Source organism: Pseudomonas frederiksbergensis, from assembly GCF_017114915.1.
GTDB lineage: Bacteria > Pseudomonadota > Gammaproteobacteria > Pseudomonadales > Pseudomonadaceae > Aquipseudomonas > Aquipseudomonas frederiksbergensis_I.
Map to the genome: position 1 here is coordinate 1 of NZ_JAAUOE010000021.1, position 100,950 is coordinate 100,950.

The 100,950-nt window shown below is 59.5% G+C and carries 99 protein-coding genes and 1 pseudogene; 27 read left to right on the forward strand and 73 right to left on the reverse strand.

Annotated elements, in window-relative coordinates; all coding sequences use genetic code 11:
* A pseudogene (locus HCU66_RS15985) lies at positions 1-2,119 on the forward strand (deaminase domain-containing protein); the annotation flags it as partial.
* A gap of 13 nt (positions 2,120-2,132) precedes the next feature.
* Here the strand turns inward: HCU66_RS15985 and HCU66_RS15990 are convergent.
* The 5 genes from HCU66_RS15990 to HCU66_RS16010 form a co-directional block, all read right to left on the reverse strand.
* Positions 2,133-3,950, reverse strand: a complete 1,818-nt coding sequence (locus tag HCU66_RS15990; RefSeq protein ID WP_205889394.1) for an ATP-binding cassette domain-containing protein — start codon at positions 3,948-3,950, stop codon at positions 2,133-2,135.
* Positions 3,943-4,545: a DsbA family protein gene (locus HCU66_RS15995; RefSeq protein WP_205889472.1), complete on the reverse strand. Its 603-nt coding sequence runs from the start codon at positions 4,543-4,545 to the stop codon at positions 3,943-3,945. Before HCU66_RS15995 ends, HCU66_RS15990 begins: the two co-directional genes overlap by 8 nt.
* A 36-nt stretch (positions 4,546-4,581) precedes the next feature.
* A complete protein-coding gene (gene trhO, locus HCU66_RS16000; protein WP_007939901.1) occupies positions 4,582-5,523 on the reverse strand; it encodes an oxygen-dependent tRNA uridine(34) hydroxylase TrhO in 942 nt (313 codons plus the stop codon).
* A gap of 182 nt (positions 5,524-5,705) precedes the next feature.
* Positions 5,706-6,005, reverse strand: coding sequence for a BolA family protein (locus tag HCU66_RS16005; RefSeq protein WP_007939900.1), 300 nt, complete (start codon positions 6,003-6,005; stop codon positions 5,706-5,708).
* Between the two features lie 12 nt (positions 6,006-6,017).
* Positions 6,018-6,542: a DUF2059 domain-containing protein gene (locus HCU66_RS16010; RefSeq protein ID WP_205889395.1), complete on the reverse strand. Its 525-nt coding sequence runs from the start codon at positions 6,540-6,542 to the stop codon at positions 6,018-6,020.
* Between the two features lie 192 nt (positions 6,543-6,734).
* Here HCU66_RS16010 and HCU66_RS16015 point away from each other — a divergent pair, with 192 nt between their 5' ends.
* Complete coding sequence (locus tag HCU66_RS16015) at positions 6,735-8,129, forward strand: class II fumarate hydratase (RefSeq protein WP_205889396.1); 1,395 nt, start codon at positions 6,735-6,737, stop codon at positions 8,127-8,129.
* Between the two features lie 60 nt (positions 8,130-8,189).
* Here the strand turns inward: HCU66_RS16015 and HCU66_RS16020 are convergent, their stop codons facing one another.
* Complete coding sequence (locus HCU66_RS16020) at positions 8,190-9,149, reverse strand: DMT family transporter (protein WP_205889397.1); 960 nt, start codon at positions 9,147-9,149, stop codon at positions 8,190-8,192.
* A gap of 200 nt (positions 9,150-9,349) precedes the next feature.
* Here HCU66_RS16020 and HCU66_RS16025 point away from each other — a divergent pair, with 200 nt between their 5' ends.
* Positions 9,350-9,544, forward strand: a complete 195-nt coding sequence (locus tag HCU66_RS16025; RefSeq protein WP_205889398.1) for a DUF6316 family protein — start codon at positions 9,350-9,352, stop codon at positions 9,542-9,544.
* Between the two features lie 92 nt (positions 9,545-9,636).
* On the opposite strand, the gene HCU66_RS16030 is transcribed toward HCU66_RS16025, so the two are convergent.
* The gene (locus HCU66_RS16030) at positions 9,637-10,821 is read right to left on the reverse strand and encodes a thiolase family protein (RefSeq protein ID WP_205889473.1); all 1,185 of its coding nucleotides are present in this window, start codon (positions 10,819-10,821) and stop codon (positions 9,637-9,639) included.
* Between the two features lie 105 nt (positions 10,822-10,926).
* A complete protein-coding gene (gene pap / locus HCU66_RS16035) occupies positions 10,927-12,450 on the reverse strand; it encodes a polyphosphate:AMP phosphotransferase (protein ID WP_205889399.1) in 1,524 nt (507 codons plus the stop codon).
* Positions 12,451-12,624: 174 nt separating this feature from the next.
* Here pap and mnmC point away from each other — a divergent pair, with 174 nt between their 5' ends.
* The 5 genes from mnmC (at position 12,625) to HCU66_RS16060 (ending at position 19,884) form a co-directional block, all read left to right on the forward strand.
* Positions 12,625-14,607, forward strand: coding sequence for a bifunctional tRNA (5-methylaminomethyl-2-thiouridine)(34)-methyltransferase MnmC2/FAD-dependent 5-carboxymethylaminomethyl-2-thiouridine(34) oxidoreductase MnmC1 (gene mnmC, locus HCU66_RS16040; protein WP_205889400.1), 1,983 nt, complete (start codon positions 12,625-12,627; stop codon positions 14,605-14,607).
* A 122-nt stretch (positions 14,608-14,729) separates the two neighbouring features.
* Positions 14,730-16,502, forward strand: a complete 1,773-nt coding sequence (locus tag HCU66_RS16045; RefSeq protein WP_205889401.1) for an N-acetylglutaminylglutamine amidotransferase — start codon at positions 14,730-14,732, stop codon at positions 16,500-16,502.
* Between the two features lie 3 nt (positions 16,503-16,505).
* Entirely contained in the window at positions 16,506-18,251 is a 1,746-nt protein-coding gene (gene ngg / locus HCU66_RS16050) for an N-acetylglutaminylglutamine synthetase (RefSeq protein ID WP_205889402.1), read from the forward strand.
* A gap of 149 nt (positions 18,252-18,400) precedes the next feature.
* Complete coding sequence (locus HCU66_RS16055) at positions 18,401-19,591, forward strand: osmoprotectant NAGGN system M42 family peptidase (RefSeq protein ID WP_205889403.1); 1,191 nt, start codon at positions 18,401-18,403, stop codon at positions 19,589-19,591.
* A gap of 65 nt (positions 19,592-19,656) precedes the next feature.
* On the forward strand, positions 19,657-19,884 hold the full coding sequence (locus HCU66_RS16060; RefSeq protein ID WP_008060849.1) for a YheU family protein: 228 nt from the start codon (positions 19,657-19,659) through the stop codon (positions 19,882-19,884).
* Between the two features lies 1 nt (position 19,885).
* On the opposite strand, the gene csrA is transcribed toward HCU66_RS16060, so the two are convergent.
* The 3 genes from csrA to HCU66_RS16075 all read right to left on the reverse strand — a co-directional run bounded on the left by csrA (position 19,886) and on the right by HCU66_RS16075 (position 21,439).
* Positions 19,886-20,071 carry a carbon storage regulator CsrA gene (gene csrA, locus HCU66_RS16065; protein WP_064616631.1) on the reverse strand — a complete coding sequence of 62 codons (186 nt, stop codon included), beginning with the start codon at positions 20,069-20,071 and terminating at the stop codon, positions 19,886-19,888.
* 154 nt (positions 20,072-20,225) lie between these two features.
* On the reverse strand, positions 20,226-20,558 hold the full coding sequence (locus tag HCU66_RS16070; RefSeq protein ID WP_205889404.1) for a YnfA family protein: 333 nt from the start codon (positions 20,556-20,558) through the stop codon (positions 20,226-20,228).
* Positions 20,559-20,623: 65 nt separating this feature from the next.
* Positions 20,624-21,439 carry an SDR family oxidoreductase gene (locus HCU66_RS16075; protein ID WP_205889405.1) on the reverse strand — a complete coding sequence of 272 codons (816 nt, stop codon included), beginning with the start codon at positions 21,437-21,439 and terminating at the stop codon, positions 20,624-20,626.
* A 288-nt stretch (positions 21,440-21,727) separates the two neighbouring features.
* Here HCU66_RS16075 and HCU66_RS16080 point away from each other — a divergent pair, with 288 nt between their 5' ends.
* Entirely contained in the window at positions 21,728-21,886 is a 159-nt protein-coding gene (locus tag HCU66_RS16080) for a DUF3309 family protein (protein WP_205889474.1), read from the forward strand.
* A 60-nt stretch (positions 21,887-21,946) separates the two neighbouring features.
* On the opposite strand, the gene HCU66_RS16085 is transcribed toward HCU66_RS16080, so the two are convergent.
* The 10 genes from HCU66_RS16085 to HCU66_RS16130 form a co-directional block, all read right to left on the reverse strand.
* A complete protein-coding gene (locus tag HCU66_RS16085) occupies positions 21,947-24,040 on the reverse strand; it encodes an LTA synthase family protein (protein ID WP_205889406.1) in 2,094 nt (697 codons plus the stop codon).
* A gap of 360 nt (positions 24,041-24,400) precedes the next feature.
* Positions 24,401-25,003, reverse strand: coding sequence for an START domain-containing protein (locus HCU66_RS16090; RefSeq protein ID WP_205889407.1), 603 nt, complete (start codon positions 25,001-25,003; stop codon positions 24,401-24,403).
* Between the two features lie 40 nt (positions 25,004-25,043).
* Positions 25,044-25,298, reverse strand: a complete 255-nt coding sequence (locus tag HCU66_RS16095) for a YkgJ family cysteine cluster protein (protein WP_205889408.1) — start codon at positions 25,296-25,298, stop codon at positions 25,044-25,046.
* Positions 25,299-25,464: 166 nt separating this feature from the next.
* A complete protein-coding gene (locus HCU66_RS16100; RefSeq protein WP_205889409.1) occupies positions 25,465-25,932 on the reverse strand; it encodes a translation initiation factor 2 in 468 nt (155 codons plus the stop codon).
* Positions 25,933-26,019: 87 nt separating this feature from the next.
* Entirely contained in the window at positions 26,020-27,459 is a 1,440-nt protein-coding gene (locus tag HCU66_RS16105; RefSeq protein ID WP_205889410.1) for an aminotransferase-like domain-containing protein, read from the reverse strand.
* 297 nt (positions 27,460-27,756) lie between these two features.
* Entirely contained in the window at positions 27,757-28,569 is an 813-nt protein-coding gene (locus HCU66_RS16110) for an OmpA family protein (RefSeq protein ID WP_205889411.1), read from the reverse strand.
* Entirely contained in the window at positions 28,566-28,922 is a 357-nt protein-coding gene (locus HCU66_RS16115; RefSeq protein ID WP_205889412.1) for a DUF4398 domain-containing protein, read from the reverse strand. Before HCU66_RS16115 ends, HCU66_RS16110 begins: the two co-directional genes overlap by 4 nt.
* Before the next feature lie 9 nt (positions 28,923-28,931).
* A complete protein-coding gene (locus HCU66_RS16120) occupies positions 28,932-29,768 on the reverse strand; it encodes a substrate-binding periplasmic protein (protein ID WP_205889413.1) in 837 nt (278 codons plus the stop codon).
* A 108-nt stretch (positions 29,769-29,876) separates the two neighbouring features.
* Positions 29,877-30,806: an electron transfer flavoprotein subunit alpha/FixB family protein gene (locus HCU66_RS16125; RefSeq protein WP_205889414.1), complete on the reverse strand. Its 930-nt coding sequence runs from the start codon at positions 30,804-30,806 to the stop codon at positions 29,877-29,879.
* Positions 30,807-30,808: 2 nt separating this feature from the next.
* Entirely contained in the window at positions 30,809-31,558 is a 750-nt protein-coding gene (locus tag HCU66_RS16130) for an electron transfer flavoprotein subunit beta/FixA family protein (RefSeq protein WP_003226982.1), read from the reverse strand.
* Between the two features lie 546 nt (positions 31,559-32,104).
* Here HCU66_RS16130 and HCU66_RS16135 point away from each other — a divergent pair.
* Complete coding sequence (locus tag HCU66_RS16135; RefSeq protein WP_205889415.1) at positions 32,105-33,769, forward strand: 4Fe-4S dicluster domain-containing protein; 1,665 nt, start codon at positions 32,105-32,107, stop codon at positions 33,767-33,769.
* A gap of 64 nt (positions 33,770-33,833) precedes the next feature.
* Here HCU66_RS16135 and HCU66_RS16140 read toward each other — a convergent pair whose 3' ends face one another.
* Entirely contained in the window at positions 33,834-34,637 is an 804-nt protein-coding gene (locus HCU66_RS16140) for an IclR family transcriptional regulator (RefSeq protein WP_205889416.1), read from the reverse strand.
* A 1,058-nt stretch (positions 34,638-35,695) separates the two neighbouring features.
* Between HCU66_RS16140 and alaE the strand changes: the two genes are divergently transcribed.
* From alaE to HCU66_RS16155, 3 genes are read left to right on the forward strand one after another with little or no spacing between them, the layout of a single operon-like run.
* Positions 35,696-36,157 carry an L-alanine exporter AlaE gene (gene alaE, locus HCU66_RS16145; protein WP_205889417.1) on the forward strand — a complete coding sequence of 154 codons (462 nt, stop codon included), beginning with the start codon at positions 35,696-35,698 and terminating at the stop codon, positions 36,155-36,157.
* 8 nt (positions 36,158-36,165) lie between these two features.
* Positions 36,166-37,167 (forward strand): hypothetical protein, encoded by a 1,002-nt coding sequence (locus HCU66_RS16150; RefSeq protein WP_205889418.1) that lies wholly within the window; start codon positions 36,166-36,168, stop codon positions 37,165-37,167.
* Between the two features lie 8 nt (positions 37,168-37,175).
* Positions 37,176-38,336, forward strand: a complete 1,161-nt coding sequence (locus tag HCU66_RS16155; RefSeq protein ID WP_205889419.1) for a cysteine desulfurase family protein — start codon at positions 37,176-37,178, stop codon at positions 38,334-38,336.
* An 83-nt stretch (positions 38,337-38,419) separates the two neighbouring features.
* Here HCU66_RS16155 and dgoD read toward each other — a convergent pair whose 3' ends face one another.
* From dgoD to HCU66_RS16175, 4 genes are all read right to left on the reverse strand, one after another.
* Positions 38,420-39,568: a galactonate dehydratase gene (gene dgoD, locus HCU66_RS16160; RefSeq protein ID WP_205889420.1), complete on the reverse strand. Its 1,149-nt coding sequence runs from the start codon at positions 39,566-39,568 to the stop codon at positions 38,420-38,422.
* Positions 39,569-39,613: 45 nt separating this feature from the next.
* The gene (locus HCU66_RS16165; RefSeq protein ID WP_205889421.1) at positions 39,614-40,234 is read right to left on the reverse strand and encodes a 2-dehydro-3-deoxy-6-phosphogalactonate aldolase; all 621 of its coding nucleotides are present in this window, start codon (positions 40,232-40,234) and stop codon (positions 39,614-39,616) included.
* Between the two features lie 19 nt (positions 40,235-40,253).
* Positions 40,254-41,246, reverse strand: a complete 993-nt coding sequence (locus tag HCU66_RS16170) for a 2-dehydro-3-deoxygalactonokinase (RefSeq protein ID WP_205889422.1) — start codon at positions 41,244-41,246, stop codon at positions 40,254-40,256.
* Between the two features lie 217 nt (positions 41,247-41,463).
* Complete coding sequence (locus tag HCU66_RS16175; protein WP_052964833.1) at positions 41,464-41,946, reverse strand: GNAT family N-acetyltransferase; 483 nt, start codon at positions 41,944-41,946, stop codon at positions 41,464-41,466.
* Positions 41,947-42,109: 163 nt separating this feature from the next.
* Between HCU66_RS16175 and HCU66_RS16180 the strand changes: the two genes are divergently transcribed.
* Entirely contained in the window at positions 42,110-42,763 is a 654-nt protein-coding gene (locus HCU66_RS16180; RefSeq protein ID WP_205889423.1) for an HD domain-containing protein, read from the forward strand.
* A 127-nt stretch (positions 42,764-42,890) separates the two neighbouring features.
* Positions 42,891-43,280, forward strand: coding sequence for a Rho termination factor N-terminal domain-containing protein (locus HCU66_RS27095; protein WP_241015521.1), 390 nt, complete (start codon positions 42,891-42,893; stop codon positions 43,278-43,280).
* 112 nt (positions 43,281-43,392) lie between these two features.
* Here HCU66_RS27095 and HCU66_RS16195 read toward each other — a convergent pair whose 3' ends face one another.
* From HCU66_RS16195 to HCU66_RS16240, 10 genes are all read right to left on the reverse strand, one after another.
* Positions 43,393-44,319, reverse strand: coding sequence for a PfkB family carbohydrate kinase (locus HCU66_RS16195; protein ID WP_205889424.1), 927 nt, complete (start codon positions 44,317-44,319; stop codon positions 43,393-43,395).
* A complete protein-coding gene (locus HCU66_RS16200) occupies positions 44,312-45,778 on the reverse strand; it encodes a purine-cytosine permease family protein (protein ID WP_205889425.1) in 1,467 nt (488 codons plus the stop codon). Before HCU66_RS16200 ends, HCU66_RS16195 begins: the two co-directional genes overlap by 8 nt.
* 156 nt (positions 45,779-45,934) lie before the next feature.
* Positions 45,935-46,933, reverse strand: a complete 999-nt coding sequence (locus tag HCU66_RS16205; protein ID WP_205889426.1) for an ADP-ribosylglycohydrolase family protein — start codon at positions 46,931-46,933, stop codon at positions 45,935-45,937.
* Positions 46,930-47,643: a GntR family transcriptional regulator gene (locus HCU66_RS16210; RefSeq protein WP_205889427.1), complete on the reverse strand. Its 714-nt coding sequence runs from the start codon at positions 47,641-47,643 to the stop codon at positions 46,930-46,932. Before HCU66_RS16210 ends, HCU66_RS16205 begins: the two co-directional genes overlap by 4 nt.
* A gap of 199 nt (positions 47,644-47,842) precedes the next feature.
* Entirely contained in the window at positions 47,843-48,811 is a 969-nt protein-coding gene (araH, locus tag HCU66_RS16215) for an L-arabinose ABC transporter permease AraH (RefSeq protein WP_018926203.1), read from the reverse strand.
* A 9-nt stretch (positions 48,812-48,820) separates the two neighbouring features.
* Positions 48,821-50,365, reverse strand: a complete 1,545-nt coding sequence (gene araG, locus HCU66_RS16220; protein ID WP_205889428.1) for an L-arabinose ABC transporter ATP-binding protein AraG — start codon at positions 50,363-50,365, stop codon at positions 48,821-48,823.
* A gap of 66 nt (positions 50,366-50,431) precedes the next feature.
* On the reverse strand, positions 50,432-51,436 hold the full coding sequence (locus HCU66_RS16225; protein ID WP_205889429.1) for a substrate-binding domain-containing protein: 1,005 nt from the start codon (positions 51,434-51,436) through the stop codon (positions 50,432-50,434).
* Positions 51,437-51,565: 129 nt separating this feature from the next.
* Positions 51,566-52,384 (reverse strand): SDR family oxidoreductase, encoded by an 819-nt coding sequence (locus tag HCU66_RS16230; protein ID WP_205889430.1) that lies wholly within the window; start codon positions 52,382-52,384, stop codon positions 51,566-51,568.
* A gap of 273 nt (positions 52,385-52,657) precedes the next feature.
* Positions 52,658-53,533 (reverse strand): SMP-30/gluconolactonase/LRE family protein, encoded by an 876-nt coding sequence (locus HCU66_RS16235; protein ID WP_205889431.1) that lies wholly within the window; start codon positions 53,531-53,533, stop codon positions 52,658-52,660.
* A 134-nt stretch (positions 53,534-53,667) separates the two neighbouring features.
* Entirely contained in the window at positions 53,668-54,384 is a 717-nt protein-coding gene (locus HCU66_RS16240) for a FadR/GntR family transcriptional regulator (protein WP_018926208.1), read from the reverse strand.
* 240 nt (positions 54,385-54,624) lie between these two features.
* On the opposite strand from HCU66_RS16240, the gene HCU66_RS16245 reads away from it, so the two are divergent.
* Positions 54,625-55,497 carry a lipase family alpha/beta hydrolase gene (locus HCU66_RS16245; protein ID WP_205889432.1) on the forward strand — a complete coding sequence of 291 codons (873 nt, stop codon included), beginning with the start codon at positions 54,625-54,627 and terminating at the stop codon, positions 55,495-55,497.
* A gap of 57 nt (positions 55,498-55,554) precedes the next feature.
* Here HCU66_RS16245 and HCU66_RS16250 read toward each other — a convergent pair whose 3' ends face one another.
* From HCU66_RS16250 to HCU66_RS16330, 17 genes are all read right to left on the reverse strand, one after another.
* Positions 55,555-56,115 (reverse strand): DUF1285 domain-containing protein, encoded by a 561-nt coding sequence (locus HCU66_RS16250; protein ID WP_205889433.1) that lies wholly within the window; start codon positions 56,113-56,115, stop codon positions 55,555-55,557.
* Between the two features lie 16 nt (positions 56,116-56,131).
* Positions 56,132-56,737 (reverse strand): DUF4823 domain-containing protein, encoded by a 606-nt coding sequence (locus HCU66_RS16255; protein ID WP_205889434.1) that lies wholly within the window; start codon positions 56,735-56,737, stop codon positions 56,132-56,134.
* A gap of 169 nt (positions 56,738-56,906) precedes the next feature.
* Positions 56,907-57,875, reverse strand: coding sequence for a GTP 3',8-cyclase MoaA (locus tag HCU66_RS16260; protein WP_205889435.1), 969 nt, complete (start codon positions 57,873-57,875; stop codon positions 56,907-56,909).
* Positions 57,876-58,014: 139 nt separating this feature from the next.
* Complete coding sequence (locus HCU66_RS16265; RefSeq protein ID WP_007942012.1) at positions 58,015-58,653, reverse strand: TetR/AcrR family transcriptional regulator; 639 nt, start codon at positions 58,651-58,653, stop codon at positions 58,015-58,017.
* A 372-nt stretch (positions 58,654-59,025) separates the two neighbouring features.
* Complete coding sequence (locus HCU66_RS16270; RefSeq protein ID WP_205889436.1) at positions 59,026-59,817, reverse strand: TatD family hydrolase; 792 nt, start codon at positions 59,815-59,817, stop codon at positions 59,026-59,028.
* Positions 59,818-59,831: 14 nt separating this feature from the next.
* Positions 59,832-60,188: a PilZ domain-containing protein gene (locus tag HCU66_RS16275; RefSeq protein ID WP_019582736.1), complete on the reverse strand. Its 357-nt coding sequence runs from the start codon at positions 60,186-60,188 to the stop codon at positions 59,832-59,834.
* Between the two features lie 42 nt (positions 60,189-60,230).
* Positions 60,231-61,217: a DNA polymerase III subunit delta' gene (locus tag HCU66_RS16280; RefSeq protein WP_205889437.1), complete on the reverse strand. Its 987-nt coding sequence runs from the start codon at positions 61,215-61,217 to the stop codon at positions 60,231-60,233.
* A complete protein-coding gene (gene tmk, locus HCU66_RS16285) occupies positions 61,210-61,842 on the reverse strand; it encodes a dTMP kinase (protein WP_205889438.1) in 633 nt (210 codons plus the stop codon). The genes HCU66_RS16280 and tmk overlap by 8 nt, the downstream gene beginning before the upstream one ends.
* A gap of 19 nt (positions 61,843-61,861) precedes the next feature.
* Positions 61,862-63,076 carry an endolytic transglycosylase MltG gene (mltG, locus tag HCU66_RS16290; RefSeq protein ID WP_205889439.1) on the reverse strand — a complete coding sequence of 405 codons (1,215 nt, stop codon included), beginning with the start codon at positions 63,074-63,076 and terminating at the stop codon, positions 61,862-61,864.
* Between the two features lie 3 nt (positions 63,077-63,079).
* Entirely contained in the window at positions 63,080-63,895 is an 816-nt protein-coding gene (pabC, locus tag HCU66_RS16295) for an aminodeoxychorismate lyase (RefSeq protein WP_205889440.1), read from the reverse strand.
* Positions 63,895-65,139: a beta-ketoacyl-ACP synthase II gene (gene fabF / locus HCU66_RS16300; protein ID WP_205889441.1), complete on the reverse strand. Its 1,245-nt coding sequence runs from the start codon at positions 65,137-65,139 to the stop codon at positions 63,895-63,897. The genes pabC and fabF overlap by 1 nt, the downstream gene beginning before the upstream one ends.
* A 109-nt stretch (positions 65,140-65,248) precedes the next feature.
* Positions 65,249-65,485 (reverse strand): acyl carrier protein, encoded by a 237-nt coding sequence (gene acpP / locus HCU66_RS16305; RefSeq protein ID WP_025261008.1) that lies wholly within the window; start codon positions 65,483-65,485, stop codon positions 65,249-65,251.
* 192 nt (positions 65,486-65,677) lie between these two features.
* Positions 65,678-66,421, reverse strand: a complete 744-nt coding sequence (fabG, locus tag HCU66_RS16310; RefSeq protein WP_007942004.1) for a 3-oxoacyl-ACP reductase FabG — start codon at positions 66,419-66,421, stop codon at positions 65,678-65,680.
* Positions 66,422-66,437: 16 nt separating this feature from the next.
* Positions 66,438-67,376 (reverse strand): ACP S-malonyltransferase, encoded by a 939-nt coding sequence (gene fabD / locus HCU66_RS16315; protein WP_205889442.1) that lies wholly within the window; start codon positions 67,374-67,376, stop codon positions 66,438-66,440.
* Between the two features lie 125 nt (positions 67,377-67,501).
* Entirely contained in the window at positions 67,502-68,512 is a 1,011-nt protein-coding gene (plsX, locus tag HCU66_RS16320) for a phosphate acyltransferase PlsX (protein ID WP_205889443.1), read from the reverse strand.
* Positions 68,513-68,515: 3 nt separating this feature from the next.
* The gene (gene rpmF, locus HCU66_RS16325) at positions 68,516-68,698 is read right to left on the reverse strand and encodes a 50S ribosomal protein L32 (RefSeq protein WP_003179396.1); all 183 of its coding nucleotides are present in this window, start codon (positions 68,696-68,698) and stop codon (positions 68,516-68,518) included.
* Between the two features lie 13 nt (positions 68,699-68,711).
* On the reverse strand, positions 68,712-69,239 hold the full coding sequence (locus tag HCU66_RS16330; protein WP_007942001.1) for a YceD family protein: 528 nt from the start codon (positions 69,237-69,239) through the stop codon (positions 68,712-68,714).
* Positions 69,240-69,344: 105 nt separating this feature from the next.
* On the opposite strand from HCU66_RS16330, the gene HCU66_RS16335 reads away from it, so the two are divergent.
* Entirely contained in the window at positions 69,345-69,923 is a 579-nt protein-coding gene (locus HCU66_RS16335; RefSeq protein ID WP_205889444.1) for a Maf family protein, read from the forward strand.
* A gap of 49 nt (positions 69,924-69,972) precedes the next feature.
* Here HCU66_RS16335 and HCU66_RS16340 read toward each other — a convergent pair whose 3' ends face one another.
* From HCU66_RS16340 to rluC, 3 genes are read right to left on the reverse strand one after another with little or no spacing between them, the layout of a single operon-like run.
* Entirely contained in the window at positions 69,973-70,962 is a 990-nt protein-coding gene (locus HCU66_RS16340) for a S49 family peptidase (protein ID WP_205889445.1), read from the reverse strand.
* Between the two features lie 33 nt (positions 70,963-70,995).
* A complete protein-coding gene (locus HCU66_RS16345) occupies positions 70,996-71,649 on the reverse strand; it encodes an HAD-IA family hydrolase (protein WP_205889446.1) in 654 nt (217 codons plus the stop codon).
* Positions 71,636-72,595: a 23S rRNA pseudouridine(955/2504/2580) synthase RluC gene (gene rluC, locus HCU66_RS16350; RefSeq protein WP_205889447.1), complete on the reverse strand. Its 960-nt coding sequence runs from the start codon at positions 72,593-72,595 to the stop codon at positions 71,636-71,638. Before rluC ends, HCU66_RS16345 begins: the two co-directional genes overlap by 14 nt.
* A gap of 700 nt (positions 72,596-73,295) precedes the next feature.
* Between rluC and rne the strand changes: the two genes are divergently transcribed.
* Positions 73,296-76,415: a ribonuclease E gene (gene rne / locus HCU66_RS16355; protein ID WP_205889448.1), complete on the forward strand. Its 3,120-nt coding sequence runs from the start codon at positions 73,296-73,298 to the stop codon at positions 76,413-76,415.
* 176 nt (positions 76,416-76,591) lie between these two features.
* Here rne and HCU66_RS16360 read toward each other — a convergent pair whose 3' ends face one another.
* The 12 genes from HCU66_RS16360 to HCU66_RS16415 all read right to left on the reverse strand — a co-directional run bounded on the left by HCU66_RS16360 (position 76,592) and on the right by HCU66_RS16415 (position 88,054).
* A complete protein-coding gene (locus HCU66_RS16360) occupies positions 76,592-77,185 on the reverse strand; it encodes a nucleotidyltransferase family protein (protein ID WP_205889449.1) in 594 nt (197 codons plus the stop codon).
* Positions 77,182-78,165 (reverse strand): XdhC family protein, encoded by a 984-nt coding sequence (locus HCU66_RS16365; RefSeq protein WP_205889450.1) that lies wholly within the window; start codon positions 78,163-78,165, stop codon positions 77,182-77,184. Before HCU66_RS16365 ends, HCU66_RS16360 begins: the two co-directional genes overlap by 4 nt.
* Entirely contained in the window at positions 78,165-80,486 is a 2,322-nt protein-coding gene (locus tag HCU66_RS16370; protein WP_205889451.1) for a xanthine dehydrogenase family protein molybdopterin-binding subunit, read from the reverse strand. Before HCU66_RS16370 ends, HCU66_RS16365 begins: the two co-directional genes overlap by 1 nt.
* Complete coding sequence (locus HCU66_RS16375; RefSeq protein ID WP_205889452.1) at positions 80,483-80,956, reverse strand: (2Fe-2S)-binding protein; 474 nt, start codon at positions 80,954-80,956, stop codon at positions 80,483-80,485. The genes HCU66_RS16370 and HCU66_RS16375 overlap by 4 nt, the downstream gene beginning before the upstream one ends.
* A gap of 243 nt (positions 80,957-81,199) precedes the next feature.
* The gene (murB, locus tag HCU66_RS16380) at positions 81,200-82,219 is read right to left on the reverse strand and encodes a UDP-N-acetylmuramate dehydrogenase (protein ID WP_205889453.1); all 1,020 of its coding nucleotides are present in this window, start codon (positions 82,217-82,219) and stop codon (positions 81,200-81,202) included.
* Entirely contained in the window at positions 82,216-82,680 is a 465-nt protein-coding gene (locus HCU66_RS16385) for a low molecular weight protein-tyrosine-phosphatase (RefSeq protein WP_205889454.1), read from the reverse strand. The genes murB and HCU66_RS16385 overlap by 4 nt, the downstream gene beginning before the upstream one ends.
* Positions 82,680-83,444 (reverse strand): 3-deoxy-manno-octulosonate cytidylyltransferase, encoded by a 765-nt coding sequence (gene kdsB / locus HCU66_RS16390; protein WP_205889455.1) that lies wholly within the window; start codon positions 83,442-83,444, stop codon positions 82,680-82,682. The genes HCU66_RS16385 and kdsB overlap by 1 nt, the downstream gene beginning before the upstream one ends.
* Entirely contained in the window at positions 83,441-83,626 is a 186-nt protein-coding gene (locus tag HCU66_RS16395; protein WP_003179363.1) for a Trm112 family protein, read from the reverse strand. The genes kdsB and HCU66_RS16395 overlap by 4 nt, the downstream gene beginning before the upstream one ends.
* 25 nt (positions 83,627-83,651) lie before the next feature.
* Complete coding sequence (gene lpxK / locus HCU66_RS16400; RefSeq protein ID WP_205889456.1) at positions 83,652-84,662, reverse strand: tetraacyldisaccharide 4'-kinase; 1,011 nt, start codon at positions 84,660-84,662, stop codon at positions 83,652-83,654.
* A complete protein-coding gene (locus HCU66_RS16405) occupies positions 84,662-85,090 on the reverse strand; it encodes a biopolymer transporter ExbD (RefSeq protein ID WP_205889457.1) in 429 nt (142 codons plus the stop codon). Before HCU66_RS16405 ends, lpxK begins: the two co-directional genes overlap by 1 nt.
* On the reverse strand, positions 85,087-85,722 hold the full coding sequence (locus HCU66_RS16410; protein ID WP_007941964.1) for a MotA/TolQ/ExbB proton channel family protein: 636 nt from the start codon (positions 85,720-85,722) through the stop codon (positions 85,087-85,089). The genes HCU66_RS16405 and HCU66_RS16410 overlap by 4 nt, the downstream gene beginning before the upstream one ends.
* A 97-nt stretch (positions 85,723-85,819) precedes the next feature.
* The gene (locus HCU66_RS16415) at positions 85,820-88,054 is read right to left on the reverse strand and encodes a DNA internalization-related competence protein ComEC/Rec2 (protein ID WP_205889458.1); all 2,235 of its coding nucleotides are present in this window, start codon (positions 88,052-88,054) and stop codon (positions 85,820-85,822) included.
* 136 nt (positions 88,055-88,190) lie between these two features.
* On the opposite strand from HCU66_RS16415, the gene HCU66_RS16420 reads away from it, so the two are divergent.
* The gene (locus tag HCU66_RS16420) at positions 88,191-88,712 is read left to right on the forward strand and encodes a DUF2062 domain-containing protein (RefSeq protein WP_205889459.1); all 522 of its coding nucleotides are present in this window, start codon (positions 88,191-88,193) and stop codon (positions 88,710-88,712) included.
* A gap of 65 nt (positions 88,713-88,777) precedes the next feature.
* On the opposite strand, the gene HCU66_RS16425 is transcribed toward HCU66_RS16420, so the two are convergent.
* The 4 genes from HCU66_RS16425 to HCU66_RS16440 form a co-directional block, all read right to left on the reverse strand.
* The gene (locus tag HCU66_RS16425) at positions 88,778-89,557 is read right to left on the reverse strand and encodes an ABC transporter permease (protein WP_205889460.1); all 780 of its coding nucleotides are present in this window, start codon (positions 89,555-89,557) and stop codon (positions 88,778-88,780) included.
* A complete protein-coding gene (locus HCU66_RS16430) occupies positions 89,554-90,486 on the reverse strand; it encodes an ABC transporter ATP-binding protein (RefSeq protein WP_205889461.1) in 933 nt (310 codons plus the stop codon). The genes HCU66_RS16425 and HCU66_RS16430 overlap by 4 nt, the downstream gene beginning before the upstream one ends.
* 133 nt (positions 90,487-90,619) lie before the next feature.
* Complete coding sequence (locus HCU66_RS16435; RefSeq protein WP_205889462.1) at positions 90,620-91,243, reverse strand: glutathione S-transferase family protein; 624 nt, start codon at positions 91,241-91,243, stop codon at positions 90,620-90,622.
* Positions 91,244-91,287: 44 nt separating this feature from the next.
* Positions 91,288-91,947, reverse strand: a complete 660-nt coding sequence (locus HCU66_RS16440; protein ID WP_205889463.1) for a transglutaminase-like domain-containing protein — start codon at positions 91,945-91,947, stop codon at positions 91,288-91,290.
* Between the two features lie 238 nt (positions 91,948-92,185).
* Between HCU66_RS16440 and HCU66_RS16445 the strand changes: the two genes are divergently transcribed.
* Positions 92,186-94,633, forward strand: a complete 2,448-nt coding sequence (locus HCU66_RS16445) for an acyl-CoA dehydrogenase (protein ID WP_205889464.1) — start codon at positions 92,186-92,188, stop codon at positions 94,631-94,633.
* Between the two features lie 68 nt (positions 94,634-94,701).
* Complete coding sequence (locus tag HCU66_RS16450) at positions 94,702-95,109, forward strand: PA2817 family protein (RefSeq protein ID WP_205889465.1); 408 nt, start codon at positions 94,702-94,704, stop codon at positions 95,107-95,109.
* Positions 95,110-95,295: 186 nt separating this feature from the next.
* Here the strand turns inward: HCU66_RS16450 and HCU66_RS16455 are convergent, their stop codons facing one another.
* The gene (locus HCU66_RS16455; protein ID WP_205889466.1) at positions 95,296-96,294 is read right to left on the reverse strand and encodes a LysR substrate-binding domain-containing protein; all 999 of its coding nucleotides are present in this window, start codon (positions 96,292-96,294) and stop codon (positions 95,296-95,298) included.
* A 90-nt stretch (positions 96,295-96,384) separates the two neighbouring features.
* On the opposite strand from HCU66_RS16455, the gene HCU66_RS16460 reads away from it, so the two are divergent.
* From HCU66_RS16460 to HCU66_RS27375, 6 genes are all read left to right on the forward strand, one after another.
* Positions 96,385-97,011, forward strand: a complete 627-nt coding sequence (locus HCU66_RS16460; protein ID WP_205889467.1) for an alanyl-tRNA editing protein — start codon at positions 96,385-96,387, stop codon at positions 97,009-97,011.
* 194 nt (positions 97,012-97,205) lie between these two features.
* Positions 97,206-97,415: a hypothetical protein gene (locus HCU66_RS16465; protein ID WP_241015522.1), complete on the forward strand. Its 210-nt coding sequence runs from the start codon at positions 97,206-97,208 to the stop codon at positions 97,413-97,415.
* Positions 97,416-98,004: 589 nt separating this feature from the next.
* Positions 98,005-99,228, forward strand: a complete 1,224-nt coding sequence (locus HCU66_RS16470) for a type II and III secretion system protein family protein (RefSeq protein WP_205889468.1) — start codon at positions 98,005-98,007, stop codon at positions 99,226-99,228.
* A gap of 119 nt (positions 99,229-99,347) precedes the next feature.
* Entirely contained in the window at positions 99,348-100,058 is a 711-nt protein-coding gene (locus HCU66_RS16475) for a tetratricopeptide repeat protein (RefSeq protein ID WP_205889469.1), read from the forward strand.
* Positions 100,059-100,076: 18 nt separating this feature from the next.
* Positions 100,077-100,346 (forward strand): DUF3613 domain-containing protein, encoded by a 270-nt coding sequence (locus tag HCU66_RS16480; RefSeq protein ID WP_205889470.1) that lies wholly within the window; start codon positions 100,077-100,079, stop codon positions 100,344-100,346.
* Positions 100,347-100,567: 221 nt separating this feature from the next.
* On the forward strand, positions 100,568-100,918 hold the full coding sequence (locus HCU66_RS27375) for an IS110 family transposase (RefSeq protein WP_205889471.1): 351 nt from the start codon (positions 100,568-100,570) through the stop codon (positions 100,916-100,918).
* Positions 100,919-100,950 lie beyond the last annotated feature (32 nt).

Below are 100,950 nucleotides of genomic sequence, written 5' to 3' on the forward strand. Positions count from 1 at the left end.
TGAGAAAATCGTCAAATTTTTACCGTTCTTTGGCAATCTCGACGATCTGGACTCAGATAGTCCAAATAAAAAAATAGCGGCCATATTCGGCTTATTCACCGACTCAGTCTCTTTTTTATTGCCCATTGGAAAGTTTGTTTCAGGCACGGTAAAACTGGCCTCTACCTCTGTTCGGATGGGTTTTAAAAATACGCTTCCGAAATTTTCTTCACTGTCCAGAGAGTTGCTGGTTGCATCCCTGCAAAATTTTAATCCTCTGGATGGTTTGCCGACGCTGGCCAAAGCAGCTGTACGGGGTTTGTACGCCGCCAATACATTCGTTCTTAAAGCCGCTATCAGGAATATCGAGAGGCTGGTTATGAGGACAGGTAAATACGATTTTGTAAAAGGACTGCCACAGGTCACTGATCCCGGTCGCTATAAACTTCTGTCTGCCACGGATGATCTGGCGTCGGTAAAAGGGCTCGATGACGTACCGGTACGTAAAATCGCAAGCACCCAACCGCCCCACTATCGACTGATTGACCCGATTTCCGGCAAACCCTATGGCCCCTCTCTTGCCACCCACAGTGATGAACTGGCGCTGGGACGATCCGCTTATCGACCTTTGGAAAAGACCGACCAGCACACCATCGTCGAGGTGGCAGAAAATGCCAAAGTCCGTGAAGTGCTCGAAGTCGATGGCCGGACGACAATGTTTATCGATGACGTGGCTTATCAGCTCGACACAGACATGCTGCGCCGCGCGGACAAAATAGATATCGGTGACAGGCTTAAAGCGCTTCCATGTCGAGTACGGCGTGAGTCAAACGCCGTATGCGCAACAATTTTTGTAACGGCGATTCCCGCTGCCCCTCCCTTCCCCGCTAATCGATTCGACGAGACAAAAGGCTGGGCGCTCTGGTTCGGGGACGCGATTTACACGCCGGCCAATGGCCGTGCACCTATGGAAGTGGCCTCCTTCGCGAATCGTAACAACCTCAACGCCACCATGGAGTTTCGCAAAGGTATTTATGGACGCGTCAAAATCAACGTACCCGAGCAGGGGCTTGACGATACTTTTCAGGTCGGCGCCATCATTTGCGGATCCATGGACCGGTCGAAACAATATGTTTTCACACGCCTGAACGCGGGGGACTTTTACGTTGCCGAGTTGGCAAAAGGTCAAAGCCTGAGAGAGGCGCTGACTTTCAAGCAGGCCTCAACGTTGGCGCCGGGGCTCAAGGACGAATTAGTGACGGTGTACACCGGTTCGCTGAACGCCAATAACATGGCGAGGATTCACGGCATCGACAAGGTCGAGCACGCGATCAAAGCCATGGACGAAATTGCCATCCCGATTGGCAGCCATCTCAACCCACCCGATACGCTCAAATTGATCAAGGTGGACACCACCCCGGCCGAGGCGGCTCTGTTCGACCATTCCACAAGAATGATCATCAGGAGTTCAACCGATGGTGCGGCGACTTGGTCATTGTCCAGGAATGCACCGGACAGTGTTCGTGAAACGACTGCGGAGGTCTTCAATGCTCTGTTCAAGAGAACCGTCATAACCGTCGACTCGACTCAGACCGGGGCCAAGGCATTGAAAATCGATGACACGATGAGGCAACTGCAAAAAATCATAAGCAAAAAACTGCGTAGACCTTTGAATAATCGCAGAAACATCGCGTTTGCCGAGATCAAAACCAAATCAGGGGTGCGTGAAATCTATGTCAGCGTTTCCGGCAGCAAAGGCGACACCGGTTTCCTGCCAATGTTTGAAAAACCAGCTAACAGAAAGGAGGTAACCGTCGCCAGCACCCGCTACTTCAATATAGACAGTAGAACCTGGTTCCCGGAAACCGCACTAAACGTAACCCCAGAAAACAAGCTACTGGCGATCCCGCACACCATCGAGGATATTGAGACGTACACGCCTGCACTCACTTTACGTCCCACCTCGCTGGACACCGAGAGCAAGCTCATTAGCGTCATACGCACGAAATACCCCGATCCAAAAGTTCTGGACTCCATCACGATCGCCACCACCATGGCGCCCTGCGACTCCTGTTCGATCGTCATGAAGCAGTTCGGCTATGACGGCAGCCCCAACGCGCTGGATGTGATCTGGAAATAAGCGCTCGTCAGAACTACAACCGCTGCAAATGCCCATAAAGCTTGGCATACAACCCACCATCAGCAATCAATTGCTGATGGTCGCCATCTTCGGCCACCTGCCCACCATCGAACACCAGCACCCGGTCGGCCTGTTTCACGGCCGACAACCGGTGCGCAATGATCAGCGTGGTGCGGTGGCTCAAGAACCGCGCCAGCGCCTGGTGCAGGTTGTATTCGGTGGCGGCGTCCAGAGCGGACGTGGCCTCGTCGAGGATCACCACCTTGGGTTCGGCCAATACCATCCGCGCAATCGCCAGACGTTGACGCTGCCCGCCGGACAAGCGTACGCCGGATCGCCCGACGATGCTGTCCAGGCCATTGGGCAACTCACGCACCGTGTGGTGCAACTGAGCAATTTCCAGTGCCTGCCAGCAAGCTTCGTCGCTGCGTTCGCGGCCCATGGTCAGGTTGGCCCGCACGGTGTCGTTGAACAGGGCGGGATGTTGCAAAACCACCGCGACATTTTCCCGCACGGTTTCCAGGCCGATCTCTTGCTGAGTCGAACCACCGAAACGAATGGTGCCGGCCAGCGGCGTGTACAAGCCCAGCAGCAACTGCACCAGGGTGCTTTTACCACCGCCACTGGCGCCAACGATTGCGACTTTTTCACCCGGGGCGATCGACAGGTTCATTTGGTTCAGCACCAATTCGTCGCCGTAGCCGAAACTCAGCCCCTGAACTTCGATGCCCACCGTGTCGCGGCCCTGGAACGGGTCGACACTGCCGGTGTATTGCGGCTCGTCGGCACGGGCCAGCAGTTCGTTGATCCGCGACAGCGCGCCGCCGGCTGCGTAAAAGGCGTACTGCAGATTGAGCAGTTGTTCCACCGGACCGATCATGAACCACAGGTAGCTGAACACCGCCAGCATCTGGCCGATGGACAGGTCGGAAAACAGCACGGTGAGCATGGCCGCCGCGCGAAAAATATCGATGCCGAACTGGAACAGCAAACCGCTGGCCCGGTTCGATGCATCGGTTTTCCACTGTGAGCTCACGGCGTAATCGCGCACTTCACGGGCGCGCTGGCCCAGCCGCCCGAGGAAAAAGCCCTGCCGGTTACCGGCGCGCACTTCCTGGATGGCATCCAGGGTTTCGGTCAAGGCCTGGGTGAAGCGCGAGGTGCTGTCGTTCTCGAGTTTCTTCAGATGCTTGACCCGTTTGCCCAACTGCACGGTGGCGTAGATCACCAACGGGTTGAACAACAGAATCAATAGCGCGAGCTTCCAATGCATCCACATTAGAATGGACGCTGTGCCCACCAGCGTCAGCATGGCCACGAGGAAACGACTGAGGGTTTCACCGACGAATTTGTCCAGCGTGTCCAGGTCGGTGACCAGGTGCGTGGTCACCGTGCCGCTGCCCAGGCTTTCGTATTCCCCCAGCGAGATGCATTTGAGCCGTTCGATCAGCCGCATCCGGATCCGATACACGATGTCCTTGGCCAGCGCCGCAAACAATTTCGCCTGCACCACGTTGAAGAACAACGCGGTGCAACGCAGTACCAGGGTTACCAGCAGCATCAGACCAATGTAACCCGCAGCTTTCTGCCAGACGTCGGGCAGCGCGTGGTTCATCAGTTTCAGCGCGGCGTCACCATGACCCAGCAGCACTTCGTCCACCAGCAACGGCAACAGCAACGGGATCGGCACGCTGCACAGCGTGGCCAATACCGCTACGCCGTTGGCGATCCACAGGGATTTTTTATGGTGCAGGGCCAGGCGACGGATTTCCGCCCAGCTCAGACGATCGACACGCGCAGGGGCTGGAGCGTCATCAGGCAGATCATGCACAGGCAGCGCGCTCCAGCCAGCGGCCGAGCAACGGTGACAACACACTCAGAGGCTGATACCCATTGGTCAGCAGCGCCAATTGACCATCACGCTCTGCCAGCAAGGTCGGGAAACCGGCAATGCCCAGGTCCTGGACCCAGGTGAAATCGGCAGCGGTCGCGGCGTGCTGATCGGCACGGTCGAACGCAGCGGCAAATTCGATGCGCGGCAAACCGGCCTGCTCCGCCAGCTCCACCAGCACACTGGCGTGGGTGACATCGCGCCCTTCGGCGTAGAACGCATGCTGGATCAGCCCGAGCAGTTTCCAGGCGCAATCCGGCGCCAGGCTGCGCGCGGTCACCAGGGCCCGACAGGCAGGCTCGGTGTCGTAGACAAACCCGTCGGGCAACGCACCTTCAAACTTGAACGGCTGGCCGGTGGCCTCGGCGACCGCCTGCCAGTGCTCAAGGATGTAGCGCCGGGTGGTCGGCTCCAGCGCCGCGCCACTGCCGGTACGCAAACCGCCCACCACCAGGTGCAACTCCACACCCGCCGCCTGCGCCTGCTCAACCAGCGCTTTGGCCACCGGAGCAAAACCCCAGCACCAGGAACACATCGGATCCATCACATAGAGCAGGCGCGCAGACATGGTTCAGGCCTCGGAAGCGGATTGCTTGTAGTTGTAACCGATCGGGTGCGGCATGTTGCGCGCCTTGGCCAGTTCGATCTGCTTCTGCCGGTCGATGGCACTGCGACGGGTTTTCTCGCTCAGCTTATCCCAGCAATGCGGGCAACTGATGCCGGCCACGTAGTGCTCGGATGCACGGTCTTCCACGCTGACGGGCGTACGACAGGCATGACATTGATCGTAGTCGCCTTCGCTGAGGTCGTGACGCACGGTCACGCGGTTATCGAACACGAAGCAGTCGCCCTGCCATTTGGTTTCTTCCTGCGGCACCTCTTCGAGGTACTTCAGGATGCCGCCCTTGAGGTGATAGACCTCGTCGAAACCCTGGCTGAGCATGTAGCTGGAAGCTTTCTCGCAACGAATGCCGCCGGTGCAGAACATCGCGACTTTCTTGTGCACGGCCGGGTCGAAATTGGCTTTGATGTAGTCGGGGAATTCGCGAAAACTGGTGGTCTTCGGATCGATGGCGCCTTCGAAGGTACCGATCGAGACTTCATAGTCGTTGCGGGTGTCGATCAACAGCACTTGCGGATCGCTGATCAGTGCGTTCCAGTTTTGCGGATCCACATAGGTGCCGACCTTTTTGTTCGGGTCTACGCCTTCGACGCCCAGGGTGACGATTTCTTTCTTGAGTTTGACCTTGGTGCGGTAGAACGGCTGCTCGTCGCAGTACGACTCTTTGTGGTCGATGTCGTCCATGCGCGGGTCGTTCTTGAGCCAGGCCATCAGCCCGTCGATACCTTCGCGGCTGCCGGACACGGTGCCGTTGATGCCCTCTTCGGCGATCAGCAGGGTGCCTTTGATGCCGTTGTCGACCATCGCTTGCAGCAGTGGCTCGCGCAGGTCGACGTAATTTTCCAGGGTGACGAACTTATACAGTGCCGCCACGACAATCTGTTGTGTCATGGGTGATTCTCCAGGTGGCTACCCTCGTAAGGGGTGAACCGGATGCGAAAAAAAACGCGCCGGGTGAGCGGCGCGTTGCGGATTCTAGCAAAAATAAACCCTTCTGTAGGAGCTTGGCTTGCCAGCGATGGCGTTCTTGAATACGTCTTCGCCGGCAAGCCGTGCTCCTACAGATGGTGATCTCAGTGCTTGCTGCCGCCAGCACAGGTCGGCGAGGCCGGAGCTGCGTCGATCTGTGCCCATTCCTCCGGCGTGTAGGTATGCAGCGCCAACGCATGGAATTCGCCCATCAGTTCGCCCAAAGTGCCGTACACCTTCTGGTGACGCTTGACGCGATTGAGCCCTTCGAACTGCCGGCTGACCACCACCGCCTTGAAATGGGTCTGCAACCCACGGCTGTGCATGTGGCTTTCATCCAGCACTTGCAGGTGCTCGGGCTGTAACAGCCCCAGCGTCGATTCGATGCGTTGTTGCATGGTCATCCCGAACTCCGCTTAAGGCTTTTTCTTGGCTGGAGCGGCCGCATCTTTCGGCGTCAGCTCGGTGGTCATGTCGTCCAGCAGTTTGTTGACCACAGGCACCGCGCTTTCCAGCTTGGCTTGAGTCATCTGGGCCGATTGCTGAGTCAGCTGCGGCATTTTTTCCAGGACTTTCTTGCCCAGTGGCGACTGATAGAACGCCACCAGGTCCTTGAGTTCGGATTCGCTGAAGTTGGTGGTGTAGAGCTTGACCATGTCCGGCTTCAGCTTGTTCCAGCCAATGGCTGCGTCCAGCGCGGCGTTGGCCTTGGCCTGGTAAGTTTCCAGAACGGCTTTTTTCGCTTCAGGGGCTTTGGTCTGTGCAAAGCGTTGAGCGAACATTTGCTGCACTTGCATGTACACCGGAGTGCCCAGTTTGTCAGCGTGCGCCAGGGTCAGGAACGCTTCGGCACTGGCGTTGTGGCTGGCGGTATCGGCAAAAACCTGGCCGCTGGCGCAAACCAGTGCAACCGCGGTACAGATGGCACGAAGACGAGTCATCGAGTTTCCTTTTCTAGCAGGCGAGGTATAACCCCAAGGGCGACCATTCTGCGCCTAAAAAAGTGTGTCGCTCAACCCCAAGCCTTGTCGCGCCTGATTTAGAGGGGTTGAACGGTGGAATTATCGACCGATGGAACCACGGCCGGCGATCACGGCCTAAACTGCGCTATCAGACCTACAGGAGTGTGCATGATGAGCCGTATCGAAACCGACAGCCTGGGCCAGGTGGAAGTCCCGGATGACGCTTACTGGGGCGCTCAGACGCAACGCTCGCTGATCAACTTCGCCATCGGCAACGAACGCATGCCGCTGGCCGTGCTGCACGCCCTGGCCCTGATCAAGAAAGCCGCGGCGCGCGTCAACGATCGCAATGGCGACCTGCCCGCCGATATTGCCCGCCTGATCGAACAAGCGGCCGACGAAGTGCTCGACGGTGACCACGACGACCAGTTTCCGCTGGTGGTCTGGCAGACCGGCAGCGGCACCCAGAGCAACATGAACGTTAACGAAGTGATCGCCGGTCGCGCCAACGAACTGGCCGGCAACCCACGTGGCGGCAAGACCCCGGTGCACCCCAACGATCACGTCAATCGCTCCCAGAGTTCCAACGACTGCTTCCCCACCGCCATGCACATCGCGACGGTTCAGGCGGTGCAGCAGCATTTGCTGCCGGCGATCGGTGAGTTGTCTGGCGGGCTGGCGGAGTTGTCCGCGCGGCACATGAAACTGGTCAAGACCGGTCGTACCCACATGATGGACGCCACGCCGATTACCTTCGGCCAGGAACTCTCGGCGTTCATCGCGCAACTGGATTACGCCGAGCAGGCAATCCGCAGCGCATTGCCGGCGGTCTGTGAACTGGCTCAGGGCGGCACCGCGGTCGGCACCGGGTTGAACTCGCCCCATGGGTTTGGCGAAGCGATTGCCGCCGAACTGGCCGCCCTCTCCGGCCTGCCCTTCGTCACCGCGCCGAACAAATTCGCCGCACTGGCCGGTCATGAGCCACTGACTACCCTATCCGGGGCCCTGAAAACCCTAGCCGTGACCCTGATGAAAATCGCCAACGACCTGCGCGTGCTGGGCTCCGGACCGCGAGCCGGGTTCGCCGAAGTGAAACTGCCGGCCAACGAGCCGGGCAGCTCGATCATGCCCGGCAAGGTCAACCCGACTCAGTGCGAAGCCCTGTCGATGCTGGCCTGTCAGGTGCTGGGCAACGACGTCGCCATCGGTTTTGCCGCCAGTCAGGGGCACCTGCAATTGAACGTGTTCAAACCGGTGATCATCCACAACCTGCTGCAATCGATCCGCTTGCTGGGCGACGGTTGCAGCAACTTCCAGCAGCATTGCATCGCCGGCCTGGAACCGGATGCCGAGAAAATGGCCGAGCATCTGGAACGAGGCTTGATGCTGGTGACGGCGCTGAACCCGCACATCGGCTACGACAAATCAGCCGAGATTGCCAAGAAGGCTTATAGCGAGGGGCTGACGCTGCGTGAGGCGGCGTTGCAGTTGGGGTATCTGACCAATGAAGAGTTCGATGCGTGGGTGAGGCCGGAGAATATGCTGGAGGCGGGAGCCAAGGGCTGAGATTTGCAGCGGCTGACAGTCCGCCATCGCGAGCCTGCTCGCGATGAACGATAACGCGGTCTAACTGGCCGCCATCCGCACCCGCCGGGCCCTGAGCCCGGCGATCAACGATGGCCCCAACGCCACCAGCGCCGACCCGAGCACCACCAGCACCGCCCCGCCATAACCCAAGCCGTTGATCGTCTCGGCCTGCACAAAATCAGGCCATAACCACGCCGCCACGGCCACCGCGGCAAACGTCACCAGCGGCGTGATCGCCAGCGTCGCGCTGACCCGCGAAGCTTCCCAATGGGCCAGGGCTTCGGCGAAGGCGCCATAAGCGATCAGGGTATTCAAACAGCACGCCAGCAGTAGCCAGCCTTGCAGCGGGCTCAACTGCAGCGCTTGCAGCGGATGCACCCAAGGCGTCAGCAGCAGCGCGCAGAACAGGTAAATCACCATCATCACCTGCAACGAATTCCACACCGTGAGCAATTGCTTCTGGCCCAAGGCATAGAAGGTCCAGACCGTGGACGCCAACAGCACCATCAGCACGCCCGCGGTGTAGTCGGTCAGGGAGGTGAGCAACTCACTCAAGCGCTGATTGAAGAACAGCGCAAAGCCGATCAACAGCACCAACAGGCCAATCCCCTGCCCCACGCTGAACCGCTCCTTGAACACGAACAGACTGGCGATCAACAACATGATCGGGCCCATTTGCACCACCAGTTGCGCGGTACCGGGGCTGAGCAGGTTCAGGCCCATCAGGTACAGCACGTAGTTGCCGACCAGTCCAAGTACCGCCATCAACACCAGCCAGCCACCGCGCGGACCGAGAACTTTGCGACTCGGCAGGCGTTTGGTCGCCGCCAGATAAACGAGCAGGCAACCGCCGGATACAAGCAGGCGAAACCAGGTCACTGTCACCGGGTCCATCACCAGCAGTACCTGCTTGAGCTTGATCGGCAGGATTCCCCACAACAACGCGGTCAGCAAGGCCAGGAACAGACCATAAACCCAGCGACCCGATGAAATATGCATGCTGACCCCGAAGCCGATTGGCGCAAACGGTCATTCTAGGCCCAGACCGGGGCACGACACAGGGACAGTTGCCGACGGGCCGCGAATGAAACTGTGCAGGTCGCACCGTGAAGTTGAGGACATGCCGTCGATCAGCTGACCGGGCGTTGCAGGTGGTTCACGCATAAGCTCATTGAAACCGTCATCCGCAGGAGATCGCCATGTACGGCATGCGCGCCCAAGACAACGCCCCCGCCACGCACTTTCGCTGTGACCGTCTCTGTCGTGTGAATGGAGAGCTGTATTTCACCACCCGGGAGCGCACGCTGGAGGGGCCGTTCGAAAACCGGGAGGCCGCGGTGCGTGAGATTCAGGCGTATACCGAGCGGATGCAGTTCTTGTGTACTAACCGGTAAACCGCGTCGCCTGCATCGCGGGCAAGCCCGCTCCCACAGGGTTCTCACAGTACCGTAGGAGCGGGCTTGCCCGCGAAGGCGATCCGACAGATTTAACGCACCGCCTCAAACAACCCCGTAGCCCCCATCCCGCCCCCCACGCACATGGTGACGATGCCGTAACGCAGGTTACGCCGCTGCAACTCACGCACGATGTGCCCGACCTGACGCGAACCGGTCATGCCGAACGGGTGGCCGATGGAAATCGAACCGCCGTTGACGTTGTATTTGTCGTTGTCGATCTCCAGCCGATCGCGGCTGTACAGGCATTGTGAGGCGAACGCTTCGTTGAGTTCCCACAAATCAATGTCGGCAACCTGCAACCCCTTGGCCTTGAGCAACTTCGGCACCGAGAACACCGGGCCGATGCCCATCTCGTCCGGCTGGCACCCCGCCACGGTGAAACCGCGAAAGAAGGCCTTGGGCTTGAGCCCCAACGCCAGGGCTTTTTCCAGGCTCATCACCAAGGTCATCGAAGCACCGTCGGACAACTGCGAAGAGTTGCCGGCCGTCACTGAGCCGTCTTCGGCAAACACCGGTTTCAACCCGGCCAGGCTTTGCAGGGTGGTGTCAGGGCGGTTGCAGTCGTCGTGATCGACGATGCCGTCGAGGATCTGCACCTGGCCGGTGGCCTTGTCTTCAACGCGATACTTCACCGCCATCGGCACGATTTCATCGTTGAACAACCCGGCGGCCTGCGCCATCGCCGTACGTTGCTGGCTTTGCAGGGCGTATAGATCCTGCTCTTCGCGGCTGACGCTGTAACGACGCGCGACAATCTCGGCGGTCTGGCCCATGGGGAGATAGATGCCCGGCGCCTGCTCTTTGAGCAGCGGGTTGATCAGGTGGTCGGTGTTGACACTTTTCAGGGTCAGGCTGATCGACTCGACACCGCCGGCGACGATGATGTCGCTGCAACCGGAAGCGATCTGATTGGCCGCAATGGCGATGGCCTGCAAGCCCGACGAACAGAAGCGGTTAAGGGTCATGCCCCCCGTGCCGATGCCCAGGTGCGACAGCACCGCGACGTTGCGACCGATGTTGTAGCCCTGGGCGCCTTCGTTGGAACCGGCGCCAACGATGCAATCCTCGACGCTGGCCGGGTCGACGTCATTGCGCGTGAGCAGCGCGTTGACACAATGGGCCGCCATGTCGTCGGGACGGGTCATGTTGAACTTGCCGCGAAAGGATTTGGCCAGGCCGGTCCGCACGCTGTCGACGATCACCACTTCACGCATGGCATACACCTCATTGTTGTTGTCAGTCAGGAGTTGCACCGAGCATAAGTCCGCTCTATGACTGACCGCGACAATCATTCACCCCGCGTATGCATAGCCATCGGTTCAGCGCTTGCGCTTCTTCAGTTTTTTCTCGCGCTTGTCGGACTTTTCGAAGGCCTCTTCCAGCGCCTGGTTAATGGTGCGCAGGACCTTGACCCGCGCCCAGCGCTTGTCGTTGGCTTCCACCAAGGTCCAGGGCGATACCTCGGTGCTGGTGCGATCGACCATGTCGCCGACGGCGACGCGATAGTCCTCCCATCTGTCGCGATTGCGCCAGTCGTCTTCAGTGATCTTGAAGCGCTTGAAGGGGATCGCTTCGCGCTCCTGGAAGCGCTCCATCTGAGTCTGTTTGTCGATGGCCAGCCAGAACTTGACCACGATCACTCCAGCATCGGCGAGCTGCTCTTCGAAGTCGTTGATCTCGCTGTAGGCGCGCATCCAGTCCGCCTTGCTGCAAAAGCCTTCGATGCGCTCCACCAACACCCGGCCATACCAGGAACGGTCGAACACAGTGAATTTTCCTCGCGCCGGAATATGCCGCCAGAACCGCCAGAGATACGGCTGCGCCCGTTCTTCCTCGGTAGGCGCGGCGATCGGCACGATGTCGTACTGGCGTGGGTCGAGCGCCGCGGCCACCCGCCGGATTGCCCCGCCCTTGCCTGCCGCGTCGTTGCCTTCGAACACCGCAATCAACGCGTGGCGACGCATGCGCTTGTCGCGCATCAGCCCGGAAAACCGCGCCTGCTCGGTAATCAGTTGCTCTTCATAATCGTCCTTTTCCAGGTGCAGGGTCAGGTCCAGGCTGTCGAGCAGATTCACTTGATCGACGCTGGGAAACAAAGGCGCCGCGCTGACTTTGTGCGGGTGAATCCTGGGTCTCTTCAGCGCGCTCTGCAGGCCCTCGAGCAAGATCTTGCCGACCGTAAGGCTGCGATAGCGCGCGTCCACGCCGGCGATCACATGCCACGGCGCATAGTCGCGACTGGTGCGGCGCAGCACCCGTTCGCCGTATTTCACGAACTTGTCGTAGGTCCGCGATTGTTGCCAGTCCAGCGGGCTGATGCGCCAACTGTGCAACGGGTCATCGGCCAGCGCCTTGAGCCGCGCTTTCATTTGTTTTTTGGAGAGGTGAAACCAGAACTTGAAGATCAGCGCGCCTTCGTCGCACAACATCTTCTCCAGCCGTTCGACCCCGTTGATGCTTTGATCGAGTCGCGGATCCTTGAACAAGCCATGAACCCGTCCTTGCAGCATCTGGCTGTACCAGTTACCGAAGAAAATCCCCATGCGCCCCTTGGCCGGGAACATCCGCCAGTAGCGCCAGGCCGGCGGTCGTGCCAGTTCTTCGTCGGTCTGCTGGTCGAACGTGCGGACCTCGATCGAGCGCGGGTCCATCCATTCGTTGAGCAACTTGACCGTCTCGCCCTTACCGGCCCCTTCGATGCCGTTGATCAAAATGATGACCGGAAAGCGGTGTTGCTGCCGAAGTTCGAACTGCGCTTCGAGCAAGGCCTCACGCAGGGGCGGTACTTCGGCGTCATAGGTTTCTTTGTCGATGGTATGACCGATTTCGGCGGATTCGAACATAAAGCGGCTCCTTCCAGGATTGAGCAAGACTAGCAGGTGTGCGGCGACGCAAATATGGTCAAGAGATCGCAGCGGCTACAGAATTTCAGCGACGGGTCGAACGCGCCTTGCCATGGATCAAGCACCGCCACGGCGATCGGCTAGAATGGCGGCCTTGCCGTTGCCGAGCCTGCCATGAAACCTGTATTGCCCCACGCCCAGCTCGACTGGGACGACCAAGGTCGCCCGCGTTCGCGGGTGTTCGATGATGTGTACTTTTCCGACCAGTCGGGTCTTGAAGAAACCCGCTACGTGTTTCTGGAGCAAAACGATTTGCGCGACCGCTTCGCCGCATTGCCGGCAGGCGGGCGACTGGTGATTGGCGAAACCGGGTTCGGCACCGGGCTGAATTTTCTCTGTGCCTGGCAGTTGTTCGAACAGCATGCAGTGGCCGGTGCACGGCTGCATTTTGTCAGTGTCGAAAAGTACCCGCTGAGCGCCCCCGACCTGCAACGAGCCCTGGCGTTATGGCCAGAGCTCAAGCCGTTTGCCGATCAATTACTGGCGCAATACGTGGCGATCCATCAAGGATTCCAGCGCCTGGTGCTGGGCAACGGTCGCGTCACCCTGACCTTGTTGATCGGCGATGTGCTGGAGCAGTTGCCGCAACTGGACGCACAGATCGACGCCTGGTTTCTCGACGGTTTCGCCCCGGCGAAAAACCCCGACATGTGGACTGCCGAGCTGTTTGCCGAACTGGCGCGTCTGGCGGCGCCCGGTTCGACCATCAGCACCTTCACCAGCACCGGTTGGGTACGCCGCCTGTTGAACGCCGCAGGCTTCAAGATGAAACGCACGCCAGGCATCGGTCACAAGTGGGAGATCCTGCGGGGCACGTTCCTGGGTTGGCCTGAAGAGGTCGTAAAACCTGCCGCGACTAAACCGTGGTTCGCTCGCCCAACCCCGCTGACCAGCGAACGCCGCGCCCTGGTGATCGGTGCCGGGCTGGCCGGTTGCGCCAGCGCCGCCAGCCTCGCCGCGCGGGGTTGGCAAGTGAGTCTGCTGGAGCGTCACGAAGGGCTGGCGCAGGAAGCCTCGGGCAATCCCCAGGGCGTGCTGTACCTCAAGCTTTCGGCCCACGGCACGGCGTTGTCGCAATTGATCGTCAGCGGTTTTGGCTACACCCGGCGTCTGCTGGAACAGCTGCAGCGTGGCGTCGACTGGGATGATTGCGGGGTCTTGCAACTGGCCTTCAATGCCAAGGAAGCCGAACGCCAGGCGCAACTGGCCGCGGCTTTTTCGCCCGACCTGGTGCACCTGCTCGATCGACCTCAAGCCCGGGCCCGGGCCGGCATCGAATTGGACCACGGCGGCTTGTTCTTCCCCGAAGGCGGCTGGGTTCATCCGCCCGCGTTGTGTCAGTGGCAGGCGTCCTCGACCAACATCCAGTGGCTGCCCCATCGCGAGGTGCTGGAGCTGCGCAAGGTCGATGATCAATGGCAGGCCTGGGACGGCGAAGCACTTTTAGCCAGTGCCCCCGTGGTCATTCTGGCCGGCGCCGCCGAGATCAAGCGCTTCCCCCAGAGCGCCGAACTGCCGCTCAAGCGTATTCGCGGCCAGATCACTCGACTGGCGCAAACCCCTGAAAGCCGGAGCCTGGCGACGGTCGTCTGCGCCGAAGGCTATGTGGCGCCTGCTCGTCTGGGCGAACACACCCTCGGCGCCAGCTTCGATTTCAAGAGTGACGATCTGGCCCCGACCGTTGCCGAGCACCTAGGTAACCTGGCGTTGCTCGAAGAAATTTCCACCGACCTGATCACCCGTCTGCATGTTCAAGACCTGGACCCGCTGAAGCTTGAAGGGCGCGCAGCGTTCCGTTGCACCAGCCCGGATTACTTGCCGATCGTCGGACCACTGGCCGACCAGGCCAGCTTCGCCACTGCCTATGCCGCACTGAGCAAAGATGCCCGCCAAGTGCCCGATGTGCCCTGCCCGTGGCTTGATGGGTTTTACGTCAACAGCGGCCATGGTTCTCGCGGTTTGATCACCGCGCCATTGTCCGGCGAGCTGCTGGCGGCATGGCTTGAGAGCGAGCCTTTACCCTTGCCCAAAGCCGTGGCCGAGGCTTGCCATCCCAACCGTTTTGCCTTGCGCCAGTTGATCCGCGGAAAAGCCTGACGCACAGCCATATAACTTATCGGTCTAAAACTCCAGGGATTCATCTGGGTCAGTTTCCGGGTACCCACCGTTTTTGGCGGGTATCGCTTGACCCTCCCCAACGGAAAAACCGGTAAGGACTTATGTGCGGATTAGCTGGAGAACTACGTTTCGACCATCAACCTGCGGACCTCGCAGCCATTGAACGAATCACCCATCATCTGGCCCCTCGCGGCCCTGATGCATGGGGCTTCCACAGCCAGGGACCGATTGCCCTGGGCCATCGGCGCCTGAAAATCATGGACCTGTCGGACGGCTCGGCGCAGCCGATGATCGACAACCAACTGGGTCTGTCCCTGGCCTTCAACGGCGCGATCTACAACTTCCCGGAACTGCGCACCGAGCTGGAAAGCCTCGGTTACGCCTTCTATTCCGGCGGCGACACCGAAGTGTTGCTCAAGGGCTATCACGCCTGGGGCGAAGCGCTGTTGCCCAAGCTCAACGGCATGTTCGCTTTCGCCATTTGGGAGCGCGACGCCCAGCGTCTGTTCATCGCCCGCGACCGTCTCGGTGTGAAGCCGCTGTATCTGTCGCGCACCGGCCAGCGCCTGCGCTTTGCCTCGGCGTTACCGGCATTGCTCAAGGGCGGTGACATCAACCCGATTCTCGATCCGGTGGCGCTCAATCATTACTTGAATTTCCACGCGGTGGTCCCGGCCCCGCGCACCTTGTTGGCAGGCATCGAAAAACTGCCCCCGGCGAGCTGGATGCGCATCGAAGCGGACGGCACCACCGAGCAGAAAACCTGGTGGACCCTGCCCTACGGCCCACACGCCGACGAGTTGAATTTGACCCTCGAAGACTGGCGCGACCGCGTACTCGACAGCACCCGTGAAGCGGTGGCGATCCGTCAACGGGCGGCGGTGGATGTCGGTGTGCTGCTTTCCGGTGGCGTCGATTCGAGCCTGCTGGTGGGGCTGTTGCGCGAAGTCGGGGTCGAAGACTTGTCGACCTTTTCCATCGGCTTCCAGGATGCCGGTGGCGAGCGCGGCGACGAGTTCCAGTATTCGGACCTGATCGCCAAACACTACGGCACGCAACACCACCAACTGCGCATCGACGAAAAAGAGATCATCGAACAATTGCCTGCGGCGTTCCGCGCCATGAGTGAACCGATGGTCAGCCATGACTGCATCGCCTTCTACCTGCTGTCGCGCGAAGTGGCCAGACACTGCAAGGTGGTGCAAAGCGGCCAGGGCGCGGATGAGTTGTTCGCCGGGTATCACTGGTATCCGCAAGTAGACCGGGCGAGCGATCCGTACGCGGCCTATCGCGATGCGTTTTTCGACTGCAGCTACACCGACTACGCCGCCACGGTGCAGCCGAAATGGCTGACAGCCAACGACGCGGCGGGTGACTTCGTGAAGGAGCATTTCGCCCGGCCGGGCGCCGATGCAGCCGTGGACAAAGCCCTGCGCCTGGACAGCACCGTGATGCTGGTGGACGACCCGGTCAAACGGGTCGACAACATGACCATGGCCTGGGGTCTGGAAGCGCGTACGCCGTTTCTCGACTATCGCCTGGTGGAGTTGTCGGCGCGGGTGCCGGGTAAATTCAAGCTGCCCGATGGCGGCAAGCAAGTACTGAAAGAAGCCGCGCGGCGGGTGATTCCGAGTGAAGTGATCGACCGCAAAAAAGGCTACTTCCCGGTCCCCGGCCTCAAGCATTTGCAGGGCGACACGCTCAACTGGGTGCGTGAACTGCTGCTCGACCCGAGTCAGGATCGCGGCCTGTTCAACCCGGCCATGCTCGACCGCCTGCTGACCGATCCGCAAGGTCAGTTGACCCCGTTGCGCGGCTCCAGGCTGTGGCAATTGGCAGCCTTGAACCTGTGGCTCAGTGAACAAGGAATCTGATCGATGAAAACCCACGCCACGGCTTACAGCCAACGCTTGCTGCGCGGTCAGGCGCCCTCCTACGAACGTTTGCAGGCACGCCTGGCCGAAGACGGCAGTGCATTGGGCGCAGCGCCGATTGCCGTGCATTGCGGTTGGGGCCGGTTGCTGATCGGCCATACCTTTCCCGATGCGGCGAGCCTCGCCCAAGAGCTGCTCAATGAGCAGCCCGGTGAGCGGGACATTGCCTTGTACGTCGCCGCGCCCCAGCAAGTGCTGGGGCTGGAGCCGGCCCAGTTGTTTCTCGACCCGTCCGACACCTTGCGCCTGTGGTTCAGCGATTACCGTCAGGCCACCCGGGTGTTTCGCGGTTTCCGCATCCGCCGGGCGCAAAGCGAGGCGGATTGGCAGGCCGTCAATCAGCTGTATCAGGCCCGTGGCATGCTGCCGATTGATGCAAGTTTGCTGACGCCTCATCATCAGGGCGGCCCGGTTTACTGGCTGGCCGAAGATGAAGACAGCGGCGCGATCATCGGCAGCGTCATGGGCCTCAATCATCACAAGGCATACAACGACCCGGAACACGGCAGCAGCCTGTGGTGCCTGGCGGTGGATCCGCAATGTTCGCGCCCTGGCGTAGGTGAAGTGCTGGTGCGGCACTTGATCGAACACTTCATGAGTCGTGGGCTGAGTTACCTGGACCTGTCGGTATTACATAACAACCGTCAGGCGAAGAATCTCTACGCCAAGCTCGGTTTTCGCAACTTGTCGACCTTCGCCATCAAGCGCAAGAACGGCATCAACCAGCCGTTGTTTCTCGGCCCAGGCCCCGAAGCCGGGTTCAATCCGTATGCGCGAATCATCGTCGAGGAAGCTCATCGACGCGGCATTGAGGTACAGGTCGATGACGCCCAGGCTGGCCTGTTTACCTTGATTCACGGCAGTCGTCGGGTGCGTTGCCGCGAATCCCTGAGCGATCTGACCAGCGCCATCAGCATGACCTTGTGCCAAGACAAAAGCCTGACCCACAAGGTGCTGAAAAACGCCGGCCTTAAACTACCCGCCCAACAACTGGCGGGGAGCGCGGACGACAATCTGGCGTTTCTCGACGAGCACGAACGGGTGGTGGTCAAACCGCTGGACGGTGAACAGGGCCAAGGGGTGGCGGTGGACTTGCGCACCCTCGAAGAGGTCCGGCAAGCCGTCGAAAACGCCCGCGCATTCGACAGCCGAGTGCTGCTGGAGAGTTTTCACGAAGGCCTCGACCTGCGGATACTGGTGATCGGTTTCGAGGTGGTCGCGGCCGCCATTCGCCGACCGGCGGAGGTGGTGGGCGATGGTCAGCACTCCATCGGTGCGCTGATCGAGGCCCAGAGCCGTCGTCGTCAGGCAGCGACCAGCGGTGAAAGCAAAATCCCGCTGGACCATGAGACCCAGCGCACGTTGCAGGCGGCGGGTTATGACTACGACAGCATTCTGCCGGCCGGCGAGCATCTGTTCGTACGGCGCACGGCGAATCTTCATACCGGCGGCATTCTTGAGGACGTCACGGCAATTCTGCATCCGACCCTGGCGGATGCGGCGGTGCGCGCAGCACGGGCGCTGGATATTCCAATGGTCGGGCTCGACCTGATGGTGCCGGCCGCCGACCAGCCGGAGTATGTGTTTATCGAAGCCAATGAACGCGCCGGGCTGGCCAACCATGAACCGCAGCCGACGGCCGAGCGTTTTGTGGATTTGTTGTTTGCCCATAGTCAGCCGGTCCCCTAGTGATGTAGCGCCCGGCCCCCATGATCGTTCCCACGCTCTGCGTGGGAATGACTCGTCGGACGCGCAGCAATCGCTTGGGACGCAGAGCGTCCCTGGCTGCATTCCCACGCAGAGCGTGGGAACGATCAGCCCTCACCCCAGGAGTTTCCATGACCAGCAACATTCCCGAACCAGATCTCAATTACCTGCAAAAAGTCCTGCTGGAAATGCTCGCCATTCCCAGCCCGACCGGGTTCACCGACACCATCGTGCGTTACGTCGCCGAGCGCCTCGAAGAGCTGGGCATTCCCTTTGAAATGACCCGCCGCGGCACCCTCCGCGCCACCCTCAAGGGCAAGCAGAACAGCCCGGATCGAGCGGTCTGCGCCCACCTGGACACCATTGGCGCGGCGGTTCGCGCCATCAAGGACAACGGTCGCCTGACACTGGCGCCGGTCGGCTGCTGGTCCAGCCGTTTTGCCGAGGGCAGCCGCGTCAGCCTGTTCACCGACAACGGCGTGATTCGCGGCAGCGTGTTGCCGCTGATGGCTTCCGGGCACGCGTTCAACACCGCCGTGGATGAAATGCCGATCAGTTGGGATCACGTCGAATTACGCCTGGACGCCTATTGCGCCACCCGCGCCGATTGCGACTCGCTGGGGATCAGCGTCGGCGATTTCGTCGCCTTCGACCCGTTGCCGGAGTTCACCGAAAGCGGCCACATCAGCGCCCGTCACCTCGATGACAAGGCCGGCGTTGCCGCGCTGCTGGCGGCGCTGAAAGCGATTGTCGACAGCGGTGCAGAACTGATGATCGACTGCCATCCACTGTTCACCATCACCGAGGAAACCGGCAGTGGCGCGGCGGCGGCCCTGCCCTGGGACGTCAGCGAATTCGTCGGCATCGACATCGCACCGGTCGCGCCCGGCCAGCATTCCAGTGAACACGCGGTAAGCGTGGCGATGCAGGATTCCGGCGGGCCTTATGACTATCACCTGTCGCGGCACCTGCTGCGCCTGGCCAGCGATAACGAACTGCCGGCGCGCCGGGACCTGTTCCGCTATTACTTCAGCGATGCTCACTCGGCCGTCACCGCCGGCCACGACATTCGCACCGCCCTGCTCGCCTTCGGATGCGACGCCACCCACGGCTATGAACGCACCCACATCGACAGCCTCGCCGCCCTCAGCCGCCTGCTCGGCGCCTACATCCTCAGCCCGCCGGTGTTCGCCAGCGATGCTCAACCGGCCGCGGGATCGCTGGACCGGTTCAGTCACCAGATCGAGCACGAGACGCAGATGGAAAGCGATACCCGGGTGCCGTCGGTGGACAGCCTCGTCGGACAGCGCACAGAAAGCTAAGGCGAACACTGGTGATGTGTCCATAACCGCCGTAGCATCGCGTCAATGTTTAGCCGAGGTGCCTTATGCTGATTCCCCACGACCAACTTGAAGTCGACACCCTGACCCGCCTGATCGAGGATTTCGTGACCCGTGACGGCACGGACAACGGCGATGACACGCCGCTGGAAACCCGTGTGTTGCGTGTTCGTCAGGCATTGATCAAGGGCCAGGCACTGATCGTCTTCGATCCGGAAAGCGAGCAATGCCAGTTGATGCTCAAGCACGACGTGCCCAAGCACCTGTTCGACTGAGTCAACGAGCCTTGGCTTTTGCCTGTTTGATCTGGATGCGCTCGTAGACCTCGGCGCGATGTACGTTGACCTGCTGCGGCGCTTCAACGCCGAAGCGCACGCTGCTTCCGTTGACGGCGAGAACCCGCACGGAAATGTTGTCACCAATGGATATCAACTCGCCCACAACGCGACTGAGTACAAGCATGGTATTCATCCTTCAGGGGTTACCGGCCCTTGAAGATGCCCCGCGTTTAGCGGGTCTACAATGCACCAGCCGCAAATCAGTCCCGTCCTACGGCGCAGGATGCATCGCCCTGACGGACACGTCCGACAAACCGGTTAAATGAAGGACCGATCCTTCAGGAACCGGAGAGACGCGGACCAAACAGGATGACACTCGCCCCGATCACACACAGCGCCACGCCGATCCAGTCCGAGCTCAATGGGCGAATCCGCTCGACCACCGCCAGCCAACCAATCGAGGCAATGATGTAGATGCCACCGTAAGCGGCATAGGCACGGCCGGCGTAACTCGCTTCGACCCGGGTCAGCAACAGCGCAAACAAGGTCAGGCTGAGCAGCGCCGGAATAATCCACCACGCACTTTTACCCTGGCGCAGCCACATCCAGAAGGCGAAGCAACCGGCGATTTCGAACAGCGCGGCGAAGAGAAACCACAGGTAATTGAGCATGCAGATGCCTCGTGAGGATGACCGATGGGCGGCCACCCTAACGATGGTATTGCGCACGGGCAAGTTCAGCCGGCGTTTTGTTTGGCCTTGGCGCGCATTTTGTCGGCCATCACAGTCATTTCATCGTAGAGCAATTGCGGGTTTTTCTGCTTCAGCGCCCAGGCCATGCGGCCCTGCTCGTGGGGCAGAATCAAGAACTCGCCAGCGGCGACTTGCTGATAGATGTAGTCGGCAATATCGGCCGCGGTGATCGGAGAACTTTCCAGCAACTTACCGACCTGGGCTTTCATGGCCGGGGTCGGGCCACGGAAGGAGTCGAGCAAGTTGGTCTGGAAGAATGACGGACAGACCACATGCACGCTGACTTGCTCGTGGGCCAGTTCGATCAACAGACTTTCGGACAAGGCCACCACGCCCGCCTTGGCCACGTTGTAATTACTCATGGCCGGACCTTGCATCAGCGCTGCCATCGAGGCGATGTTGATGATCTTGCCCTTGCTTTTCTCCAGCAGCGGCAGGAAGGCCTTGCAGCCCTTGACCACGCCCATCAGGTTGATCGCGATCTGCCAATCCCAGTCCTCCAGCGACAGTTCACTGAAGAACCCGCCCGAGGCCACACCCGCGTTGTTGACGATGACATCGATACCACCGAGTTTCTCTTCGCAAGCCTGGGCGAAGGCGGTCAGCTGGCTGTAGTCGCGCACATCGCATCGCTGGATGAAACCGTCGCCACCAGCCTCGCGAACCCGCTTCAGGGTTTCTTGCAGGCCGGGCTCACTGACATCCGACAAGGCCAGCTGCCAGCCTTCACGCGCCCAGCGCAGCGCGATTTCGCGACCCAGGCCTGAGCCCGCGCCAGTGATCATCATGCGATTTTGCATAGCAAACAGCCTTGTTGTTCCGGGGAAGATGCACCGAGTGTAGCGAAGGATATTGCGCGACCCACGCTCCATCAGAGTGCTGAATGGCCAGCGATGAACCACGGCGCGGTCTGACTGTTTCAACGTTGAGACGCAGTAAACGAAATAAGCGTGCTTTCCAAAAACATTAAAAAAAACTGGAATTTTTCTTCATACCCGTAAGTCGGATTTTGTAAGCAACCAGGATTAATCCAGTCCTGCTTATGGCTAAAAACGCCAGGTCAAATCCATAACGCTTCCAGCAAGGAAATAGACATGAGCACAATTCTTATCGTTATTCTTATCCTGTTGCTGATAGGTGGTTTGCCGGTCTTCCCGCACTCCAGAAGTTGGGGTTACGGCCCGTCCGGTATCATCGGCGTGGTGTTGGTGGTGCTGTTGATCCTGTTGTTGCTTGGCCAGATATAAAGTTTTTATCGGCCAAAAAAAGAGGCCCTGCGAAGGGCCTCTTTTCTGTGTTCGGGAAACTTAGTCCGGCTTGCCGTCAACCACACCGGCGGTGTTATCGATCAAGCTTTTGGTGGCCGTCTGGATGAACGACTCGAGCTTCTGCTTGAGCGCCGCTTCGTCCGCCGATGCCGGGATCACTTCACCTTTCGGGTTGGCGCCCAGTTCGTATTGATACAGCTTCGGCGGCATCTCTTTCGGCAGTACCAGCACGCGGTCCGCGGTGAGCAACGCGACTGTCTGATCGCTGCCCGACGGCTTGATCACGCCGAAGCCCTTGTCGCCTTCCGGCAGGTTCAGCAAGTCGCGCCCCCAGCATTGATGCACCACGTCGCCACCAACGCGGCCCATGATGGTCGGCACGATGTCGATCTGGGTGCCGACGGTGTGGTCGACCTGGCCGAATTTTTCCTGCACGCCCGGCCCGATCATCAGCATTGGCACGTTGAAGCGGCCCAGGTCCATTTCGGTGATCTGCTGTTCGTTGCCAAAACCGTGGTCGCCGACGACCACGAACAGGGTTTCCTTGAAGTACGGCTCTTTGCGGGCCTTTTCGAAGAACTGACCCAGCGCCCAGTCGGAGTAGCGCATGGCGGTCAAGTGTTCGTTAAGACTGCCGCGATCGGTCACGCGCTCTACTGGCAAAGGCGTCGGCATCGCGTACGGTGTGTGGTTGGACAGGGTCTGCAACAACGCATAGAACGGCTTCTTGTCCTTGCCATCGCGGGCCTTCAGTTCTTCCAGGCCACGGTTGAACATGTCCTGGTCGGACACGCCCCAGGTCGGGTCGGAAAACACCGGGTTGACGAAATCATTGCGCCCGATGAAGTTGGTCATGCCCTGGTTGCTGAAGAAACCCGACTGGTTGTCCCAGGCGAAGTCGCCGTTATAGACGTACACGTCGTCGTAGTCACGAGCGCTGAGCAACTGCGGCAGGCCGGACAGTTTGTGGCTGCCTTCCGGGGTCTGCATCAGGTATTCGAAACCCGGCAGGTTCGGGAAGCAGGCCATGGTAGCGAACATGCCTTGGTGGGTATGGGTACCGTTGGAGAAGAAACGGTCAAACAACAGGCCTTCTTTGGACAGCTTGTCAAAGTACGGCGTGATCTCACCCGGGCGACCCAGAGCGCCCACCGAGTGACCGGCGAAGCTTTCCATCAGGATCACCACGACGTTCTTGATCGGCAGCGTCTTGTTGGTATCGGGGGTGTAGTTGCGACGCACCGCGGCAGTCTCAGGCTCCACCAGTTTGTCACTCGGGGTCAGCAACATATCGCGCACGCTCTGCTGGGCCAGAGGCTGAGGCAGCGTGGCTTTCCAGATATTGTCGCGATCTTCGGACAGGCGGCTCTTGGCCGCCGCGATCAGCGACAGCGTGCCGTTGAGGCCCAACTGGTTGGCGAAGTTCGAGTCGGTGGTGTAGACGTCCCCCCAACGCAGCGGCGGACCCTGACGCAAGGTGCCGCGAGCGGCGACCACACAGACCAGCAGGCAGACCACGAACACCACGCCGCGCGCATACCACGGAGCGACCTGGCGCGTGCCGATGCTGCCACCGCTGAACGGACCGCGAGGACGCGTGGCGCGGTCGGCGCCCTTGAACGCGAGGGTCAGGATCAACGTGCCCACGGCCCAGGCCAACAGGTAGCGAACCACCGGAAAACCATACCAGAGCATGCTCATCACGGTTTTCGGGTCTTCTTTCACGTACTGGAAGACCAGGCCATTGAGGCGCTGGTGGAACTCGCGGTAGAAGTCCATCTCCATCAGGCCGAGGAACAGCGCGATGCTCGAGGCAACGGTCAGCCAGAGCCGGAAGAATCCGCGGGCCGCCATGGCACGAGCGCTGAACAGGGCCAGCAGCAACGGAACGCTGAGGTAAACCACCAGACGCAAGTCGAAACGCAGGCCGTTGGCGAACGCTTCCAGAAAAGTCGAAGCCGGTGTGTCGAGGATCATCGAGCGGTTATAGACCAGCAGCGCCACGCGCAGCAGGCTGAACATGACCATCATGACCAGGGCGCACAACAGCGTGTAGGCCAGATGCGATTTGACGGTCGGTTGCAGCAGGCGACTAGAAGCTCGCTGCTGACTCAGGGCGTCCGGGTTTGCCATGTCGTTTTAGGACCCATTGGAAGTTGAAGTTTCAAAAATACAGCGGCGCCTTGCCCTCTGTTGGCCATCCTCGGCCCCGGGGCGTGCGCAGTGCGCAAATGTTGCACGATCAACCGCGCCATTGCCATTGATTACTGCCCGGCAGGTCAACTGTCGCCTGTAGCGCTCTGGGACAAGAGGCGTGGCGCAAAGTTGCGGGGTTGACCCGTTGAGGTGTGGGCGAATTGTCTTGGAGGCTTTGTGAAAATTTCGTTCAACGCATATCCGGAAACAAAATAAAGCTCGTTCTTGGAAAAAAACGCAAACGCCCCGGTCAAATCGGGGGCGTCGTTCAGCAGGTCGTATCAACTGAATACGCGGTTACTTCTCAGCGCGTTCTTTCAGGGCCTTGAGGGTATTGAACGGTGCATCGACCACGAACTTGTTGGCCAACCACGACGGCACGCTGCCGCCTGGATCGGTGTGAACCTGATAAGTCACTTCGACTTGATCGCCTTTAGGCACGAACTTCCAGAATCCCTTGAGCTGGGCGACCCGTACAAAACCTTTTTCTTCCGCGAGGTACTTCGGTTGCCCTTCCAGCTCGCGGGTCAGACTGCCATCGGCACCGTCAATGGTGGTGACATGCAACACCGAATCGCGAGCAGTGACCGGCCAGGGTGTATTGAACTGAGTGTAGGTCCAGCTCTGGTTGCCTTCGTGCTTGAGCAGCTTCTGGGTCTTGCACTCGTGAATCCAGGCGCAGGCCCCCGGCACGTCTTCCTGAAGTGCACGCAGTTTGGCCATGGTGGTCTTCATGACCGTTACGCCACGGTAAGCCTTGTATTGGGAACCCGCCACCTCACTCAAGGACACCTTGATGCCGTCTTCGTCCTTGGCGGTTTTCCACTCTTCGGCCTGGGCCGTGGTGGCCAGCAAAACCGTCAAACCACACAACACAGCGATACGATGCAGCGAACCCATAGTCTTTTCCTTATTGTTGAAGTTCCGTTCGTTGAACACATCACGCGGCCGTCATTTGCTCCCACCAGCCCAGCAATTTGATCGCTTCGTCGCGACTGCTTCCGCAAACCTCGACATCGGCCTCAAATGCCGAACACACCGCAGGACGTTCCGGCCTGCCGAAAATGCTGCACAGGTTGTCGGCAGACAGTTGTACGCAACGTTCTCCAGCGGCTTTGCCATTGGGCATGCCGGGAATCGGCGAACTGATGGAAGGGGCAATGCAACAGGCGCCACAGCCTTCACGGCATTTCATGACGACAAGCTCCTCGCGACGGGCAATGTGTTAAAGGGACGTGGCACAGAGTAACGGCTAAAACGACTGTTTTAAATTACCCGGGCCCGGGTTTTTACGCTCAAACGAACGTGACTGACCAGTCTCCGACAAAGCGTCTGGTGCGCGGGTCACGAACCGGGGAAATTTACTGCTTGAACTCGAAGTCCAGCGCCGCACCTTCAACCTCCCTGCGCTCTTCGTTACGCAACTGCAACTGCATTTCGTTGCTGAGCAGGCGACCGTTGAGCTGGAACGGGCTGCTCTTCTCACCGAACATTTGCGGCAACACCGCATCGTGTCGGGGCAACGGTACCGTGCCGACCGGTTTCAGTTCTTCGACCATGTCCTTGGGCAAGCTCAAGTCGAGATTGGCGGAAGGCAGTTTGGTTTTCACCACTTCACTGGCCGGTGTCGACTTGGACGCTATGGGCGAACGTTTTTTGACCGGCGCCGCCTTCTTTTGGGCTGGTGCGGCTTTTTTGACCGGTGCCGTTTTTTTCTCAGTGGTGCTGGCTGTCGGCTTTTCCTGAACGGAAGCCGCCATGACGCCTTCTGCATGACACGTCATCAAGAGGCAGATCAACAGCCAGGTAGCAGGAAAAATCGGTTTCATGGACCCAACGGCGCGAACGGCAGAAGGTCATATGCTCGCCTGTTGGAGACGACAAGACAAGCGGGCCGTTCATAACTGCCCGGCAAGTCAAAAACCGCTGGCCGTCTCCTGACATAGTTGCGTCGCCAGCAACCCCAGCGTCATCAATGCACGCTCGGCCTCGCGGTTCCAGGGGGTGCCACAGTTCAGGCGGATACAATGATTGAACTGCTCGGTGTTACTGAAAATCAGCCCTGGTGCAATGCTGATACCTTGCTGCAACGCACGCACATGCAGTTCCTGCGTGTTGACCCGACCCGGCAAGCTGACCCACAGAATGAAACCGCCAGTAGGCCGGGTCATCTGTGTGCCTTCCGGGAAATATTGCTGTACGGCCAGCTGGAAAGCGCTGAGGTTTTTGCGGTACTCCTGACGGATGTAACGCAAATGCCGGTCGTAACCGCCATTCTCCAGGTAAGCCGCGATGCCCATTTGCGTGACGCTGCAGGCCGAATGCGTGCTGAACGTCTGCAAGCGCTGGATTTCCTGCTGGTACTTGCCGGCAATCATCCAGCCGATCCGCACGCCCGGCGACAGGGTTTTGGAGAAGCTGGAGCAATAGATCACCCGATCCAGCCGGTCATAGGCCTTGAGCGATTTGGTGCGGCCCTGCTCGAACATCAGTTCGCCGTAAATATCGTCTTCAACGACCTGAATATCAAAATCCGAGGCCAGGCGCAGCAGTTGTTTCTGCCGCTCTTCGGGCATGGTGCCGCCCAGTGGGTTGCTCAGGCGCGTGGTCAGCACCAGCGCCTTGATCGACCACTGGTTGGCCGCCAGTTGCAGCGCCTCGAGGCTCATGCCGGTGGCCGGGTCGCTGGGAATCTCGATGACTTTGAGCCCCAGCAGGTCGGCCAATTGCAGCAAACCGTAATAGGTCGGCGACTCGGCGGCGATCAGATCGCCCGGCCGGGTCAATACGCGCAAAGACATCTGCAACGCATCGACGCAACCGTGGGTAATCACCACTTCCGATGGGTCGACCACCACGCCGGCATCGCGCATGCGGATCGCCACTTGCCGACGCAACGGCTCGAAACCGGGGCTGAACATGTAACTGAACGCCCGCGGGCTATGGAAACGGGTGACTTTGGCCAGCTGCTGATGCAGCGCCCGCACCGGCAGATAGTCAACGCTCGGCACCGCCGCGCCCAACGGAAAAACGCCTTCGCGGCGGGATTCGACCAGTACTTGCTGAATGATGCTACTGCGGGTGACCAGGCCTGGACGCTCGACCCGGGCGATATCCGGGGTTGGCGCCGTCAGGGCCGGCGTCTGGTGTACGTAGTAACCGGATTGCGGCCGGGCACGGATCAGCCCCTGATCCTCAAGGTTGGCGTAGGCCTGCAACACCGTCGCATGGCTGACGTTGAGCTGCGAGCTCATCTTGCGCACCGAAGGCACGCGCTCCCCCGGTTGATAGACACCGCGGCGGATGTCTTCGGCCAGTTGCTGAGCAATACGTTGGTAGAGCAAGAGATTGGTCATGACGCAGCACTCGATTTCACGGGCATTTTATTCTTGTGTGAAACAATACCGGAACAGTTTAGAAGTGTACTGGGACAGTTGCCACAATAGTCAACCATACAGTGCTGTGTCAGCAATATCTGTACTGTTTTACGACGCATTTGACAGGCGCAAAAAAACCCGGCGCTGTCTGGCAGGCCGGGTTGTAGGAGCTGTCGAGTGAAACGAGGCTGCGATCTTTCCAGATTCACTTGAGTCCCAAGCGAAAGATCAAAAGATCGCAGGCTTCGCCAGCTCCTACAGGGTTTGTGAAAGTCCTTAGCGGGCAGCGCCGAGCAGGCCTTTTTCATCGGAGAATACAATCTCCACCCGACGGTTCTGCGCACGACCGCGCTCGGACGCGTTGGCGTCCACCGGGTACTCATCGCCGTAACCTTCGACCTGGATGCGTTTATCGTCGATGCCCAGGTCCGTCAGCACGTCGGCCACCGATTGCGCACGGTCGCGGGACAGCTTGAGGTTTTCCTGTTTACCGCCGGTGCTGTCGGTGTAGCCCTCGATCCGCACCACGCGCTTGGGGTTGAGTTGCAGGAACTGGACGATCTTGAGCACCACGCGGTTCGCCGAGTTCTTCAGTTCCGCTTCACCCGTATCGAACAGCACATCGCCCAGGGTCATCACCAGACCACGATCGGTCTGGGTGGTCGCCAGCGCCACGATCTGCTCTTCGAGCCACTTGCCCTGTTGCTGCACGCTGAGCAACTTGGACTCACGCAGCGCCAGTTGCAGACGCTGACGCTCCAGTTCGAGCTTCGCGGCACGCTCCTCGTTGAGCACCTGATTGGTGTGCTCCCGGGCGATTTCGCTGTAACGCCGGCTCAGGTAGGCGTAATGCGCCACGTCCGAACCGCTGCCCCAGTAGCTGGACAGTCGATCGGCGCGGGCCAGGGACTCGCCGGCACGGATCACGTCTTTGGGCGCAATGCGCAACACGTTGGAGTCTTCCTTGACCTTCTGGAAGTCAGCACCGGCCTGCTGCAACGCGGCTTCGCTGTGTTGACCGGCACAGCCATAAAGGCTTGCGCAACCGGCCAGGATCAAGCCACTGAGTACTTGGGTCTTGAGGCTCATTGGGCATCTCCCAGCTGCTTGCGCAAGCGAGTGATGCGAGTATTAAGCACATTCAACTGCGCCTCGCTCTTGAGGGTCAGGACCCGGGCTTCGGCCAGGCGCGCGTCCAGCTCGGCCTGCTCGGCTCGCATGCGCGCATTCTTGAAGGACTGGTCGGCCATGTTGCCCTTGGCACGGTTGAACTTGTCCTGGGCCAGTTTCAGCTCTGGCACTTCGTCGGCGGTAGCGCCCACGGCCCTGGCTTGTTCGAGGGCCTGTTCGGTCAGGCGTATTTGTTCATTCGGCGCCGGATCGGCTGCACAACCCGCCAGAGCCAGAACGGCCAGGGCAGCGAAAAGAGGTCGAATACTCACTAAAAATCCCTACTGTTTTGGGGTACTGACAGGTTGTGGCTGCTGTTGAGAGCCTTGCGCTTTCCAACGCTCGATATTGCGCAGCAGCGCGGCTTCCGTCAGTCCGGACGCGGGCAATTCTGTCATCTTTTTGGCCAACTGTCCGCGCAACCAAGGATCATTGCAGGCAGAGTTATGGGAAACCGCGAGATACAGGCCGGGTTTGTCGATGGGTTGTGGGCGAGCCATCAAGTCATTGGCCATCCCCAGCGTTTGCGCCATGGCCATGCCCGAATAGCGACCGGCGAGGACAAATTCCACCTCGCCCAGCAGCAATTTCTGAAAGGCCTGGGTCAGGTTGGGCGTACGCACGAGGGTCAATTGCTGCTCGGCGAAAGTGCCGAATGACGGGGTCACTCGAGCCTTTTCCGACAAAGCGCCGGGATGGCCGTGAAGGTCCTGCGCTTCGTTGTAGACCAATAGCGAGTCGTTGCGGGTCCAGACCAGATAGTCGTTTTCCAGCAGCGGTGGATGGATGTAATCCAGATTTACCAGCTCATTTACCGCCAATGGCGCATCGGCCAGCATGTCCATGCGCCCGCTGCGCACTTCGTCCAGGGCCTGGGAGCGCTTGCCGGCGTAAAGCAGCTCGACTTTGATGCCCAACTCCCCCGCCACCTGCTGCAACAGATCAGCGCTGGCACCAATCAGATGCTGGGGGTTTTGCGGGTCTTGCCACAGGTACGGCGGCGCGTCCGGGCTGCCGGTCACCACCAGGCGCTCGCATTTGCCGGCAGCGATGGACAGCCCCGGTAACAACGTCAGCCCCAGCAGTAATGACCAGCCACACACGCGGCGTAAATCCATGGCGACACACTCCACTCAAACCCGGCTATATCGCCTGTAGGAGCTCCTACAGAAGCACAAAAAAAACCCGACCAAAAGGCCGGGCTCTTTATAAGTCAAGCCGCCGGATTAGACCAGCTTCTCGAACTCAGGGATGGCTTCGAACAGGTCCGCCACCAGGCCGTAATCGGCCACCTGGAAGATCGGCGCTTCTTCGTCCTTGTTGATCGCCACGATCACCTTGGAGTCTTTCATGCCGGCCAGGTGCTGGATCGCGCCGGAGATACCGACGGCGATGTACAGCTGAGGCGCAACGATCTTGCCGGTCTGACCGACCTGCATGTCGTTGGGGACGAAACCGGCGTCGACCGCGGCGCGCGAAGCACCGACGGCAGCGCCCAGCTTGTCGGCCAGGGCGTACAGGTGTTTGAAGTTGTCGCCATTCTGCATGCCGCGGCCGCCGGAAACGACGATCTTGGCGGCGGTCAGTTCCGGACGATCGGACTTGGCCAGTTCTTCGCCGACGAAGCTGGAAGTGCCAGCGTCGTGAGCAGCGGCAACGGCTTCAACGGCAGCCGAACCACCTTCAGCAGCCACCGGGTCGAAACCGGTAGCACGCACGGTGATCACTTTGACCGCAGCGTTCGATTGAACGGTGGCGATGGCGTTACCGGCGTAGATCGGGCGCTTGAAGGTGTCGGCGCTTTCGACCGAGATGATCTCGGAGATCTGGTCAACGTCCAGCTGAGCGGCAACGCGCGGCAGGATGTTTTTGCCGTTGGAAGTGGCGGCAGCGAGGATGTGGCTGTAGCCCTTGCCTAGCTCTGCAACCAGAGGAGCAACGTTTTCCGGCAGTTGATGCGCGTAAGCGGCGTTATCGGCCACCAGCACTTTCGCCACGCCAGCGATTTTCGCAGCGGCGTCAGCCACGGCGCCAGCGCCCTGACCTGCAACCAGAACGTGGATGTCGCCACCGATCTTGGCGGCAGCAGCAACGGTGTTCAGCGTGGCCGGGGCCAGCACTTTGTTGTCGTGTTCAGCGATTACCAAGATAGTCATGATTAGATTACCTTCGCTTCGTTTTTCAGTTTCTCGACCAGTTCAGCCACCGACTTGACCTTGATACCCGCGCTGCGTGCAGCTGGCGCTTCGACTTTCAGGGTCTTGTTGGTGGAGGCGGTGGAAACGCCCAAAGCGTCCGGAGTCAGCACTTCGAGAGGCTTCTTTTTGGCTTTCATGATGTTTGGCAGAGACGCGTAGCGCGGCTCGTTCAAACGCAGGTCGGTGGTGACGATGGCCGGCAGCTTCAGGGAAACGGTCTGCGCGCCGCCGTCGATTTCGCGGGTCACGGCAACGCTGTCGCCGCTGACTTCGACTTTCGACGCGAACGTGCCCTGACCGTAGCCGCTCAATGCCGCGAGCATCTGGCCAGTCTGGTTGTTGTCGCTGTCGATGGCTTGTTTGCCGAGGATCACCAGCTGAGGCTGTTCCTTGTCGACAACAGCCTTGAGCAGCTTGGCAACGGCCAGGGAAGTCAGATCTTCAGCGGATTCGACGAGGATGGCGCGGTCGGCACCCAGAGCCAGCGCGGTGCGCAGTTGCTCTTGAGCGGTGGACGGGCCGATGGAGACGACGACGATTTCAGTCGCAACGCCTTTCTCTTTCAGACGTACGGCTTCTTCCACTGCGATTTCGCAGAACGGGTTCATCGACATCTTGACGTTAGCGAGGTCGACGCCGGAATTGTCCGCCTTGACGCGAACCTTGACGTTGTAATCCACAACGCGTTTGACAGCTACAAGAACCTTCATGGATTCCTCGTTACTCTCCGGTGAAAAGAAAGTCGCCTAGGCGAACCTGGCGGTTGATGCTCATCGGCGCAAGGGCACCTCTAAAAACGCTGGCAGGTGTATCGGGTGAACCTTGCTCACGAGGCTGATGACCATTCGTCAGTGATGACCGACGAGTCATTCATTATCGCGGCGTGTAAACTGCGTGCAGAACCTGCGCGACGCATCACCTTGTACTGCCATCGCCCTGTCTTTAGAGGTGCTCTTGAAACCAACAGTCAGCCTACGGCGAGCGCAAAACCGCCCGTATCTTGACCGGAACACCTATTCCGGTCAATACGGCAAAATGGCCAGTCATAAGCCGCGTGACTTTGATTTATCTGGCTTTGAGCCAATTCAAACAAACGTTTGTATTGGACGCTGGTAGTGGTGTAGATATAATGCGCCACCCAGAGAGAAAGGTGGCTCATCGATTGTCCTCTTCCCCGCATTGAGGGGAATTCATGGATGCGACACCAAACCTCCAATTAGAAAAAAAACTGTTGAGCCTTGAGTAGGAGATAGCCTGTGGAACGCGAATACATGGAATTCGACGTGGTCATCGTCGGTGCCGGCCCCGCTGGCCTGTCCGCCGCCTGCCGTTTGAAGCAGAAGGCCGCCGAAGCCGGTAAGGAAATCAGCGTCTGCGTGGTCGAAAAAGGCTCCGAAGTCGGCGCTCATATCCTGTCCGGTGCCGTGTTCGAACCACGGGCCCTGAACGAACTGTTCCCGGACTGGAAAGAACTCGGCGCGCCGCTGAACACCCCAGTCACTCGCGATGACATCTTCGTTCTGAAAAACGCCGACAGCGCGCAGAAGATTCCTGACCTCTTTGTGCCCAAGACCATGCACAACGAAGGCAACTACATCATCTCCCTGGGCAATCTGTGTCGCTGGCTGGCCCAGCAGGCCGAGAACCTGGGCGTGGAAATCTACCCAGGCTTCGCCGCCCAGGAAGCGCTGTTCGACGAGAACGGCGTGGTTCGCGGGATCATCACCGGCGACCTGGGCGTTGACCGCGAAGGCAATCCGAAAGAAGGCCTGTACACCCCGGGCATGGAACTGCGCGCCAAGTACACGCTGTTCGCCGAAGGTTGCCGCGGCCACATCGGCAAGCAGCTGATCAAGCGTTTCAACCTCGACAGCGAAGCCGACGCCCAGCATTACGGCATCGGCCTGAAAGAAATCTGGGAAATCGACCCGGCCAAGCACCAGCCTGGCCTGGTGGTCCACACCGCCGGCTGGCCGCTGGACATCATGGGCACCGAGAACACCGGCGGCTCGTTCCTCTATCACCTGGAAAACAACCAGGTGGTGGTCGGTCTGATCGTCGATCTTTCCTACAGCAACACCTTCCTGTCGCCGTTCGACGAGTTCCAGCGCCTCAAGCATCACCCGGTGCTCAAGCAATACCTGGAAGGCGGCAAGCGCGTCAGCTACGGTGCCCGCGCCATCTGCAAAGGCGGCCTGAACTCACTGCCGAAAATGGTCTTCAAGGGCGGCGCGCTGATCGGTTGCGACCTCGGCACCCTGAACTTCGCCAAGATCAAAGGCAGCCACACCGCGATGAAGTCCGGCATGCTCGCCGCTGACGCCGTGGCCGACGCGCTGTTCGCCGAGCTGGACGGCACGCAAGAGCTGACCACCTACGTCGATGCCTTCAAGAAGAGCTGGCTCTACGACGAACTGTTCGCCAGCCGCAACTTCGGCCCGGCGATGCACAAGTTCGGCCCGATCATTGGTGCCGGTTTCAACTGGCTCGACCAGAACATTTTCGGCGGCAAACTGCCGTTCACCCTGCACGACACCAAGCCGGATTACGCGTGCCTGAAACTGGCGGCCGACTGCAAGAAGATCGACTACCCGAAACCGGACGGCAAGATCAGTTTCGACAAACTCAGCTCGGTATTCATCTCCGGCACCAACCACGAAGAAGAGCAGCCGTGCCACCTGAAGCTGGCCGACGCGAGCATCCCGATCGCCAAGAACCTGCCGCTGTACGATGAGCCTGCCCAGCGCTACTGCCCGGCCGGCGTGTACGAAGTCGTTACCCAGGAGGACGGCGAGAAACGCTTCCAGATCAACGCCCAGAACTGCGTTCACTGCAAGACCTGCGACATCAAGGATCCTGCACAGAACATCACCTGGGTGGCGCCGGAAGGCTCCGGCGGCCCGACTTACCCGAATATGTAAGTCGAACGCTTGAACAACAAGGCTCCCGAAAATGGGGGCCTTTTCGTTGCCCGACGCTGAAGCTCTAAACCTTCAGGCCCAATTCCGCAGAAAGCCGGGCTGTAACCCCTTTGACCAGGGGAATCAGCTCGGCCATTTTTTCCAGCGGCATGTACGGCACGGTGCTGGCGATGCTGATACCGGCGACGATGCGCTTGCTGGCATCGCGGATCGGCGCCGCCACGCAGCGGATCGACGGTTCGTTGTCTTCCAGGTCGAAGGCGTAACCGCCGGCCACGTACTCGATCATGCGCTGCTGAAACTGTTCCCAGGATTGCTCCGGGTGCTGCGGCCAGAACTGATTTTTCCCACCTACTGGCAAGCTGATTTCGTACAGCCGTTGCCATTCTTCCTGCGTGTCGTCGAGCATCAACGCCTTACCGATCCCGGTCCGCGCCAATGGCATGCGATGACCGACCCGCGAGCGCATTTCCGGACCGTTGCGCCCCGGATTCTTGAGCAGGTACAGCACCTCGTCGCCCTCACGAATCGCCAGGTGAATGGTATCGCCGGTCAGCGCCGACAATTCATCCAGATACGGCCCGGCCAGCGTCGCCAGCGGCAATTCTTCACGCGCCTGAAAACCCAGCTCGATCAGTTTCGGCCCCAACAGATAGCCGACTTGCGGCACCACCCGCAGATAACGCTCGTCCACCAGGCAGCTGGCCAGACGATGGGTGGTGCTGCGCGTCGTGCCGATCAGCCGGGCGATTTCCTTGAGATCGCGGGCGCCACTGGCCACCGCCTGAACCACACCCAGGCCACGAAGCAGTGTCTGGGTGCCGGTCGGCGCGGCGTCCTTGGCGATTTTTGGGGCGTCTTCCTGCATATCCAGCCTTTAGCGTTGAGCGAGTGAACGGGCGGCATTATGGTCGCCCGACGGCTGCGACTACAACTTGATACGCTCGACCTTGCCTACCAGCAACACGTAGGAAAGCGCACCCAACAACGCCAGAACCGAGATATTCAAAATAATGACAGCAATCATGCCCAAGGCAACCTTGACCAATTTTGGTATCGAGTTAACGCCGCCCATCAATATGATCAGAACAATAATGACGCCTGAGACATCTGACTTTTTGCCACTCTTACTTACAATAAAAAACAACCTTGAAAATAGATACGGCATAGTCACTTTGGGCGAGACGGCACAAGTACCGACCGTACAGTCTGTAGCGATTAGTTCGAGCTAAAATCAAACGATTCAGGCTTTCGAAGTGCCGAAAAAATGATGATCCACATAAGAACAAGGCACGAACGTACCAGAATGATCGCATTAACTCGTGGGTCAATTTTCAATCAGCGCCGACATGCCATATACCACCAAATCCTGTAGGGTGAGGGGTAGACGACGCTATCTCCCATGGATTAGAGTACCGTCGTGTTAGAGAGCATCACTGCCATGGAGGCATTTGTGTATAACTCGTCTTAACTCCCGCAAACACCTTACCCTGTTGTACGCAGGCAGCCTAGCTGCTAGCACTATCACGCATAACTTAATTGAACCAAGTTTCCTGGTTCGACTATCTAAATATTCGACCGCGAATATAGGCTTTGAAGCGTCACGACCAATGGATGGGTCATTAATATGCTTGCTGTTGCACTAGAAAATTGCCTTTACCGCGAGTTTGTTTTGCCAACTGAAGCCATCAGTGATGAGTTTAGACTATCTTTTTCTGCGCTCTCGAAAGACCGCCATATGCGTCTCGGAGACAACTATCGTTCTCGCGCCTTTTCCAAAGGCACCTTGATTGGGAACGAAATTTACTGGGATGACAACTCTGATTTTTTCAGAATCAGAATATCAATTAATACATGGGTGGTGTAGAGCATTTTTTTGATCCCCTCTGCCGACCATATCACTCCAATGTAAACTCCTGGTAAACCATGTTTTCTACAGACAACAACTTACCGATAGAAAAAAACGCCCAGCCCTTAAAAAATTTTTGGGCCGACACCTTCGCACTAAATACGTTTTGCTACTTAATCTCCATACCGATCGAACTAGGTTTTGCGCAAATGACACTTAGCACACACCTAAGTGCCAGACTCGTAGGGCTTTTCATTATCACCAGCACTGCTCGTCCCTTCGGTATATGGCGTGACTACGTATTTAGAAAATTCAAGATTTCCGATAGTGACAAAGGCATAAAACCTTACTTTATCGACACCTTGGCCTATCTCTCGTTCGAGCTACCACTCTATATAATAAACATGAGCATAAGCGGTGCAACCTTAATACAAGCCATCAAGGCTGCCTTGATATTCTGTATTATTGCAGGATTTGTTGGCAGACCTTACGGAATATATAGAGCGCTCATCAGAAAAAAATTATTCAACCTGAACTGAGAACAAAAATGGATATTGACTCAATAGTTCACAGCATCACATCACAGAACGATCTAAGGGAAAATATTGTAATCGACTGCGGCCACACAACCATATTTTCATCTCACGATGGCTATTCATTTGGTATACAAGGAGAGCCTAGCCCAACGGAGATTCTCACATTCAGGCTAGGGGTTGCATTACATGACGCCTTAAAGCGTCATAACAAAAACGTATCCATAAATCTGTACCTTTCTGACCTTATAGGCATCAAAGGAGGGAACAATGAGCGACGGAAAATCACTCAAGACATCGAACACCTTCAAAGGGCCGCTTATATCCCTGCTGCCTATCAAAATATACTCGCAGCGAGTGAAATACCTTTAGAAAAGGTAGCCATTCATTTGCAATCCAATGGCAACCATCACTTCAAGAAAATCATGCGTCGAGCTCGATCTGGAATTGAGCACCTCAAGTCAACCAATCAAAACTACATCGACGAGGTATTCAAAAAAACAAATTCACTATTCCTCTCCACCGAAGATCAGGGCATGTTCTCGTTGACCACTCCCTACCTGTTCGACACCGACGATGAAGACTCTTACTTTGGAGGATCATGGTGGAAGAACAACGAGAACCAGATCAGGCAGAGCGACTTGGAAAACTGCCCCTTGGCCCGTTTGAAAAAGAACCCCGTGATCAATCTCTACGAAACAGGAGGGCGAGTTCTTTGCCCCGCGACCTACGGCGGCTTGCTTTGTCAATTTGACAATTCCGTGGATCATATCGCAATTTACGCAAGAGCAGACGACGAGTTCATTGGAGAGAAAGTGTATCGCGGCGTTATATCAGCCAACGTGCTAATCGAAAACTTTTCCAGAAACTGCGTACAAATCATCATCAACAAAGATGAGCTGATAGAACACACCTTTTTTGAAAAAGGCTTGATTGGCCGTTCAAGCATGGACAGCATGAAGTTCACGGATCAGATACAGAACATGCTGCACAACAACAACATGAAGATAATATAAGGATATATATGATCTATCTTGACAACGCCGCCTCTGCATTGCCTTTCGAAGAGGCTGTAGTTTTCTCTCCAGAGTTTGGAAACCCTTCAAGCGATCATTCTGTCGGCCATCAAGCCAACGCGGTGCTTGGAAAAACCAGAGCGCTGTTGAGCATGATGTTCGGAGGGCGGCCAAGCGAATATCATTTTTGCTCAGGCGCCACCGAAGCTGCCAACCTGATTATTCAAGGAAGGTGCCACTTTCTTAAAATGGCCAACCCGACAAGGAACGAAATAATTGTCAGCGCCATTGAGCACCCTGCCATATTCAATACCGTTGAACACATGCGGCAGTCCGGCTTTATCGTTCATATTGTTCCAGTTGATCATCGAGGCATTATAGAAGCCTCTTTCATTTACGATATTCTCAATGAAAACACCTCGATGGTATTAGTCATGGGTGTTAACAATGAAACTGGGGCGCGTCAACCCATCGACGAGATCGCCAGAAAAGTAAAAAGCATCGATTCGGAAGTCTCCTTCATTTGTGACGGCGTACAAACACTGACAAAAGTTGCTTCCCCTGACTTAACGTATATCGATGCCCTTATTGGTTCTGGTCATAAACTGGGAGCGGCAATGGGGATCGGCTTTTTTTATTTGAATCGTCGCTTCAGACTCTCCCCCTTGCTATTCGGAGGCGAACAGGAGGCTGGCGTCAGGCCTGGCACAGAAAACATCTACGGCATAGAGTCTTTACATAGAGCTCTCGAACATCACCAAAAAAACGCTGACCAGTACCATCAGCACGTTCACGCCTTGAACCTGCTCCTTCAAAAGACCCTTGAGCAGTCAAATATTCCGTTCTCGATCAATACCCAAGATGGAGAGACTTCGGATTACATACTCTCTATTTGTTTTAACGGTATCGATGCGAGTAGAGCGATTAAGTTTCTCTCGCAAAGGGGTATTTGCGTCTCGAAAGGCTCAGCTTGTAGCAGTGTGTCTCCTAAGCCTTCCCGGGTATTAAGCGCCATGAAGCTCACTCACACCCAAATGAGCTCCACCTTACGAGTCTCTTTTAGCCCGCTAAACGTCAAGGAGGACGTTCTCACTTTTTGTGCAGCCATGAGAGAATTGCATTCACATAACGTCGAAACCTCAACTCTAGTGCAACAAAACCAGATGTAAGCTACGTCGCTGGAAAAAGCAGTACGATGAACACACTCTGCGCTCATCGTACCGCTGCCTTGGAAACGATCACCGCGTGAGTATCACCACTCGGCAAAGCTGCCATCGGCATGACGCCAGATCGGGTTGCGCCAGCGGTGGCCGACGGCGGCGCGTTCGATCACGTATTCCTCGTTGATCTCGATGCCCAAGCCAGGACCGTTGGGGATTTTCACGAAGCCCTTGTCGTAGTCGAACACCCGCGGATCCTTCACATAATCGAGCAGGTCATTGCTCTCGTTGTAATGGATGCCCAGACTCTGTTCCTGAATGAACGCGTTGTAGCAAACCGCGTCCAGTTGCAGGCACGCCGCCAAGGCAATCGGGCCCAGCGGGCAATGCAGCGCCAGCGCCACGTCGTAGGCTTCGGCCATGTTGGCGATCTTGCGGGTTTCGGTGATGCCACCCGCGTGGGAGGCATCGGGCTGGATGATGTCGACGTAGCCTTCACTGAGCACACGCTTGAAGTCCCAACGCGAGAACAACCGCTCGCCCAGAGCAATCGGCGTACTGGTCAGCGGCGCCAGTTCTTTCAGCGCTTCGTAGTTTTCGCTGAGTACCGGCTCTTCGATGAACATCAGTTTGTACGGATCGAGTTCCTTCATCAGCACCTTGGCCATGGGCTTGTGCACCCGGCCGTGGAAGTCCACACCGATGCCGACATTCGGACCGACCGCATCACGCACCGCGGCAACATTGGCCAGCGCCAGATCGACCTTCTCGAAGGAATCGAGAAATTGCAGTTCTTCGGTGCCGTTCATTTTCACTGCGGTGAAACCACGGCTGACCGCTTCTTTCGCGGCGCGTGCGGTGTCCGCCGGGCGATCACCACCGATCCACGAGTAGACGCGGATCTTGTCCCGCACCTGACCACCCAACAGATCGCTGACCGAAACGCCCAGGGCCTTGCCCTTGATGTCCCACAACGCCTGGTCGATACCGGCCAGGGCGCTCATGTGAATCGCCCCGCCCCGGTAGAAGCCGCCGCGATAGAGCACGGTCCAGATGTCCTCGATGTTGCGTGGGTCTTTGCCGATCAGGTAGTCGGACAATTCTTCAACCGCAGCAGCGACCGTGTGGGCGCGACCTTCGACCACGGGCTCGCCCCAACCGGTCACGCCCCCGTCGGTTTCGACCTTGAGGAAGCACCAGCGGGGAGGAACGATGAAGGTAGTGAGTTTGGTGATTTTCATCTTTTATCTCTCTTATAGATGTAGCGCGCTCGGCGCCAGAAAGTCTTAACGCAGAGCGTTCCAGGCAGCGACATACGCCTTGGCGTTTACTGCCACTTGCTCAGGTGTCATACCCGGTTTGAACAACCCGGACCCGAGACCGAAGCCCTTGACGCCGGCCTCGACAAACACCGGCATGTTGTCCGGCGTAATTCCGCCCACCGGCACCAGCACCGTGCCTGCCGGCAACACCGCCAGCCAGGCCTTCACAACGGCGGGCCCCATTTGTTCGGCCGGGAACATCTTCAGCACATCCGCCCCTTCGGCCAGCGCCGCAAAAGCTTCGGTCGGCGTCGCGACACCCGGCGACAGGAACAGCCCCGCTGCCTTCGCCGCGCGCAACACTTTGGCATCGCTGTGGGGCATGACAACCACTTGGCCGCCCGCCGCCTTCACTTGCTCGACCTGTTCCGCCGTCAACACCGTACCCGCGCCGATCAGGCAATCGGCGGGCAAGGTACTGCGCAGGATGCGGATACTTTCGTACGGTTCCGGGGAATTAAGCGGCACTTCGATGACGCGAAATCCGGCTGAATACAGGACTTCGCCGACGGCTGCCGCCTCTTGCGGACGCAGGCCACGCAGAATCGCGATCAGACCGATTTGTGCCAGTGCTTGCTTGAGCATGTCAGACCTCCAGTCAGGTTTAACGGGATGGGTTTGCAGTGATAAGGCCGGCGGCGACCGCCAATTGCCACAATCCGCGTTCGGTGGCCTGTTCGGCCAGGGTCACCCGGGCAAAACCGCAGGCATCGAGCGCGCGGCTGTAGCGAGCGCAGAGTTGGGTGTTGCCGATGAGGATGATCGAGGGCAGGTGCACGCTGTTGCGTCGACGCCGCTGAACATTGGCCAGGGCCGACAGCTCATGGCCGATCAACAGGCCAGACAGATAGTCCGGTTGCGCGGTAGCACTGAGTTCACAGGTGAGCCCCAGGCTGCGGGCACTGAACAGCGTCGACAGCGGCCCGATCTCGCCGTCCGCCGACAGCGCCACTTGCACGCCACGGTCAAACGCTTCGCCATCAAAAGACGCGCCGCGCTGCTGAGTGCGCCCCAGAATGCTGTGTTCACTGAGGACGGCGAAGACTTCGCCGGTCATGAAAGTATCGAAGTGCACGATGCAGCCGTCGGCCACTTCCACCCATTTCGAATGGCTGCCCGGCAGGCCGATCAACAGATCGTTACCCGCTCCGCTCGGCAGATGCTGCAACACGCCGAGGACCTGGGTTTCCTCCCCGCGCATCACGTTCGGCAAGCGCGAACGTTGAATCACACCCGGCACGATGTGCACATCGACACCGCGAAGACTGCGAACGGTTTGTAGGGAAGTTCCGAGATGGGCGACGTTCGCCGGCGTGTCGCAGTAGGCCGCTTCGCGCCAGCCCTGAGCGCTGCCGACCATGCCACAGGCAATCACCGGCAAATCGGACTGCGCGTCGAGCCAGTCACCGCAGGCCTCATCGAAGGCCAGTTCAAAACCATCGGCGCAGGCACGGCCGGCGATGGTTCGCGGCGTCTTGGGCAGCTGCATGATCCCGGACGACAGCGAACGCTGTTCCAGCACCTGGCCACCGAAACCGAGTTTATAAGCACGTAATGAGGTCGTCCCCCAATCGAGCGCGATCAATTGCGCCAGCATCGCTTCACCTGTTTTGTTTTTGGCAGTGAGTGGGCTGGACTATAAACCTGGGCGAAGTGGAATCTCAATATATAAATATCAATCCCATATATTGAGATGTAAACAAAAAAAGATCGCAGGCTTCGACAGCTCCTACAGATTCGATGTACGCCCGCGATATCGCGGGCGAAACACAATCCTGTACAGGAGCAGCCAAAGGCTGCGATCTTTTAAGGGATCAATTGCCCTCGGCAAAATCCCTTAACACCGCCCCATCCATCCGATACCGCACCCACTCTTCCTGCGGCTGTGCTCCCAGCGATTTGTAGAACTCGATCGCCGGTTTGTTCCAGTCCAGCACGCTCCATTCGAAACGGCCGCAGTCATTGGCGCAGGCGATTTTCGCCAGGTGGCGCAGCAGGGTTTTACCGGCTCCGCCGCCCCGCTGCTCAGGAGTGATGTAGAGGTCTTCGAGGTACAGGCAATTGCTGCCCAGCCAGGTGGAATAGCTGAAGAAGAACACCGCGAAGCCGATCGGCAGGCCGTCGCGCAGGCAGATCAGGCCATGGGCGGTAGCGCCTTCGCTGAACAGGCTGCGCTCGATGTCGGCGACGCTGGCGATGACTTCGTGACGGGCACGTTCGAAGTCGGCCAGTTCAGTGATGAACGCGAGGATTTGCGGAGCATCGCTGGGGGTTGCCGGGCGGATTTCGATCGTCATGGACGTGCCTTGTCAAAAGTTGAAAACGCCATACTAAGTCCGCGCGCGGCGATCGTCACATTTGAAATGGTCGAGGCTGCTACAGATCGCATTTACGGCTTAACTGACTGGCATTAGAGCAAGCCCCATCGCCATAAAAACTCTTCCACACTAAAGGACATTTATGACCATCGCCGCTTTCGCACCGCTGCACACTCTGGCTTGTGAACTGCTGCCCCACGCGCTGGAACCTGACGAGGACGGTGCCCATGATCTGTCGCACTTGCAGCGGGTGTGGCACAACGTACGCACGCTTCACGCGCAAGAAGGCGGTGATCTTGAAGTGCTACTGGCATCCGTGCTGTTGCACGATTGCGTGGCGGTGGAAAAGAACACGCCGCTGCGCTCCCAGGCCTCACGGCTGGCGGCACAGAAAGCGTCGACAGTGCTGACAGCCATGGATTGGCCTGGCGCAAAAATCACAGCGGTCGTTCATGCCATTGAGGCCCATAGCTTCAGCGCCAACATCTCGCCCACTACCCTCGAAGCCCGAATCATGCAGGACGCTGACCGCCTCGACTCCCTTGGCATGCTCGGCGTGGCGCGGACCTTCTACATTGCCGGGCGCATGGGCAGTGCGTTGTACGACCCTTTGGACCCGGAGGCAAAAGAACGGGACTACGACGACAAACGCTTTTGCCTCGATCATTTCCAGACCAAACTGCTGCATCTGGCAGCCGGCTTCCAAACAACCACTGGCCAGCGTCTGGCACAGATTCGCCATCAACGCTTGAAGGGATTCATGGAGCTGTTCAAGGAAGAAATCGGCGTCGAATGATGGGCCAGGGCTACGCCGCTCGTCGCTCATCAGGCACCAATCCCGGTCGGGAATGGACCAATATCGGGTAAGGGCTCGCCGATGCGAGCCAGGTGCAGTACCCGTCCATCCCAGCCAAGAGGTCACCATGAACGTCGATAAAAACCTGGAAAAAGAAGTCTTGACCCGCCTGCTGCACGCCCACCCAAACGGTTTGGGCAAGGAGGTTCTGGACAACTACCGGGGGGAGAGAGTCGTGGCCAGCACCCTCGCAATGCTGCAGGAGCGCGGGCTCATCCAGCACGGTCATGTGATCTGCAACGAAGCCGGCGAGCACTCGCTGAACCTGCCGATCAAACTCAGCGCCGCGGGGGTTGAGGCGGCGCGCAAACTGGATAACTCACCGCGCAACAGCAAGGCTTCGCGCGATACGCAGACGGTGGACAGCCTGATGAAAGAAGCCCGGGCGAAGAAGATTCCGGGGCGCTCGAGCATGCGCAAGCAGGAGTTGATCGAGGCGTTGCGCAAGGCGGGTTAAGGCCCACGCGGGCTTGCCAGCGAAGGCGGCCTCAAGCCTTACAGTGGCCATGAAAACGCCTTCGCCGGCAAGCCGGCTCCTACAGGTTCGGCGTTCGCTCGCGAAAGTTGGATCAGGCGCCGAAGGTCCCGCAGATAAACGCATCCACTTCATCTTCCCCAGGAGAAGTCGCCGGCCCCCAACGAGTGACGGCCAAAGCCGCCGCCGCATTCGCTCGCCGCGCTGCTTCTATCGCCGGCAACCCCTGCGCCAACCCGGCCACAAACACCCCGGCATGAGCATCCCCCGCACCGTTGCTGTCGACAGCCGTGACCTTGAACCCCGGCACATGCCGATGCTCGCCATGCTGGCTGATCCAGCAGCCTTGCGGCCCATCACGTACCACCATCAAGACGTCCGCCGGCAAATGATCCGCCAGGCCACTCAACGCCTCGGCGATGTCCGACGCCCCGGTAAAACGCAGCGCCTCGACACGGTTGCTGGTCCAGAGATCGATATGTGGCAACAAGGCCTTCATCAGTGGCGCGCCTGGCGAATCCACCAACGGCCCCGGATCGAACACCACCTTGATCCCGTCCGGCAGATCCAGCACCCAATCCACCAGCGCCTGAGCCTTGCCATGCAGCAGGCTGTAGCCACTGACGTAGACAAAATCCCCCGCCTCGGCCGACACACTGGCCAGGTCTTCGGCGGTCAATTCGCCTTCGGCACCGATGCAGGAAATGAACGTACGCTCGGCCGAGGCTTCGGTCAGCGCGACGCACAGTCCGGTGTCGCGCTCAGCACTGTGAGCGATACCGATGCGTATGCCTTCCGCCGTCATCGCTTCCCGGGCCAGATCGCCGAAACGGCCGTTGCCGTGCCCCCCAAGGTAGACCACCGGCAAGCCGTTTCGCCGAGCCGCGGCCATCACATTGAAGCCGCCGCCGGCCTCGAAACGGGCGGATTGCGCCAGCACGTCGCCACCCGAATGAGGCAATTTATCCACGGCCATGACCAGGTCGATCATGACCTGGCCGGTGTGTAACAGCCTAGGCATGAGCAGACTCGAGCGACGCGGCGCGGCGATCCTTGGCACCACCGAGCAGCCAGTAAATCCCGCCAGCCACCAGGAACGTCACGATCCAGCCCAGGCCGTTGTGGCCCAGCCAGGAGTCGGACAGAAAGCCGCGGAACCAGACATCGTGTTCAGTAGTGCCAATGGTGGTGAAGCTGAAACCCAACACAATCGCCACCGCCCATGCACCGAAGGCGCGCCACTCGACGCCGCCACGATACCAGTAGGCACTGCTCGGGCTGACGTCCAGCAGATCCTTGCCGCTGTAGTAATGACGATGAATCAGGTCGACCACGAAGATCGCGACCCACGCCGTGATCGGCACGGCCAACAGGGAGATAAAGGTGATGAACGGGCCATAAAAGCTCTCGGCGACCAGCATGAAGTAGATCGAACCGGCAGAGATCGCAACGATATCGACCACCACCGCATACACGCGCTTGACCTTCAGGCCGAGGGTCAAGGTGGTCAAACCGGCGGAGTACACCGACAGGTTGTTCGACAGCAGCAATCCGCCGAACGCGGTGATCAGGTAGGGCACCGCCATCCAGGTCGGCAGCATGTCGCGGATCGCGACGATCGGGTCAGTGGCCGAGGCCAGATCGTTGTTACCCACCGACAGCAGGCCACCGAGGGTGATCAGCAGTACCAGCGGAATCCCCGCACCGAAGGCCGCCGATGCCACCAGACGCACGGCTTTGACGCTGCGGTGCTGGTAGCGCGACATGTCGGCACCGGCGTTGGCCCAACCGATCCCGGTGCCGGCGGCCATGGTGCCGATGCCGATGATCATCGCGCTCAGGGGCGCCGGCGTGGCATTGAACACAGCGCTCCAGTCGATGGTCGCGCAGAGGAAACCGCCGACCAGGATGTTCAATGCTCCGAACACGTAAGTCGCCCATCTCTGGATCACCAGCAACGTGGCATGACCGAGGCCAGACACCGACAATGTCAGCAGCACGAACATCGCGATGAACACCAGAGTCAGCAACGGCGCACTTTTGGCTTGCACCGGCGAGCCGAACAGAATCGAGCACAGCGACAGCATGACGAACGCGGCGGTGGTGGTGTTGACGGTTTCCCAGCCCAGACGCGACATCAGCGAGACCAGCGTCGGGCCGATATTGCCGCGCACACCGAAGATCGCCCGGGACAACGTCAGGCTCGGTGCGCGCCCCCGACGACCGGCAATGGAGATGATCCCGACCACCGCGAAAGAACCGGCGGCACCGAGGATCGCGACGATGATCGCCTGCCAGATCGCCAGGCCGCGAAAGGCCACCAGCGTGGCGCCCAACGGCAAGCCGAGGATGGAAATATTGGCCGCGAACCACACCCAGAACAGTTGCAATGGATGACCGTTGCACTCCCCTTCCGGCACCGGTTCGATACCACGGGTTTCCAGTTGCCCGGCACTTGGCCCGGTGTTCGATGAACTCATCAAAATGCTCCTTGCACTTGTTGTGGTTGTGGGCAATTCCGGAAGTCGACATGACATTTTGGCGGTCCTGGCCATGTCAGTGCGCTCCATTGCGGGTGAAAAATTCTACTAGGCAGCGCGCCTATCGCGAGCAAGCCCGCGATGGCGTCAGTCCGGTCAACGCAAGGCCAACAGCCCCTGCACCAACGGCTCCAACTCCAACGAGTTAACCGCTTTAACCTGCTCGATCATCGCCACCGGCCAACTCTCAAGCCCCAGACAGGCCCCGAGCATGGCGCCGAGCATCGCTGCAATGGTGTCGGTGTCACCGCCCAGGCTCGCGGCCATGCACAGCGCTTCGAAGGCCGTCATCTCGCCGATGGCCACTTGCTGGGCCAGCGCAAACGACACCACCACCGATTCCTGTGAGGCCACCGAAGTGCCGATTACGTCGTACAGCAAATCCGCCAGCAACGCCTTGTCGCTGTCGATACTGATGCTCCGCGCCCAACTGATGCGCGAGGCGATGCGCCCGCCAGCGACCCAGTGGCCATGACTTTCGGCTTGCTGGGCGATCTGCTGGCCGAGGTTCAACGCTTCGCCCAGGTCCATGCCGTTGATCCCGGCGGAAACCACTGCCGCCACTGCTGCCGCACTGGCAATCCCCAGCGTGGTGTTGTGGGTCACCTGACAGGCCTGCACCACGGCGCGGATGAACCGCTCGGGATCGGTAACATCAGTCGCAATCCCCACCGGGGTGATGCGCATCGCCGCGCCATTGGTGGTGCCGTAGCGCCCCGCCTCTTCCAGCGAGTGGCCGGCGAGGATCATTTCAATCGCGTGTTTGGTCGAAGGGCCGAGCAGATCCTGCGAGCCCTTGGCCTGCATTCCGGCTTCCCATTCGATCAATCGTTGGGCCAGCACTATGGGCTCGATCCGCCCCTCGCCTTCAATCAATAAACGACCGACCAGAATCGCCTGCTCGGTATCGTCAGTGATCGAGCCTTTGGGCATGTTCGCGGCGATCGGTTGATCCGGGCCTGCGTCTTGCAGATCGGTGATTTCACCGAAGCGCGCCTTGATCTCGGCGCGGCTCAGGGATTGGGTCGGCATGCCCAGCGCATCGCCCAGGGCCAGTCCATGGAACGCGCCGAGGGCACGGTTGAGCGCGGTCATTTTGGAGCTCCGAATTGCAAATGCAGGCGAAAGTGCAGCGGATCGAGCAGGCTTTCGACCTGTTCCATAAAACGGTTCTGACGGTCGTAGGTGGTGCGCAGAGCCTTGAGAAATACCGTGCCGACCGGACGCCCGAGCAGTTCGGCGTCTTCGGCGCTCAAGGGTTCGGCACCGATCCACTGATCGCCGTGTTCGCCGATATAGCCATAGGCGGCCAACGTGATGGTCAGGGAGTTATCGATCAGCCCCACTCGCGGCAGACCTTCCAGGCCTCCGGTCGCGGGCATCAACGCGCGCTCCAGAGACACCAGCGTGCCGTCGGTGGCGCGGCGGCGACGGTCGAGGGTGATGAATTGATCGGTGCCAAAACGCGACAACAGGTCAGGACGGGTGACCGCCTCCAGCCGCAGCATTTCGGTATTGATCAACGCCCCGCTGTCGGCCAGCGCCTGGGCCCAGCCGTTGCTCTGATCGAGCACCACACCATCGTAAGTAACAATGGAACCGACTCCGCTTTGCGTGGCGATGTAGTGACGCCGCTTCAGTTCGGCCAGGGCTTCACGCAACGTGCCGCGGCTGACCTTGAATTCTTGAGCCAACTGATGTTCACCCGGCAATAGCAAGCCGTCCTCCATGAGGCCGCTTTCGATGCGCCGGACAAGCTCATCGATAACCCGTTGTTTCTTGTCAAATCGTACCTGTCTAACCATGTACAAAGTGATAACCGAAAGGGATTAGGGCTAGCAAGGGATATTTTGTGGCTGGATTGTGTGACAGACAGACCGCTTTCGCGGGCAAGCCTCGCTCCTACAGGGGGATCTGCGCGGTACTGTAGGAGCGAGGCTTGCCCGCGAAGGCGTCGGCACATCCAGTATCAATGTGTCGGACATCCCGCTCCCCCAGGGAAAATCAGCGTTGTTTCAGTCGGTCGATCACAACCGCCAGCAACAGAATCGAACCGCGAATCACGTACTGATAGAAGGTATCGATGTTCTTCAGGTTCATCGCATTCTCGATGATCGCCAGAATTAGCACCCCGGCGATCACATGCCGAATCATCCCGATCCCGCCACTCAGCGACACCCCGCCCAACACGCAAGCCGAGATCACTGTCAGCTCGAAACCCTGGCCAATCATCGGCTGACCCGAGGTCATGCGCGATGCCAGAATCACCCCGGCCAGCGCACCAATCACCCCGTGCACGGCAAAGATGATGATCTTGGTCCGGTCAACGTTGACCCCGGCCAGCAGCGCCGCTTCCTGATTGCCGCCGATGGCCATGGTGTTGCGCCCGTAGGTGGTGTAATTCAGCAGCCAGCCGAAAAACAGGAAGCAGACGATGGTAATCAGAATCGGCACCGGCACACCGAACAACTGGCCGTTACCGAAGACGAAGAACGACTCCTGGGACACGCCCACCGCTTTGCCGTTGGCAAAAATGTAAGCCAGGCCACGCACGATCTGCATCGTCGCCAGTGTGGTGATCAACGCATTGACCCGCAGCTTGGCGATCACGATCCCATTGATCAGCCCGACGATCAGCCCCATCACCAGCGCCGCACTGACGCCGAGGAACACGCTGTTGGTGTCGCGCATCACCACCGCCGCGACCACGCCGGCGCAAGCAATCACCGAGCCCACCGACAAGTCGAAATGCCCCGACGCCAGGCAATACAACATGGTGCAGGCGGCAATCCCGGTGGTGGAAATCGCCAGGCCCAGACCGCGCATGTTCAGCGGCGAAAGAAAGTTGTCGATCAGCAAGGTGCAGAGCACGAAGATCCCGACGGCCGCCAACAGCATCACCCAGTCATCGAGAAAACGCCGCAGGTCCAGAGGCTTGCGCGGGGTTGGCAGAGCGTTGTTTTGAATGGTCATAGTCACCTCTCAGTTCGCCACGCCGGCAGCGCGTTGGCGTGGCAAAGCCAGTTGCAGCAGGTTGGATTCATTGGCGTGTTCGCGGGTCAGTTCGCCGCGCATCGCGCCTTCGCAGAGCACCAGGATGCGGTCGGAAATGCCCATGACTTCCATCAGGTCGCTGGACACCACAATCACCGCAATGCCGCTGGCGGCCAGGTTATGGATGATCTGGTAGATCTCGGCTTTGGCGCCGATGTCGATGCCGCGGGTGGGCTCATCGAGCAGCAGGACTTTCATCGGCATCGACAGCCAGCGACCGAGAATCGCCTTCTGCTGATTGCCGCCGGACAGGTACATGATTTTCTGCGCCGCGCTGGGCGTCTTCACCTTCAGCGCCTTGATCTGCTTGTCGGCGTTGCCCTTTTCCCACAGCCCTCGCAACAGACAACCGAAGGTGGAATGAGCACCGCGGGCGCTGATGTTGATGTTCTCGGCGACGCTGGCGAGCGGCAGGATGCCGTCCTTCTTGCGGTCCTCGGGGCACAGCAGAATCCCCGCCGCAATGGCATCGCGCGGTGAACGCAGTTTCAGTTCATGTCCACGCAACTCCAGGCGTCCGGCCGTGTTGCGGGTAAGTCCGCTGAGCATGCGAAACAGCTCGGTGCGGCCCGCGCCAACCAAGCCGAACAGACCCAGAATCTCGCCCTTGTGCACCTCGAAACTCACCGGTTCACGCAAACCCGGCCCCAGTAAACCGTCAACCTTGAGCGCCACCGCGCCGCGCGGACGGCTGCGGTAATCGTAGATGTCCTGAATGTCGCGGCCGACCATGCACGTCACCAACTGGTCATGGGTCAGCGCGCTCATGTCCTCGAAGGTGCGCACGAAGCGACCGTCCTTGAACACCGTTACCGCGTTGCAGATGCGGAAGACCTCTTCCATGCGATGGGAGACGTAGAGCACCACTTTGCCTTCGTCACGCAGGCGCCCGATGATCGCCATCAAGCGATCGATCTCCCGCGCCGACAGGCTGCTGGTGGGTTCGTCGAACGCAATTACATGCGCGCCACGGGATAACGCCTTGGCGATTTCCACCAGTTGCCGCTGGCCGAGGGACAAGCGCCCGACTTTCTCCTGCGGGTCGATTTCATCGGCCAGGCCTTTGAGGCAGGCCAATGCCTGTTGCCGCAAAACGCTGCGATTGATCAGGCCGAAACTCGCCGGCAGATGCCCAAGAAACAGGTTCTCGGCCACGGTCATTTCCGGCACCAGGTGCAACTCCTGATGGATCACCGCCACCCCGCTGCCAATGCTGTCGGCGGTGGACTTGAAAACCCGCTTCTGCTCGCCGATCTGCAGATCGCCGCTGCTCGGCGTGTAAGCACCGCCGAGGATTTTCAGCAAGGTGGATTTACCGGCGCCGTTCTCGCCCATCAAGGCGTGAACCTGCCCCGGATGGGCGACGAAGCTGATGCCGTCCAGCGCCTTCACCCCGGGAAAGGTTTTGCCGATCCCGTTGAAGCGCAGGCTGCCGCCGACGCTGTGTTCGTGTGTCTTTACTTGTGCGTGCATAACCCACCTCATCACACCGATCAGGCAGCCCCGTTGCCAGGGCCGCCGATGGAAATCAACCGACCCTCAATTCCACAGGCCGATCTTTTCCAGTTCCTGCTTGAAGTTGTCGCGCGTGATCAGCGTCACGTCGTCCATGGCGGTGTATTTCGGGGGTTCTTTGCCGGTGGTGACCCACTCGTGCATCATGCTGGCGGTGTTGTAGCCCTCGATGTGCGGGCTCGGCAGCATCGAGCCGAAGAAGCCGCTGTTGGCTTTCTTCAATTCGCCGATGGCATCGGTGCCGTTGATGCCGATGCCGATTACGTTGGCTGCGGCAAAACCGGCACTTTCGGTGGCGCGCACGCCGCCCAGCACGGTGTTGTCGTTCATCCCGCCGATGATCAGGTTTTTCGCCGAGCCCGGCAGTTTCACCAGCGCCGAGTTGGTGGCGTCCATGCTGCCCGGTACGTCGAGGGTTTTCAGGGCCGAGAACAGAATGTGGTCTTTCGGCATCCCGGCGTCTTCCAGGGCTTTAACCGAACCGTCGGTGCGTTTCTTACCGGTATCGAGTTCGTTGAAGGTGTTGATCACCGCATAGGTTTGTTTCCAGTCCCAGCCGCGTTTTTTCGCTTCGGCGGCCATGGCGGCGCCCTGCTTCTGGCCGACTTCGAAGGCCGCCATGCCGAGGTATGGCACGTCCTCCATGAACTTGCCGCCGGCATCGACGAAACGGTCATCGACAGCGATCACTTTCAAACCATTGAGCTTGGCCTTGGCCATGATTGCCGGGCCGAGGGATACGTCCGGCGGGCAGATCACGAAGCCTTTGGCGCCGTTCGCCGCCAGGCTGTCGATAGCGGAGAGGGTTTTCTCGCCATCAGGCACGGCGATCTTGATGACGGTGAAGCCCTTGTCCTTGCCGGCCTTTTCGGCGAACGCCCATTCGGTCTGGAACCAGGGCTCTTCTGCTTGCTTGACCAGAAAACCGATCTTCACTTCCTCGGCCGCCAGCAACGTACTGCTCAGGCTGACCGCGGTGACCGCCAAAGCGGCACAGCACAGGGAACGGATCCCACGACGACGTTTCATAAGCTGACTCCTTGTTATTTTTTTTTGAGCGTTATTTGAAAGCCAATAGAGCGGTCAAGTATGCAGCCAATAGTCATATCGTATGATGATTGAATGTCAGACGTGGTTTCGCGCCTGAACCCGAGTTATTCAGTCGTGGTACATCACCGAGCGCCCGCCATCGATGGTGATGCACGAGGCGTTGATGAACGGTGCTTCATCGCTGGCCAGGAACACGGCCGTCATCGCCACTTCAATCGGCTGGCCGATGCGCCGCGGTGGATGCAGGTCGAAGGCCCGTTGACGTTCGGCCTGGGGGTCGGCAAAACCGTTCCAGTAATCGACGTTCAGTTGGGTTTCGATGTAGCCAGGGGCGATGGCGTTGACGCGAATACCCTTGGGGGCGTATTCGATGCCCAAGGCGCGGGTCAGCCCGAGCAAGCCATGCTTGGCCACCGGGTACGGGAAGCAGCCGGGAATGATGTGAGTGGAGTGGGTCGAGGCGATATTGATGATGCTGCCGATGCCCTGCTCGATCATTTGCGGCAACACGGCTTTGCAGCCATACCAGGCGCCGTCCAGGTCGATGGCGAAGCAGCGATGCCAGTCTTCTTCGGTCATTTGCAGCGGATCACGGAACACGTTGACCCCGGCGCAGTTGACCAGCACGTCGATCCGGCCGTGCAGCTCAATGGCCAAGCTGGCCATGGCGCGCAGGTCTTGCTGGCGCGATACGTCAGCTTTGATCGCCACCACATCCGCGCCTTGTTCACGCCAATGTGCCGCGACTTTTTCGACTTTCTCGGCCTGGATATCGCTGATGACCAGCTTGGCCTGCTGGGACGCGAAGGTCGCGACAATCGCTTCGCCGATACCCTGAGCAGCGCCGGTCAACAGCACGACCTTGTGTTTCAGGCGCTCACCCTTGGGCGGTTCGGGCACCGGTGGCAAGGAAAGGGGTTCAGCCATGGATCAACACTCCTGTTCGAAGGCACGACGATAACCGGACATCTGTCGATGTCCGGTCAAAAGGCTTTTTGGAATAGGCAGGCAGGCGTGAAAAAGCCCGGGCGCCGGGGCGGCCTGAAGCACTGTCGCCCCAAGGGAGGACGGTGGAATATCGCTGCATCGCTTCACCTGTTTTGTTTTTTTAAGTGTGAGTGCGTGTAACTGATGGGGCCGACTATAAACCCGGCCACCAATTAATCTCAATATATAATTTTACATCCCATATTTTGGGATTTAACCCGCGAATCTCTGACAGTGCTTTCCGGGCACATCGACTCGAACCGACAGCAACGCGCCGTCCAATGGGTGGTTGAGCGGGCTCGCCGCACTGGTGATGTACAAGGTTTTCAGATCTTCACCGCCAAATGCGCAACTGGTGGGACGACTGACGGGCAGTTCGATCACCCGGTCAACGTGACCGTCCGGGGTCAGCCTGAGCAAGCAACTGCCGTCCCAGCGGGCGTTCCAGATATAGCCCTCGGCATCCATCGCCGAGCCGTCGGGGACACCCCGTTCGTGGGGACCAAACCAGACGTAGGCGGTGTCGAGGTTGCCGTCGGTATGGATGAAATGTTGGTACAACGTGCCGTCGAGGCTATCGGAGAAATACAGGGTTGTGCCGTCGTCGCTCCACAGCAACGTGTTGGGGATACCCAACCCTCGCAGCAGCGGCGTGACCCGAGCATCGCGGTCGATGCGAAACAGGCCACCGGAGCGGCGCACGATAGGCAAGTCTTCGCCCTGCTCACCGATGTTGTTTTGCATGGTGCCCAGCCAGAGCCGGCCCAGGGCATCACAGCGGGCTTCGTTGGCGCGATTACCGGGTTGCGGATCGGCCACGCAGAGCAAGGTCAGCCGAGGTTCCAGGCCGGGAGAGTTCAGGTCCAGCCGATAAACGCCACTGCTCAATGTCACCAGGGCATCGCCGCTTTCACAGGGGATGAACGCGGACACGTGTTCCGGCATCTGCCAGATTTCGACATTGGCGCCGATCAGTCGAAGCGCTTGTTTGCCGGCGATATCAACCCAGTACAGCGCCTGGGTCGGCGCATCCCAGAACGGGCTTTCGCCGAGTCGCGCACGGTGCCCCGTAACCGCAGTCCACGTCATAAAATCTCCTTTTGTTTGTACCGCAGACCTGTAGGTGCGTGGCTTGCCCGCGAAGAATGCACCCCGGTTTTTCAGGTATTACGCGTCATCGTTCTTCGCGGGCAAGCCACGCTCCTACACAGGGTTCTTTATCGTCAGCTTGCCTTCTTGTCGGCCATGACTTGGGGGTAAAACCGTTTGATCGCCAGGTCGGCGTTATCGATCAGGGTCATGCAGGCCCACACCCCCCGCGCAGCATCCCGGGCGGCGATGGCGTCGGCCATGTCTTTGTGAATCGGCAAGGTTCGGCGCAGTTCGTCCGGGTCGGCGGCGGACACTTCGAACGACACTGCCAGCAACGCGCCAAGAGCCGGGACCATTTGTTCGATGAATTGATTATGGCTGGCAGCGAGGATGCACTCGTGGAAGAACTGGTCGGCGCGGTTGTAATCGATGCCGCTGTCCACGGCTCGTTCCAGCGCGTTATAGGCCTGAAGCACCGCTTGCACTTGTTCCACCGTCGCGCGCTCGCAGGCCCAACGCACCGCCATCGGTTCAATGGTACGACGCAGGTCGAGCAGGTCGTCGACGAAGTTTTCCGGCAAACCGCTGCGTGACAGCCAGCCGACGACTTGCGGATCAAAGAGGTTCCAGCGCCGCACCGGTAACACCCGCGTGCCGACTTTAGGCCCTACTTCGAGCATGCCTTTGGCGACCAGGGTTTTGATGGCTTCGCGGATGACCGTGCGGCTGACCCCGAGCTGCTCGCCCAGGTCGGCTTCAACTTTTATGGTCTGACCGGGTTTCACCTGGCCCGCGGCAATCCAGCACCCCAGCCAATCAACCGTCGACGCATGGAAACTGCTGGACATGGGAACCTCGCCGCCCCGATGGCAAAAAGCGAAAAGGCACAAAGCCGTTCGCGATGGATGCCCACGCTAATCATCATACGATTGGGTGTCAATTGAATTTTCAGGGCGCCTATCAGTACAGACATGACTGTTCGTCAGAATCATGCCAGAAGCGCTTTGAACCCATCCACTTTGTCAACTACGGTTAGCCCGCAACACATCAGGCAGTCCCACTAAAATCCGCTATCGCCAGGTATGAACATGGACATGGATGCGTCTACAAAATACCCCATTGTGTTGGTTCACGGTCTTTTCGGCTTCGACAGAATCGCCGGTTATCCGTATTTCTTCGAAATCGAGGAAGCCCTGGAGCGCGCGGGTGCCCAGGTGTTTGCCGTGAATATTCCAGCCGTCAACGGCAATGAAGAACGCGGTGAAAAACTGCTCGAACACGTCGACCGCATCTTGCTGGAAACGGGCGCCGCCAAGGTCAATCTGATTGGCCATAGCCAAGGTCCCCTGGCCGCACGCTATGTAGCGGCCCTGTACCCGGAAAAGATCGCGTCGGTTACCTCGGTCAGTTGCCCCAATCACGGCTCCGAGATTGCCGACCAACTGCACAAGGCGCTGACACCGGGAGAATTACCCGAAGCCTTCGTGTTGGCCCTGTTAAGTGCAGTCGGCACCTTCATTTCGTTGATCAGCGGCCACCCGGAAAATGCCGTGGATCCTCAAGCGGCTTTCGAATCGCTGACCAGCGCAGGCTTGGCCGCCTTCAATCGCAAGTACCCGCAAGGGGTGCCTAAGGTTTGGGGTGGTGAAGGCAACGAAATTGAAAACGGCGTGTATTACTACTCCTGGAGCGGGATCGTGCAAAACTTTCAGAGTTTGCAGCTCCTCGATCCGACCCATTTGAACTGTAAAGTGCTGTCGAAGTTGTTTTATAAGGAGAAGGACGCCAACGATGGGCTGGTTGGCCGCTACAGCTCGCACCTGGGTAAAGTGATCCGCTCGGATTACCCCATGGACCATTTCGACGCCGTCAATCAGATGGCAGGGATCAACAGCTGGAACGTGAGCCCGGTCATGCTCTACCTTGAACATGCCGCCAGGCTCAGGAGCAAGGGTTTGTAAGCCCCAAAAAAAGGCCCGTTGTAATAACGGGCCGTTTCGTTTCCAGCGCTCAACCCGTTACGGCTCAAGCCCGATCGGGAAAAACTCGCCACCGCTCCAGACACCGAGCCAGCTCTGCCCGTCAATCTCACGGCTCACTGCCAGCTCTACCAACTGGTAGAACACATTGCGGTGAATCAGTGCTTCAAGATTGCTGCGCACATGTACGTACGGCCCGGGTTCCTGCGTCACCGGGTCGATCACTACGCGAATCGGGTGCTCGGCGCCAGCATCGGCCGTTTCGTCAACGTTGGTGGTAAAGCGCAAGAGCTGGGCTTCACCTTCGCCTTCGACCTCCACGGCAATCGCCACGAACGGTGCGTCGTCGACCTTGATACCCACCTTTTCGACTGGAGTAATCAGAAAGTAATCATCGCCGTCACGACGAATGATGGTGGAGAACAGCTTGACCATCGGCTTGCGCCCGATCGGTGTACCCAGGTAATACCAGGTGCCGTCGCGGGCGATACGCATGTCGATGTCGCCGCAGAAGTCGGGGTTCCACAAGTGGACCGGCGGCAAGCCTTTGGTTTTGGGGATTTGCCCCAACAGGTCGTTGGCTTTTTGCGGGCCATTCATGGCGTTCTCCTTTGAATTACTGGTCGCTGAGCCCCAGCAGGCTACGAGCGTATTGCTCCAGCGGCGGGCCCAGCAGATCTGCTGGCTTGTTGTCGTGGAACGTCAGTAAACCGCCACGACTCTTGATACGCGCAGTATCGATCAAATACTGGGTGCTGGTCTCGATCAACATGATCTGAATCACGCCGCTGTCGATCCCCAGGCGATCCACGTGTTCCTGGTCAATCCATTCGTCCGAGTTGCCGATGCGGTCATCGGCCTTGGCAAAACGCGTATAGAGCAGGTAGTGAGCACCGGCGGCACGGGCTTCACCCATGGCGGCGTCGAGGCCTTCCGGCGCGCGGGCGCGGCGCACCATCGGGAAATATTCGATAAAGCCGTTGAAGGCTTCTTCGGCCACCACGTTAGGTCGCGGATACGCGCTGCCTGGCGGCGCAAAGGCGCCCTGGGCGATGTAGATGAAGGAGTCCGGCTGAATGCGGAAGTTGTTCACGCGACGGCTGTCGCTGTGGTCCAGCAGCCCCGCGTCGCTCATGTGGTAGCGAGTCCCTTCGGCCATATCGCTGACATTCATGCAGCCACCGAGCGCCAAAACGGCCAGCAGCAAAACCAGGCTACGCATCCTACCCTCCAGAAGCCGGTGACGGAAAACCGGCGAATGGCCGTGGGATGCAGCTTCCGCGCCAGCTCATGGGCATCGTCGCCTGGCAGAACGCAGTCGCGGGCAAGCCACGCTCCCACAGGTTTACGAATATCCTGTGGGAGCGTGGCTTGCCCGCGATGAAGCCGGCTCAGCCGCCGATGATTTTCATGATGGTCGCGCCACCGGAGAAGGCCACTTCCTGTTTGTCCCCCAACGCTTTGACCAGCAGTCGCTGCAACGCCGGCAGCGCCTGGTGACGAGGTTTGTCCAGCAGATCGCCGACATAGTGACGATTGCTCGACGACAGACAGCCATGCAGCCAGCCAGTGGACGATAAGCGTAGGCGTGAACAGGTGCGACAGAATGGAACGCTTTCGTTAGCGATCACGCCGAAGTGACCCTGCCCCGGAATCTGGTAACGCACCGCCGTGGCATCGACCGGCGCATCGGCCTGAAGATACTCGTAGCGTTCGCCGATCAGGCTCAGCAACTGCTGCAGGCTGACGAACTGCTGCAGGAAGGCATTGGAGTCGCTGGCCAGGTGGCCCATGCGCATCAACTCGATGAAGCGCAACTCGTAACCGCGTTCCAGGCAGTAGTCGAGCAACGGCATCACTTGATCGAGGTTCTGCCCGCGCAGCGGCACCATATTGACCTTGATCTTCATGCCGGCCGCGGCGGCCTGGTCCATGCCATCGAGGACGGTCGCCAGATCACCGCCACGTGCAATGCTGCGAAAAGCGCTGGCATCCAGGGTATCGAGGGAAACGTTGATGCGTCGAATACCGGCATCCACCAGCAGCGGCAGCTTCTTCGCCAACAACTGGCCATTGGTGGTCAGACTGATGTCCGCCAGGCCCATCTGCCCGACGGCGGTCATGAAGGCTTCGAGTTTGGGACTGACCAATGGCTCACCACCGGTAATGCGCAAGCGCTCGATGCCCGCCGCCTCGATCAGATAGGCCACGCCGCGTGCCATGGCCTCGGCCGACAATTCATCCTGCGCCGCCACCAGCCGCTTGCCGTTAGGCACGCAGTAGGTACAAGCGTAGTTACAGGCTGAGGTCAGACTAATCCGCAAATTGCGAAAACGCCTGCCTTGACGGTCAACGATCATGGATCACTCCGGCGAAAGAAGATTCGAACACGCAAAACTTGACTTACAAATCAAGTTTTAGCAAGCCCTATGCCTGAGTATATTCCTGTGGTACTGCGCCATGTAGCTAAATCATGGCGCAATAAGGCAACTGAATGGTTCAGCTGCTCGGCGTGTCGGTATCGCGCTTGCGCTTGTTGCCCATGCGCACGCCGATGTCCATCAGGAACTGGAAGAAACCTTCCTGATCTTCCAGCACATTGCTCCAGAACGGCGAGTGATACAGCGCCACGGCGCCGTGCACCAGCGCCCAGGCCGCGCAGTAATGGAAGTAAGGCGGCACGTCTTCGAGCTTGCCTTCGCTGATCCGGCCCTTGATCAACAGGGTCAGGCGTTCGAAGTTCGAGGCGCGGATCTTGTGCAGTTCCTCGACCATCTCCGGCACCTGGTTGCCCTTGACCACCTTTTCTTCCAGGCGATCGAACAACCGATAGCGTTGCGGATCGCGCATGCGGAATTCGAAGTAGGCCCGGGACAGGGCTTCCTTGTCCTTATCGACATCGGCGGAATGCAACAACTCGTTCAAATCACGCTCGTAATCGAGCATCAGGCGCAGATAGATCTCCGCCTTGGATTTGAAGTGCTTGTAGATCGTGCCTTTGCCGATACCTACGGCATCAGCAATCATCTCGACGGTGACACTGTCTTCACCTTGTTCGAGGAACAGCTTGAGCGCGGTATCGAGAATTTCTTGCTCGCGGCGACGAAACTCACGGACCTTACGAGGTTCTTTATGCATAAGAAAAGGTCTGTAGGGGTCAAAATTCGAAGCCGCGTATTATGCCTAACTTGCGCAAAAATGCACGGATCATCCGACCATATATGTGTTTCTTGATGAATTCGCACCACCTTACCGGTCAATGAGAACTCAACCGAAGCGCGCGTATTCCAAATTTGTTTAAAAACCCGACCAGTCAAACTGGACTCGGCGCGATACTGATCAATACTTCAACTGTCGGCGAGGCATCTCCCCCAAGTGTCGCGCCGATGAAGGTACCAAAGGACCGCGTACCTTTGTTTTACTCCTAATGGTCTTAACCCGGATTCACCCCCCAGAACCCGGGTTTTTTTTGCCTGCGATTCAAGACGCAGGCTGCGACCCTTTCCAACGTTACGCCGATGCCCTGACATGCGCCAACGCAAATAACCGCTTGAAATTCTCGGTGGTCTGCTCGGCAAATCGCTCATAGGACTCACCTCGCAACATTGCCAGAAACTCCGCTACCTCGCGCACGTATTGCGGCAGGTTCGGTTTGCCGCGATGGGGGATCGGCGCCAGGTACGGCGAGTCGGTTTCCACCAGCAACCGGTCGACCGGCACCTTGCTGGCCACATCTCGCAGGGCATCGGCATTGCGAAAAGTGACAATACCGGACAAGGAAATGTAATACCCCATGTCCAGTGCAGCCTTGGCCATGTCCCAGTCTTCGGTGAAGCAATGCAGCACGCCCGCCTGAGGCAGCGCCGCCTCGCGTAGCAGTTCGAGGGTGTCGGCCCGGGCGCCACGGGTGTGGATGATGACCGGTTTGCCAGTCTGACTGGCCGCTTGCAGGTGCAGACGGAACGACGCCTGCTGCAACGCTGCCGCTTCCGGCTCGTAGTGGTAATCCAGGCCGGTTTCACCGATCGCCACCACCCGCGGATGATTGAGCTCGCGCAACAGCCAGTCCAGTGCCGGTGCGGCACCCGGCTGTACATCCAGCGGATGCACGCCGACCGAACAATCAACGTCGTCGTAGCGTTCAGCCAGGGCTTTGACGGCGGCGGCGTTCTCGGCGCTGACGCCGATGCACAGAAAGTGCCCTACTCCCCTCTGGCGGGCCGCATCGAGCGCGGCATCCAGGGAGCCGTCGTGGGCGGTGAGGTCGAGGCGATCAAGATGACAATGGGAATCTACAAGCATAAAAGGGCTGCAACTTACATCGTATGAGTGGGACGGTCGGACTTCAGGGCTCCGGCCAGATGGGTTTCGATTCGACTGCGAGCGGTGTCGTCGCCTTCGTTGAATTGCACACCGACTCCAGCGGCGCGGTTGCCCTGGGCACCTTTGGGGGTAATCCAGGTGACCCGGCCGGCGACCGGGATCTTTTCAGGTTCGTCCATCAGGTGCAGGAGCATGAAGACCTCATCACCCAACTTGTAGCTCTTGTTGGTCGGGATAAACAGGCCGCCGTTCTTGATAAATGGCATGTAGGCCGCGTAGAGCACGGACCTGTCCTTGATGGTCAAGGACAAAATGCCATTGCGCGGCCCCGGACTGATGGGTTCGTTCATGCTGACCTCCACTGTCTGATGATCAGAGTCTAGGCACGCCAGTCACTTCTGGGTAGGCAAGGATACCCACTGCACCAACAGCGCCTCCAGCAACAGCGCCGGATTGAGGTTGGCCTTGCTCATCACTTTCTGGCGCTGGGCGAGGATCCAGTCCTGGATATTCAAGACTTTATCCTGAGCGGCTTTCTGCGCCAGGTATTGAATCACCTTGCGCATGTCCGCCAGCCCCAGCCCTGCTTCATCCTGAGTCAACTGATAACGCAGGATCAGGCTCGACCAGTCGCAAAACCAGTCGAACAACAGCAACATGGGAATGCTTTTCCATTCCTCGGCCAGTTGCGTCGGCGACTGCTGCTGCTTAAGCAACTTCTTCACACCTTCGACCACCAGCGCCCGCTGCTCGCGCACGCCCTGGACCTGCAATTTGACCGCGGCCAATGGCGAACCGGCGGCGAGGGTCAGCAGTTCAATGCGCTCGTCTTCCGAGCAGTCCGGCAGCGCCTTGGCCAGCCACGCCAGGCTCATGGCTTGGCTGGGCAACGGACAGGCCTGCTGTACGCAGCGGCTCTTGATGGTCGGCAGCAGACGGCTGGTCTGGTGGCTGACCAACAGCAATACGGTGTCGCCGGACGGCTCTTCAAGGCTTTTGAGCAAGGCGTTGGCGGCGTTGATGTTCATCGACTCGACCGGCTCGATCAGCACCACTTTGCGACCGCCCAACTGCGCGGTCTGCACCACGAAGCTGACCAGATCACGGACCTGATCGACCTTGATCGCCTTGTCCGCCTCTTCCGGTTCCAGAATGTAGTTATCCGGATGACTACCGGCCTTGAGCAGCAGGCAGGATTTGCATTCACCACAGGCGCCCTGGGCGGTCGGCCGCTGGCACAACAAACTGGCCATCAAACGCTCGGCCAGCGCACGCTTGCCAATCCCAGCCGGGCCATGCAGCAAATAGGCGTGGGCGTGCTGGGCACGGCCGGCCAATTGCTGCCAGAGACTGTCCTGCCATGGATAGGCTTCAGCCACGGGTCAACTCCAGCAGACGTGGCAGCAAGGCATCCAGAGACTGCTGAACCTGCGCCAGCGGTTGAGCGGCGTCCACCAGCACATAACGCGCAGGATCCGCTTTGGCGCACTCGAGGAAGGTGTTGCGCACGGCATCGAAGAACGTGCGGCCTTCGAGCTCGAAACGGTCCAGGCGACCGCGGGCGCTGGCGCGGGCCAGGCCCACTTCCACCGGCAGATCGAAGATCAGCGTCAAGTCCGGGCGCAGATCACCCTGAACGAACGTTTCGAGGGCCGCGATGCGCTCCAGCGACAAACCGCGGCCACCGCCCTGATAGGCATAGGTCGAATCGGTGAAGCGGTCGCACAAAACCACCGCGCCACGGGCCAGCGCCGGGCGGATCACCTCAGCCAGATGCTGGGCCCGCGCGGCGAACACCAACAGCAGTTCGGTGTCGGGGTTCATGACCTCATCGACCGGTGCCAACAGCACGTCGCGGATCCGCTCGGCCAAGGGCGTGCCACCCGGTTCCCGGGTCAACACCACCTCGATCCCGGCGGCGCGCAGACGCTCGGCCAGGTATTCGCGATTGGTGCTCTTGCCGGCGCCTTCCGGGCCTTCCAGGGTAATAAACAAGCCAGTCACAGGCAGTCCTTAGTCAGAGTCATTGCGGGCTTTGCGGTGCGGGCGCATCCGGTTCGGGTGCCGGCGCAGGCTCTTGTGCAGGCTCTTGTGCAGAGTCTTGCACGGAATCTTGCGGCGCTTCGGGTGGCATTTCTTCGGGCACTGCATCAGGCGAAGCGGCCGGGATCGGCGCCTGGGCATCCTCCGTCGGCGGCGTGACAGTCGGCGCCGGGCTGGAACGGTAATCGGCACGTCGATTGAGCTGGAACTCCCGCACCGCGTTGTTATGGGCGTCCAGATCATCGGAGAACACATGGCTGCCATCACCGCGTGCAACAAAATACAGGCTGTTGCCGTCCGCCGGATTCAACGCCGCATGGATCGCCTCACGACCGACCATCGCAATCGGCGTCGGCGGCAGGCCGGCGATCATGTAGGTGTTATACGGCGTCGGCTCCTTGAGATGGGCGCGGGTCAACTTGCCGTTATAACGATCACCCAAGCCGTAGATCACCGTTGGATCGGTCTGCAGCAGCATCCCCATCTCCATGCGCCGCACGAACACACCGGCAATCTGCCGGCGCTCCTGCGGCACGCCGGTTTCCTTTTCCACCAGCGAGGCCATGATCAGTGCCTGGTAGGGTTCGGTGTAGGGCACGTCGGCAGCGCGCTGATCCCATTCCCTGGCGAGGACCTCATCGAGGCGATCATAAGCTTTCTTGAGCAGATCGACGTCGGTCATGCCACGCACGAAACGGTACGTGTCGGGGAAGAAGCGCCCTTCCGGAAAAATCCCGCCGTGCCCGAGCTTGTCCATCACCTGACTGTCGCTCAAACCGTTGAGGGTCTGTTCGAGTTTTTCATCCTTGGCCAAGGCTGCGCGGACTTGATGGAAATTCCAGCCTTCGACCAGCGTCAGGCTGTACTGAACCATTTCCCCGCGCTTCCACAAGTCAATCAGTCCGTTGACTGTCATACCGGGAACCATGCGGTATTCGCCGCTGTGCAGCGGTTGCCTTGCCAGATTGAAGCGCCAATAAACCCGCAGCCAGAAAGCGTCCTTGATGACACCATCGGTTTCAAGTCGAACGAAAGTGCGGTTTGGTGTAGTGCCTTTGGGCACTTCCAGCAGCTCTTCCTGCGCGATGTTCAGCGGCTGTTCCAGCGCCGAATGGATTTTCCAGGCGCTAGCGCCCGCCAACAGCCCCGCCAGAACCAGTCCGGTCTCCAGCAGCAGCAAGAATTTACGTCTCACGAATCAAACATCCAGTAGCGCACGGGCAATGGTTTGGAGTTTACGGGTGAGCGGCCCAACCGGCCAGCTCAGTGCGGCATAGGCGCGCACCGGCCAAACGCCATACACGCTGTTGCAGACAAAGACCTCATCAGCCCATTGCAGCTGTTCGAGGGTAATGTCGGTGATTTGTGTGGGGATCCCCAATGACTCGGCTTGAAACAATAACTCGGCACGCATCACGCCCGCCACGCCACAACGTTTGAGATCGGCGGTCACCAGCACGCCATCGCGCACCAGAAACAGATTACTGAACACGCCTTCGATCACCCGCCCGACCTGATCCAGCATCAAGCCTTCGGCATGCTCGGTGTCCTGCCATTCTGAACGGGCAATAACCTGCTCCAGACGATTGAGGTGCTTGAGACCGGCGAGCAGGGGTTGTTTGGATAACCGTGTTGCACAAGGAAACAGACGAACGCCCTGCTCTGCATGAACAGCTGGATAAGCAGCAGGAGGATTGCCTTGCAGAATGCGCCGGGCCTGGGCCGAGGGGTCGGGGGCGTAACCACGCAGGCTGTCGCCGCGGGTGAGGATGAGCTTGAGCACGCCCTCGCCCAGGGCTGCGGCATAGGCCAGCAGCTCCGCGCGGATCAATTGGTGATCGGCGGCAATCGCCAGGCGCGAACAGCCCTCGGCCAGACGCGACAGATGTCGATCCAGCAGCAATGGCTGCCCGCCCTTGACCGCGACGGTCTCGAACAGACCATCGCCGTAAGCCAGGCCGCGATCCTTCAGCGACAAAGCGTCAGCCGGTTGACCGTCGACCCAGCTGTCCATCAGTCAGCGAACCGGCGGAACACCAGCGAGCCATTGGTACCGCCAAATCCGAAGGAGTTGGACAGCACCACGTCGATATCCATGCCGCGCGCGGTGTGAGGTACGAAGTCGAGGTCGCAGCCTTCGTCCGGCTCATCGAGGTTGATGGTCGGCGGAGCGACCTGACTGTTGATGGCCAGTACGCTGAAAATCGCCTCGACCGCGCCCGCCGCGCCCAGCAGGTGACCAGTCATGGACTTGGTCGAACTGACCGCCAGTTTGTAGGCGTGATCGCCGAACACGGATTTGATCGCACAGGCTTCGGCGAGGTCGCCGGCCGAGGTCGAAGTACCGTGAGCGTTGATGTACTGAACCTGATCGCTGTTGATCTTCGCATCGCGCAAGGCATTGGTGATGCAACGCGCAGCACCCGCGCCATCGGCCGGGGGCGAGGTCATATGGTAGGCATCGCCACTGGTGCCGAAGCCGATCAGCTCGGCGTAGATGGTCGCGCCACGGGCCTTGGCGTGCTCCAGCTCTTCGAGAACCAGTGCGCCGGCGCCGTCGGACAGTACGAAGCCATCACGGCCCTTGTCCCATGGACGGCTGGCACGGGTCGGTTCGTCGTTGCGGGTCGACAGCGCGCGGGAGGCACCAAAGCCACCCATGCCCAGACCACACGCAGCCATCTCGGCGCCACCGGCGATCATCACGTCGGCTTCGTCGTACATGATGTTGCGTGCCGCCATGCCGATGCAGTGTGTACCGGTGGTACACGCCGTGGCGATGGCGTAGTTAGGCCCCTGTGCTCCCAGGTGGATGGACAGGAAACCGGAAATCATATTGATGATCGAGCCAGGCACGAAAAACGGAGAAATCCGTCGTGGGCCGGCATCATGCAGCGTGCGGCTGGTGTCTTCGATATTGGTCAGACCGCCAATACCCGACCCCATGGCCACGCCGATGCGCTCGCGGTTGGCGTCGGTAACTTCAAGACCTGCATTACGCACGGCCTGAAAACCTGCAGCCAGACCGTACTGAATGAACAGGTCGAGTTTGCGAGCTTCCTTGACCGACAGGTATTCCTCGACATTGAAGCCCTTCACGGAGCCGCCAAAACGGGTGGAATAGGCAGAAAGGTCGGTGTGTTCGATCAGACCAATGCCACTGCGGCCAGCCAGAATGCCCTGCCAACTGCTCGGCACATCGGTACCCAGTGGCGACAACATACCCATACCGGTGACTACGACGCGTCTACGCGACACAGCACTCTCCTTTTTTCAAATGACGACTTCGCACAAGGCCTAAAGAAAAAACCGCACGCCATGATGGCAGTGCGGTTTTTCCATGACAGCGAGCAACGATTACAAACTATTAACCCTGATGGGAGTTAACGTAGTCGATTGCTGCTTGTACAGTAGTGATCTTTTCAGCTTCTTCGTCAGGGATTTCGGTCTCGAATTCCTCTTCCAGAGCCATCACCAGCTCAACGGTGTCAAGGGAGTCTGCACCCAGGTCTTCAACGAAGGAAGCGGTGTTGACCACTTCTTCTTCTTTAACGCCCAGTTGCTCAGCAACGATTTTCTTGACGCGCTCTTCGATGGTGCTCATACCTTGTTTTCACTCCTAATGGACAAATTCAGGCAGCTGGCCAGTGGGTAAGTGTATAGAAAGACTTTTCAGCTTTTCAACTGAAAGCTTCACTCCTCAAACCCCGCGACCCTCTGCCGATAAAATAGATTGCAGCTTTATAACGGATTTTAGACAGCTCGTATGACATTTTTTTGAAGCAATCCGTCACATTTAACTCATGTACATCCCGCCGTTCACCGGGATTGTAGCCCCAGTAACGTAAGCCGCACCGTCGGATGCAAGAAAAGCGACCACAGACGCGATCTCTTGAGCTTGCCCCAGACGACCCAGCGGAATTTGCGTCTGCAGGGCTTCACGCTGCGCCTCGGGCAGTTCGCGGGTCATATCGGTGTCGATGAACCCCGGGGCCACCGAGTTTACCGTAATCGAACGCGAACCGACTTCACGCGCCAGCGCACGGCTGAAACCTTCCAGACCGGCCTTGGCGGCTGCGTAGTTTACTTGGCCTGCGTTGCCCATGGCACCCACAACCGAGCCAATACTGATAATTCGTCCCCAACGGGCTTTGGTCATACCGCGCAGAACGCCCTTGGACAGGCGGAACAGACTGTTCAGGTTGGTATCGACGACGTCATGCCACTCGTCATCTTTCATGCGCATCATCAGGTTATCGCGGGTGATACCGGCATTATTGACCAGAATCGCCGGCGCACCGAACTGCTCCTGAATGCTCGCCAGCACGGCCGCTACGGACTCATCGCTGGTGACATTGAGTTCCAGGCCAGTGCCCTGAATACCGTTTTCTTTCAGAGTGGCGGCGATACGCTCGGCACCCGAAGCGGAGGTCGCGGTGCCGACAACAATGGCACCCTGACGACCCAGCTCCAGAGCGATAGCCTGGCCGATACCACGGCTGGCACCGGTGACCAGTGCAACTTTACCTTGCAGACTCATGCAGGCTTCTCCTTGTTCAGGCCAGCGCTGCACGGGCGGCAGCGAAAGCGTCTGGGGTATTGAGGTTAGAGGTCGACACGCCTTCGGCGCAACGTTTGTTCAGACCAGCAAGTACTTTGCCAGGGCCGCATTCGACCAGCTCGGTCGCACCCTTGGCAGCCAGCGCCTGGACCGACTCGACCCAGCGTACAGGCTTGTAGAGCTGCTCAAGCAGATCGCGCTTGAGGGTTTCCAGATCGGCCGGCACGTCGGCGCTTACGTTCTGTACCACAGGGATCTGTGGTGCCTTCCAGTCGATGGCGGCGATGGACTCGGCAAAACGCTCTGCGGCCGGGCGCATCAATTCACAGTGGGAAGGCACGCTGACCGGTAACGGCATGGCGCGCTTGGCGCCACGGGCCTTGCAGCCTTCGATGGCGCGTTCGACTGCCGCCTTGGCACCGGCAATCACTACCTGGCCCGGAGAGTTGAAGTTGACCGCGCTGACCACTTCGCCTTGCGCCGCTTCGGCGCAGGCTGCCAGCACGTCGGCATCGTCCAGACCGAGGATAGCGGCCATGCCGCCCTGCCCGGCCGGAACGGCTTCCTGCATCAATTGGCCGCGACGCTCCACCAGCTTCACCGCGTCACCCAGGCTCAGGCTGCCCGCAGCCACCAGAGCGCTGTATTCGCCCAGGCTGTGACCGGCAACGTAAGCCGGACGCGCACCACCTTCAGCCAGCCACAGACGCCACAAGGCGATCGAAGCGGTCAGGATCGCCGGTTGGGTTTTATCGGTTTGATTGAGTTGCTCTTCCGGCCCTTGCTGGGTCAGCGCCCACAGGTCGTAACCCAGGGCATCGGAAGCTTCTTTGAATGTTTCGAGGACCACAGGATGTTGCGCGCCCAGCTCGGCCAGCATGCCGAGGGACTGCGAACCCTGTCCTGGAAAGACGAATGCGAGGGAAGCAGACATGTAACAAGCCCCTAATGATCTTGTCGCCGGAGAATTGACGTCCCGCCTGGGGAACGCAAGAAACTGACAGTTGGATGGCTCATTGAACTGAGCGGTCACATTTAAGCATTGTCTGACGAAAACGCCTAAGGCAACAAATCCTCCAGACGACCATGAAGCCGTTCCGGCAAGTTTTCCTGGATCTCGATCAAGGCGCGTTGAATCGCACTCTGGAAGCCCTGAACCCCCGCCGAACCATGGCTTTTCACGACAATTCCCTGCAAACCGAGGAAACTTGCGCCGTTATGGCGAGCCGGTGCCAGCTCGGCCTGCAAGCGCTTCATCAGCGGCAGCGCCAGAGCGCCGACCACTTTCGACGCGAAATTTTTTCTGAACTGGGCCTCGATTCGCCCGGCAATCATGGTCGCCAGGCCTTCGCTGGACTTGAGCAGGATATTGCCGACAAAGCCGTCACATACCACCACATCTGCCTCGCCACGGTACAAACCGTCACCTTCGACAAATCCGATGTAATTCAGACCGCGCGCATTTTGCAACAGGGTCGCCGCCAGTTTGACCTGCTGATTGCCCTTGATGTCTTCGGTGCCGATATTCAGCAACGCGACCCGTGGACGAACGACGCCCAGCGCTTGCGCCGCCACCGAACCCATCACCGCAAACTGCAACAGATGCTCGGCACTGCAATCAACATTGGCGCCCAGATCAAGCAACTGGCAGAAACCTTTCTCGGTCGGAATGGCGGCAACCATGGCCGGCCGATCGATCCCCGGCAAAGTTTTGAGCACAAACCGCGACAACGCCATCAGCGCACCGGTATTGCCGGCACTGACGCACGCCTGGACCTTGCCATCGCGCAACAACTCCAGCGCCACGCGCATCGACGAATCAGGCTTGCCGCGCAAGGCCTGGGCAGGTTTGTCGTCCATGGTGATGACTTCGGACGCCGGCACGATCGACAGACGCGAGCGATCCACAGCCGATTGGCCAGCGATCAATTCTTCAAGGAGGGAGGGTTGACCGACAAGGGTCAGGTGCAGCGAGGGCGTAGCAGACAGACAAGCAAGGCTGGCCTGAACAATGCTGCGGGGACCGAAGTCCCCGCCCATTGCGTCAATCGCGATGACTTGAGCGGACAAGGATTACTCGTCAGCGCCCTTGTCGATCACTTTACGACCACGGTATACGCCTTCTGGCGATACGTGGTGACGCAGGTGAACTTCACCGGTGGTTTTTTCTACAGACAGGGTGCTAGCCTCGAGAGCGTCGTGCGAACGACGCATGTCACGGGCAGAGCGGGATTTTTTGTTCTGCTGAACAGCCATAATTGATTAACTCCTAAACGTTTGGGTCACGCTTTAACTGCGCCAATACACTGAACGGGTTGGACCGCGTTACCTCGTCCTCGCTCGGTTCGGGCTCATCTGCTCCCGCCGGCTGCTGGCATTCTTCCGGATGATGAGCAGGCACAATGGGCAAGGCGAGCAGAAGCTCCTCCTCGATCAGTGACTGCAGATCCAATGGATCTTCGCCCAGTTCCAGCACGTCATAACCTTTCGGCAACGACTGGGTATTCGCACCCTCCTTCACCACAGCGTAACTGCATTCGCTATGGATCGGCAGGGTGACCAGCTCAAGACAACGCTGGCAAACCATTTTGACTTCGGTGTCGATAAAGCTGTGGATGACCACAGACTTACGTTCATCTCGTTCAAAAACGAATTTAGCCTGCACCGTACCGACATTGTCGGAAAGCGGGTCGCAGAGTCTCTCCAAATCGGCCAGCAGCATTTCACCTTGAAGGGTGGTGCCACGATCTGCCAATTTGCGCGGGTCAACGTGAGGTGGAATCGGGTCATTCAACATAGGCGCAGCATTATAGGGATGCCCCCGGCCATGTCAAAGGAAATTCAGCCCTGTGCGTCACTTGAGCCTGCGCTAGAATTCGCCCCCCGCCCTTTGGAGATGCGCATGCTGCCTTTATTACTCGCTTCAAGCTCGGTGTATCGCCGGGAATTGCTGGCCCGCTTGCAGCTGCCGTTTACTTGCAGCTCGCCGGATATCGACGAAAGCCACCGCCCGGATGAGTCCACCATCGAACTGGTAAAGCGTCTCGCCGAAGAAAAAGCCCGCGCACTTGCAGCCAGTTATCCCACCCATCTGATCATTGGCTCGGACCAGGTCGCGGTACTTGGCGAGCGAATTATCGGCAAACCCCATACCTTCGAAAAGGCTCGCGAACAACTGCTGGCATCGAGCGGCACCAGCGTAACCTTCCTCACCGGCCTGGCATTGCTCAACAGCCAGACCGGCGACTGCCAGGTCGACTGCGTGCCCTTTACCGTACACATGCGCGCACTCGACACAGCGCGCATCGAACGCTATCTGCGCGCCGAGCAGCCCTACGACTGTGCAGGCAGTTTCAAAGCTGAAGGCTTGGGGGTAAGCCTGTTTAAAAGCACAGAAGGCCCTGACGCCACCAGCCTTATCGGCCTGCCACTGATTCGCCTGGTCGACATGCTGCTGGCTGAAGGCGTGCAAATACCTTAAAGATCAAAAAACCGGCCACGCGGGCCGGTTTCGTTATGCAGGCAGGCGATCAACGCAACGCCGGCCCCTGGAAGCCCATCCACATCGCCAAATGCTCAGCCACGCTGGCGCCGAGCTTTTTCGAAAAGCGATCAAACGGCGACTCCTCAATAGTGAAATCCACCAACTCTTTCTCGCCGATCACGTCACGCGCCACCGAACTGGCACTGCCCAGACCATCGATCAAGCCCAGCGGCAGCGCCTGCTCACCGGACCAGACCAGGCCGGAGAACAGCTCCGGATGCTCTTTGTCCTTGAGTCGATCACCGCGCCCTTTCTTGACGCTGCTGATGAACTGCTGATGAGTGGTATCCAGCACGCCCTGCCAGAATGCAGTTTCCGCAGGCTTCTGCGGCTGGAACGGATCGAGGAACGATTTGTGCTCGCCGGAGGTATAGGTACGACGCTCGACGCCCAACTTTTCCATGGTGCCGACAAAACCGTAACCGGCCGCCGTCACGCCAATGGAGCCCACCAGACTCGCCTTGTCGGCGTAAATCTGATCCGCCGCGCTGGCAATGTAATAGGCACCCGAAGCCCCCAGATCCGAGATCACAGCATAAACCTTGATATCCGGATGCAGGCCGCGCAAACGACGGATCTCGTCATAGACATACCCCGACTGCACCGGACTTCCGCCCGGGCTGTTGATCCGCAGGATCACACCCTTGACCTTCTTGTCCTCGAAGGCTGCACGCAGACTGCCGACGATATTGTCGGCACTGGCCGGCTCTTTCTCGGCAATCATGCCAGTTATATCGATCAGCGCCGTGTAACCGGAACCGCGAGTGGCGCTTTTTTCCACATCCATCAGCGGCGTGAACAAGAACAACGCAAGCAACAGGTACGCAAAGGTCAGCAGCTTGAAGAAAATCCCCCAGCGACGGGACCGGCGATGCTCCTGCACGTTGGCCAGCAGAGTTGTTTCCAGCAGCTTCCAGCTTTTCTCGTCACCGCTCTCTGCGCTCGCCTTGGCGGGTGCTTTCCATTCGTCGGTCATGACATCTACCCCTGCAAAAAACCGTTAAGCCCGCTAGCTCAGCCAAGCGCGCAATTCTGAAAAACGATCAATGGACAGTCGTGGCTCGAACTGCTGCAACGCCTCAATCGATTGAGCGCCATAGCTGACCGCCACCGAATCCATGCCGGCGTTGCGTGCCATCTGCAGATCGAAGGACGAATCCCCGACCATCAGCGCCTGCTCCGGGCAAACCTCGCAATGGGCGAGAATCTGCTCGAGCATCAGCGGATGGGGCTTGCTGGCTGTTTCATCCGCCGCACGGGTGACATCAAAATAATCCTCCCAGCCGTGGGCTTTGAGCACCCGATCCAACCCTCGCCGGGCCTTGCCGGTGGCAACGGCCAGGCGATACCCGTCAGCACGAAACGCGTCCATCGACTCGAGCACGCCCTCGAACAACGGCGAAGGAACAGCCTCCGCCGCGATGTAGTGCTGTGCATAATAGTCACGAAACGCCAGCAGCTCGCCATCGCCGATCTCGGGATACAAGGTGCGAATGGCCTCCGGCAGTCCGAGACCGATAATGCCTTTGACGGCAAAATCATCGCGCAACGGGAAGCCTGAGCGCTCGGACGCCACGTGCATCGCCTCGACAATCCGACCAATGGAGTCTGCGAGCGTACCGTCCCAATCGAAAATCAGCAGCTTGTAATCAGATGGGCGCACTCAATCGCTCCACGGTCTTGGCCCACATTTCGTCGACCGGCGCCTGCAATTTCAGCTCGCCACCGTCGGGCAGCGGCACGGTCAGCATGTAGGCATGCAGGAACAGGCGCTTGCCGCCCAGATCACGAATCTCTTTGCTGAAGCCCTCATCGCCGTACTTGGTATCGCCGGCGATGCAATGCCCGGCATGTAAAGTATGGACGCGAATCTGGTGAGTGCGACCGGTGATCGGCTTGGCCTCGACCATGGTGGCAAAGTCACCGAAGCGACGCAGCACCTTGAACACGGTCAGTGCCTCCTTGCCCTCTTCGTCGACTTCGACCATACGCTCGCCGGAGCGCAGATTGCTCTTTTGCAACGGCGCGCGGACTTGCTTGATCGAGGTCGCCCAGTTGCCGCGCACCAGCGCCATATAACGTTTGTCGACACCATCGCCGCGCAATGCGGCGTGCAAGTGACGCAACATGCTGCGCTTCTTGGCGATCATCAGCAGGCCGGACGTGTCGCGGTCGAGGCGGTGAACCAACTCGAGCTCTTTTGCATCGGGACGTAACTGACGAAAGGCTTCGATCACGCCGTAATTCAAGCCGCTGCCACCGTGAACCGCGATGCCGGCGGGCTTGTTGATTACGATCAGCGCCTTGTCTTCGTAGACAATCGAGGCCTCGAGCCGCTGCAGCAGCCCCTGGGCCAGCGGCACGGGCTCGTCGCGTTCGGGCACGCGAACCGGCGGTACGCGCACGATATCGCCCGCCTGCAGCTTGTATTCGGGCTTGATCCGACCTTTGTTCACCCGCACTTCGCCTTTACGCAAAATGCGGTAAATCAAGGTCTTGGGCACGCCTTTGAGCCGAGCGAGAAGAAAGTTATCAATACGTTGGCCGGCATATTCCGGCGAGACCTCAAGCAGTTGTACGCCTGGGGTCGAAGGGGCAGTAGTCGTCATGGTGCGGATGATAACAATTTTTTATGGAATTGAAGCACTTAATCATTGCTGCTATAGTCGCGAACGCCGCCAAAAGTGGCCTGGACAGCGGACTAACGGTCAAAAACCGGCCCTGACCAACGCAATTCACGAGGACGAGAGGCCGTCCTACGGGGCTTTCGCTACGTAACGGCAGCGTTTGCAGTTGTAACAAGCGCAGGTGACATAAGGCCTGAATCATGCCGCAAAGCAGAGTTTTCACTCGCCTTCCGAGCAAATATTCACGGCCAGTTCACAAAGTGCAGTCAGCTGTGAACAACCCCGAGCGAACGCTTCGGAAACAACGCCTAAATTAGCCATGATGCGTGACCTCCCCTTTCGGAGCTCACGGTAAATGCCAACCCGCTGCGGATTCTGCGCGCGGCAGCACCCGAATTATCAGGGATACGTGTAGGGTGGAGATGCACAACCGCTGGACTGTGTAGCAATAGGCTTTATCAAGACGCTTCATCTCGTCCACAGCCGCCGGTTGATTCCTCCTCCTGACTGAGTGCTTAAGTAGCCACAGCAAGCAGGACGCGTACGTCGCGATACCGGCCCAATTGGTCGGACATCGCTGGACACGGGAATGGCCAACCACTCCCGACGCACCTGACACCGACCGTGAGAAGTCGTGTGTGCCGAACGCCGTTTCCGGCAGCCCGGAAACCGACGGTACTACATGAAAAGAATGCTGATTAACGCGACTCAACCCGAAGAGTTGCGTGTTGCACTGGTAGATGGCCAACGCCTCTACGACCTGGACATCGAATCCGGTGCACGCGAGCAGAAGAAGGCCAACATCTATAAAGGCCGGATTACTCGCATCGAACCAAGCCTTGAGGCTGCCTTTGTCGATTTCGGCTCTGAGCGCCACGGCTTCCTGCCCCTCAAAGAAATCTCCCGCGAATACTTCAAGAAAGCTCCCGAAGGCCGCGTCAACATCAAGGACGTCCTGAGCGAAGGCCAGGAAGTCATCGTTCAGGTCGAGAAAGAAGAACGTGGCAACAAGGGCGCCGCCCTGACCACCTTCATCAGCCTGGCCGGTCGTTACCTGGTTCTGATGCCGAACAACCCGCGTGCCGGCGGTATCTCCCGTCGCATCGAAGGTGAAGAGCGCAACGAACTGCGTGAAGCCCTGAACGGTCTGGTTGCCCCGGCCGACATGGGTCTGATCGTTCGCACTGCCGGTCTTGGCCGCAGCAGCGAAGAAATGCAGTGGGACCTCGATTACCTGCTGCAACTGTGGACCGCCATCAAAGAAGCTTCGCTGGATCGTTCCGCGCCGTTCCTGATCTACCAGGAAAGCAACGTGATCATCCGCGCCATCCGCGATTACCTGCGCCAGGACATCGGCGAAGTGCTGATCGACAGCATTGAAGCCCAGGACGAAGCCCTGACCTTCATTCGCCAGGTGATGCCGCAGTACGCCAGCAAGATCAAGCTGTACGAAGATAGCGTTCCGCTGTTCAACCGCTTCCAGATCGAAAGCCAGATCGAAACCGCCTTCCAACGCGTCGTCGAACTGCCTTCCGGCGGCTCCATCGTCATCGATCCGACCGAAGCCCTGGTGTCCATCGACATCAACTCGGCGCGCGCCACCAAAGGCAGCGACATCGAAGAAACGGCTCTGCAGACCAACCTTGAAGCCGCCGAAGAAATCGCCCGTCAGTTGCGCCTGCGCGACATCGGCGGCCTGATCGTCATCGACTTCATCGACATGACCCCTGCCAAGAACCAGCGCGCCGTGGAAGAGAAAGTCCGCGAATGCCTGGAAGCCGACCGCGCCCGCGTGCAAGTCGGTCGCATCTCGCGCTTCGGCCTGCTGGAAATGTCCCGTCAGCGCCTGCGTCCGTCGCTGGGCGAAAGCAGTGGCATCGTCTGCCCGCGCTGCAGCGGCACCGGCATCATCCGTGATGTTGAATCGCTGTCCCTGGCCATCCTGCGCCTGATCGAAGAAGAAGCCCTGAAAGACCGTACCGCCGAAGTTCGTGCACAAGTGCCGATCCCGGTGGCGGCGTTCCTGCTCAACGAAAAACGCAACTCGATCACCAAGATCGAACTGCGCACCCGTGCCCGCATCGTCATTCTGCCGAACGATCACCTCGAAACGCCGCACTTCGAAGTGCAGCGTCTGCGCGATGACAGCCCGGAAGCCAGCATCAACCAGTCCAGCTACGAGATCGCTGCTGCCGCTGCCGAAATCGAAGACGTCCAGCCAGCCGCCGCGACCCGCACCCTGGTTCGCCAGGAAGCCGCGGTCAAGACGGCACCGGCCCGCGCCAACGCTCCGGTGCCGACCGAAGTCGTCGCCGCTCCGGTGGCGGCACCAGTCGCCGCGCCAGAGCCAAGCCTGTTCAAGGGCCTGGTGAAGTCGCTGGTCAGCCTGTTCGCGACCAAGGAAGCACCTGTTGCTCCGGTTGTGGTTGAAAAACCAGCGACCACCGAGCGCCCAGCCCGCAATGAAGAGCGTCGCAACGGTCGTCAGCAGAGCCGCAACCGTAACGGTCGCCGCGATGAAGAGCGCAAGCCTCGTGAGGAACGTGCACCGCGTGAAGAGCGCGCACCACGCGAGCCACGCGAAGCCCGCGAAGAAGCGCCAGCAGTCGCCCGCGAAGAACGCGCTCCACGTGCCCCTCGTGAAGAACGTGCACCGCGCGCACCACGTGAAGACCGCAAGCCACGTGGCGAGCGTGAAGAGCGTCCGGTACGTGAACTGCGCGAGCCTCTGGATGCCGCTCCGGCCGCCGTTGCCACCGCTGAAGAGCGTCCGGCCCGTCAGCCACGCGAAGAACGCGCTCCACGCCCACCGCGTGAAGAACGTCAGCCTCGCACCGAGCAAGTCGCTGCTGCTGCCGAAGAAGAGCTGCCAACCAGCGAAGAGCAACTGCAGGAAGACGGTCAGGAGCACGCCGAAGGCGATCGCCCACGCCGCCGCTCCCGTGGCCAGCGTCGTCGCAGCAACCGCCGTGAACGTCAACGCGATGCCAACGGCAACGTGATCGAAGGCTCGGAAGAGGCCGAATCGGCTGAAAACGCCGAAGCGCCAAGCGCTGCCGATCTGGCCGCCGGCCTGGCGGTTACCGCAGCCGTTGCCAGCTCCGTGATCAGCGCACCTGCTGAAGCACAGGCCAACGAGCAAGCCGAACGCGCCACTGCCGCCACGCTGGAAACGGCTCCGGTTGAAGCACCCGTGGTTGAAGCCATCACGCCGGTAATCGTCACCGCTGCTCCGGAAATCGAAGTGGCACCGGTGCGTGAAGCACAACTGGAAGTTGAAGCCGCCGCTGAACCAGTGGTTGCCGCAGAACCTGTAGTTGAAGCGCCAGTGTCTGAACCGGCACGTGAAGTTCGTGAAGAACAAACCACGTTCAACTGGGTCGCCGAGCCACCTGTAGCCGTCGAAGCGCCAGTCGCTGAAGCCCCAGCTACTGAAACCACGCTCTCCGAGCCAGTGGTTGCAGCAGCCGAGCCTGCTCCGGCGGTTGAAACTCCGGTTGTTGCCGAAGCCGCTCCTGTCAGCGCCCTGACCCCAAGTGGTCGTGCGCCGAACGACCCGCGTGAAGTACGTCGTCGCAAGCGTGAAGCCGAGCGTCTGCAGAAGGAAGCCGAACTGGCTGCCGCTGCTGCTCCGGCTGAAGCGGTTGTCGCTGCCGAACCTGCACCGGTTGTTGACGAAGCGGTCGACTCGGCACCTGCTGCCGAGTCGGTCATCGAGGAAGCACCGCGCTCCGTACAGGAAGCGGTAGAGCAACACGAACAAGCCCAGGAAAAAGAGCACGAGCCTAAACCCCTCGTCTGATTCCATCGGCCACTAAAAAGCCCCGCCTGGTGATCCAGGCGGGGCTTTTTTATGTCCTTGTCTTTGTGTTGATCGCTCCCACGCTCTGCGTGGGAATGCCTCAATGGACGCTCTGCGTCCGCTTGGGACGCGGAACTTCCCGGGCTGCATTCCCACGCAGAGCGTGGGAACGATCATTACGGGAAGACCAGCCCCTCAGGCACATCCACATCCCATAACACCCCGGGATCCTCTACCACCACCTCAACCACCCTCGCCTGCACGAACAGTGACTTGGCGCCCTGATCACCGGTCAACGCCATCAAACCCGGCCCGAAGCTTCGTCCGAACCCCACCGGATGCCCATATTGCCCTTCATGCACCGGCACGCTGATGGCGTCATCCGCAATGGCCGCGACGACCTGTTCAATGCTCGACGGCAGGATAAACGGCATATCCCCCAACATGATCAGCCAGCCACCGAGTTTCGAACCGGCTGCCACTCCCGCCGCAATACTGTCGCCCAGGCCGGTCGACTCGATCCGCACAATCTCGCAACCATAGGCCTGAGCCATGCGGATCACTTGCGGGCGGTCCGCGGTGGTGACCAGCACACGCTTCTCAAGGGTGGCCGGCAGATTCACCAGCACCTGCTCGATCATTGAGTGCACGGTCATGCCGTCACGGCCGGTACAGTCCGTCAGCAGCTTGTCCTTGTCGTCACCCGCTACCTGTCGAAACCGACAGCCCTGCCCGGCAGCCAGAACGATAACGCCGATGGAGTCGCTCATACGCCCTCCTGCAACGGCCTCTTCTGTTTCAGCTCGATGCCATTCTTGATTGCCACAATCTCGGCCAGCAGCGACAAGGCGATTTCCGCCGGAGTATGGCTGCCGATGTGCAAGCCGATCGGGCCGTGCAAACGCTCGATGGCCTGTTGGGACAAGCCTAGCTGAGCCAGGTTGTCCCGACGTTTCTGGCTGTTGACCCGAGAACCCAGCGCACCGACATAAAACGCCCTGGAATCCAGGGCCGTGAGCAGCGCCATATCATCCAGGCGCGGATCGTGGGTGAGCGCGACGATGGCGGTGCGTTCGTCGGTCTGGATGGTCAGCACTGCTTCGTCGGGCATGCCCGGGACGAAGCGACCGTGTTGTTCTTCCCAGCCGTAGACGAACTCGGTGCGTGGATCACAGATCAGTACTTCGAAATCCAGCAGCCGTGCCATCTCGGCGACATACCGCGACAGCTGCCCCGCGCCGATCAGCAACAATCGCCAACGCGGACCGTAAATGGCGCGCAGTGTGCGGCCGTCAAAACTCAGCACGTCGCTTTTGTTCGCCGGGTGCAAAACCACTTCACCGGTCGCAATATCCAACGATCGCGCAACGATTTCATGGGCCTCGCAACGCGCCAACAACTGGGCGACCCACGCCGGATCGCCGACACGCTCCTCGGTCAGGCGCAACGTGCCGCCGCAGGGCAAACCAAACCGCGCGGCCTCCTCACGGGTGACGCCATAGGTAATCAACTGCACCGGCGGCCCATCGGTCGGGATACGGCCATCGTGCAGCCGGGCAATCAGGTCATCCTCGACACAACCACCGGACACCGAGCCAATCACCACGCCGTCGTCACGCAAGGCCAGCATGGCGCCAGGTGCCCGGGGCGCGGTGCCCCAGGTCTGGACCACGCTGTACAAGATCACCCGCTGGCCGGCGCGGCGCCACTCCAGCACGCTGCGCAGGACGTTCAGATCGACGCTGTCCATCAGGCTTGCGCCTTCTGCCAACCTTGCAACTGATAGCGCACCGGCAAGTTACGGATGCGCTTGCCGGTGGCGGCGAAGATCGCGTTGCACAGCGCTGGCGCAATCGGCGGTACGCCCGGCTCACCGACGCCGCCCAATGGCACATTGCCCGGTGGCGTGACCAGATGCACGGCGACTTCCTTCGGAGCCAGGGACAGGCGCGCCACTTCGTACATGTGGAAGTTGTCCTGCTGGACCTTGCCGTCCTTGAAGCTGATTTCCCCCAGCACCGCGTTGCCCAGACCCATCACGCAGGCGCCTTCGAACTGCGAGCGAATCCGCTCGGGGTTGATCTGCGGGCCGCAATCCACGGCGATGTCAGCCTTATGCACGATCAGCGTGCCGTCGTCCTTGACTTCGACTTCGATCACCGCCGCCACATACGTGACGAAGCTGTAATGCACCGCCAGGCCCAAGCCGCGGCCCTTGGGCAACTGACGTCCCCAACCGGCGGCTTTGGCAGCGGTTTCCAGCACGGTGCGCATCCGCGCGGTATCGATCGGATAACGCTCGGGGGATTCGCCGTAGTTCCACTCTTCACTCAAGGTGCGCGGATCGATCTGACGATCCGGTCCGAGCAGCTTGATCTGGTACTTGAGTGGATCCTGACCAGCCTTGTGCGCCAGTTCATCGACAAAGCTCTGAATCGCAAAGCCATGGGGAATGTTCGACACCGAGCGATACCAGCCGACCCGCGTGTGGACCGTCGCTTCAGGGTTTTCCAGGCGTACGTTGGGGATCGCGTACGCCATGTTGGTGAAGCCCATGCCCAGCTCGAACGCCGCCTCATGGTTCATGCCCGGCGCGAACAGCGCGGTAATGCTCGGCGCCACCGTGCGGTGCAGCCAACCAGACGGCAAGCCGTCCTTGTTCAGGCTGGCCTTGAGGTATTCGGCAGACACGGTGTGGAAATACGAGTGGTGGATGTCGTCTTCACGGGTCCACTGCACCCGCACCGCTTTGCCCGGAAACTCCTTGGCCAGGATCGCCGCTTCAATGACGAAATCCGGCTTGGACTTGCGACCGAAACCACCGCCAAGCAAGGTGACATTGAACGTGACGTTATCGAATGGAATGCCCAGGCGCTCGCCAATCCGCTCGCGGGTGACTTGCGGCGCCTGACTTGGCGCCCAGGCTTCACACGCACCGTCCTTGAAACGGGCGACGGCGACCATCGGCTCCATCGGCGATTGCGCCAGGTGCGGCAGATAGTAGGAAGCTTCAAGGGTACTGTCGGCAGCACTTATGGCCTGGTCGATGTTGCCGGTGTTGCGCACCACTTTGCCGGGCTTGAGGGACGCGGCTTCAAGCTCCTTGCGGTAGGCGATCGAATCGTAACTGGCGTTGGGACCGTCATCCCACTCGATCTTCAGCGCTTCGCGGCCCTTGATCGCCGCCCAGGTGTTGCTGGCCACCACAGCCACTCCGCCAAGCGGCTGGAACTCGGACGGCAATGGACGGCTTTCGACTTGCAGGACCTTGATCACCCCCGGGACTTTCATCGCAGCGCTCGCATCGAAGGATTTGACCTTGCCGCCGTAGACCGCTGGACGGGCGATGGTGGCGAAGAGCATGCCGTCGAAATGCACATCGGCGCCGTAGACCGCGCGACCGTTGACGATGTCCGCGCCGTCGATGGCCTTGGTGCCTTCCTTGCCGATGTAGCGAAACTCCGACGGCTGCTTGAGCCGCAGGCTGTCGCGAGCCGGCACCGTCAGCGCACTGGCTGCGGCGGCCAACGCGCCGTAGCCCAGTTCGCGACCGCTCGGTTGGTGAATGACTTTATGCAGTTGCGCGCGGCACTCGCTGACCGGCACTTTCCACTGCTGGGCGGCAGCTTGTTCAAGCATGGTCCGCGCAGCGGCACCGCAACGGCGCATCGGCTCGTACCAGTGACGCATGCTGCGCGAACCGTCGGTGTCCTGGTTGCCGAAACGCACTTCATCGCCCGGCGCTTGTTGCACTTTGACCAGCGCCCAATCGGCGTCCAGCTCATCGGCCACCACCAGGGTCAGGCTGGTGCGCACGCCCTGGCCCATTTCCGAGCGATTGCACATCACGGTCACACTGCCATCGTCGGCAATGCTGATGTAAACCTTCGGATCATCGATCCAGCCGTTGGGCATGCCATCGGCGCCGAACTTCTGCTCTTTTTCGGCGGCCAATGCATCCTGCCATCCCCAACTGGCAGCCAGCACTAGCGCACTGGTGGCGCCCACGCCTTTGAGAAACCCGCGGCGGCTGAGGTTGCTCAGCGCAAAATCATTCGGTAGCTGACTCATGCCTTGGCCTCCTTCAGGTGAGTGGAGGCCTGGCGGATGGCGGTCTTGATCCGGTTGTAAGTGCCGCAACGGCAGATGTTGCCGACCATCGCCTCTTCGATCTGCTCGTCGCTGGGGTTCGGGTTGGTTTTCAGCAGTGCAGTGGCCGACATGATTTGCCCGCCCTGGCAGTAGCCGCACTGGGCCACGGCGCTGTCGAGCCAGGCTTGCTGGACGACTTTGCCCACCGGATCGTTATGCAGCTCGTCGATGGTGGTGACGTTTTGCCCGTTCACGGAACTGATAGGCGTGATGCACGCCCGAGCCGGTTGGCCGTCGATATGAATCGTACAGGCACCGCACAGTCCCATTCCACAGCCGAACTTTGTTCCTGGATGGCCGCCCGCGACATCTCGAATGGCCCAGAGCAGCGGCATCTCGTCAGGAACGTCCATTTTGTAGGGTTGACCGTTGAGTATCAGGGTATTCATGGGCACGCCCGCATAGTGATAGAGGTTATGGGGTCGAGCAATCTGCCGCTTGGGTTCGCAATTCATACATGCAGATCGACTCAGGCTAAGTAGGCTCTCTTATGCAGACGGCGACGTCTGTACCGGGCCTTTTATGGAGCAAATGCTTGCATCGTTAGGTGGCTAAGTTAACTGAGCATTAACAAAAAAGCCCTGCACATTTGAAGATGTGCAGGGCTTTGGAATCAGCCTGAAAGCGTAGCCTTAATACTGGTTGGGTTCCATTTCCAGGTCGACCTTGAAACGCTCTGAAATGTCTTTCTGAATGCGCTGCGCCAGGTTCAGCAATTGCAGGCCCGTTGCTGCACCGTAGTTGACCAGCACCAGCGCCTGTAATTTATGCACACCCGCATCGCCGTCGCGAAAGCCTTTCCAGCCGGCCCGCTCGATCAACCATCCCGCCGCCAGTTTCATTTGCCCGTCGGGTTGTGCGTAAGCCACCAGCTCCGGGTATTGATCCTTGAGTTGCGCCACTAATGTCGCCGGGACCAAGGGGTTCTTGAAGAAGCTGCCGGCATTGCCTAGCACTGCCGGGTCCGGGAGCTTTTCGTTGCGAATGCTGCAGATGGCCTGGCTGACATCGCTGGGCGTAGGGTGTTCGATGCCTTGTTCGGTCAGGCGCTGGCGAACCGGGCCGTATTCCAGGTGCAGGTGCGCGGTGCGCGTGAGGGTGAAACGCACCCGTAGGATCAACCACCGCCCCGGTTCCTGTTTGAACAGGCTGTCGCGGTAGGCGAAGTTGCACTCGGTCAGCGTGAAGTCCCGCAGCTCGCCGGTCTGGCGATCGAGGGCCGTCAGGCCGGCGAACACGTCCTTTATCTCGACGCCGTAAGCACCAATGTTCTGCATCGGTGCCGCACCCACGGTGCCGGGAATCAGGCTGAGGTTTTCCAGCCCCGACAACCCTTGCGCCAGGGTGTGTTGCACAAACGGATGCCACGGTTCCCCCGCCTCGGCTTCGATCACCACCTGGTTGCCGTCATCGCTCAACAGACGAATCCCCCGGGTGGCCATGCGCAGCACCAATGCCGGCACATCAGCGGTCAGCAGTAAATTGCTGCCGCCACCGATCACCAGCACGGGTACTTCATGTTCCAACCCGTAGGCCAGGGCTTCGCGCACGTCGGCATCGCTATGGGCTTCGGCAAACAGCCGGGCCTGTACGTCCACGCCAAAGGTGTTGAACGGCTTGAGCGAAACCCGGGGTTGAACCTGCAAACTCATAGCCGTCCCTTCAATTCGATCACCAGCAGATCGCTGGCGCGCTCGATCAAGTCCAGTACCTGTTCGAAACCCTGCTCGCTGTCGTAATAAGGATCCGGCACTTCATCGACTTCCGATTGGAAACGACGCAGGAACAAATCCAGCTCGGCCTTGCCATTGGCCGGTTGCAAGGCCTTGAGGTGGCGCAGGTTGCTGTTGTCCATTGCCAGGATCAGGTCGTAGGCGGCGAAATCGGCGCGGCTTACTTGCCGGGCGCGCTGGGCGGAAAGGTCGTAGCCACGCAGCTTCGCCGCGGCCTGGCTGCGCTTGTCCGGGGCCTTGCCGACGTGCCAGTCACCGGTGCCGGCGGACGCCACTTCGACCTGATTGGTCAGCCCCGCCTCACGCAGTTTGTGCCGCAATACGCCTTCAGCCGTGGGGGAACGGCAGATATTGCCCAGGCAGACGAACAGAACCCGCATCAGGCCTCCAGCAGGCGACGAACGCGCTCGAGGTCTTCAATGGTATCGACGCCGGCAGGCGGTGCGATCAGTGCGTCGGCGACATGAATCCGCACGCCATGCCAGAGCGCCCGCAATTGCTCCAGAGCCTCGGTGTTTTCCAGCCAGCACGGGCCCCAGGTGACGAAGTCCTGCAGGAAACCGGCGCGATAGGCATAAATGCCGATGTGACGGCGATAGGGCACACCTTCCGGCAATTGCTCGCGGCTCTTGGCGAACGCGTCGCGAGCCCATGGCAAGGTGGCACGACTGAATGTCAGTGCCAGGCCATTGAGGTCGCTGACCACCTTGACCACGTTGGGATTGAACAGGGTCTCCACGTCTTCGATCGGCTCGGCCAGGGTGGCCATGCGCGCTTCGGTGTGGGCAGCCAGGTTGGCGGCGACCTGATCGATCACGCTCGGCGGAATCAACGGCTCGTCGCCCTGAACATTGACTACGATGGCATCCGGGGTCAAGCCCAGTTTCGCCGCGACTTCGGCCAGACGATCGGTGCCGGAATTGTGGTCTTCGCGGGTCAGCACCACTTCGGCGCCAAAGCCCCTGCAGACCTCGACGATGCGCGCATCGTCAGTGGCCACCACCACGCGCTGGGCGCTGCTTTTGCTCGCCTGCTCCCAGACGTGCTGGATCATCGGCTTGCCGGCGATCAACAGCAGCGGTTTGCCCGGCAGACGGGTTGAGGCATAGCGCGATGGAATGACAATGGTAAAGGCTGTGGTCATTTATCCAGACGCTCGTCGGTGGTCAGGGTGCGCGCTTCGCTTTCGAGCATCACCGGGATGCCATCACGAATCGGGTATGCGAGGCCGGCGCCCTTGCTGATCAGCTCGGTTTTGTCGGCGCTGAGCTTGAGCGGGCCTTTGCAGACCGGGCAAGCGAGGATATCGAGCAATTTGGTGTCCATGTACATTCCCTGGATAGAAACGGAGTTAAGGCAAAAGACGAGCCGGCAACAGGCGCATCAGCTGCGTATCGAACCAGGCCACGAAGGCCGGCGATGGCGCAGCATCGACCGTCAGGTACCACCAATCGGCGGCGGCGAAGGCACGGCACTTCACCGCGTCCTTTTCCGTCATTACCACTGGCAATGACGGTGTGAAATTCAAGGCCTGCACGCTGTACTCGGCGTGGTCGGCAAATGCATGGGGCACTGGCCGCCAGTGTAGCGTTTCGAGGGTCGTGAAGAAACGCCGGGGATTGCCGATCCCGGCCACGGCATGCACGGCCTGACCAACAGGAAAATGGTCGAGGGGACGCCGTTCGCCGCTGTGCAGGTTGACCAGTTCGGTGGGTTGCAACTGGAACGCAAAACCGTCTTCGCGATCATTGGCAGCACCGTTATACAGCACGGCATCGACGCTTTGCAGACGCTCGACCGGTTCGCGCAACGGCCCGGCAGGCAGGCAACGCTTGTTGCCCAGCCCCCGAGCGGCATCGATCAGCACCAACTCCAGATCACGAGCCAACCGGTAATGCTGCATGCCATCGTCGGAGAGGATCAGGTCCAGTGGCTCACTCGCCAGCAAGGCTTTGACCGCGCGGCTGCGGTCCGGGTCGATCATCAGCGGCACGCCGGTGCGCTGAACGATCAACAGCGGTTCATCGCCCGCCACGTCCGCGCCTTGATCCACCTCGACCCGCCACGGCAATTGCGGCGGTTTGGCGCCATAACCACGGCTGACCACACCGACCCGCAGACCGCTGCGCTGGCAATGCTGGATCATCCACAGAATCAGCGGCGTCTTGCCGGTGCCGCCTACCGTGATGTTGCCGACCACGATCAGCGGCACCGGCGGTTGGTAGATCTCGCCCTCGCCCGCCAGAAAGCGCTCGCGCTTGCCGATGACGACGCGCCGATACAGCCATTCCAGAGGCTGCAACAGCTTCAACGCCGGATGACCGTCATACCACGCGGCGAGCAATCGATCGGACATGGTCATCAGGACGCCGGCGCCGCCTCGACAGTGGTCATGCGCAAGTGGCTGAAACCGAGCTTGCCGGCAGCGTCCATCGCGGTGATGACAGACTGATGAGGGGTCTTGCCATCGGCGCTGATGGACAGCGGCAGGTTGGTGTCGCCATTGGATTCTTTCTGCAGCGCTTCCATCAGGCTGGTCAGGTCGCTCTTCGGCAACAGCTGGTTGTTGACCGAATACGCCCCATCGGCGCTGATGGCGATGTCCAGTTGCTTGAGCTGCTGGTCTTCGGCCGGGGAGCCGCTGACCGCTTCCGGCAGGTCGACGCGCAACTGGGTTTCACGGGTGAAGGTGGTGGTCACAACGAAAAACAGCAACAGAATAAACACCACGTCGATCAGCGACGCGAGGTTGATGTCTATCGTTTCCCGCGGCTTACGACGGAATTTCACGCTTTACCCTCGGCCAGGTCCACGTCGCGGTCGCCCTGTATGACCTCGACCAGTTTGATCGCTTCCTGCTCCATGCCCACCACCAGTTCATCGATCCGGCGTTGCAGGAAGCGGTGGAAGAACACGGCCGGAATGCCGACCATCAGGCCTGCGGCGGTGGTGATCAGCGCCTTGGAAATACCCCCGGCCAGCACCGCGGCGTTGGTGCCCATGCCCGTGCCCATGAACGCACTGAAAATATCGATCATGCCCAGCACCGTCCCCAGCAGCCCCAGCAACGGGGCCATGGCGGCGATGGTGCCCAGGGCGTTGATGTAGCGTTCGAGTTCGTGAATCACCCGCGCTGCGGCCTCTTCGATGCACTCTTTCATGATCTCGCGACCATGTTTGGAGTTGGCCAGACCGGCGGCCAGGATCTCGCCCAACGGAGAGTTGGCGCGCAGTTCCTTGAGTTTTTCTTTATTGAGTTGCTTGTCCTTGATCCAGACCCAGACCTGCCCGAGCAAGTGCTCCGGGGTCACGCGGCTGGCGCGCAGGGTCCAGAGACGCTCGGCGACGATCGCCATGGCCGCGATGGAACTCAGAATGATCGGCAGCATCATCCAGCCGCCGGATTTGACCAATTCCCACACAGTGACAGTCCCCTCGAAAAAGTGCGCCACTCTAACATAGGGGGTGGGCGCACCGAAGACCGGGATGTCGCATCCGGTCGGGCTTTAATGATGCGAATTACTGGCGCAATGGTGGCGGGTCGCGCCAGAAACGCCGTTCCTGAAGCATCGTCCACGGCGGTTTGAAACGCCCCAGTTGTAGACGAATGGCACCCTGCTCGGCGCTGTCGTAAATCGCCACACCACGCTTTTGATACCGCGCCACGACGGTGGGGTGAGGGTGGCCGAAAGAATTACCGTTGCCACGGGAGATCAGCACGGCTTTGGGTTGCAAGACCCTGAGCAATACTGTCGAGGATGAACTGCGACTGCCGTGGTGCGGAGCCTGCAACCAGTCCGTCGGCACCGCCAATGGACTGTCGAGCAGTGCCCGCTCGACCGTGCTATCGATATCGCCGGTCAGCAGTAACCGCTCGCCGTTGGCTTCGATCTGCAGCACGCAGGACTTCTGATTACGGTCGCTGGCCGATGGCCACTGCCAGAGTTGGAACCCCACGCCGTCCCAGGTCCACTGCTGACCGCTCTCGCAACCCTCGGCGTGTAGCTCGTCGGGCAGCGCCAGTGGATCGCCACTCAGTACTCGCGTCACCGGCACACCGCCGGCAACCGCTCGCGCACCGCCGGCATGATCGGCGTCGGCGTGGCTGATCAGCATCAGATCGAGTCCGTTCACGCCCAGCTTGCGCAGTGATGGCAACACCACCCGCTCACCCAGGTCGATATCACCGAACCGTGGCCCGGCGTCATACAGCAGGGTGTGATGGCGGGTGCGCACCAGGATGGCCAACCCTTGGCCGACATCCAGTTGCCAGACTTCGGCGATGCCTTCAGGCAGCGTGTGCCGAGGCGCAAAAACCAGCAATAGCAGCATTGGCCAGCCCAACGGGCGTATTGGTACGCCTCGCGGCAGCAACAGAAGAAAGGCACCCAGCATGCCGATCGCCCACACCCATAACGGGACCGCCACTGGCACCCACGCGGGCACTTGCCCGGCCATCAACGCCAACCCCTGGAACAAAAGATCGATCAGACCGCCGGCCAACCATAGCAACCCTTCGCCCACATAAGGCACGGGCAACAGCAGTGTTCCGAGCAAGGCCGGCGGCAAGACCGCCAGGCTGATCCAGGGCACCGCCAGCAGGTTGGCCAGCGGCCCGCTGAGGCTGATCGGCAAGCCCAGCACTAACAGCAGCGGGCACAGACCGATCGCGATCAGCCATTGGGCGCGGGTCCAGGTTTGCCACCAGCGCCACGGCCCCAATCGCCCGCCAAAGGTGAAAATCAGCACCGCTACCGCCGCAAAGGACAACCAGAAACCCGGTTGAAGACTCGCCAGCGGGTCCATCAGCAGAACCCCGTCAAGCGCCAGCAACAGCGGCCACCAAGCGCCAAGGTGACGGAACCGTAGCCGCCACAACAGCACCAGCCCGATCATCAGGCAGGCCCGCCGCACCGGTACCTCGAAGCCGGCCAACAGCCCATAACCGAGCGCTGCCGTGAACGCCAGTGCGCACGCCCATGGGAGCCATGGCAAGCGCCTGGGCCATAAGCCATAACGCGCCAGCCCGGCGATCAGCAGATACACCAGCCCCGCCAGCAAACCGACGTGCTGCCCGGAAATCACCAACAGATGCACGGTGCCGGTGTCTTGCAGCACCTGCCAATCCTCACGACTGAGCCCGGCGCCATCCCCCAGCACCAACGCCGTCAGCGCCCCCGTTCGCCCCTGGGCATCCACGGCCAGCAATCGCTGGCGGATGCCGTCGCGCCAGGCCCACTGCGCTTCCCTCAGCCGCTGGCCGTCCTTGACTGTCCCGGTGGCGCCGATGCGTTGGGCCAGTAGCCAGGCGTCGTAATCAAAACCATGGGGGTTGAGCAGCCCGGCAGGACGCTTCAACTTGACCGCCAGCCGCCACCGTTCGCCGCTGTTGACGGCCGGCCCGCCGTACCAGGCCAGACGCAAGCGCCGAGGCAGTTGGGTGCGCCGCGACTGACTGTCCGTCAGCTCGAAACGCACCACGCCCTCGGCCTGTTGCGGCAACCCGGTAACACGACCTTCGACCCAACGAGTCTCGCCATCGAGATCCAGCGCCAGGCGATCATCCAGCGCCCACTGTGCATTCGCGCCCGCCCAACTGAAACCGAACAACAAAAATGCCAGTGGAAAGGTTCGAAACGGCAGCAACATCAAACCCGCTACCGGCAACACCAACCACAACCCCGCCGGCGGTAATGCCGGTAAAAAACGCAAGGCCAGCAGACCCAACGCCAGCGCCATCATCCCTGTGCGCATAAGCCCGTCCTTGAGAGTCCCCTCACTAGGCTTAGTCGTCGCGCCGCACGGGCGTCGTTAACAATTGTCACAAAGTCTGAATGGGCGGTTCATAGAATCCAGACATACTTGCCGCCTTAACCGACCGAGAAGCCTTATGCCCCGGCGCTTATTCAAACGTTACATGCCAGACCCGACCAGCATCAGGGAACACAAATCCTTACGCTTTCTTGGCACCCTGCTGCATGACCCCAACCTCTGGCACCTCAATCGCCACTCCGTCGCGCGGGCCATGGCGGTCGGCCTGTTCGCGGCGTTCCTGCCCATCCCGTTGCAGATGCTGCTGGCCGCCATCCTCGCCATCGTGGTGCGCGGCAACATGCCGATTGCCGTCAGCCTGGTCTGGCTGACCAACCCGATCACCATGCCGGCGGTGTTTTTCTGCACCTACCAGACCGGCGCCTGGCTGATGGACGTTCCCGCCAGGAGCTTGCCGGACGAGTTGACCTGGGAATGGATCAGCGGCGAACTCTCGACTTTGTGGCAGCCGTTTTTACTCGGCTCGGTGGTAACTGGCCTGGTGCTTGGGGCGCTGGCTTATTGTCTGGTGATGATGTATTGGCGCTGGTGGGTGAGTCGGCAATGGGCACGGCGCAAGCGCAGCCGGATGCAAGAATGAAAAACGGCCTCCATTTGGGAGGCCGTTTTTTATATGGGGGCATATCCATTGCTGCGGTGGAAGCGTCAGGTACGCATCCCGCGCCCACTCACCAGCAACCGCGCACAACCGATGTACAGCACAACGGTCGCTACCAGCATGAAGGCGATCGCCACGCTGATCTTGATGTCCGACACGCCGAGGATGCCGTAGCGGAAGGCGTTGACCATGTGCAGCACCGGGTTGGCCAGCGACACGGTCTGCCAGAACGGCGGCAGCAGGCTGATCGAGTAGAACACCCCGCCCAGGTACGTCAGCGGTGTCAGCACAAAGGTGGGGATGATCGAGATGTCATCGAAATTGCGCGCAAATACCGCGTTGATGAAACCCAGCAGCGAGAAGATCGTCGCCGTCAGCAGCACCACCAGAAGGGTCACGCCCAGGTGATGCACCTGCAGCTTGGTAAAGAACAGCGACAGCAACGTCACAATGATCCCGACCATCAACCCGCGCAGCACACCGCCCAGGGTGTAGCCGATCAGAATCGTATGCGGTGACACCGGCGACACCATCAACTCTTCGATGGAGCGCTGGAACTTGCTGCCAAAGAAACTCGACACCACGTTGCCGTAGGAGTTGGTGATCACCGACATCATGATCAGCCCCGGCACGATGTACTCCATGTAGGTGAAGCCACCCATGTCGCCGATCTGCCGACCGATCAGATTGCCGAAGATCACGAAGTACAGAACCATGGTGATGGCCGGCGGCAGCAGGGTCTGCGGCCAGATCCGGGTGAAGCGCCTGACCTCACGGTAAACGATGGTATTGAGGGCAATGAGGTTGGGTTGCAGCTCGGAACTCATACCGCCACCTTCGACAGATTTTTCTCCACCAGAGACACGAACAGCTCCTCGAGGCGATTGGTTTTGTTACGCAAGCTCAACACTTCGATGTTCTGCTGCGCCAATTGGGTGAACAGCGCGGTAATGCCCATGGCCTTGTCGACCTGGACTTCCAGGGTATGGCTGTCGATCAGTCTGGTCGGGTAACCGAGCAACTGCGGGGCCACTTGCAAGGTGTTCTTCATATCCAGCAGGAAGGTCTCGACATGCAGTTGGCTGAGCAACTGCTTCATGCTGGTGTTCTCGACGATGGTGCCGTGGTCGATGATGCCGATGTTGCGGCACAACTGCTCAGCCTCTTCCAGGTAATGGGTGGTGAGGATGATGGTGATGCCTTTGTTGTTCAGTTCGGTGAGGAAGGTCCACATCGAGCGACGCAATTCGATGTCCACCCCCGCCGTCGGTTCGTCGAGGATCAGCAGGCGTGGTTCGTGGACCAGTGCCCGGGCGATCATCAGTCGACGCTTCATGCCGCCGGACAGGGAGCGCGACGGCACATCGCGCTTGTCCCACAAACCCAGTTGGGTCAGGTACTGCTCGGCGCGCTCCTTGGCGATTTTCGCCGGAATGCCGTAGTAACCGGCCTGGGTCACGACAATGTCGAATGTCTTTTCGAACTGATTGAAGTTGAACTCCTGGGGCACTACACCAATGCAGCGTTTGAGCGCCGCCGGCTCCTTGTCCAGGTCGTGACCGAAGATATTCACCGTTCCGCTGGTCTTGTTCACCAGGGTCGAGAGAATGCCGATGGTCGTGGATTTGCCGGCGCCGTTAGGGCCCAGCAAGGCGAAAAAGTCACCTTCGGCGACGTCCAGATCGATACCACTCAAGGCCTGGAAACCGTTGCCGTAGGTTTTGGTTAGCTGCCGGATGGACAGAGCGGAACTCATATCGGATTTACGCACCAAGAAGGGAAGAAAGGGATAAATAAGGGCGGGCGGCGAGCAATGCAACCGCGGCGCACGAGCGCAATGGTGCTTGTCGCTGCCACACAAGTACAGTCATGCGTGTCGATAGTGAGTATTAAGTCAACGCGGTCATGACGGCTTTGCGATACGCTGGACGCTGTTTCAACCGCGCGTACCAGGCTTCGAGATGAGGCTGCGGCGCGCGCTCGATCGGCATCTCGAACCAGGCATAAATGAAACTGCCCAAGGGAATGTCGCCCATGCCGATCTCATCGCCCGACAGGTATGGTTTGACCGCCAGCGCTTGATCGGCCATCGACAGCAGATCGTCGCATTCCTTGATCGCCGCCTTGATCGCCGGCCAGTCCTGCTGCTCTTGCGGGGTGCGCAACACGCCCCAGAACACCGTGCGAAACGGCGCGGCAAAACTTGAGGTGGTCCAGTCCATCCACTTTTCCGCCGAGGCACGGGCTTGCAGGTCCGTCGGATACCAGGCAGTGCCGCTGGCATGGCGAGCCATCAGGTAACGCACGATGGCGTTGGATTCCCACAGCACGAAGCCGTCGTCTTCGATCACCGGCACGCGACCGTTGGGATTCATCGCCCGGTACTCAGGCGTGTCGACCACGCCAAAGGCACCGCCGGCGTCAATGGCTTCATAGGCCAGGCCCAGCTCTTCGGCGGCCCACAACGGCTTTCTGACATTCGACGAATTTTTCCGACCCCAGATCTTCAGCATGACCGCTCCTTGTTGGATAAATGCGCAGGGCAGCATACGCCGGATCAGGCGCGACTCAAATCGCTCTGCATGTCACCCAGTTGCAGCGGCAGTCGCTCGCCGAACAGATGCGGATAGCACTTTTCCAGGTGTTGGAAAAAGAACGCTTCAGGCACATCGGTGAACTGGCCGTGATCGACCAGGTACTCCATCAACTGCTCGCCGTCGCGATTGAAAGGATGGAACACACTGTCGTTGACCCCGTCGAACTCCAGTGGCGCGACATTGAACAGCTCGCACAGTTGTTGATTGAAAGCCGGCGTGGCTTTAACCCAACGCTCGTTCAAATAAAGCTCGGTGTAGCCGTGCATGGCGAACACATCACTCTTGAGCAGTTCGAGCAGGCGCGGCGTCGACAGGTGATTGCGCACATCCGCCAGACCGATACGCGCCGGGATCCCGCAATGCCGGGCGCAACCGGCCAACAGCGTGGCTTTGGGCACGCAATAACTCTCCCCGGTCGCCAATGCGTAGCTGCCGCGCAAAGTCTGTGGGTCGCGGCTGAAGGTGTAGGGGTTGTAGCGCACGGCCTCGCGCACCGCGTAATAGAGATTGATCGCCTGCTCGAGCGGATCGCGCCGGGCACCACGATGTTTTTCGGCGAACGCCACCACCGAGGGATGGTCACTGTCGATGAAGCGGCCGGGGCTCAGATACGCGTGCATGGGCACAATCTCCAGGGGGAAGCCACGAGTCTAGCGATACCTTCAGCACAGAGATAACGACGTTTCGGCCAAATATCAGCGCTTGCCCGCCCTGTTGACGAGCCCTCCATCGAAATAACTGACGAAGTTCAGCCGTTGCGTCCTACGAACTCAAACCGATCACTCCGACCACCCGGTTTTATGGATGCCGTCTAAGCTCTGAGAGTGGTTTTATCCCTGGTTTCACGGAGAATTGAATATGTTGCTGTTGTGGATACTGGTTCTGGTGGTCGGGATTGCCTGGCTGGCACATCGTCGCACTGCGCCCCTACCCGCCTTGGCCATCATCGCTGTCTATCTGCTGGCGATGGGCATCTTCAGTCATGCCCCCGTCTGGCTGCTGCTGATTTTCTGGGTGGTGCTCGCAGCCGTGGCCGCGCCCCTGTTGCTGCCGGACCTGCGCCGAAAACTGTTCACAGCCCCTATTTTCAATTGGTTCCAAAAAAACCTGCCGCCGATGTCGCAAACCGAGCGTGAAGCCATTGAAGCCGGCACGGTCTGGTGGGACGGCGAGCTGTTCAGCGGTCGCCCGGACTGGAACAAGCTGCTGGCCTATCCAAAAGCGCAACTGAGCGAAGAGGAACAGGCGTTCATCGATGGCCCGACCGAAGAGCTCTGCGCCATGGTCAGCGATTGGCAGATCAGCCAATTGATGGATCTGCCGCCCCAGGCCTGGGATCACATTAAACAACATGGTTTTTTTGCCCTGATCATTCCCAAGGAATACGGAGGTAAAGGCTTCTCGGCGTATGCCCACTCCCAGATCGCAATGAAACTGGCGACCCGCAGCGGCGACCTGGCCTCCACCGTCATGGTGCCCAACTCCCTGGGACCCGCGGAACTGCTGCTGCATTACGGCACCGAAGAACAACGCAATCATTACCTGCCACGGCTGGCTCGCGGCGACGATATCCCCTGCTTTGCCCTGACGGGACCGATGGCGGGCTCCAACGTAGGGGGCATGACCGACACCGGGGTGATTTGCAAAGGTGAATGGGAAGGCCAGGAAACCCTCGGCCTGCGCCTGAACTGGGAAAAACGCTACATCACCCTCGGTCCGGTGGCGACCCTGATCGGCCTGGCCTTCAAGGCCTATGACCCGGACCATCTACTGGGCGATAAAGTCGACCTGGGGATCAGCCTCGCCTTGATTCCAACCCAGACCCCCGGTGTAGAAATCGGCCGCCGTCACCTGCCGCTGGGCGCCGCCTTCATGAACGGCCCGAACGCCGGCAAGGATGTGTTCATTCCGCTGGAATTCATCATCGGCGGTCAGCAGATGCTCGGCGAAGGCTGGATGATGCTGATGAACTGCCTGTCGGTCGGGCGTTCCATTTCACTGCCTGCCATCGGTACCGCCGCGGGCAAGTTCAGCAGTCTGGTGACGGGCCAATATGCGCAGGTTCGCGAGCAATTCAACGCACCGCTGTCAGCCTTCGAAGGGATTCAGGAAGCACTGGCGCGGATCGGCGGCAGTACCTGGCTGATGGACAGCGCGCGGATGCTCACCGCCAACGCAGTCGACCTTGGCGAAAAGCCGTCGGTACCCTCCGCCATCATCAAATACCACCTCTCCGAACGCGGCCGCGAGTGCATCAGCCACGCCATGGATGTTCACGGCGGCAAGGCCATCATCATGGGCCCGAACAACTACCTGGCGCGTAGTTGGCAAGGTGCGCCCATTTCCGTCACGGTCGAAGGTGCGAACATCCTGACACGCAACCTGATGATCTTCGGCCAGGGCGCTATTCGCTGCCATCCGTTCGTGCTCAAGGAAATGGCCCTTGTCCACCGTGAAGACAAACAACAGGCGCTGATCGAGTTCGACGCCCTGCTGCTCAAACACATTGGTTTTGCGGTGAGCAATGCCGCCAGCACCCTGGTGCTGAACCTTGGCTTCGGGCATTTCGAACATGCACCGGGGGACAAGCTCAGCCAAGGCTACGTGCGCGCCCTCAACCGTCAGGCCGCAGCTTTTGCCATGCTGGCGGACCAGTGCATGATGCTGCTGGGCGGCGAATTGAAACGCCGCGAGCGCTTGTCCGCACGTCTGGGCGATGTGCTCAGCTACCTGTACCTGGCCTCCGCCGCGCTCAAGCGTTATCACGATCTCGATTCACCGGAGCCTATGCATCCGCTGTTCGCCTGGGCCATGGAAGAGAGCCTAGGCCAGTCCGAACGTGCGCTGGACGAACTGCTGACCAACTTCCCGAACAAGGTACTCGGCTGCCTGCTGCGGGTGCTGGTGTTCCCGTTCGGTCGCCGACACAGAGGCCCTTCGGACAGACTGGGGGCCAACGTCGCAGCAGTTCTCGGCCGCGCCAAGGGCGATCCAACCCTTGAGGAGCTATTGGCAGGCTGCTATCGCCCGCAATCGACAGAGGATCCGGTCGGCGCCCTGCAGCATGCCTGCGACTTGCTGAACGCCGCCAAACCGCTACAGAAAAAACTCAACACGGCGCTGAGAAGTCGCCAGGTCAAACCCACCATCGGCGAGTCTGCCATCGATGCCGCCCTGGAAGCCGGCGTCTTGCAACCGCTTGAAGCCCAGACCTTGCGCGAGGCAGAAGTGGCGCGGCGCAAGGTGATCGACGTCGATGATTTTGACAAGAAGGAGCTGGTGCTGGCCAAAGGCAAGGTCCGCTGATCCAGAGTGAAAAAGGGGCGCAGGAGCTTTATACTCCTGTGCCCGTTTTGCTCTTGAGGACTTATCTCGTGTCCAATGTCGTTGCCGATCATCTCGTCTTGCTCGACCACCTGCGCAGCATCCTGGTCGCCGTAGGTGAGGCCGAACAGGTTCCCGAAGAAAGCCATGCCTTGTTCCTGGAGCGCTTCGACGAACTGCGTGCATTGCTGCCGGTCGACCCGATCGAAAGCCAATACCTGGGCCAGGACATCCTGTGCCAGGTGATCACCCGCTACCCGCAAATCGCCCATCTGGTTCCACGCGATCTGCTGTGGTACTTCGCCGGTGACTGCCTGCATTACATGCCCGATGACGAAATCGACCTGTACCAGGCGCTGGAAGAACGTCGCTTCGAAGCCGAACAGAACGATGAACCGTTCGACTGGAATCAGGAAAAACAGCTGCTGGCGATGTCGGATCAGGACAGCAAGCACTGATCCCCTGATTCATTGATGAAGATAAAAAGATCGCAGCCTTCGGCAGCGCCTACATGGGTTCGTGTACACCTGTAGGCGCTGCCGAAGGCTGCGATCTTTTGATTTTTGATCTCAAAGCAACCCATCACTTTCGGGTAACTCATACGCTAGCGCGACCTTGCCCAACGCGCTCGGNGATTTTTGATCTCAAAGCAACCCATCACTTTCGGGTAACTCATACGCTAGCGCGACCTTGCCCAACGCGCTCGGCTTGCCCGGTTTGCTTAAGGTCGGCTCCTTCTCCAGGCATTCCACCAGATAATCGATAAACACCCGTAACTTGGGCGGTAGATAGCGGGTTGGCGAATGCAGCAACCAGGCGCCTCCGTGGTAGGACGCCAGAAAGGTCCAGTCCGGCAGGACCTGCACGATCAACCCTTGCTCCAAAGCATAACGGGCGGTGAAGTACGGCAGGCTGCCGATCCCGATGTGTTGCAATACCGCGTCCAGTCGCACGCCCGTGTGATTGGCGGCGTAACGTCCGCGCACGCCGACGGTTACGGCTTTGCTGCCTTTCTTGAATTTCCAGCGCGCATCGCTCGGGGTTTCGCCCAGATAGATGCAGCTGTGGTTGAACAAGTCGTGGGGATGAGTCGGTGTGCCGTGCTCGGCCAGGTACTGCGGCGTTGCGCAGAGCAAATGGTCGATGGTCAGCAACTGCCGCCCCACCAGCCCCGGAGGTGGCCGATCGGTAATACGGATGGCCAGGTCGACGTTGTCGTCGATCAAATCCACCTGACGGTCCTCGAGCAACAATTGCACATCCACTTTGGGATAACGCCGCAGAAATTCCGGTATATGCGGATGAATCACGAATCGCCCGACGGCCTTGGGCACGCTGACACGCACCAGCCCTTCTGCTTCATAGGTGAATTGACCGCTGATTTCCATCACCGACTTCGCCGCGCTGACCATCTCCTGGCAACGCTTGAACACCTCTTCGCCACCGTCGCTCAAACGCAGTTTGCGCGTGGTTCGTTGCAGCAGACGCATGGCGAGTGCCTTCTCCAGCCGCGAAATGCTGCGGCTCACCGCCGAGGGCGAAGAGCCTGACTGGCGCGCCGCTTCGGAGAAACTGCCGGTCTCGACGACCTTGACGAAAATCGCCATTTCACCGAGCAGCGGCAGGGGAAGATTTATGCTCACAGCGCAACAGTCCTTTGATGGTTGAACGGATTATCACGCAATTCCACGGTTCATATAATAAAAATAGAAACTTTAATAAGGGCATGGAATATGACGCTTCGCCTCTTTTTCCAGAGTGATGGCCTCAAGGCCAATGTGGAAGTCCTGGATTGCACGCCCTATGAGAACGAGTTCGCCGTAGTGCTACGCGCCACCCTGTTTCATCCTCAGGGTGGCGGGCAACCCTGTGATACCGGCTGGATTGGCGAAAGCCAAGTGCTGCGTGTGGTGCAGGAACCGGACCGGATCATCCATTTCGTCGACCACCCGGTAAAACTCGGCATGATCCAGATTCGGGTCGACGAGCAACGCCGCCAGTTCAATACGCGCATGCATTCAGCGGGACACCTGATTGGCCACTTCGTCCAGGCCCTGGGCTGGATGCCGACCAAGGCTCATCACTGGCCGGATGAAGGACGTGTCCAGTTCAAACCGGGCGACAGTGCGCAGGAGGCCGATGCCCAGACGATTCAGTACGGCATCAGGCAATGGATCGCCCATGACCTGCCGCGCCAGACGTCGTTGCGCGAAGGTGCCCGGGAAGTCGGCTTCGGTGAACTGCCCGCCTACGGCTGTGGCGGCACCCACGTACAGAGCCTGAAGGATTTGGGCACCGTCACGATCACGGCCCTTTCGCAGAAAAAGGGCACGCTGTCAGTCCACTACAACGTGGACTGAGCATTTTGAGCGATGTCGGCCCCGGCATCGCCTGATCGCCCACCTCGGCGCGTCGATCGTCACCGCCGACGTGGTCAAGGGGGTTTAACATAGCCGCTCTGTCTCTCGTAACGTTACCGCCAGCTCTGCCGCTGAGCATCCTCACCGAAGAATTCCCCGCCCGGTTGGCGGCCTTTAACGGCCTGACTCGCGACATGCGTGACGCAGGGATCGCAATCAAGGCGTTAGTGCTTTCGGACAACAAAATTTTCGTCGATTGCAAAAGCCTCGACCTGCTGTCGCGTCAGTTTGGGCATGAGCTTCGCGGCATGCGCTGCAACGCTGAGGGCCTGTTTGCCCGCAATACGGCGACTATCCGGGGCATTGGCGTGGTCTGGTTCACACAGGTCAAGAAGCAAGACTGATGAGCCCGTCGCGCAATTTCGGCGAGTCGCCAAAGTAGTCCCTTCGAACCCCATCATGTAACGCTCTATCACCCGCAACCTGCCTATCTCCACCCTTTGAATGGAAAGTTTTCGTTCAAAGCGTGGCGCTTTGCCTTGGTTGAACTACCTTTCAAACAAGAAGAAGTCATAACGGTTTGGAATTTCCAGATCAGGTTCAGCGATCAGATAGCGGATTGGCAAAAGGAGTTACCTCACTATGGTCCTGGCAAGTGTTTTCCGGCTCTGTGTCTTGATTGCCGGTTTCTTTTCAGGGGAGTCAGCTCGGCGGACAGTGCCGTCCATAGCCGCTATTGCTGTCGGGCCGGGGTCTATCACTCCGGTAGACAGCCCTGGTAACCGGATCACTAAAAACCGTTTCAGCGAAGGTCGCTCGCTGTTCACTAAAGACCAGCGCATTGCACCCGCGTGTGTGTAGCAGCACCAAGGAATATTGCCGGGGGTCAGTTGTGGGGCTCTGGCGAGGTTGAGGGTCGACTCAGGCCCCTTGTAGTGATCCGAGGCAACCCAGTTAGCCTTGAAGATGGCCTATTCAGCGAGGATGCACTTAATGAGCTATCGTACCGTGCCCGCTTTCAAGCGAATTATCCATGGCCTGTTCTGGATAGGCCTCAGCGTGGATGCGGCTCAGGCCGCGCCGGCCAATTGTTCGCAACTGGACAGTTTGCCGGCAACGTTCGAGGTCGGTCAGGGGCTCCAGAATGAACTGCGCGTCCCCGTTCCGGTGACGCAACTGGCAGTCGGCGATCCGAAAATCGCCGATGTGCAACCCAGCGGTAGCAATGCCTTCATCCTCACCGGCCTCGCGCCGGGGGCCACCAGCCTGATGGTCTGGACCGCCTGTTCGAAAACGCCGCGCCAAAGCATGGTGTTCGTCAAGGGCAAGGCCACCGCGGCGCTGACCAGCGTGTCGACGGTGCCTTCCGAAGACCCGCTGCTGCCGATCCAGGTGCAGACCGATATTCGCTTCGTTGAAGTCAGCCGGACCAAACTCAAGGAAGCCAATGCCTCGATTTTTGGTCGCCAGGGCAACTTCCTGTTCGGCTCGCCGAGAACCTTGCCCACCATCGACGGCATTGTCACGCCGTCGCTGCCGGTGAACAACGGCTTGTTCAACTTCGCTTTTGCGTCCAGCGATACTCTAGTGTCGATCAACGCGCTTGAAGGCAGTGGTTTCGCCTACACCCTGGCACGGCCAAGCCTGGTAGCGCTCAGCGGGCAGAGTGCGAGCTTCCTGGCCGGTGGTGAAGTGCCGATTCCAGTGCCCAGTTCAGGCAGCGATAACGTGTCCATCGAGTACAAGGAATTCGGTATCCGCCTGACCCTGACGCCGACCATCATCGGGAAAAACCGGATCGCCCTGAAGGTCGCGCCGGAAGTCAGTGAACTGGACTTCACCAACGCCGTGAGCATCGCCGGCACGATCGTCCCGGCGCTGACCGTGCGCCGTACCGACACCAGCATCTCCCTGGCCGACGGCGAAAGCTTCGTCATCAGCGGCTTGATCAGCACCCGCAACAATTCCCAGGTGAACAAATTTCCGGGGCTGGGCGATATCCCGATTCTGGGCGCGTTCTTTCGCGATAACACCATCAACCGTGAAGAGCGCGAACTGCTGATGATCGTCACCCCGCATCTGGTCCAGCCCCTGGCTGTCAATGCACAACTACCGTCGTTGCCTGGTGAACAGCTGCGCAATTACGACCCGAACTTCTACCGCATGTTCTTCCTTGAAAATGGCGATTTCGACAGTCGCAGCGGGCTCTCGCAATGAGCCGGAGCCTGAACCGGACTTGCCTCGCCCTCACTCGTAACGGTGACCTTGAGCGCCTGCCAGGCCAGCTTTATTGCCATTGGCCAGGCGCTCAACGTGTTGTAGCCAGAGGACACTCGATGAAAGCAGTCATTGCAATAGCAGCAACATTGATGCTCGCAGGTTGTGCCACCAATGGCATGGTTTCGCGACCGGGCAGCTGCGCCAAGCCCGGTTCGGAGCAAGAACTGGCCCTGAGCCTGGCGGACAACATGGTCAACGAAGGCCGTTTGTATGCCAGCCTGGCGAATCTGGAAGGTTTGCCCGATGACCTGGTCCAGGTTCGCCTGCGCAAGGCTCGGGTGCTGCGCTTGATGGGACGCAACGAGGCGGGGCCGTTGTATCAAAGCTTGCTCGGCACCTGTCTGGCCGCTGACGGGGAACATGGCCTGGGCCAGTTGGCCGCGGCCAAAAATGATTACGCCACTGCGACCACTCACCTTGAGCGTGCGGTGAAGATGGCCCCTACCGACGACAAGATGCGCAATGACCTAGGGGTCGTCTACCTCAATCAGCGACGAATCCCTGAAGCACGCTTCGAATTCATGACCGCCATGGAACTCAAGCAGGCCAATTCACTGGCGGCACTCAATATGGTGACGCTGCTGATTTATCAGGATAACTGGAAGGCGGCTGCCGAACTCGCGAACCGCGCCAGCTTGAGTCCCCAGCAAGTCGCCGAGGCTCAAGGCCGCGCGGAAAAACTCAAGGCCTCCGCCAAAAAATCGGTGGCTTCGGAGGGGAATCGCAAGACTGAGATCGCCAATGCCTCAGCCAGTGCGAACAAGTAAAAAGCATGAGGAGTCGAGATGAATACCAAAAGGCTGTTGATTGTGTGCATGGCTTGCCTGTCCACCACTGCCTGGGCCATTGAGCCGGGTCCCTCATCGGCGCCGCAAAAAGGCACCGAGCAGTGGTTGCAGATGCAGATTCGTGGTGTGTTTGCCTCTCCTAAACTGCAAACCGCTTCGGCCACTGAACGTGACCTGGCCATGCAGCGCTGGCTGAACAGCTTCAACTATCCGATTCCGGAGTTTTATGACCAGGAAACAGCGGGGAAAATGACCATCGGCGACTGAGGCACGTCAATAGTGATCAAGCCTCTGGCGTCGTCCAGAGTGGCCTGGCTAAAAAGCCAGGCTTTTAGGTAAGTTAAGCCGCGACGCACGCTTTGTAGCCGCTGCCGAAGGCCGTGTTCGGCTGCGTAGCAGTCGTAAAATCAGAAACTGCGGTGCGTCAGGTAGACCGCGTTAACCGGATTGGAGTCATGGTGTTGCCAATCAACACCAAACGTTGCTGATTGAGCTGCGCAAAGCGCCGAGAGTCCTTCGCTCCCAGCGGCGAGAAAGATGATCCGACAGACGCACAATGGGCACTTGAGTTGTTGCCCAATGATCCCGACAGATGTCCCCAACTCGTGGAAAAAAGCCCAGTGATGCGTTCTATGGCCAGCCTGACCGAGCACCGTCGCTGCCTGGTCAATGACCGGGTCAAGGCCAGCAACCGTTCTTGTCTGCACGCTCAATCAGTAGTCCGCAGGTGCATGTTCCTTCCTCGCCGACAGCTGACTTCCAGCGAATATCAATATGCAAGAGCAAGAACGGACTACCTGTATCGCAGCGGCTACAGATCGCATGACCGGCACACATGACCAGGGGGCATTCTCAATTGAGAATGCCCCCT

Excerpts from the sequence above, each read along its gene's own strand:
- HCU66_RS16470 (WP_205889468.1), top strand. The coding sequence starts at position 98,005 with ATGAGCTATCGTACCGTGCCCGCTTTCAAGCGAATTATCCATGGCCTG.
- HCU66_RS16090 (WP_205889407.1), bottom strand. The coding sequence starts at position 25,003 with ATGGGTTCGCTGCATCGTATCGCTGTGTTGTGTGGTTTGACGGTTTTG.
- HCU66_RS16435 (WP_205889462.1), bottom strand. The coding sequence starts at position 91,243 with ATGCTGAAGATCTGGGGTCGGAAAAATTCGTCGAATGTCAGAAAGCCG.
- araG (WP_205889428.1), bottom strand. The coding sequence starts at position 50,365 with ATGCACGCACAAGTAAAGACACACGAACACAGCGTCGGCGGCAGCCTG.
- dgoD (WP_205889420.1), bottom strand. The coding sequence starts at position 39,568 with ATGAAAATCACCAAACTCACTACCTTCATCGTTCCTCCCCGCTGGTGC.
- HCU66_RS16480 (WP_205889470.1), top strand. The coding sequence starts at position 100,077 with ATGAATACCAAAAGGCTGTTGATTGTGTGCATGGCTTGCCTGTCCACC.
- HCU66_RS16260 (WP_205889435.1), bottom strand. The coding sequence starts at position 57,875 with ATGATCGTTGACCGTCAAGGCAGGCGTTTTCGCAATTTGCGGATTAGT.
- HCU66_RS16370 (WP_205889451.1), bottom strand. The coding sequence starts at position 80,486 with ATGAGTCAGCTACCGAATGATTTTGCGCTGAGCAACCTCAGCCGCCGC.
- rne (WP_205889448.1), top strand. The coding sequence starts at position 73,296 with ATGAAAAGAATGCTGATTAACGCGACTCAACCCGAAGAGTTGCGTGTT.
- HCU66_RS16150 (WP_205889418.1), top strand. The coding sequence starts at position 36,166 with ATGGATATTGACTCAATAGTTCACAGCATCACATCACAGAACGATCTA.
- HCU66_RS16255 (WP_205889434.1), bottom strand. The coding sequence starts at position 56,737 with ATGCGTAGCCTGGTTTTGCTGCTGGCCGTTTTGGCGCTCGGTGGCTGC.
- HCU66_RS16180 (WP_205889423.1), top strand. The coding sequence starts at position 42,110 with ATGACCATCGCCGCTTTCGCACCGCTGCACACTCTGGCTTGTGAACTG.
- HCU66_RS16360 (WP_205889449.1), bottom strand. The coding sequence starts at position 77,185 with ATGAGCGACTCCATCGGCGTTATCGTTCTGGCTGCCGGGCAGGGCTGT.
- HCU66_RS16200 (WP_205889425.1), bottom strand. The coding sequence starts at position 45,778 with ATGAGTTCATCGAACACCGGGCCAAGTGCCGGGCAACTGGAAACCCGT.
- HCU66_RS16095 (WP_205889408.1), bottom strand. The coding sequence starts at position 25,298 with ATGAAATGCCGTGAAGGCTGTGGCGCCTGTTGCATTGCCCCTTCCATC.
- HCU66_RS16070 (WP_205889404.1), bottom strand. The coding sequence starts at position 20,558 with ATGCTCAATTACCTGTGGTTTCTCTTCGCCGCGCTGTTCGAAATCGCC.
- HCU66_RS16085 (WP_205889406.1), bottom strand. The coding sequence starts at position 24,040 with ATGGCAAACCCGGACGCCCTGAGTCAGCAGCGAGCTTCTAGTCGCCTG.
- HCU66_RS16170 (WP_205889422.1), bottom strand. The coding sequence starts at position 41,246 with ATGCTGGCGCAATTGATCGCGCTCGATTGGGGGACGACCTCATTACGT.
- HCU66_RS16155 (WP_205889419.1), top strand. The coding sequence starts at position 37,176 with ATGATCTATCTTGACAACGCCGCCTCTGCATTGCCTTTCGAAGAGGCT.
- HCU66_RS16440 (WP_205889463.1), bottom strand. The coding sequence starts at position 91,947 with ATGCACGCGTATCTGAGCCCCGGCCGCTTCATCGACAGTGACCATCCC.
- HCU66_RS16240 (WP_018926208.1), bottom strand. The coding sequence starts at position 54,384 with ATGTCCAGCAGTTTCCATGCGTCGACGGTTGATTGGCTGGGGTGCTGG.
- HCU66_RS16430 (WP_205889461.1), bottom strand. The coding sequence starts at position 90,486 with ATGAGTTCCGCTCTGTCCATCCGGCAGCTAACCAAAACCTACGGCAAC.
- HCU66_RS16060 (WP_008060849.1), top strand. The coding sequence starts at position 19,657 with ATGCTGATTCCCCACGACCAACTTGAAGTCGACACCCTGACCCGCCTG.
- pabC (WP_205889440.1), bottom strand. The coding sequence starts at position 63,895 with ATGGACAGCTGGGTCGACGGTCAACCGGCTGACGCTTTGTCGCTGAAG.
- HCU66_RS16245 (WP_205889432.1), top strand. The coding sequence starts at position 54,625 with ATGGACATGGATGCGTCTACAAAATACCCCATTGTGTTGGTTCACGGT.
- fabG (WP_007942004.1), bottom strand. The coding sequence starts at position 66,421 with ATGAGTCTGCAAGGTAAAGTTGCACTGGTCACCGGTGCCAGCCGTGGT.
- HCU66_RS16365 (WP_205889450.1), bottom strand. The coding sequence starts at position 78,165 with ATGGACAGCGTCGATCTGAACGTCCTGCGCAGCGTGCTGGAGTGGCGC.
- HCU66_RS16475 (WP_205889469.1), top strand. The coding sequence starts at position 99,348 with ATGAAAGCAGTCATTGCAATAGCAGCAACATTGATGCTCGCAGGTTGT.
- acpP (WP_025261008.1), bottom strand. The coding sequence starts at position 65,485 with ATGAGCACCATCGAAGAGCGCGTCAAGAAAATCGTTGCTGAGCAACTG.
- HCU66_RS16045 (WP_205889401.1), top strand. The coding sequence starts at position 14,730 with ATGTGCGGATTAGCTGGAGAACTACGTTTCGACCATCAACCTGCGGAC.
- csrA (WP_064616631.1), bottom strand. The coding sequence starts at position 20,071 with ATGCTTGTACTCAGTCGCGTTGTGGGCGAGTTGATATCCATTGGTGAC.
- HCU66_RS16210 (WP_205889427.1), bottom strand. The coding sequence starts at position 47,643 with ATGGTTAGACAGGTACGATTTGACAAGAAACAACGGGTTATCGATGAG.
- araH (WP_018926203.1), bottom strand. The coding sequence starts at position 48,811 with ATGACCATTCAAAACAACGCTCTGCCAACCCCGCGCAAGCCTCTGGAC.
- HCU66_RS16385 (WP_205889454.1), bottom strand. The coding sequence starts at position 82,680 with ATGCGGGTTCTGTTCGTCTGCCTGGGCAATATCTGCCGTTCCCCCACG.
- mnmC (WP_205889400.1), top strand. The coding sequence starts at position 12,625 with ATGAAACCTGTATTGCCCCACGCCCAGCTCGACTGGGACGACCAAGGT.
- HCU66_RS16250 (WP_205889433.1), bottom strand. The coding sequence starts at position 56,115 with ATGAATGGCCCGCAAAAAGCCAACGACCTGTTGGGGCAAATCCCCAAA.
- rluC (WP_205889447.1), bottom strand. The coding sequence starts at position 72,595 with ATGACGACTACTGCCCCTTCGACCCCAGGCGTACAACTGCTTGAGGTC.
- HCU66_RS16175 (WP_052964833.1), bottom strand. The coding sequence starts at position 41,946 with ATGACGATCGAAATCCGCCCGGCAACCCCCAGCGATGCTCCGCAAATC.
- HCU66_RS16010 (WP_205889395.1), bottom strand. The coding sequence starts at position 6,542 with ATGACTCGTCTTCGTGCCATCTGTACCGCGGTTGCACTGGTTTGCGCC.
- HCU66_RS16460 (WP_205889467.1), top strand. The coding sequence starts at position 96,385 with ATGACGCTTCGCCTCTTTTTCCAGAGTGATGGCCTCAAGGCCAATGTG.
- HCU66_RS16265 (WP_007942012.1), bottom strand. The coding sequence starts at position 58,653 with ATGCATAAAGAACCTCGTAAGGTCCGTGAGTTTCGTCGCCGCGAGCAA.
- HCU66_RS16335 (WP_205889444.1), top strand. The coding sequence starts at position 69,345 with ATGCTGCCTTTATTACTCGCTTCAAGCTCGGTGTATCGCCGGGAATTG.
- lpxK (WP_205889456.1), bottom strand. The coding sequence starts at position 84,662 with ATGACCATGTCCGATCGATTGCTCGCCGCGTGGTATGACGGTCATCCG.
- rpmF (WP_003179396.1), bottom strand. The coding sequence starts at position 68,698 with ATGGCTGTTCAGCAGAACAAAAAATCCCGCTCTGCCCGTGACATGCGT.
- HCU66_RS16020 (WP_205889397.1), bottom strand. The coding sequence starts at position 9,149 with ATGCATATTTCATCGGGTCGCTGGGTTTATGGTCTGTTCCTGGCCTTG.
- fabD (WP_205889442.1), bottom strand. The coding sequence starts at position 67,376 with ATGTCTGCTTCCCTCGCATTCGTCTTTCCAGGACAGGGTTCGCAGTCC.
- HCU66_RS16025 (WP_205889398.1), top strand. The coding sequence starts at position 9,350 with ATGTACGGCATGCGCGCCCAAGACAACGCCCCCGCCACGCACTTTCGC.
- HCU66_RS27095 (WP_241015521.1), top strand. The coding sequence starts at position 42,891 with ATGAACGTCGATAAAAACCTGGAAAAAGAAGTCTTGACCCGCCTGCTG.
- HCU66_RS16375 (WP_205889452.1), bottom strand. The coding sequence starts at position 80,956 with ATGAATACCCTGATACTCAACGGTCAACCCTACAAAATGGACGTTCCT.
- HCU66_RS16420 (WP_205889459.1), top strand. The coding sequence starts at position 88,191 with ATGCCCCGGCGCTTATTCAAACGTTACATGCCAGACCCGACCAGCATC.
- HCU66_RS16100 (WP_205889409.1), bottom strand. The coding sequence starts at position 25,932 with ATGAAACCGATTTTTCCTGCTACCTGGCTGTTGATCTGCCTCTTGATG.
- HCU66_RS16015 (WP_205889396.1), top strand. The coding sequence starts at position 6,735 with ATGAGCCGTATCGAAACCGACAGCCTGGGCCAGGTGGAAGTCCCGGAT.
- alaE (WP_205889417.1), top strand. The coding sequence starts at position 35,696 with ATGTTTTCTACAGACAACAACTTACCGATAGAAAAAAACGCCCAGCCC.
- HCU66_RS16125 (WP_205889414.1), bottom strand. The coding sequence starts at position 30,806 with ATGACTATCTTGGTAATCGCTGAACACGACAACAAAGTGCTGGCCCCG.
- HCU66_RS15995 (WP_205889472.1), bottom strand. The coding sequence starts at position 4,545 with ATGTGTTCCTGGTGCTGGGGTTTTGCTCCGGTGGCCAAAGCGCTGGTT.
- HCU66_RS16075 (WP_205889405.1), bottom strand. The coding sequence starts at position 21,439 with ATGCAAAATCGCATGATGATCACTGGCGCGGGCTCAGGCCTGGGTCGC.
- HCU66_RS16465 (WP_241015522.1), top strand. The coding sequence starts at position 97,206 with ATGCGTGACGCAGGGATCGCAATCAAGGCGTTAGTGCTTTCGGACAAC.
- HCU66_RS16270 (WP_205889436.1), bottom strand. The coding sequence starts at position 59,817 with ATGCTTGTAGATTCCCATTGTCATCTTGATCGCCTCGACCTCACCGCC.
- HCU66_RS16005 (WP_007939900.1), bottom strand. The coding sequence starts at position 6,005 with ATGACCATGCAACAACGCATCGAATCGACGCTGGGGCTGTTACAGCCC.
- HCU66_RS16195 (WP_205889424.1), bottom strand. The coding sequence starts at position 44,319 with ATGCCTAGGCTGTTACACACCGGCCAGGTCATGATCGACCTGGTCATG.
- HCU66_RS16230 (WP_205889430.1), bottom strand. The coding sequence starts at position 52,384 with ATGGCTGAACCCCTTTCCTTGCCACCGGTGCCCGAACCGCCCAAGGGT.
- kdsB (WP_205889455.1), bottom strand. The coding sequence starts at position 83,444 with ATGACCACAGCCTTTACCATTGTCATTCCATCGCGCTATGCCTCAACC.
- HCU66_RS16120 (WP_205889413.1), bottom strand. The coding sequence starts at position 29,768 with ATGGATTTACGCCGCGTGTGTGGCTGGTCATTACTGCTGGGGCTGACG.
- trhO (WP_007939901.1), bottom strand. The coding sequence starts at position 5,523 with ATGACACAACAGATTGTCGTGGCGGCACTGTATAAGTTCGTCACCCTG.
- HCU66_RS16330 (WP_007942001.1), bottom strand. The coding sequence starts at position 69,239 with ATGTTGAATGACCCGATTCCACCTCACGTTGACCCGCGCAAATTGGCA.
- ngg (WP_205889402.1), top strand. The coding sequence starts at position 16,506 with ATGAAAACCCACGCCACGGCTTACAGCCAACGCTTGCTGCGCGGTCAG.
- HCU66_RS16445 (WP_205889464.1), top strand. The coding sequence starts at position 92,186 with ATGTTGCTGTTGTGGATACTGGTTCTGGTGGTCGGGATTGCCTGGCTG.
- HCU66_RS16165 (WP_205889421.1), bottom strand. The coding sequence starts at position 40,234 with ATGCTCAAGCAAGCACTGGCACAAATCGGTCTGATCGCGATTCTGCGT.
- HCU66_RS16140 (WP_205889416.1), bottom strand. The coding sequence starts at position 34,637 with ATGCAGGAAGACGCCCCAAAAATCGCCAAGGACGCCGCGCCGACCGGC.
- HCU66_RS16205 (WP_205889426.1), bottom strand. The coding sequence starts at position 46,933 with ATGACCGCGCTCAACCGTGCCCTCGGCGCGTTCCATGGACTGGCCCTG.
- HCU66_RS16130 (WP_003226982.1), bottom strand. The coding sequence starts at position 31,558 with ATGAAGGTTCTTGTAGCTGTCAAACGCGTTGTGGATTACAACGTCAAG.
- HCU66_RS16030 (WP_205889473.1), bottom strand. The coding sequence starts at position 10,821 with ATGCGTGAAGTGGTGATCGTCGACAGCGTGCGGACCGGCCTGGCCAAA.
- HCU66_RS16275 (WP_019582736.1), bottom strand. The coding sequence starts at position 60,188 with ATGAACGAACCCATCAGTCCGGGGCCGCGCAATGGCATTTTGTCCTTG.
- murB (WP_205889453.1), bottom strand. The coding sequence starts at position 82,219 with ATGAGTTTGCAGGTTCAACCCCGGGTTTCGCTCAAGCCGTTCAACACC.
- HCU66_RS16225 (WP_205889429.1), bottom strand. The coding sequence starts at position 51,436 with ATGAAACGTCGTCGTGGGATCCGTTCCCTGTGCTGTGCCGCTTTGGCG.
- HCU66_RS16415 (WP_205889458.1), bottom strand. The coding sequence starts at position 88,054 with ATGCGCACAGGGATGATGGCGCTGGCGTTGGGTCTGCTGGCCTTGCGT.
- HCU66_RS16105 (WP_205889410.1), bottom strand. The coding sequence starts at position 27,459 with ATGACCAATCTCTTGCTCTACCAACGTATTGCTCAGCAACTGGCCGAA.
- HCU66_RS16340 (WP_205889445.1), bottom strand. The coding sequence starts at position 70,962 with ATGACCGACGAATGGAAAGCACCCGCCAAGGCGAGCGCAGAGAGCGGT.
- HCU66_RS16235 (WP_205889431.1), bottom strand. The coding sequence starts at position 53,533 with ATGACGTGGACTGCGGTTACGGGGCACCGTGCGCGACTCGGCGAAAGC.
- HCU66_RS16110 (WP_205889411.1), bottom strand. The coding sequence starts at position 28,569 with ATGAGCCTCAAGACCCAAGTACTCAGTGGCTTGATCCTGGCCGGTTGC.
- HCU66_RS16055 (WP_205889403.1), top strand. The coding sequence starts at position 18,401 with ATGACCAGCAACATTCCCGAACCAGATCTCAATTACCTGCAAAAAGTC.
- HCU66_RS16425 (WP_205889460.1), bottom strand. The coding sequence starts at position 89,557 with ATGAGTTCCGAGCTGCAACCCAACCTCATTGCCCTCAATACCATCGTT.
- HCU66_RS16395 (WP_003179363.1), bottom strand. The coding sequence starts at position 83,626 with ATGGACACCAAATTGCTCGATATCCTCGCTTGCCCGGTCTGCAAAGGC.
- pap (WP_205889399.1), bottom strand. The coding sequence starts at position 12,450 with ATGTTCGAATCCGCCGAAATCGGTCATACCATCGACAAAGAAACCTAT.